This window comes from Pseudomonas fluorescens, assembly GCF_902497625.1.
GTDB lineage: Bacteria > Pseudomonadota > Gammaproteobacteria > Pseudomonadales > Pseudomonadaceae > Aquipseudomonas > Aquipseudomonas fluorescens_BQ.
This window is the reverse complement of record NZ_CABVGX010000020.1, coordinates 1-103,442: the sequence shown is the minus strand read 5'-3', so window position 1 is coordinate 103,442 and position 103,442 is coordinate 1. Positions and strand designations below refer to the sequence as shown.

At 59.2% G+C, this 103,442-nt stretch carries 88 protein-coding genes and 4 tRNA genes; 41 read left to right on the top strand and 51 right to left on the bottom strand.

Annotated elements, in window-relative coordinates:
- The 12 genes from F8N12_RS14295 to F8N12_RS14240 form a co-directional block, all read left to right on the top strand.
- Positions 1 to 1,159: NAD(P)H-hydrate dehydratase (locus F8N12_RS14295; RefSeq protein ID WP_150581000.1), on the top strand; the 1,159-nt coding region annotated here is incomplete at its 5' end.
- A complete protein-coding gene (gene tsaE / locus F8N12_RS14290; protein ID WP_150580999.1) occupies positions 1,147 to 1,617 on the top strand; it encodes a tRNA (adenosine(37)-N6)-threonylcarbamoyltransferase complex ATPase subunit type 1 TsaE in 471 nt (156 codons plus the stop codon). The genes F8N12_RS14295 and tsaE, both read left to right, overlap by 13 nt.
- Positions 1,618 to 3,045: an N-acetylmuramoyl-L-alanine amidase gene (locus F8N12_RS14285; protein WP_150580998.1), complete on the top strand. Its 1,428-nt coding sequence runs from the start codon at positions 1,618 to 1,620 to the stop codon at positions 3,043 to 3,045.
- A complete protein-coding gene (mutL, locus tag F8N12_RS14280; protein WP_150580997.1) occupies positions 3,042 to 4,952 on the top strand; it encodes a DNA mismatch repair endonuclease MutL in 1,911 nt (636 codons plus the stop codon). The genes F8N12_RS14285 and mutL overlap by 4 nt, the downstream gene beginning before the upstream one ends.
- Entirely contained in the window at positions 4,952 to 5,923 is a 972-nt protein-coding gene (gene miaA, locus F8N12_RS14275; RefSeq protein ID WP_150580996.1) for a tRNA (adenosine(37)-N6)-dimethylallyltransferase MiaA, read from the top strand. Before mutL ends, miaA begins: the two co-directional genes overlap by 1 nt.
- Before the next feature lie 94 nt (positions 5,924 to 6,017).
- Positions 6,018 to 6,278 carry an RNA chaperone Hfq gene (gene hfq / locus F8N12_RS14270; RefSeq protein WP_007902656.1) on the top strand — a complete coding sequence of 87 codons (261 nt, stop codon included), beginning with the start codon at positions 6,018 to 6,020 and terminating at the stop codon, positions 6,276 to 6,278.
- A gap of 12 nt (positions 6,279 to 6,290) precedes the next feature.
- Positions 6,291 to 7,592, top strand: a complete 1,302-nt coding sequence (hflX, locus tag F8N12_RS14265; protein WP_150580995.1) for a ribosome rescue GTPase HflX — start codon at positions 6,291 to 6,293, stop codon at positions 7,590 to 7,592.
- Positions 7,593 to 7,688: 96 nt separating this feature from the next.
- Positions 7,689 to 8,861 carry an FtsH protease activity modulator HflK gene (gene hflK, locus F8N12_RS14260; RefSeq protein WP_150580994.1) on the top strand — a complete coding sequence of 391 codons (1,173 nt, stop codon included), beginning with the start codon at positions 7,689 to 7,691 and terminating at the stop codon, positions 8,859 to 8,861.
- A complete protein-coding gene (hflC, locus tag F8N12_RS14255; protein ID WP_028622006.1) occupies positions 8,861 to 9,730 on the top strand; it encodes a protease modulator HflC in 870 nt (289 codons plus the stop codon). Before hflK ends, hflC begins: the two co-directional genes overlap by 1 nt.
- A 310-nt stretch (positions 9,731 to 10,040) precedes the next feature.
- Positions 10,041 to 11,228: an ATP phosphoribosyltransferase regulatory subunit gene (locus F8N12_RS14250; RefSeq protein WP_150580993.1), complete on the top strand. Its 1,188-nt coding sequence runs from the start codon at positions 10,041 to 10,043 to the stop codon at positions 11,226 to 11,228.
- A 55-nt stretch (positions 11,229 to 11,283) separates the two neighbouring features.
- Positions 11,284 to 12,573: an adenylosuccinate synthase gene (locus F8N12_RS14245; RefSeq protein WP_150580992.1), complete on the top strand. Its 1,290-nt coding sequence runs from the start codon at positions 11,284 to 11,286 to the stop codon at positions 12,571 to 12,573.
- Between the two features lie 150 nt (positions 12,574 to 12,723).
- Complete coding sequence (locus tag F8N12_RS14240; protein ID WP_150580991.1) at positions 12,724 to 14,658, top strand: methyl-accepting chemotaxis protein; 1,935 nt, start codon at positions 12,724 to 12,726, stop codon at positions 14,656 to 14,658.
- Positions 14,659 to 14,736: 78 nt separating this feature from the next.
- On the opposite strand, the gene F8N12_RS14235 is transcribed toward F8N12_RS14240, so the two are convergent.
- The 6 genes from F8N12_RS14235 to F8N12_RS14210 all read right to left on the bottom strand — a co-directional run bounded on the left by F8N12_RS14235 (position 14,737) and on the right by F8N12_RS14210 (position 18,530).
- A complete protein-coding gene (locus F8N12_RS14235; protein WP_150580990.1) occupies positions 14,737 to 16,302 on the bottom strand; it encodes an ABC transporter permease in 1,566 nt (521 codons plus the stop codon).
- A complete protein-coding gene (locus tag F8N12_RS14230) occupies positions 16,302 to 17,312 on the bottom strand; it encodes an extracellular solute-binding protein (protein ID WP_150580989.1) in 1,011 nt (336 codons plus the stop codon). The genes F8N12_RS14235 and F8N12_RS14230 overlap by 1 nt, the downstream gene beginning before the upstream one ends.
- 375 nt (positions 17,313 to 17,687) lie before the next feature.
- Positions 17,688 to 17,774: transfer RNA gene (locus F8N12_RS14225), tRNA-Leu, on the bottom strand.
- 165 nt (positions 17,775 to 17,939) lie between these two features.
- Positions 17,940 to 18,026, bottom strand: a tRNA-Leu gene (locus F8N12_RS14220).
- A 165-nt stretch (positions 18,027 to 18,191) separates the two neighbouring features.
- Positions 18,192 to 18,278 (bottom strand) — tRNA-Leu (locus F8N12_RS14215).
- Between the two features lie 165 nt (positions 18,279 to 18,443).
- Positions 18,444 to 18,530 (bottom strand) — tRNA-Leu (locus F8N12_RS14210).
- Positions 18,531 to 18,754: 224 nt separating this feature from the next.
- On the opposite strand from F8N12_RS14210, the gene rnr reads away from it, so the two are divergent.
- The 8 genes from rnr (at position 18,755) to F8N12_RS14170 (ending at position 28,649) form a co-directional block, all read left to right on the top strand.
- Positions 18,755 to 21,385, top strand: coding sequence for a ribonuclease R (rnr, locus tag F8N12_RS14205; protein ID WP_150580988.1), 2,631 nt, complete (start codon positions 18,755 to 18,757; stop codon positions 21,383 to 21,385).
- Positions 21,382 to 22,146: a 23S rRNA (guanosine(2251)-2'-O)-methyltransferase RlmB gene (gene rlmB, locus F8N12_RS14200; RefSeq protein WP_412072150.1), complete on the top strand. Its 765-nt coding sequence runs from the start codon at positions 21,382 to 21,384 to the stop codon at positions 22,144 to 22,146. The genes rnr and rlmB overlap by 4 nt, the downstream gene beginning before the upstream one ends.
- 314 nt (positions 22,147 to 22,460) lie before the next feature.
- The gene (rpsF, locus tag F8N12_RS14195; protein WP_003217491.1) at positions 22,461 to 22,883 is read left to right on the top strand and encodes a 30S ribosomal protein S6; all 423 of its coding nucleotides are present in this window, start codon (positions 22,461 to 22,463) and stop codon (positions 22,881 to 22,883) included.
- A gap of 28 nt (positions 22,884 to 22,911) precedes the next feature.
- Positions 22,912 to 23,142, top strand: coding sequence for a 30S ribosomal protein S18 (rpsR, locus tag F8N12_RS14190; protein ID WP_002551829.1), 231 nt, complete (start codon positions 22,912 to 22,914; stop codon positions 23,140 to 23,142).
- 36 nt (positions 23,143 to 23,178) lie between these two features.
- Positions 23,179 to 24,072: a hypothetical protein gene (locus F8N12_RS14185; protein ID WP_150580986.1), complete on the top strand. Its 894-nt coding sequence runs from the start codon at positions 23,179 to 23,181 to the stop codon at positions 24,070 to 24,072.
- Positions 24,073 to 24,091: 19 nt separating this feature from the next.
- Entirely contained in the window at positions 24,092 to 24,538 is a 447-nt protein-coding gene (rplI, locus tag F8N12_RS14180) for a 50S ribosomal protein L9 (RefSeq protein ID WP_150580985.1), read from the top strand.
- Between the two features lie 118 nt (positions 24,539 to 24,656).
- Positions 24,657 to 26,051: a replicative DNA helicase gene (gene dnaB / locus F8N12_RS14175; RefSeq protein ID WP_150580984.1), complete on the top strand. Its 1,395-nt coding sequence runs from the start codon at positions 24,657 to 24,659 to the stop codon at positions 26,049 to 26,051.
- Positions 26,052 to 26,345: 294 nt separating this feature from the next.
- Positions 26,346 to 28,649 carry a YgiQ family radical SAM protein gene (locus F8N12_RS14170; RefSeq protein WP_150580983.1) on the top strand — a complete coding sequence of 768 codons (2,304 nt, stop codon included), beginning with the start codon at positions 26,346 to 26,348 and terminating at the stop codon, positions 28,647 to 28,649.
- 381 nt (positions 28,650 to 29,030) lie between these two features.
- Here F8N12_RS14170 and F8N12_RS14165 read toward each other — a convergent pair whose 3' ends face one another.
- Positions 29,031 to 29,222, bottom strand: a complete 192-nt coding sequence (locus tag F8N12_RS14165) for a hypothetical protein (protein WP_150580982.1) — start codon at positions 29,220 to 29,222, stop codon at positions 29,031 to 29,033.
- A gap of 68 nt (positions 29,223 to 29,290) precedes the next feature.
- Positions 29,291 to 29,878 carry a TIGR00730 family Rossman fold protein gene (locus F8N12_RS14160; RefSeq protein WP_150580981.1) on the bottom strand — a complete coding sequence of 196 codons (588 nt, stop codon included), beginning with the start codon at positions 29,876 to 29,878 and terminating at the stop codon, positions 29,291 to 29,293.
- 339 nt (positions 29,879 to 30,217) lie between these two features.
- Between F8N12_RS14160 and azu the strand changes: the two genes are divergently transcribed.
- Positions 30,218 to 30,664: an azurin gene (azu, locus tag F8N12_RS14155; protein ID WP_150580980.1), complete on the top strand. Its 447-nt coding sequence runs from the start codon at positions 30,218 to 30,220 to the stop codon at positions 30,662 to 30,664.
- A 234-nt stretch (positions 30,665 to 30,898) separates the two neighbouring features.
- Here azu and nadE read toward each other — a convergent pair whose 3' ends face one another.
- From nadE to F8N12_RS14140, 3 genes are all read right to left on the bottom strand, one after another.
- A complete protein-coding gene (gene nadE, locus F8N12_RS14150) occupies positions 30,899 to 31,726 on the bottom strand; it encodes an ammonia-dependent NAD(+) synthetase (RefSeq protein WP_150580979.1) in 828 nt (275 codons plus the stop codon).
- Positions 31,727 to 31,730: 4 nt separating this feature from the next.
- Positions 31,731 to 32,957, bottom strand: coding sequence for a nicotinate phosphoribosyltransferase (gene pncB / locus F8N12_RS14145; RefSeq protein WP_028622025.1), 1,227 nt, complete (start codon positions 32,955 to 32,957; stop codon positions 31,731 to 31,733).
- A 254-nt stretch (positions 32,958 to 33,211) separates the two neighbouring features.
- Positions 33,212 to 34,114, bottom strand: a complete 903-nt coding sequence (locus tag F8N12_RS14140) for a LysR family transcriptional regulator (protein WP_150580978.1) — start codon at positions 34,112 to 34,114, stop codon at positions 33,212 to 33,214.
- A gap of 174 nt (positions 34,115 to 34,288) precedes the next feature.
- Here F8N12_RS14140 and F8N12_RS14135 point away from each other — a divergent pair, with 174 nt between their 5' ends.
- The 8 genes from F8N12_RS14135 to F8N12_RS14095 all read left to right on the top strand — a co-directional run bounded on the left by F8N12_RS14135 (position 34,289) and on the right by F8N12_RS14095 (position 44,273).
- On the top strand, positions 34,289 to 35,779 hold the full coding sequence (locus tag F8N12_RS14135) for an aldehyde dehydrogenase family protein (protein ID WP_150580977.1): 1,491 nt from the start codon (positions 34,289 to 34,291) through the stop codon (positions 35,777 to 35,779).
- An 89-nt stretch (positions 35,780 to 35,868) separates the two neighbouring features.
- Entirely contained in the window at positions 35,869 to 37,152 is a 1,284-nt protein-coding gene (locus F8N12_RS14130; protein WP_150580976.1) for an NAD(P)/FAD-dependent oxidoreductase, read from the top strand.
- 364 nt (positions 37,153 to 37,516) lie between these two features.
- Entirely contained in the window at positions 37,517 to 38,650 is a 1,134-nt protein-coding gene (locus F8N12_RS14125; protein ID WP_150580975.1) for an ABC transporter substrate-binding protein, read from the top strand.
- Positions 38,651 to 38,890: 240 nt separating this feature from the next.
- Positions 38,891 to 39,805, top strand: coding sequence for an ABC transporter permease subunit (locus F8N12_RS14120; protein WP_150580974.1), 915 nt, complete (start codon positions 38,891 to 38,893; stop codon positions 39,803 to 39,805).
- Between the two features lie 3 nt (positions 39,806 to 39,808).
- Entirely contained in the window at positions 39,809 to 41,092 is a 1,284-nt protein-coding gene (gene livM / locus F8N12_RS14115) for a high-affinity branched-chain amino acid ABC transporter permease LivM (RefSeq protein WP_150580973.1), read from the top strand.
- Positions 41,089 to 41,964: an ABC transporter ATP-binding protein gene (locus F8N12_RS14110; RefSeq protein ID WP_150580972.1), complete on the top strand. Its 876-nt coding sequence runs from the start codon at positions 41,089 to 41,091 to the stop codon at positions 41,962 to 41,964. The genes livM and F8N12_RS14110 overlap by 4 nt, the downstream gene beginning before the upstream one ends.
- Entirely contained in the window at positions 41,961 to 42,677 is a 717-nt protein-coding gene (locus F8N12_RS14105; RefSeq protein ID WP_150580971.1) for an ABC transporter ATP-binding protein, read from the top strand. Before F8N12_RS14110 ends, F8N12_RS14105 begins: the two co-directional genes overlap by 4 nt.
- Before the next feature lie 825 nt (positions 42,678 to 43,502).
- Positions 43,503 to 44,273, top strand: a complete 771-nt coding sequence (locus F8N12_RS14095; RefSeq protein WP_150580970.1) for an SDR family oxidoreductase — start codon at positions 43,503 to 43,505, stop codon at positions 44,271 to 44,273.
- A gap of 116 nt (positions 44,274 to 44,389) precedes the next feature.
- Here F8N12_RS14095 and F8N12_RS14090 read toward each other — a convergent pair whose 3' ends face one another.
- The 7 genes from F8N12_RS14090 to F8N12_RS14060 form a co-directional block, all read right to left on the bottom strand.
- Positions 44,390 to 45,520, bottom strand: coding sequence for an AGE family epimerase/isomerase (locus F8N12_RS14090; RefSeq protein WP_150580969.1), 1,131 nt, complete (start codon positions 45,518 to 45,520; stop codon positions 44,390 to 44,392).
- A 174-nt stretch (positions 45,521 to 45,694) separates the two neighbouring features.
- Positions 45,695 to 46,267, bottom strand: a complete 573-nt coding sequence (locus F8N12_RS14085; RefSeq protein ID WP_150580968.1) for a HupE/UreJ family protein — start codon at positions 46,265 to 46,267, stop codon at positions 45,695 to 45,697.
- A gap of 27 nt (positions 46,268 to 46,294) precedes the next feature.
- Positions 46,295 to 46,909, bottom strand: a complete 615-nt coding sequence (gene ureG / locus F8N12_RS14080; protein WP_150580967.1) for an urease accessory protein UreG — start codon at positions 46,907 to 46,909, stop codon at positions 46,295 to 46,297.
- 23 nt (positions 46,910 to 46,932) lie between these two features.
- On the bottom strand, positions 46,933 to 47,607 hold the full coding sequence (locus F8N12_RS14075) for an urease accessory protein UreF (RefSeq protein ID WP_150580966.1): 675 nt from the start codon (positions 47,605 to 47,607) through the stop codon (positions 46,933 to 46,935).
- Complete coding sequence (ureE, locus tag F8N12_RS14070) at positions 47,604 to 48,104, bottom strand: urease accessory protein UreE (protein WP_150580965.1); 501 nt, start codon at positions 48,102 to 48,104, stop codon at positions 47,604 to 47,606. Before ureE ends, F8N12_RS14075 begins: the two co-directional genes overlap by 4 nt.
- 210 nt (positions 48,105 to 48,314) lie before the next feature.
- On the bottom strand, positions 48,315 to 48,947 hold the full coding sequence (locus tag F8N12_RS14065; protein WP_150580964.1) for a TetR family transcriptional regulator: 633 nt from the start codon (positions 48,945 to 48,947) through the stop codon (positions 48,315 to 48,317).
- Between the two features lie 164 nt (positions 48,948 to 49,111).
- A complete protein-coding gene (locus F8N12_RS14060) occupies positions 49,112 to 49,609 on the bottom strand; it encodes a hypothetical protein (RefSeq protein WP_150580963.1) in 498 nt (165 codons plus the stop codon).
- Between the two features lie 386 nt (positions 49,610 to 49,995).
- On the opposite strand from F8N12_RS14060, the gene F8N12_RS14055 reads away from it, so the two are divergent.
- Positions 49,996 to 52,071: an AsmA family protein gene (locus F8N12_RS14055; RefSeq protein ID WP_150580962.1), complete on the top strand. Its 2,076-nt coding sequence runs from the start codon at positions 49,996 to 49,998 to the stop codon at positions 52,069 to 52,071.
- Positions 52,072 to 52,163: 92 nt separating this feature from the next.
- Here F8N12_RS14055 and F8N12_RS14050 read toward each other — a convergent pair whose 3' ends face one another.
- Positions 52,164 to 52,694 carry a ferritin-like domain-containing protein gene (locus F8N12_RS14050; RefSeq protein ID WP_150580961.1) on the bottom strand — a complete coding sequence of 177 codons (531 nt, stop codon included), beginning with the start codon at positions 52,692 to 52,694 and terminating at the stop codon, positions 52,164 to 52,166.
- A 246-nt stretch (positions 52,695 to 52,940) separates the two neighbouring features.
- On the opposite strand from F8N12_RS14050, the gene F8N12_RS14045 reads away from it, so the two are divergent.
- Positions 52,941 to 53,831 carry a lipase family alpha/beta hydrolase gene (locus F8N12_RS14045; RefSeq protein ID WP_150580960.1) on the top strand — a complete coding sequence of 297 codons (891 nt, stop codon included), beginning with the start codon at positions 52,941 to 52,943 and terminating at the stop codon, positions 53,829 to 53,831.
- Positions 53,832 to 53,904: 73 nt separating this feature from the next.
- On the opposite strand, the gene F8N12_RS14040 is transcribed toward F8N12_RS14045, so the two are convergent.
- A complete protein-coding gene (locus tag F8N12_RS14040) occupies positions 53,905 to 54,798 on the bottom strand; it encodes a DMT family transporter (protein WP_150580959.1) in 894 nt (297 codons plus the stop codon).
- Positions 54,799 to 54,924: 126 nt separating this feature from the next.
- Between F8N12_RS14040 and F8N12_RS14035 the strand changes: the two genes are divergently transcribed.
- Both F8N12_RS14035 and F8N12_RS14030 read left to right on the top strand, forming a co-directional pair.
- Positions 54,925 to 55,233: a PsiF family protein gene (locus tag F8N12_RS14035; protein ID WP_150580958.1), complete on the top strand. Its 309-nt coding sequence runs from the start codon at positions 54,925 to 54,927 to the stop codon at positions 55,231 to 55,233.
- Positions 55,234 to 55,456: 223 nt separating this feature from the next.
- Positions 55,457 to 56,470 carry an AI-2E family transporter gene (locus tag F8N12_RS14030; protein ID WP_150580957.1) on the top strand — a complete coding sequence of 338 codons (1,014 nt, stop codon included), beginning with the start codon at positions 55,457 to 55,459 and terminating at the stop codon, positions 56,468 to 56,470.
- Between the two features lie 309 nt (positions 56,471 to 56,779).
- Here the strand turns inward: F8N12_RS14030 and F8N12_RS14020 are convergent, their stop codons facing one another.
- Positions 56,780 to 58,054: an Hsp70 family protein gene (locus F8N12_RS14020; protein ID WP_150580956.1), complete on the bottom strand. Its 1,275-nt coding sequence runs from the start codon at positions 58,052 to 58,054 to the stop codon at positions 56,780 to 56,782.
- Positions 58,055 to 58,351: 297 nt separating this feature from the next.
- On the opposite strand from F8N12_RS14020, the gene F8N12_RS14015 reads away from it, so the two are divergent.
- Together F8N12_RS14015 and F8N12_RS14010 are read left to right on the top strand one after the other, a co-directional pair.
- Positions 58,352 to 59,302 (top strand): DnaJ C-terminal domain-containing protein, encoded by a 951-nt coding sequence (locus tag F8N12_RS14015; protein ID WP_150580955.1) that lies wholly within the window; start codon positions 58,352 to 58,354, stop codon positions 59,300 to 59,302.
- A gap of 23 nt (positions 59,303 to 59,325) precedes the next feature.
- A complete protein-coding gene (locus F8N12_RS14010) occupies positions 59,326 to 59,631 on the top strand; it encodes a chaperone modulator CbpM (protein WP_150580954.1) in 306 nt (101 codons plus the stop codon).
- A gap of 48 nt (positions 59,632 to 59,679) precedes the next feature.
- Here the strand turns inward: F8N12_RS14010 and F8N12_RS28275 are convergent, their stop codons facing one another.
- Together F8N12_RS28275 and F8N12_RS14000 are read right to left on the bottom strand one after the other, a co-directional pair.
- Positions 59,680 to 60,585: an RHS repeat-associated core domain-containing protein gene (locus tag F8N12_RS28275; protein ID WP_150580953.1), complete on the bottom strand. Its 906-nt coding sequence runs from the start codon at positions 60,583 to 60,585 to the stop codon at positions 59,680 to 59,682.
- 298 nt (positions 60,586 to 60,883) lie between these two features.
- The gene (locus F8N12_RS14000) at positions 60,884 to 62,011 is read right to left on the bottom strand and encodes a sensor histidine kinase (protein ID WP_150580952.1); all 1,128 of its coding nucleotides are present in this window, start codon (positions 62,009 to 62,011) and stop codon (positions 60,884 to 60,886) included.
- A 240-nt stretch (positions 62,012 to 62,251) separates the two neighbouring features.
- On the opposite strand from F8N12_RS14000, the gene F8N12_RS13995 reads away from it, so the two are divergent.
- Positions 62,252 to 67,363 (top strand): dermonecrotic toxin domain-containing protein, encoded by a 5,112-nt coding sequence (locus F8N12_RS13995; RefSeq protein ID WP_150580951.1) that lies wholly within the window; start codon positions 62,252 to 62,254, stop codon positions 67,361 to 67,363.
- Between the two features lie 61 nt (positions 67,364 to 67,424).
- On the opposite strand, the gene ureC is transcribed toward F8N12_RS13995, so the two are convergent.
- The 20 genes from ureC to F8N12_RS13895 form a co-directional block, all read right to left on the bottom strand.
- Positions 67,425 to 69,125 (bottom strand): urease subunit alpha, encoded by a 1,701-nt coding sequence (gene ureC, locus F8N12_RS13990; protein WP_150580950.1) that lies wholly within the window; start codon positions 69,123 to 69,125, stop codon positions 67,425 to 67,427.
- A 138-nt stretch (positions 69,126 to 69,263) separates the two neighbouring features.
- On the bottom strand, positions 69,264 to 69,569 hold the full coding sequence (locus F8N12_RS13985) for an urease subunit beta (protein WP_150580949.1): 306 nt from the start codon (positions 69,567 to 69,569) through the stop codon (positions 69,264 to 69,266).
- Positions 69,569 to 70,102 (bottom strand): GNAT family N-acetyltransferase, encoded by a 534-nt coding sequence (locus tag F8N12_RS13980; RefSeq protein WP_150580948.1) that lies wholly within the window; start codon positions 70,100 to 70,102, stop codon positions 69,569 to 69,571. The genes F8N12_RS13985 and F8N12_RS13980 overlap by 1 nt, the downstream gene beginning before the upstream one ends.
- A gap of 6 nt (positions 70,103 to 70,108) precedes the next feature.
- Positions 70,109 to 70,642, bottom strand: a complete 534-nt coding sequence (locus F8N12_RS13975; RefSeq protein WP_150580947.1) for a GNAT family N-acetyltransferase — start codon at positions 70,640 to 70,642, stop codon at positions 70,109 to 70,111.
- Positions 70,643 to 70,651: 9 nt separating this feature from the next.
- Entirely contained in the window at positions 70,652 to 70,954 is a 303-nt protein-coding gene (gene ureA / locus F8N12_RS13970; RefSeq protein ID WP_150580946.1) for an urease subunit gamma, read from the bottom strand.
- 161 nt (positions 70,955 to 71,115) lie between these two features.
- Positions 71,116 to 71,955, bottom strand: coding sequence for an urease accessory protein UreD (locus F8N12_RS13965; RefSeq protein ID WP_150580945.1), 840 nt, complete (start codon positions 71,953 to 71,955; stop codon positions 71,116 to 71,118).
- An 18-nt stretch (positions 71,956 to 71,973) separates the two neighbouring features.
- Positions 71,974 to 72,672: an urea ABC transporter ATP-binding subunit UrtE gene (gene urtE / locus F8N12_RS13960; RefSeq protein ID WP_150580944.1), complete on the bottom strand. Its 699-nt coding sequence runs from the start codon at positions 72,670 to 72,672 to the stop codon at positions 71,974 to 71,976.
- 183 nt (positions 72,673 to 72,855) lie between these two features.
- Positions 72,856 to 73,716 carry an urea ABC transporter ATP-binding protein UrtD gene (urtD, locus tag F8N12_RS13955; protein ID WP_150580943.1) on the bottom strand — a complete coding sequence of 287 codons (861 nt, stop codon included), beginning with the start codon at positions 73,714 to 73,716 and terminating at the stop codon, positions 72,856 to 72,858.
- Positions 73,713 to 74,792 carry an urea ABC transporter permease subunit UrtC gene (gene urtC / locus F8N12_RS13950; RefSeq protein WP_150580942.1) on the bottom strand — a complete coding sequence of 360 codons (1,080 nt, stop codon included), beginning with the start codon at positions 74,790 to 74,792 and terminating at the stop codon, positions 73,713 to 73,715. The genes urtD and urtC overlap by 4 nt, the downstream gene beginning before the upstream one ends.
- A complete protein-coding gene (gene urtB, locus F8N12_RS13945) occupies positions 74,792 to 76,294 on the bottom strand; it encodes an urea ABC transporter permease subunit UrtB (RefSeq protein ID WP_150580941.1) in 1,503 nt (500 codons plus the stop codon). The genes urtC and urtB overlap by 1 nt, the downstream gene beginning before the upstream one ends.
- Positions 76,295 to 76,459: 165 nt before the next feature.
- The gene (urtA, locus tag F8N12_RS13940; RefSeq protein WP_028620209.1) at positions 76,460 to 77,725 is read right to left on the bottom strand and encodes an urea ABC transporter substrate-binding protein; all 1,266 of its coding nucleotides are present in this window, start codon (positions 77,723 to 77,725) and stop codon (positions 76,460 to 76,462) included.
- Positions 77,726 to 77,972: 247 nt separating this feature from the next.
- Entirely contained in the window at positions 77,973 to 79,349 is a 1,377-nt protein-coding gene (locus F8N12_RS13935) for a PepSY-associated TM helix domain-containing protein (RefSeq protein ID WP_150580940.1), read from the bottom strand.
- A gap of 99 nt (positions 79,350 to 79,448) precedes the next feature.
- Positions 79,449 to 81,566 (bottom strand): TonB-dependent copper receptor, encoded by a 2,118-nt coding sequence (locus F8N12_RS13930; RefSeq protein WP_150580939.1) that lies wholly within the window; start codon positions 81,564 to 81,566, stop codon positions 79,449 to 79,451.
- A gap of 99 nt (positions 81,567 to 81,665) precedes the next feature.
- A complete protein-coding gene (locus F8N12_RS13925) occupies positions 81,666 to 82,112 on the bottom strand; it encodes a DUF2946 domain-containing protein (RefSeq protein ID WP_150580938.1) in 447 nt (148 codons plus the stop codon).
- 18 nt (positions 82,113 to 82,130) lie between these two features.
- Complete coding sequence (locus F8N12_RS13920) at positions 82,131 to 82,610, bottom strand: copper chaperone PCu(A)C (protein ID WP_150580937.1); 480 nt, start codon at positions 82,608 to 82,610, stop codon at positions 82,131 to 82,133.
- A gap of 48 nt (positions 82,611 to 82,658) precedes the next feature.
- Complete coding sequence (locus F8N12_RS13915; protein ID WP_150580936.1) at positions 82,659 to 83,057, bottom strand: DUF2946 domain-containing protein; 399 nt, start codon at positions 83,055 to 83,057, stop codon at positions 82,659 to 82,661.
- Positions 83,058 to 83,398: 341 nt separating this feature from the next.
- The gene (locus tag F8N12_RS13910) at positions 83,399 to 84,109 is read right to left on the bottom strand and encodes a cobalt-precorrin-6A reductase (protein ID WP_150580935.1); all 711 of its coding nucleotides are present in this window, start codon (positions 84,107 to 84,109) and stop codon (positions 83,399 to 83,401) included.
- Positions 84,106 to 85,203 (bottom strand): cobalt-precorrin-5B (C(1))-methyltransferase, encoded by a 1,098-nt coding sequence (locus F8N12_RS13905; protein ID WP_150580934.1) that lies wholly within the window; start codon positions 85,201 to 85,203, stop codon positions 84,106 to 84,108. Before F8N12_RS13905 ends, F8N12_RS13910 begins: the two co-directional genes overlap by 4 nt.
- On the bottom strand, positions 85,196 to 86,407 hold the full coding sequence (cbiE, locus tag F8N12_RS13900; protein WP_150580933.1) for a precorrin-6y C5,15-methyltransferase (decarboxylating) subunit CbiE: 1,212 nt from the start codon (positions 86,405 to 86,407) through the stop codon (positions 85,196 to 85,198). The genes F8N12_RS13905 and cbiE overlap by 8 nt, the downstream gene beginning before the upstream one ends.
- A 163-nt stretch (positions 86,408 to 86,570) precedes the next feature.
- Positions 86,571 to 87,215, bottom strand: a complete 645-nt coding sequence (locus F8N12_RS13895) for a hypothetical protein (RefSeq protein ID WP_150580932.1) — start codon at positions 87,213 to 87,215, stop codon at positions 86,571 to 86,573.
- A gap of 268 nt (positions 87,216 to 87,483) precedes the next feature.
- On the opposite strand from F8N12_RS13895, the gene cobG reads away from it, so the two are divergent.
- The 5 genes from cobG to F8N12_RS13870 all read left to right on the top strand — a co-directional run bounded on the left by cobG (position 87,484) and on the right by F8N12_RS13870 (position 92,897).
- On the top strand, positions 87,484 to 88,806 hold the full coding sequence (cobG, locus tag F8N12_RS13890) for a precorrin-3B synthase (RefSeq protein WP_150580931.1): 1,323 nt from the start codon (positions 87,484 to 87,486) through the stop codon (positions 88,804 to 88,806).
- On the top strand, positions 88,799 to 89,425 hold the full coding sequence (locus tag F8N12_RS13885) for a precorrin-8X methylmutase (RefSeq protein ID WP_150580930.1): 627 nt from the start codon (positions 88,799 to 88,801) through the stop codon (positions 89,423 to 89,425). Before cobG ends, F8N12_RS13885 begins: the two co-directional genes overlap by 8 nt.
- Positions 89,425 to 90,156 carry a precorrin-2 C(20)-methyltransferase gene (locus F8N12_RS13880; protein WP_150580929.1) on the top strand — a complete coding sequence of 244 codons (732 nt, stop codon included), beginning with the start codon at positions 89,425 to 89,427 and terminating at the stop codon, positions 90,154 to 90,156. The genes F8N12_RS13885 and F8N12_RS13880 overlap by 1 nt, the downstream gene beginning before the upstream one ends.
- Positions 90,156 to 91,868, top strand: a complete 1,713-nt coding sequence (cobJ, locus tag F8N12_RS13875) for a precorrin-3B C(17)-methyltransferase (protein WP_150580928.1) — start codon at positions 90,156 to 90,158, stop codon at positions 91,866 to 91,868. The genes F8N12_RS13880 and cobJ overlap by 1 nt, the downstream gene beginning before the upstream one ends.
- 183 nt (positions 91,869 to 92,051) lie before the next feature.
- Positions 92,052 to 92,897 carry a hypothetical protein gene (locus tag F8N12_RS13870; RefSeq protein WP_150580927.1) on the top strand — a complete coding sequence of 282 codons (846 nt, stop codon included), beginning with the start codon at positions 92,052 to 92,054 and terminating at the stop codon, positions 92,895 to 92,897.
- Positions 92,898 to 92,939: 42 nt separating this feature from the next.
- On the opposite strand, the gene F8N12_RS13865 is transcribed toward F8N12_RS13870, so the two are convergent.
- The 8 genes from F8N12_RS13865 to prmA form a co-directional block, all read right to left on the bottom strand.
- Positions 92,940 to 93,536, bottom strand: coding sequence for a MarC family protein (locus F8N12_RS13865; protein WP_150580926.1), 597 nt, complete (start codon positions 93,534 to 93,536; stop codon positions 92,940 to 92,942).
- 63 nt (positions 93,537 to 93,599) lie between these two features.
- Positions 93,600 to 96,377 (bottom strand): hybrid sensor histidine kinase/response regulator, encoded by a 2,778-nt coding sequence (locus F8N12_RS13860; protein WP_150580925.1) that lies wholly within the window; start codon positions 96,375 to 96,377, stop codon positions 93,600 to 93,602.
- A gap of 99 nt (positions 96,378 to 96,476) precedes the next feature.
- Positions 96,477 to 97,772, bottom strand: coding sequence for a phosphoribosylamine--glycine ligase (gene purD, locus F8N12_RS13855; protein ID WP_150580924.1), 1,296 nt, complete (start codon positions 97,770 to 97,772; stop codon positions 96,477 to 96,479).
- A gap of 162 nt (positions 97,773 to 97,934) precedes the next feature.
- Positions 97,935 to 99,542 (bottom strand): bifunctional phosphoribosylaminoimidazolecarboxamide formyltransferase/IMP cyclohydrolase, encoded by a 1,608-nt coding sequence (purH, locus tag F8N12_RS13850; protein WP_150580923.1) that lies wholly within the window; start codon positions 99,540 to 99,542, stop codon positions 97,935 to 97,937.
- 81 nt (positions 99,543 to 99,623) lie between these two features.
- Complete coding sequence (fis, locus tag F8N12_RS13845; protein WP_007907419.1) at positions 99,624 to 99,944, bottom strand: DNA-binding transcriptional regulator Fis; 321 nt, start codon at positions 99,942 to 99,944, stop codon at positions 99,624 to 99,626.
- Positions 99,941 to 100,951, bottom strand: a complete 1,011-nt coding sequence (gene dusB / locus F8N12_RS13840; protein ID WP_150580922.1) for a tRNA dihydrouridine synthase DusB — start codon at positions 100,949 to 100,951, stop codon at positions 99,941 to 99,943. Before dusB ends, fis begins: the two co-directional genes overlap by 4 nt.
- A gap of 185 nt (positions 100,952 to 101,136) precedes the next feature.
- Positions 101,137 to 102,363: a DUF3426 domain-containing protein gene (locus tag F8N12_RS13835; protein WP_150580921.1), complete on the bottom strand. Its 1,227-nt coding sequence runs from the start codon at positions 102,361 to 102,363 to the stop codon at positions 101,137 to 101,139.
- A gap of 30 nt (positions 102,364 to 102,393) precedes the next feature.
- A complete protein-coding gene (prmA, locus tag F8N12_RS13830; RefSeq protein WP_150580740.1) occupies positions 102,394 to 103,272 on the bottom strand; it encodes a 50S ribosomal protein L11 methyltransferase in 879 nt (292 codons plus the stop codon).
- Positions 103,273 to 103,442: the final 170 nt, after the last annotated feature.

The following is a 103,442-nucleotide window of genomic DNA, read 5'->3' as shown; positions in this document are numbered from 1 at the left end:
GATATGGACCGCGCAGGCCGCATTGCGCGGCATTGTGCTGGACGCGTTACTTGGCACCGGTGTGAGTGGTGAGGTTCGCGAACCGTATGCCAGCGTGATCGCAGCAATCAATGCCAGCGGCTTGCCGGTGGCGGCGGTGGACATTCCCTCGGGCCTGTGCGCCGACACGGGGCGCCTGCTCGGTGCAGCGGTTCGGGCTGATTTGACCGTGACCTTCATCGGTTTGAAGGTTGGCCTGTTTACCGGTGATGCGGCTGATGTGGTAGGCGAACTGGTCTTCAATGATCTGCAAGCAGCACCGGAACTGCTGAACGGGATCGACATCAGTGCCCGGCGCCTCAACCCCATTAATTTGCCTCGTCTGCCGGCACGCGCTTCAACTGCTCACAAGGGGCAGTTCGGTCACGTATTGCTGATTGGCGGTGATCGTGGCTTCGGCGGCGCCATCATGCTGAGCGCACAAAGCGCCTTGCGCAGTGGCGCAGGCATGATTTCTGTCGCCACTCGCAGCGAGCATGTGCCCGCCGCGCTGGCCAGAGTTCCAGAAGCCATGGTGCTCGGCACTTCCTCGGCCAATCAGTTGATGGGCTTGCTCGACAAAGTATCGGTTTTAGTCGTCGGCCCGGGTCTGGGCCAGGCGGCCTGGGGGCGCAGTCTGCTGTCGGCCGCGGCCAACTCGCCGCTGCCGCAGGTCTGGGATGCCGATGCGTTGAATCTGTTGTCAGAGCACTGCGTGAATCTGCCCGGGGATTGCGTGATCACCCCGCATCCGGGTGAAGCGGCGCGGTTGCTGGGGATATCGACGGCCGAGGTGCAGGCCGACCGTCCAGCTGCCGCTCATGCGTTGAGCAAAAAACTTACAGCGGTGGTGGTCCTGAAAGGCGCCGGTAGCCTGATTGCCAGTCCCGACGGGCGTCTGGCAGTCTGTCACCAGGGGCATCCCGCGATGGCCACCGCCGGCCTGGGCGATGTTCTCGCCGGGCTGATCGGCGCGCTGCGAGCCCAGGGCCTGGCGGCATTCGAGGCCGCGTGTCTAGGCGTCTGGCTGCATGCCAATGCCGGCGCGCAGGAAGGTAAATCGGGCCGTGGGCTGGCGGCCAGTGATTTGATTCCAGCCATTCGTCAGTTGTTGGAGGAGCAAGCACCGTGTCTGAAGTAACCCTGTACCTGGCTGATGAAGAAGCGATGACCGCGTTTGGCGCACGCATCGCAAAAACCACCGAGGGGCATGGTCTGATTTTTCTGGAAGGGGATCTGGGTGCGGGCAAAACCACGTTGTCCCGGGGAATCATTCGGGGGTTGGGGCATGCGGGGGCGGTAAAAAGTCCGACGTTCACGCTGGTCGAACCCTACGAGATCGGCGACATCCGCGCCTTCCATTTCGACCTTTATCGGCTGGTCGATCCTGAAGAACTCGAGTACCTCGGTATCCGCGACTACTTCGAAGATGACGCTCTATGCTTGATCGAATGGCCCCAGAAGGGTGCAGGCTTTTTGCCAAAGCCCGACCTGACCATTACCATTAGCCCGCAAGACAGCGGTCGCTCGCTGAAAATGTTGTCCCAAGGCTCGCGTGGCGAGTCCTGGTGTGCCGCTTTGGCATTGGAATCCAATTAAATGATGGGGTCAGGTATGCGCTTTCGCGCGATGGTAGCTGCCGTAGGTTTGTTGTTTTTGGCGGTGACCGTCGATGCTGTAGCCGAGTCAAAGGTCAACAGTGTTCGCCTGTGGCGGGCGCCGGATAACACACGACTGGTGTTTGACCTGACGGGGCCGGTGCAGCACAGCGTCTTCACCCTGACATCCCCGGATCGACTGGTCATCGACATCAATGGCGCCAGCCTCGGCGCGCCGCTGAACGTCAATGCCTCGAACACGCCGATTACCGCCATGCGCTCGGCTCAACGCACGCCGACTGACCTGCGGGTGGTCATCGACCTGAAAAAAGCCGTGACGCCAAAAAGCTTCAGCCTGGCGCCGAATGCTCAGTACGGCAATCGTCTGGTGGTCGACCTGTTCGATAACGCGGCCGATGCTGCGCCAATCCCGGTGCCGACCAATGTCGCGAAAGTCGCCCCGGTGCCGGTCACACCGATCGATCCGCCGGTCAAACTGCCGCCCGCGCCGGCCGGCAAGCGCGACATTGTTGTCGTTATCGATGCCGGCCACGGCGGTGAAGACCCCGGCGCGTCGGGCTCGCGCGGTCAGCGCGAAAAAGATGTGGTGCTGGCCATCGCTCGCGAACTGCAGCGCCAGGTCAACGGCATGAAAGGCTTCCGCGCCGAACTGACCCGCACCGGTGACTACTTCATTCCTTTGCGTGGACGCACGGAAATCGCCCGTAAGAAGGGCGCCGACCTGTTCGTTTCGATTCACGCCGATGCGGCGCCTTCCAAGGCCGCCTTTGGCGCATCAGTGTTCGCCTTGTCTGATCGCGGCGCCACCTCGGAAACTGCCCGCTGGCTCGCCGACAGCGAAAACCGTTCCGACCTGATCGGCGGAGCAGGCAACGTCAGTCTTGACGACAAGGACCGCATGCTCGCGGGCGTGTTGCTCGACCTGTCGATGACCGCTTCCCTGACCTCCAGCCTCAACGTCGGGCAGAAAGTCCTGACCAACATCGGCCGGGTCACGCCGCTGCACAAGCAACGAGTGGAACAAGCGGGCTTCATGGTCCTCAAGTCTCCGGACATTCCGTCGATCCTGGTCGAAACCGGGTTCATCTCCAATGCCAACGAAGCGTCGAAACTGGCGGCCGCGAGCCATCAGCAAGCGCTGGCCCGCTCCATCAGCAGCGGCGTGCGCCAGTTTTTCCAGCAGAATCCACCACCGGGCACCTACATTTCCTGGCTGCGTGATTCCGGCGGCATCGCCCAAGGCCCACGCGACCACCGGGTGAATCCGGGCGAAACGCTGGCGATGATTGCCGTGCGCTATCAGGTCTCCCCAGCGTCACTGCGCAGCGCCAATAATCTGAAAAGCGACGACTTGAAGGCTGGTCAGCACCTGACCATTCCCGGCACCGAGCTGGCGGCCAAGGAATGAATCAGGTGGTAATCAACGGCGCTCGCATCGAGTTGCTCAGCCCGCGACTGGCGAACCAGATTGCGGCGGGCGAAGTGGTTGAGCGTCCGGCGTCGGTGATCAAGGAACTGCTGGAAAACAGCCTCGATTCGGGCGCCAGGCGTATCGACGTCGATGTCGAGCAGGGTGGCGTGAAGCTGCTGCGGGTGCGCGATGATGGCAGCGGCATTTCCGCCGATGATCTACCACTGGCCCTGGCCCGTCACGCCACCAGCAAGATTCGCAATCTGGAAGACCTCGAACAGGTCATGAGCCTGGGTTTTCGCGGTGAGGCGCTGGCGTCGATCAGCTCCGTGGCTCGTTTGACCTTGACCTCACGAACCCGTGAAGCGGAACAGGCCTGGCAGGTAGAAACCGAAGGCCGCGACATGGCGCCGCGCGTGCAGCCTGCCGCGCACCCGGTCGGCACCTCGGTGGAAGTGCGTGACCTGTTCTTCAATACCCCGGCGCGACGCAAGTTTCTCAAAACCGAAAAAACTGAATTCGATCACCTGCAAGAAGTGATCAAGCGGCTGGCGCTGGCGCGCTTCGATGTGGCGTTTCACTTGCGCCACAACGGCAAGACCATCCTCAGTCTGCACGAAGCTCATGACGACGCGGCCCGCGCCCGGCGCGTCGCGGCGATTTGCGGTTCGGGTTTTCTCGAGCAGGCATTGCCGATCGAGATCGAACGCAATGGCCTGCATTTGTGGGGCTGGGTCGGTTTGCCGACGTTCAATCGCAGCCAGGCCGACCTGCAATATTTCTTCGTGAATGGCCGTGCGGTGCGCGACAAGCTGGTCGCCCATGCGGTACGTCAAGCGTATCGCGATGTGCTGTTCAATGGTCGCCATCCGACGTTCGTGCTGTTTTTTGAAGTCGATCCGGCCGGTGTCGACGTCAACGTGCACCCGACCAAACACGAAGTGCGCTTCCGTGACGGGCGCATGGTTCACGATTTTCTTTACGGGACATTGCACCGCGCCTTGGGCGATGTGCGCCCGGACGATCATCTGGCCGCGCCGATCGCGACGGCCATCGTTCGCCCAACCGGCGCTGAGGCGGGTGAATTCGGTCCGCAGGGCGAGATGCGCCTGGCTGCCAATGCGCTGCTTGAGCAGCCTCAGGCCCAGCCGTCGTTCAGCGCTGCAGCGGGCTCTGGTGCTGGGGCTGGTTACCAATATCAGTACAGGCCACAGGCGCAATCCGGTGTTCCCGTCGCGGAAGCACAAGCGGCTTACCGGGAGTTTTTCGCTCCGCTGCCAGAGGCCAACGCCGTCGCGTTGCCGGCCGGGCAGGACGATATTCCGCCGCTGGGCTATGCGCTGGCGCAGCTCAAGGGCATTTATATTTTGTCTGAGAATGCTCAGGGCCTGGTACTGGTAGATATGCACGCCGCCCACGAGCGGATCATGTACGAGCGCTTGAAAGTTGCCATGGCCAGCGAAGGCTTGAGCGGGCAGCCGCTGCTGGTCCCGGAATCCCTCGCCGTCAGTCAGCGCGAAGCCGACTGCGCCGAAGAAAACATCGCCTGGTTTCAACGTCTGGGCTTTGAGTTGCAACGCCTCGGCCCGGAGACGCTGGCGATCCGGCAAATCCCCGCACTGCTCAAACAGGCCGAAGCCAATCGGCTGGTCAGCGACGTGCTGGCGGATTTGATGGAGTACGGCACCAGCGACCGCATCCAGGCTCATCTGAACGAGCTGCTCGGCACCATGGCCTGTCACGGCGCAATTCGAGCGAATCGACGACTGGCCCTGCCGGAAATGAACGGCCTGCTGCGCGACATGGAAAATACCGAGCGCAGCGGTCAATGCAACCACGGCCGACCGACCTGGACCCAACTGGGCCTGGACGATCTGGACAAACTGTTCCTGCGCGGTCGTTGATGAACCGTCTCCCTCCTGCGATTTTCCTGATGGGCCCGACCGCAGCGGGCAAGACCGATCTGGCCATCGAATTGACGAAAGTCCTGCCATGCGAATTGATCAGTGTCGACTCGGCGCTAGTGTATCGCGGCATGGACATCGGCACCGCCAAGCCGTCGAAAGAACTTCTGGCCGAATTTCCGCATCGCCTGATCGACATTCTCGATCCGGCAGAGAGTTATTCGGCGGCCGATTTTCGCCGAGATGCGCTTGAAGCGATGGCCGAGGTCACCGCGCGCGGCAAGATTCCGCTGCTGGTGGGCGGCACAATGCTTTATTACAAAGCGTTGCTCGAGGGTCTGGCGGACATGCCCGCCGCCGATGCCCAAGTGCGCGCACAGATTGAAGAAGAAGCCGCGAGCCTTGGCTGGCAGGTCCTGCATGAGCAGTTGGCGGCGATCGACCCGGTCTCGGCGGCACGAATTCATCCAAACGATCCACAACGTCTCAGTCGGGCCCTGGAAGTTTATCGCGTGAGCGGTCAGAGCATGACCGAGCTGCGGCTCAGACAAAGTGCGCAAAGTACTGAAGCAGCCGCTTCGGGACTGCAACAATTGCCCTATACTGTCGCGAACCTGGCCATTGCTCCGGCAGATCGTCAGGTATTGCACTCGCGAATTAAACAAAGATTCACTTTAATGTTGGAACAGGGATTCATTGACGAGGTCGTAGCCCTGCGTGAGCGAAGTGACCTGCACTCAGGGTTGCCGTCTATACGTGCGGTAGGCTATCGACAAGTCTGGGACTACCTGGATGGCAAGCTGACGCAAGCCGAGATGCAGGAGCGTGGAATCATTGCCACGCGCCAATTGGCGAAGCGCCAGTTCACCTGGCTGCGCAGTTGGGCTGACTTGCATTGGCTGGACAGCCTGGATTGCGACAATCTGCCGCGCGCCTTGAAATACCTGGGGACCATCTCCATATTGAGCTGAGTCCTTGCAATTGCCGTCTATCCTTGGGGGTGTGACGGCCACAAGCCATCTGTTTACCTATTTTTTATATTGAATCCTTAAAGGAGTGCGGCACATGTCAAAAGGGCATTCGCTACAAGACCCTTACTTGAATACTTTACGTAAAGAGAAAGTGGGGGTTTCCATCTACCTGGTCAACGGGATCAAACTGCAAGGTACGATCGAGTCCTTCGACCAGTTCGTTATCCTGCTGAAAAACACCGTCAGCCAGATGGTCTACAAACACGCTATCTCTACAGTGGTGCCGGTTCGTCCAATTCGTCTGCCTAGCGCAACCGAATCCGAAGCAGGTGACGCTGAGCCAGGTAACGCCTGATAGGAGTCTCCTTTGTTCTTTGAGCGCCACGGTGGTGGTGAACGAGTAATCCTCGTTCACTTGGATGGACAGGACCCTGAGGCGCGCGAAGATCCGCAGGAGTTTCAGGAATTGGCTAATTCGGCCGGCGCCGAGACCGTTGCGTTTGTTAACGTGCCGCGTCATCGGCCAACCGCCAAATTTCTGGTCGGCAGCGGCAAGGTCGAGGAACTGCGCGATCTGGTGCATGCCGAAAAAGCGGACCTGGTGATCTTCAATCACGTGCTCACGCCCAGTCAGGAACGTAACCTCGAACGTGTCTTCGAGTGTCGCGTGATCGACCGTACCGGTTTGATTCTCGATATTTTTGCCCAGCGCGCCCGTACTCATGAAGGCAAGCTCCAGGTCGAACTGGCCCAGCTTGACCACATGAGCACTCGCCTGGTTCGTGGCTGGACCCACCTTGAGCGTCAGGGTGGCGGTATCGGCATGCGCGGCCCGGGTGAAACCCAGCTCGAAACCGACCGTCGTCTGCTGCGGGTTCGCCTGCGCCAGATCAAGGGCCGCCTGGAAAAAGTGCGCAGCCAGCGCGAACAGTCGCGACGTGGCCGTACGCGTGCGGATATTCCTACCGTGTCGCTGGTGGGGTATACCAACGCCGGTAAATCAACGCTTTTCAACAACGTGACGAAATCCGACGTGTATGCGGCGGACCAGTTGTTTGCCACGCTGGACCCGACCTTGCGCCGTCTCGAACTGGATGACCTGGGGCCGATTGTCCTGGCTGACACCGTGGGTTTCATTCGGCACTTGCCGCACAAGCTGGTTGAGGCATTTCGATCTACTCTCGAAGAGTCGAGCAACTCCGACCTGCTGCTGCACGTGATCGATGCAGCCGAACCGGATCGCATGTTGCAGATCGAGCAGGTGATGGTGGTGCTGGGCGAGATTGGTGCTCAGGACTTGCCGATCCTCGAGGTCTATAACAAACTCGATTTGCTTGAAGGCGTTGAGCCACAAATCCAGCGCGACGAAAATGGCAAGCCCCAAAGGGTCTGGCTGTCGGCGCGTGATGGCAGCGGTCTGGAATTGCTTGAACAAGCCATTGCCGAGTTGCTGGGCAGTGAGATGTTCATTGGTACCTTGCGCTTGCCGCAACGTTTTGCTCGACTGCGTGCGCAGTTTTTCGAGTTGGGTGCGGTACAGAAAGAAGAACACGACGAAGAAGGCATCAGCCTGCTGGCCGTTCGTTTGCCACGCATCGAGTTGAATCGACTGGTGAGCCGCGAGGGATTGCAGCCGATGGAATTCATCGAGCAACACACTTTGCAATAAAAGCCTGAGAAAGCGGTTGTGCCGTGGTGACAGGCATTCTGTAGCATTGGTCGGCGCGCCGTGGGTGCGTCTTTGCTTTATCAGATGGAGAGCGCTATGGCTTGGAATGAGCCGGGTGGCAACTCGAATAATCAGGATCCTTGGGGTGGCAAGCGCCGCAATAACGGCGACCGCAAGGGACCACCGGATCTCGACGAGGCCTTCCGAAAGCTGCAGGAAAGCCTGAACGGGTTGTTCGGTGGTGGTAAGAAACGTGGTGACGATGGCGGCGGTTCGGGCAGGAGTGGCGGCTTCGGCGGCATTCTGGGCATCGTGCTCGTCGTGCTGGCGGCCGTTTGGCTGTACAGCGCGGTCTACGTCGTCGACGAGCAGGAGCAAGCCGTAGTGCTGCGCTTCGGCAAGTATTACGAAACGGTTGGCCCGGGTCTGAATATCTATTTCCCGCCGATTGATCGCAAGTACATGGAGAACGTCACGCGTGAGCGGGCTTATACCAAGCAAGGTCAAATGCTGACTGAAGACGAGAACATCGTCGAAGTGCCGCTGACCGTGCAGTACAAGATCAGCAACCTGCAGGACTTCGTGCTGAGCGTCGATCAGCCGGAAATCAGCCTGCAACACGCGACAGAAAGTGCGTTGCGCCACGTGGTGGGTTCCACCGCGATGGATCAGGTGCTGACCGAAGGTCGTGAGTTGATGGCCAGCGAGATCAAGGAGCGGCTGCAACGCTTCATGGATACCTATCGCACCGGTATCACCGTCACTCAGGTCAACGTACAGAGCGCAGCGGCACCGCGTGAAGTGCAGGAAGCTTTCGATGACGTGATCCGCGCCCGGGAAGACGAGCAGCGTTCGCGTAACCAGGCGGAAACCTATGCCAATGGCGTTGTGCCGGAAGCCCGTGGTCAGGCCCAGCGCATCCTTGAGGATGCCAATGGTTATCGCGACGAAACCGTCTCGCGTGCCAAGGGTGAAGCCGATCGCTTTACCAAACTGGTCAGCGAGTATCGCAAGGCCCCTGAAGTCACCCGCGAGCGTCTGTATCTGGACACCATGCAGGAAGTCTTCAGCAACACCAGCAAGGTTCTCGTGACCGGCAACAAGAATGGCCAGAGCAATCTGCTGTACTTGCCGCTGGACAAGATGGTCGAAAGTGGTCGCAACACCAGTGCTCCCGTGAGCGGTGCGGCAGCCACCAGCAATGAAGCGAATGCACGTGCCGCAGCTGATCTGCAACAACAGCCGGCACGTACCAGGGAGAGTCGCTGATGAGCAATAAATCGCTGATCACTCTAATTGTTGTCGTCGTTCTGGCGATCGCAGCCTGGAACTGCTTCTACATCGTGGCTCAGACCGAGCGTGCGGTACTGCTGCAATTTGGTCGTGTGGTTCAGGCCGATGTTCAGCCGGGTCTGCATGTGAAAGTGCCTTACGTTAACCAGGTGCGCAAATTCGACGCACGCCTGATGACGCTGGATGCACCGACGCAACGCTTCCTGACGCTGGAAAAGAAAGCGGTCATGGTTGATGCCTACGCCAAATGGCGCGTGAAGGACGCAGAGCGTTACTACACCGCGACATCCGGCCTCAAGCAGATCGCTGATGAACGCTTGTCGCGTCGTCTCGAATCGGGTCTGCGTGACCAGTTTGGTAAGCGCACGCTGCACGAAGTGGTATCCGGTGAACGTGATGCACTGATGACCGATATCACGGCTTCGCTGAACAAGATGGCGGAAAAAGAGCTGGGCATCGAAGTGGTTGATGTTCGGGTCAAGGCCATCGATTTGCCGAAGGAAGTGAACCGTAGCGTGTTCGAGCGCATGAGCTCCGAGCGTGAGCGTGAAGCTCGTGAACACCGCGCCAAGGGTAACGAGCTGGCAGAAGGCATTCGTGCTGACGCCGATCGTCAACGCCGTGTGCTGCTGGCTGAAGCCTATCGTGAATCTGAAGAGGTTCGCGGTGACGGTGATGCCCAGGCTGCTGCGATCTACTCCAAGGCCTACGGTCAGGATCAGGAGTTCTATGGTTTCTACCGTAGCCTGCGTGCCTACCGTGAAAGCTTCGCGAACAAATCCGACGTCATGGTCCTGGACCCAAGCAGCGACTTCTTCCGTTACCTGGAAAAAGCCAAACCTTGATAACTCGGTGACCTGAATCATTCCCGCCTGGCGGCTAAAACCTCGGGCGGGGTGATCCTTTGGAAAAACGAGTGTATGATGCGGCAGCCGGGAAATTCCCGGCTTTTTTGCGTCTGCACGTTTGATTGCTGTTCAGCAGGCGACTGAGTCGAATGACTCGACATGTTTTTCGAGGAAAGTGGTTGGCGAGGCCGATTCAGGCTTTTCGCCACGTTGTTCATGCGCGTGGTTTGCGCATGGACCGATCATTTTCTGCTTCACTCAAGGCTCGCCCAAGGGCTTGCTGCCCGGATTATAGGGGAATGGCGTAATGGCAACGGTAGACCGCTGGCTGCTGCCAGATGGCATCGAAGAAGTACTGCCACCGGAAGCGGCGCGCATTGAAGTAGCGCGCCGTCAGGTGTTGGATCTGTTCCAGAGCTGGGGTTACGAGTTTGTCGTGACTCCCCATATCGAGTACCTCGAATCCCTGCTGACCGGCGCGGGCTCCGATCTCGATTTGCGTACCTTCAAGGTTATCGACCCGCAATCCGGCCGGCAGATGGGCTTTCGTGCAGACATCACCCCGCAGGTTGCTCGCATCGATGCGCATACCCTGCGTCGTGAAGGCCCGAGCCGTCTGTGCTACGCCGGCAGTGTGCTGCACGCTCAGCCGCGTGCCTTGTCGTCCTCGCGCAGCCCGATTCAACTGGGCGCCGAGTTGTATGGCGACGCGAGCCCCAGCAGCGACGTGGAAGTCATCAGCCTGATGCTGGCGATGCTGCAGCTGGCCGATGTGCCGGATGTGCACATGGATCTCGGGCATGTCGGCATCTATCGCGGCCTCGCCCGCGCTGCCGGCTTGTCCGGTGAAGTCGAGCAGCAGCTGTTCGACGCCTTGCAACGCAAGGCCATCGACGAGGTGATTACCCTTACAGAAGGCTTGCCTGCCGATTTGTCGACCATGCTGCGGGGCCTGGTCGATTTGTGTGGTGGCCGTGAAGTGCTGGCCGCAGCGCGGGATCGCCTGGCGAATGCGCCGGTGCCGGTATTGGCGGCGCTGGATGATCTGCTGGCGATTGCCGAGCGTTTGTCCGTGCGTTTCCCGCAGTTGCCGCTGTACTTCGATCTGGGCGAGCTGCGTGGCTATCACTACCACACCGGTGTGGTATTTGCCGTGTTCGTCCCAGGTGTTGGCCAGTCCATTGCCCAGGGCGGTCGTTACGACGACATCGGCGCTGACTTTGGTCGTGCCCGCCCGGCGACCGGTTTCTCTACCGATTTGAAAACCCTGGTGACCCTGGGGCGTGCTGATATCGAGTTACCGTCTGGCGGTATCTGGATGCCCGACAGTACGGATGCAGCACTCTGGCAGCAGGTTTGCCAGTTGCGCAGTGAGGGTCAGCGTGTTGTTCAGGCGTTGCCCGGGCAGCCATTGGCCGCCGCCCGTGAAGCGGACTGCGACCGGCAATTGATTCAGCAGAACGGGCTGTGGCAAGTATCGCCACTGGCTTCTTGAGTTTCCCTGCCGGCCCGTGGCCGGCACCAAGTTTGCGCGAATGAGGACAAGTGTTATGGGTAAGAATGTCGTAGTCCTGGGCACCCAATGGGGTGATGAGGGCAAAGGCAAGATCGTTGATCTGCTGACCGAACATGCTGCCGCCGTAGTGCGCTACCAAGGTGGCCACAACGCCGGTCACACGCTGGTGATCGACGGCGAAAAAACCGTCCTGCACCTGATCCCTTCGGGCGTGCTGCGCGAAGGCGTGCAGTGCCTGATCGGTAACGGCGTAGTGGTTGCGCCCGACGCCCTGCTGCGGGAAATCATCAAGCTGGAAGAAAAGGGCGTACCGGTGCGCGAGCGCCTGCGCATCAGCCCGTCCTGCCCGCTGATCCTGTCCTTCCACGTGGCGCTGGACCAGGCTCGTGAAAAGGCCCGTGGCGAACTGAAGATCGGTACCACCGGTCGCGGCATCGGCCCGGCCTACGAAGACAAGGTTGCGCGCCGTGGCCTGCGTGTGGGCGACCTGCTCAACATGCCTCGCTTTGAAGACAAGCTGCGTGAGCTGGTGGACTACCACAACTTCATGTTGGTGGGTTATTACAAAGAGCCAGCCATCGAATTCGACAAGACTCTGGCCGAATGCAAAGAATATGCTGAGCTGCTCAAGCCGCTGATGCTGGACGTGACGGCCGAGCTGCACGACCTGCGTCGCGCAGGCAAAGACATCATGTTCGAAGGCGCCCAGGGTTCGTTGCTGGACATCGACCACGGCACCTACCCGTACGTGACCAGCTCCAACACCACTGCTGGCGGCGTTGCTACCGGTTCAGGTGTTGGCCCGATGTTCCTGGACTACATCCTGGGCATCACCAAGGCTTACACCACGCGTGTAGGTTCGGGTCCATTCCCGACTGAACTGTTCGACGAAGTCGGTGCGCACCTGGCCAAACAAGGTCACGAGTTCGGCGCGACGACCGGCCGTGCCCGTCGCTGTGGCTGGTTCGACGCGGTCATCCTGCGTCGCGCTATCGATGTAAACAGCATCTCGGGCATCTGCCTGACCAAGCTGGACGTGCTCGACGGCCTGGAAACCATCAACATCTGCGTCGGTTACAAGGATGCGCAAGGGAATGTCGTTGCCCCGACTGACGCCGACAGCTATGTGGGTCTGCAACCTGTGTACGAAGAAGTGCCGGGCTGGACCGAGTCGACCGTGGGTGCGAAAACCCTGGAAGAGCTGCCAGCCAACGCACGTGCCTACATCAAGCGAGTCGAAGAGCTGATCGGTGCGCCGATTGACATTATTTCGACGGGCCCGGACCGCAACGAAACCATCGTTCTGCGTCATCCGTTCGCTTAATAAGCTATTGATGTAAAACACAAAGGGCCCTTGATTGGGCCCTTTGTGGTATCTGCCCTCGGGACGGCATGACCTTTGCTGTGATGTTGAATAAAAGCATCGCTACCAGCGTGCCATCAATTTAATGGCGCCAAAGCCGAGGGATTCCACGTGTCAGCCGTTCTCTCATTGTTACAAAGCCGTTTGTTGCGGCCCGTGTTCGTTACGCTTGGTATCGCTCTTTTGGTGCAGGTGTTGGTGGCGGTCGCTCTGACCCGGAGCACGGTTACCGCGCTCGAGGCTGATTTGGCTGTGCGCCTCGGCGCCGACAGTCAAAAGCTCTCTGGAGAGCTAGAGCAGGCGGGGCGCGAAGTGACCTCGAGCCTGGATACGCTCTCGACCAATACCCGGCAGCGGTTGACCGTCGGGTTGTCCGCGCGCTTGAAGGACGAGCAGACGCAGTTGCGTGCAACGCTGGAAAAAAGCCTGAAGGATTCCGCCAATGATATGGCGCAGTTGCTGGCCTCGGTCGCGCCCCGCGCCATGTGGGACAGCGATGTACCCACCCTGTCCGAATTCGCCCGCCGGGCGCAGCGCAATCCCAACGTGTTGTTCGTAGTCTATGACGACGCTACCGGCCAGCATTTGACCCGTTACCTGAACCGGGAGAACCCGATCAACAAGGCGCTTCTGGAGAAGGGCCAAGGCGAACGAGCGTTGGACAAGGTCCTCGATGCGGCGAAAAACGATCCCTCGGTTTATTACCTCGAAGCGTCGATCAATCCTAACGGCGTGGAAATCGGCAAGGTGCTGATGGGCGTTTCAACCGCCTCCGTGGACGCCGATCTGGCGGCTCTGGACAAGCGTTTCTCGGCGTTGATCGCCAGCAGCGATCAGCTGGTCGGCGATAGCCTCAAAGGGGCTGCCGCTGACAGCGCCACTGCAATGCGTGCGCGCCTGACCTCGGCGCAGGCCACTGCCTCGGAAATGCAGGCGAATACCAACGACACCGTTCAGGAAGCGGCAATGACCTTGCGCTGGCGCATCGGCATGGGCCTGGCGCTGGTCGGCCTGGGCGTGCTGCTGTTGCTGGCCATCGTGCTCGGCCGTCGCGTAGTCAATCGCCTGAAAATGCTGATCGCGGCGATGGATGATCTGGCTGCCGGCGAAGGCGACCTGACCAAGCGTGTACAGATCAACAGCAAGGATGAAATCGGCGACATGGCCTCGGCGGTCAATCGCTTTGTGGATAAGTTGCAGCCGATCGTGCGCGAGGCGGGCGATGTGGCTCAGCGTACCGGCGTTGAAATCGGTGCCATGACTTTGCGCAACGCCGGTGCCGACGCTGCTGCCGGCATGCAGCGCGACGAGGTGGCGGAAAGTCTGCGCGCCCTGTCGCAGATGGCAGACGAGGCGCAGTCCGAAAGTCACGCCATGCAGGCGGCCTTACAGCAGGTTGTCGACATTCGCTCGGCCACTGATGAAAACACCCGGACGTCGGCGAAGGTCGGTAGCCTGATCGAAGCGTTGGCCGGGCAGGTCGATACCGGCGCGCAAGTGATCGAGCGACTGGCGCAGCAGAGTGAACAGATTGAAGTGGTGTTGACGGTGATTCACGGCATCGCCGAGCAGACCAACCTGCTGGCCCTGAACGCCGCCATCGAAGCTGCACGCGCCGGCGAGACGGGTCGTGGATTTGCTGTGGTGGCGGATGAAGTGCGGGCGTTGGCAAGCAAGACGCAAAGCTCCACCGGTGACATCCAGGCGCACATTGTCGCCTTGCAACAAGGCGCACGTGAGGCGGTGGCGGCGATTGGTCAGGCCGGGCGTCAGGCGAATGAAGGATTGCTGGTCTTGCGTGACAGTGCTCGACTGCAGCAATCGGTGCAGGCGTCGGTCGAGCAGGTGCATGCTGCGATTGGTCTGGCCACGCAGGCAGCGGCGCATCAGGCGCAGGGTGCTCATGCTGTGCGCAGTCGGGTCGAAACCATTCATGCGCAGGCCGAGAAAGCAGCGCAAGCGGTGGTGGAAACCACGGCTAGCGGCAAGGTGCTGGACGGATTGGCGGCGCAGCTGAAGGCGAGTCTGGGGCAGTTCAGGGCTTAAGATCAAAAGATCGCAGCCTGCGGTAGCTCCTACGCATATTTCGTGTAGGAGCTGCCGCAGGCTGCGATCTTTGCTTCATCAGCGGCTCAGATACATCCGCGTCGTCAGCAGATAAACCGGCAATCCCGACACCAGAATCAACAACGCCGCATAAGGCGCCGCTGCGGCAAACTCAACATTCGCGGTATGCGCCCACACCTCTGTCGCCAGTGTATTCAGCCCGGTCGGACTCAGCAGCAGCGTCGCCGTCAGCTCCTTCATCGCATCCAGAAACACCAGCGCAAACGCCGCCCCCAGCGCCGGAAAAATAATCGGCAACGTCACTCGACAAAACGCAGTGAAAGACGAGGCGCCCAGCGTTCGAGCCGCTTCTTCAAGCTGCGGCGCTGCCTTGTTCAGTGCTGTGCGAATCGGCGCCTGAGCCAGCGGCAAAAACAACAGCGCATAGGCGATCAGCAACAAAGCCGAGGTCTGGTACAGCACTGGAACGTAGTGCAGGGCGAAATACACCAGCGTCAGCGCAATGACCAGCCCAGGCAGCGCATGCAGCAAGTATGGCAAGCGCTCGGCCCAGATCGCCAGTTGTCCCTTGTAGCGCACCACCAGTAACCCAACCGGGACAGCGAGCACCAGACACAGCGCCGCGCCACCCAGCGACAGCGCCAGAGACGACAGCAGCGCTTCGCTGATCGTCGCCACCGGGAACGCTGCGGAGGAGCCCACCGCCAGCCAGTACGCCAGCATCCCCAAGGGAACGCCGCTGCCGATGATTGCCAGCAACAGGCAATAAAACTGTCCGGCGGCTGTCCATGGCCCGAGCTGCACCTGCGCCGCACGCCGTGCCGCGCCTTGACCGGTGCGCACATGCCGACCTTTGCCTCTAACTCGCAGCTCACACCACAGCAGCATCAGGCACAGCGCGAGCAGCACCGCCGAGAGCATCGCCGCATTGGCGTTGCTGAATTCCAGTTCGAACTGCTGATAAATTGCCGTCGTGAACGTCTGCAGGCCAATGATCGACAGCGCACCGAATTCCACCAGCATGTGCAGCTCAATCAGGAGTGCGCCTGCCAGCAGTGACGGCCAGAGGAGCGGCAAGGTGACGCGGAAGAACACGCCCCAACGATTCTGTCCCAGGGTGCGTGCCGATTCTTCCAGCGAGGGATCAAGATTGCGCAGAGTCGCCGCGACCGGCAGAAAGATCAACGGGTACTTGGACAGGGTCATCACCAGAATCGCCCCGCCCAGGCCCTCGAAGTTCGCGCTCAGGGATACCCATGTAAAACTGCTGACAAAGGCTGGCACCGCAAACGGCAAGCAAAGAATCACGCCCCAGACGCGCCGGCCCGGTAAGTTACTGCGCTCCAGCAACCAGGCCAGCGACAGGCCGATCACGCCACAGGCGACCGTCACGCCGACCATCAGCGCGAGGGTGTTGCGCAATAAACCGAATACATACGGTCGCCATAGTAAATGCACGGCTTCGGCCCAGCCTGCTTGCCAGGTTTTCAAGCCAACGTAAGCGAGCGGCAACAGGCTCAGAACAACCAGAAGCAAAACCGGCATCAGCAGCCAGATCGAAGGCCGCTTGCGCCGCGGCACGTATCGCCCACGCGAAGCGGGGGCGGATAACGACGCGCTCATCAGTTCAGGCCAACGTCACGTTCCAGGTCGAGGGCTTCTTCGGCATTGCCGAGGTCCGCCGGTGTGACTTTCGGCGCTTCGAGTTCACTGAACGGCTTGAGTCCACGATCCGATTCCATGCCTTTGTGCAGCGGGTATTCGGCAGTGGTCTGAGTGATCACCCGTTGACCTTCTTCGCTGGCCATGTAGGCGAGCAATTGCTGTGCTTCTTTGGGATGCTTGCTGGATTTCAACACGGCCGCGCTGGAGACAGTGATCATTCCGCCAACGTCACCGCCGGTGAAGTAATGCAGTTTCGAATCGAGCTGGCCCTTTTCACGTTGCAGCGCAAACCAGTAGTAGTTGTTCACCAGCACGGTCGCCACTTCACCGTTCTCCACGGCTTTCAGGGCGACCATGTTGTTGCTGTAGGTTTTGCCGAACGCGCGCAGGCCGGTCAGCCATTCTTCGGCTGCGTCCCTGCCGTGCACTTTGATGATTGCCACGGCCTGTTCCTGAAATGCGCCGCTGGTAGGCACGAAGCCGACCTTGCCTTGCCATTTCGGATCGGAGAATTCCATCACCGATTTCGGCAGGTCTTTCTCGTCGATCAGCTTGGGGTTGTAGGCGACTACACGAACCCGGGCAGTGATGCCGATCCAGGTGCCGTCTGCGGCGACATAGTCCTTGGGCAGCACGGCCAGGGTGGCCGCGTCGGCAGGCGCGAGCACGCCCTGTTGACCGAGTTTGTTCAGCGGAGGCGATTCTTCGGTATAGATCACGTCGGCAGGGGAGCGCTCGCCCTCTTCGACAACCTGGCTGGCCAGCTGGTTGCTGCTGCCCTTGCGCACGTTGACGTGGATGCCGGTCTTGGCTTCGAAAGCCTTGGCAACTGCGTCGCCGACTTCTTTGTGTTGACCGTTGTAGAGCGTCAGGGAAACCGGATCAGCCGCATGGGCGAGGGAGGTGGCAATGGCCAGGCCGAACAGGGTAATGGTCAGGCCGCGGCGCAGGGTATTTCGAAACATCATTCGCTGGGTTCCTCGCTATCGCATTGTAAAACTTTGAAACAATGATAAACGATATTGTTTCTCAAGTGCGCCTGGCGCTGCTTCGGACCATTCGCACGGGCCACGTAGCAGCTGGCGGAGCCTGCGTTCGGCTGCGAAGCAGTCGCGAAATCCGGCGACGCGGTGTGCCAGCAAGGACTTGCCTTCAGGGATTGCGACTGCTTCGCAGCCGAACGCAGGCTCCGCCAGCTGCTACAAAGCCGAACGCAGGCTCCGCCAGCTGCTACAAGTAGTGAGCGTGCAGGGAGTTCCCGAACTTTTTCTGGGAGCCAGAAACGCAAAAACCCGCTTTCGCGGGTTCCTGTGAAACTCAAGATCGAGACCTTGGGTTTGAATTGGTGCCCAGAAGAAGACTCGAACTTCCACGACCTTGCGGTCACCAGCACCTGAAGCTGGCGTGTCTACCAATTTCACCATCTGGGCATGATCTTCAGCGTTGCCGCTGTTGATGTGGCGCACTATACGGAGCACTTTTTAATCTGTAAACCCCTGATTTGGTTTTAATAAATCAGCACTCCGGAAAGCAAAAAACCCGCTTTCGCGGGTTTTTGTGTGAGTCTTGAAATTGATCTAATCTCAAGCTCGAATTGGTGCCCAGAAGAAGACTCGAACTTCCACGACCTTGCGGTCACCAGCACCTGAAGCTGGCGTGTCTACCAATTTCACCATCTGGGCATGATCTTCAGCGTTGCCGCTGTTGATGTGGCGCACTATACGGAGCACTTTTTAATCTGTAAACCCCTGATTTGGTTTTAATAAATCAGCACTCCGGAAAGCAAAAAACCCGCTTTCGCGGGTTTTTGTGTGAGTCTTGAAATTGATCTAATCTCAAGCTCGAATTGGTGCCCAGAAGAAGACTCGAACTTCCACGACCTTGCGGTCACCAGCACCTGAAGCTGGCGTGTCTACCAATTTCACCATCTGGGCATGATCTTCAGCGTTGCCGCTGTTGATGTGGCGCACTATACGGAGCACTTTTTAATCTGTAAACCCCTGATTTGGTTTTAATAAATCAGCACTCCGGAAAGCAAAAAACCCGCTTTCGCGGGTTTTTGTGTGAGTCTTGAAATTGATCTAATCTCAAGCTCGAATTGGTGCCCAGAAGAAGACTCGAACTTCCACGACCTTGCGGTCACCAGCACCTGAAGCTGGCGTGTCTACCAATTTCACCATCTGGGCAGTATCAACAGCGTCTCCGTCGTTGATGGCGCGCACTATACGGAGCGTGTTTTTAACTGTAAACCCCTGGCACTCAAAAAATCTTGAAAATTTTACCAGCGGTCTCTAAATCAGCTTTGCGATGTCGATAAGGGCCTTTAGACGGGCCCTTGCAGCCTGAAATTTCCCGTTTCATTACGCCTATGCCAAACTAACCCGTATATAGACAAGGTGAAAACTCTCTAATGGCCGATTGGCAGTCCCTCGATCCCGAGGCCGCTCGTGAAGCGGAAAAATATGAAAACCCTATTCCTAGCCGCGAATTGATCCTTCAGCATCTTGCTGATCGGGGTTCGCCTGCTAACCGCGAGCAACTGGTCGAAGAATTCGGTCTGACCACTGAAGACCAGATCGAAGCCTTGCGCCGCCGCCTGCGCGCCATGGAGCGCGACGCTCAACTCATCTACACCCGTCGTGGTACGTATGCGCCGGTGGACAAGCTCGACCTGATCCTCGGCCGCATCAGCGGTCACCGGGACGGTTTCGGCTTTCTGGTGCCGGATGACGGCAGTGACGATCTGTTCATGAGCCCGGCGCAGATGCGTCTGGTGTTCGATGGCGACCGCGCCCTGGCGCGCGTTTCCGGTCTGGACCGTCGCGGTCGCCGTGAAGGCATGATCGTCGAAGTGGTTTCCCGTGCTCACGAAACCATCGTCGGTCGCTATTTCGAAGAAGGCGGTATCGGCTTCGTGGTGGCGGACAATCCGAAGATCCAGCAGGAGGTGCTGGTCACGCCGGGCCGCAACGCCAATGCGAAGATTGGTCAGTTCGTCGAAGTGAAGATCACTCACTGGCCGACTCCGCGCTTCCAGCCGCAAGGTGACGTGGTTGAAGTCGTGGGCAACTACATGGCGCCGGGCATGGAAATCGACGTCGCTCTTCGCGCGTACGATATCCCGCACGTCTGGCCTGAAGCGGTGTTGAAAGAAGCTGCCAAGCTCAAGCCTGAAGTCGAAGAGAAAGACAAAGAGAAGCGCATCGACCTGCGCCATCTGCCGTTCGTCACCATCGATGGTGAAGACGCGCGCGACTTCGATGATGCCGTTTACTGTGAAGCCAGACCGGGCAAGCTGCGCCTGTTCTCCGGCGGCTGGAAGCTGTACGTAGCGATTGCCGACGTCTCCAGCTACGTGAAAATCGGCTCGGCCCTGGATAACGAATCCCAGGTTCGCGGCAACTCGGTTTACTTCCCCGAGCGCGTGATCCCGATGCTGCCGGAACAACTGTCCAACGGTTTGTGCTCGCTGAATCCGCACGTCGATCGCCTGGCCATGGTCTGTGAGATGACCATCTCGAAAACCGGCGAGATGACCGACTACTGCTTCTACGAAGCGGTCATCCATTCCCATGCGCGCCTGACCTACAACAAGGTCAGCGCAATGCTGGAGACGCCGAAACTCACCGAAGCGCGTCAGCTTCGCGGCGAGTACAACGACGTTCTGCCGCACCTCAAACAGCTTTATGCACTTTACAAAGTGTTGCTGGGCGCACGTCACGTGCGTGGCGCGATCGATTTCGAAACCCAGGAAACCCGGATCATCTTCGGCACCGAGCGCAAGATCGCCGAAATCCGTCCGACTGTTCGTAACGATGCGCACAAACTGATTGAGGAATGCATGCTGGCGGCCAACGTGGCCACTGCTGAATTCCTGAAGAAGCACGAAATCCCTGCGTTGTATCGCGTTCACAACGGTCCGCCGCCGGAGCGCCTGGAAAAACTGCGCGCTTTCCTTGGTGAACTCGGCCTGTCACTGCACAAAGGCAAGGACGGTCCTTCGCCGAAGGACTACCAGGCACTGCTGGCCAGCATCAAGGATCGTCCGGATTTCCATCTGATCCAGACCGTCATGCTGCGCTCGTTGAGTCAGGCAGTGTACAGCGCTGATAACCAGGGCCATTTCGGCCTGAATTACGAAGCCTATACCCACTTCACTTCGCCGATCCGTCGCTATCCGGACTTGCTCACGCACCGAGCGATCCGCAGCGTGATCCATTCGAAACAGGATACGCCGCACGTTCGCCGTGCCGGTGCGATGACCATTCCGAAGGCGCGTATCTATCCGTACGACGAAGCGGCGCTGGAGCAACTCGGCGAGCAATGCTCGATGAGCGAGCGTCGTGCTGACGAAGCGACCCGTGACGTGGTGAACTGGCTCAAGTGCGAGTTCATGAAAGATCGCGTGGGCGAGTCATTCCCGGGTGTGATCACTGCGGTGACCGGTTTTGGCCTGTTCGTCGAGTTGACCGACATTTACGTCGAGGGTCTGGTGCACGTCACTGCGCTGCCGGGTGATTACTACCACTTCGACCCAGTGCATCACCGCCTTGCCGGTGAACGTACCGGTCGTAGCTTCCGCCTTGGCGACACCGTTGAAGTGCGCGTGATGCGCGTTGACCTCGACGAGCGCAAGATCGACTTCGAGATGGCGGAAAAAACCATCAGTGCGCCGATTGGCCGTAAGAAGCGCGGCACTGAAAAAACCGAGCCTGCCGGCAAATCCGCCAGCAAGACTGCAGCAGAACCGGCCCCGGCAAAAACCGGTCGTCGGCCAGCAAAGGAAAAGGCGGTAGAGGCCTATCGCCCGAGCGATGCGGCAGCCAAAAACGCCGAGCTGCGCAAGAGCCGCGAATTGAAACAGGCTTTATTGTCTGAAGCGAAAAGCGGTGGTAAAGCGGCGTCTGAGGGAAAGACCGGACGGTCGGCGCCTGACAAGGCTTCCGGCAGCAAGCCAGGCAAACACCGTAAAGGCCCGCCAAAAGCGGGTTCGGCTCCAGCCAAAAGCGGCGGGGCGCGTAAACCTAAGGCCAAATCATGAGTCTGGAAAAAATCTACGGCGTGCATGCGGTAGAAGCGTTGCTGCGTCACCACCCGAAACGCGTCAAGCAGATCTGGCTGGCCGAAGGGCGCAGTGATCCGCGCGTTCAGACATTGATCGAGCTGGCAAGCCAGAACCGTGTAGCCGTCGGCAATGCCGAACGTCGTGAGCTGGACGCTTGGGTTGAGGGCGTGCACCAGGGCGTGGTCGCGGACGTGAGTCCGAGCCAGGTCTGGGGTGAGGCGATGCTCGACGAGCTGCTTGATCGCACCGAAGGCGCACCGCTGCTGCTGGTGCTCGACGGCGTGACCGACCCGCACAATCTGGGCGCTTGCCTGCGCTCGGCCGATGCCGCCGGTGCGTTGGCGGTGATCGTGCCCAAGGACAAGTCAGCCACGCTGACCCCGACGGTACGGAAAGTCGCCTGCGGCGCTGCAGAAGTGATTCCGTTGGTTGCGGTTACCAACCTGGCGCGCACCCTGGAAAAGCTCAAGCAGCGCGGTTTGTGGGTTGTCGGTACCGCAGGCGAGGCCGAGCAGAGCCTCTATCAGCAAGACATGACCGGCCCGACCATCCTGATCATGGGGGCGGAAGGCAGTGGCATGCGCCGTTTGACTCGCGATCTTTGCGACTATCTGGTGCATCTGCCGATGACGGGCAGCGTCAGCAGTCTCAACGTTTCCGTGGCCACCGGCGTGTGCCTGTTCGAAGCCCAGCGCCAGCGCAGCGTCAAAGCTGCCGGAACCGGCAAAAAGTCTTGAGTCGGTTGTAATTTTTGTGGGAGCGAGCCTGCTCGCGATAGCGGTGTAACATTCAGCATGAATATTGAATGTTATGCCCCCATCGCGAGCAGGCTCGCTCCCACAGTGGTTTGTGTCAGGGCAAATAATGCGCTGTGAATCAACTGTTCAAATAATCACCAATTGCCTTGCGCCTCTCCCGCCCCTTCTCTACAATTGCGCCCCTTGCTCTGACGGCAGGCACGCATGTGTCTATCGCAAGCAAGTCCATTAGTGTCATTCACTCCTTGTCTGACCGCTATTGAGCGGCAGGCTACAACCCGTAAGGAGCATTCATGCGTCATTACGAAATCATCTTTTTGGTCCACCCGGATCAAAGCGAGCAAGTCGGCGGCATGGTTGAGCGTTACACCAAGCTGATCGAAGAAGACGGGGGCAAAATCCACCGTCTGGAAGATTGGGGCCGTCGTCAACTGGCCTACGCAATCAACAATGTTCACAAGGCTCACTACGTGATGCTGAACGTTGAATGCACTGGCAAGGCCCTGGCCGAGCTGGAAGACAACTTCCGCTACAACGATGCAGTGATCCGTAACCTGGTCATCCGTCGCGAAGAAGCCGTCACCGGCCAATCCGAGATGCTCAAGGCTGAAGAAAACCGCAGTGAGCGCCGTGAGCGTCGCGACCGTCCTGAGCACGAAGGCGCCGAAAGCGCTGATAGTGATGACAGCGACAACAGCGATAACGCTGACGAGTAATCCACGGACCTTTTGAGGAGCCTATTACATGGCACGTTTCTTCCGTCGTCGTAAATTCTGCCGCTTCACCGCTGAAGACGTGAAGGAGATCGATTACAAAGATCTCAACACTCTGAAAGCTTATGTATCCGAGACCGGCAAAATCGTTCCAAGCCGCATCACCGGTACCAAAGCTCGTTATCAGCGTCAGCTGGCCACCGCTATCAAGCGCGCCCGCTTCCTGGCCCTGCTGGCCTACACCGACAGCCACGGCCGCTGAGACCGGGCAGTCGACACGTAGCAAAGGATTGAATGCATGCGAGCCATAGCTGAGTTCATCATGCGCGGCCGCATGCAGGCCACTCTCGTAGTGGCTGGATGCGCGGCATTGCCGTTGTTGTATTGGTTGGGTGCTGCTGCGGGATGCTTCGTGCTCCTGCGGCGCGGATTGAAGGACGCATCAAGCGTTCTTGCTCTGGGATTGCTGCCGGCCTTGGTCTGGTGGCTTTACGCCGACGACCCACGCTCACTTCTGGTGATGCTGGGGTCTTGGAGCCTTGCGTTGGTTTTGCGCGCAAGTGAGTCCTGGAACCGCGTGCTGCTGGTCAGCATAGCGATGGGAGTGGTGTATTCGGTGGTGCTGGGGACGGTTTTTGCTCCCCAAATCGAGATGCTTGCGCAGGCTTTGATAAAAGCCATGCCGTCGCTACTCGGTGATGTCTACCAGAAGTTGTCGGTAGATGAGCAAGCGCATTTTGCGTCCCTGATTGCACCAGTCCTGACCGGCCTGATTGCGGCCTTGTTGCAAATCGTCAGTGTGCTGAGCCTGATTGTCGGGCGCTACTGGCAGGCGTTGTTGTACAACCCGGGCGGTTTTGGTCGCGAATTTCGCGCCATCCGCTTCCCGCTCCTACCAGCGATGTTGCTGCTGGCGTGCATGCTTCTGGGGCCGAACATCGGTCCTCAGATGGCCATGTTGACGCCGTTGTGCAGCGTACCGCTGGTGATCGCCGGGCTGGCCCTGATTCATGGGCTGGTGGCGCAGAAGCGATTGGCCAGGTTCTGGCTGGTGGGGTTGTACGTCACGCTGTTGCTGTTCATGCAGCTGATCTATCCGTTGCTGGTGGTCTTGGCCATCGTCGACAGCCTGATTGATTTTCGCGGTCGTTCGGCACCGAAAGATGCCGATAGCGCGAACGGTGAAGGTTAAAAGTTAAGAGGATTTTCACATGCAACTGATCCTTCTGGAAAAAGTCACCAACCTGGGCAACCTGGGTGACAAAGTAAACGTTAAGGCCGGTTACGGTCGTAACTACCTGCTGCCTTATGGCAAAGCTACCGCTGCGACCGCTGCCAACCTGGCTGCGTTCGAAGAGCGTCGCGCTGAGCTGGAAAAAGCCGCAGCAGATCGCAAGACCTCGGCTGAAAGCCGTGCCGCCCAACTGGCTGAGCTGGAAGTGACTATCACTGCCACCGCTGGCGACGAAGGCAAGCTGTTCGGTTCGATCGGTACTCACGACATCGCTGATGCACTGACCGCCTCCGGCGTCGAAGTGCAGAAGAGTGAAGTTCGTCTGCCGAACGGCACCATCCGCAACGTAGGCGAATTCGACGTAGCCGTGCACCTGCACGCCGAAGTTGAAGCCACCGTACGCGTTGTCGTGGTAGCAGCTTAAGCAGTACTTGTCGGCTGGCACCCTCGGGTGCTTGCCGGTAACATCGGGCACGATCCTGTTTACAGGTCGTGCCCTTTGTCTTTCTGCAGTTCCTGATTTCTCAACTATTCAAGTGGCCATGAACGATATCTCCGCTCCCGAGCAATACGATCTGCAAACCGCTGCCCTGAAGGTGCCGCCGCATTCCATCGAGGCCGAACAAGCCGTGCTCGGTGGTCTGATGCTGGACAACAACGCCTGGGAACGCGTGCTGGATCAAGTCTCCGACGGTGATTTCTATCGACATGACCACCGTCTGATTTTCCGGGCGATTGCCAAGCTCGCCGACCTGAACTCACCCATCGATGTGGTGACGCTGGCCGAGCAGCTCGACAAGGAAGGCCAGACCTCGCAAGTCGGCGGCCTCGGTTACCTGGGTGAGCTGGCGAAGAACACGCCGTCGGTGGCCAACATCAAGGCTTACGCCCAGATCGTTCGCGCCCGGGCAACGCTGCGCCAGTTGATCGGCATCGCCACCGAAATCGCCGACAGCGCCTTCAATCCGGAAGGCCGCACCGCTGAAGAAATCCTCGACGAAGCCGAGCGACAGATATTCCAGATCGCCGAGGCCCGGCCTAAAACCGGCGGCCCGGTGAGCGTCAACGACCTGTTGACCAAAGCCATCGACCGCATCGACACCTTGTTCAACACCGACAACGCCATCACCGGACTGTCCACCGGTTACACCGACCTTGACGGGATGACCAGCGGTCTGCAGCCGGCCGACCTGATCATCGTCGCCGGCCGTCCGTCGATGGGTAAAACCACCTTTGCGATGAACCTGGTGGAAAACGCCGTGTTGCGCAGTGACAAGTGTGTGCTGGTTTACTCGCTGGAGATGCCAGGTGAATCGCTGATCATGCGTATGTTGTCCTCCCTTGGGCGTATCGACCAGACCAAGGTCCGTGCCGGACGTCTGGAGGACGACGATTGGCCACGCCTGACCTCGGCGGTCAACCTGCTCAACGATCGCAAGCTCTTCATCGATGATACGGCCGGTATAAGCCCGTCGGAAATGCGCGCGCGGACTCGACGCCTGGTGCGTGAGCATGGGGATGTCGGCCTTATCATGATCGACTACCTGCAATTGATGCAGATCCCGGGCTCTGGTGGCGATAACCGCACCAACGAAATTTCTGAGATTTCCCGTTCCCTGAAAGCCTTGGCCAAGGAGTTCAATTGCCCGGTGGTGGCGCTGTCCCAGCTCAACCGCTCATTGGAGCAACGGCCGAATAAACGTCCGATCAACTCCGACCTTCGAGAATCGGGAGCGATCGAGCAGGATGCTGACGTGATCATGTTTGTGTATCGGGACGAGGTCTATCACCCGGAAACCGAACACAAAGGCATCGCCGAGATCATCATCGGCAAGCAGCGGAACGGACCGATCGGTACGGCCCGACTGGCGTTCATCGGTAAATACACCCGCTTCGAAAACCTCGCGCCGGGCAGCTACAACTTCGACGACGAGTAACCCTGTCGGATCCTGTGGCGAGGGGGCCTTTGTGGCGAGGGGGCTTGCCCCCGTCGGGCTGCGCAGCAGCCCCAAAACCTGTGACCGCATTTTTCCAGGCGGTTCAAATTCGCTGATTATTACGACTGCTTCGCAGCCGAACGGGGGCAAGCCCCCTCGCCACACGGGTAATGTCTTGTCTCTGGGCTTGTGAGCAAACAGCCGCCGTTATTTCCGACCATAGCCGTCGGAATTGGTTATTTTTTGTGCTATATTCCGCGCCCGCGATTTTTCATCTCAACACCGGTCATCGTCATGCAAACAGCCAAGCCGTTATTTGACTATCCCAAGTACTGGGCCGAATGTTTCGGCCCGGCGCCATTCCTGCCGATGAGCAGGGAGGAGATGGATCAGCTTGGCTGGGATTCCTGCGACATCATCATCGTCACCGGTGATGCGTACGTTGACCATCCGTCGTTCGGCATGGCAATCATTGGCCGGCTGCTGGAGTCCCAGGGCTTCCGCGTCGGGATCATCGCCCAGCCCAACTGGCAGTCCAAAGACGACTTCATGAAGCTCGGCGAGCCGAACCTGTTTTTCGGCGTCGCGGCCGGCAACATGGATTCGATGATCAACCGCTACACTGCCGACAAGAAAATCCGCTCCGACGACGCCTACACCCCCGGTGGCATGGCGGGCAAACGTCCGGACCGCGCGAGTCTGGTGTACAGCCAGCGTTGCAAGGAGGCCTACAAAAACGTGCCGATCGTCCTCGGCGGCATCGAAGCCTCTTTGCGTCGCATCGCTCACTACGATTACTGGCAGGACCGGGTGCGCAACTCGATCCTCATCGACGCCTGCGCCGACATCCTGCTGTACGGCAACGCCGAGCGAGCGATTGTCGAAGTCGCCCAGCGTCTGTCCTACGGACACAAGATCGAAGACATCACCGACGTGCGCGGCACCGCGTTCATTCGTCGTGATACGCCCAAAGACTGGTACGAAGTCGACTCCACGCGTATCGACCGTCCGGGCAAGGTCGACAAGATCATCAACCCGTACGTGAATACTCAAGACACCCAGGCCTGCGCGATCGAGCAGGAAAAGGGGCCGGTCGAAGACCCGACTGAAGCCAAAGTCGTGCAGATTCTGGCCAGTCCGAAAATGACCCGCGACAAGACTGTGATTCGTCTGCCGTCGGTTGAGAAAGTCCGTGGCGACGCCGTTCTTTACGCTCACGCCAACCGCGTGCTTCACCTGGAAACCAACCCGGGCAACGCCCGCGCGCTTGTGCAGAAGCATGGCGAAGTCGACGTCTGGTTCAACCCGCCGCCGATTCCGATGACCACTGAAGAAATGGACTACGTGTTCGGCATGCCCTACGCCCGTGTTCCGCATCCTGCGTACGGCAAGGAAAAGATTCCGGCCTACGACATGATCCGTTTCTCGGTGAACATCATGCGTGGCTGCTTTGGCGGCTGTACCTTCTGCTCGATCACCGAGCACGAAGGCCGGATCATCCAGAACCGTTCCGAAGAGTCGATCATTCGCGAAATCGAAGAGATCCGCGACAAGGTCCCAGGCTTCACCGGCGTCATTTCCGACCTTGGCGGCCCGACCGCGAACATGTACCGCATTGCCTGCAAAAGCCCGGAAATCGAATCCGCGTGCCGCAAGCCGTCCTGTGTGTTTCCGGGCATCTGCCCGAACTTGAATACCGATCATTCTTCACTGATCCAGCTCTATCGCAGCGCTCGTGCGTTGCCGGGCGTGAAGAAGATCCTGATCGCGTCCGGCCTGCGTTATGACCTCGCGGTCGAGTCGCCGGAATACGTCAAGGAGCTGGTGACCCACCACGTCGGTGGTTACCTGAAGATCGCCCCGGAACACACCGAGGAAGGTCCGCTCAACCAGATGATGAAGCCGGGCATTGGCAGCTATGACAAGTTCAAGCGCATGTTCGAGAAGTACACCAAGGAAGCCGGGAAAGAGCAGTACCTGATTCCGTACTTCATCGCCGCGCACCCGGGCACCACCGACGAAGACATGATGAACCTGGCCCTGTGGCTCAAGGGCAACGGCTTCCGCGCCGATCAGGTGCAGGCGTTCTACCCGTCGCCGATGGCCACGGCCACCGCGATGTACCACTCGGGCAAGAACCCGCTGCGCAAGGTCACTTACAAGAGTGACGCCGTGACCATCGTCAAGAGCGAAGAGCAGCGTCGTCTGCACAAGGCGTTCTTGCGTTATCACGATCCGAAAGGCTGGCCAATGCTGCGTGAAGCGCTGACCCGCATGGGCTGCGCCGACCTGATCGGCCCGGGCAAGAACCAGCTGATCCCGCTGCATCAACCGGCGACCGACAGCTACCAGAGCGCCCGTCGCAAGAACTCGACCCCAGCCGGAAGCCACAAAGTAGCCGGTGAGAAGACCACGAAAATTCTCACGCAGCACACCGGGCTGCCGCCACGCGCCAGTGATGGAGGTAATTCGTGGGACAAGCGCGAACAGGCCAAGGCGGCGGCATTTGCCCGCAACCAGCAGGCCGCCAAGGATCGTAAGGATGCGGCCAAAGGCAAGGGTCCCAAGCCTGCGCGCAAGCCGGTCGTACCGCGTTAAACGCCGACCGCTGATAACAGAACGCCAACCTTCGGGTTGGCGTTCTGCGTTTGCACGCTACCTACGCTCCAACACGATCAATCGAGCGCTGAGCGCTTCAGGGGACCGGAATCGGCCTGAGCGCATCCTCAAGGCGCTTCGCCGCTCGCGGAGGTCTCCTGCTAACGTACGGCGTCATCAGACGCTCTGTGGCGCTTGGTGAGGTTCTGCGATGGGAAGTAGCTTGCCTGGCTATTGTCTTTGCGAGCAGGCTCGTCCACGCGGGAGGGCAGGGAATCAGAAGCAGGATATTTCAAGATGGACCGCGAGGGTCAGCAATACCTCTGCTGACCCTGTACACAGATCCGGTGGGCCTGATCAGATCATCCGGCCCTGAGGGTCTCAGGCGTTGGGTGCCTGATCTTTCGGTGCTTCAACATCGTTCTGTGTAGCCACTTCGCCTTCTGTATCCGGGTTCAGTGCTGCTGCTTCTTCTTCAGCTGTAGCTTTCTTGCGCTGAAGCTTTTCCTCTTTCTTCTGCTCCTTGGCCAAGTCTCTCTGACGTTTGGCGAAGGAATAATTAGGTTTAGCCATGGGCGATCCTCTGGGGTCGAAGGTGAGGTTGAGCGGCGCATATTCTGCCCTGTATCGGTGCCGAGCCGTTAGCCGGGTTTTTGCCCTGTCCATTTTGGCACCACTGTCGGTTGCCACGCGTCCAGGGCCTCGAGCAGTGTTTGCGGTGTTTCGCTCACTTGCAGCATGTCACGGTGCGCGCCGCGAACGAAGCCTTCGCCGACGATATGATCAAGAAAACCGGTCAATTTGCTGTAGAAACCGTTCACTTCCAGCAGGCCAAGCGGTTTGCCGTGGTAGCCCAGTTGGCCCCAGGTCCAGACTTCGAACAGTTCTTCCAGGGTCCCAAGGCCGCCAGGCAGGGCGATGAATGCATCGCTGAGCTCGGCCATCCGCGCTTTGCGCGCATGCATGCCGTCGACCACTTCCAGGCGAGTCAGGCCGCTGTGGCCGATTTCCTTGTCCTTGAGACTTTGCGGAATGATCCCAATGACTTTGCCACCTGCGGCCAGTGCAGCATCGGCAACGACGCCCATCAGGCCGACGGCGCCGCCGCCGTAAACCAGCGTCAACTTGCGCTCGGCCAAGGCCTGGCCGAGGGCAACCGCGGCTTCGCGATAGGCGGGACTGGAGCCGGTGCTGGCACCGCAAAATACGCAAACGGATGTTAGAGACATGCTTTCCTCCGTGGTCAGAATGGCCCAGAGTAAAGTTTCAGGCTCAACACTCCAAGCGCTAGGCGTCTCGTTTGGGAGTTTCGTAAGTACCGCTGGCGCCGCAGGCGTAGGCGGCGAGCAAGCTGCATAAAAGGCTGTTGATGAACATGTCAGACACTCCGTTTGGGGATGATGGCCCGATGATAGAGCCGGCCCAGAGGTCTGGCTGGTAGATTGTCTCGATTGGCGTCATAGCTGCAAAGTTGTATACAATTTTGATTCAAGTCATAGGAACTTGCGAAGTTTTCAGGCAGTCTTCTGTCCATTCGCACGTTACCAACCCTGCCTTGGAGATTCACCATGTTTGCCAAACTCGTTGCGGTATCCCTGTTGACACTGGCCAGCAGCCAACTGATGGCTGCCGAGTGCAAGACCACCGTTGACTCCACCGACCAGATGACCTTCAACACCAAAGCCATCGAAATCGACAAAAGCTGCAAGACATTCACCGTCGAGCTCACTCACTCCGGCAACTTGCCGAAAAACGTCATGGGTCATAACTGGGTGCTGAGCAAGGAAGCCGACATGCAACCCATCGCTACCGATGGCCTGGCTGCCGGTATCGACAAGAACTACCTTAAAGACGGCGACGCGCGCATCATCGCCCACACCAAGATCATCGGCGCCAAGGAAACCGACTCGGTGACTTTTGATGTATCGAAGTTGGCTGCTGGTGAGAAATATGGCTTCTTCTGCTCGTTCCCGGGCCACATCTCGATGATGAAAGGTACGGTTACGCTGAAGTAAGCGAATCGTGCACAAAAAAGCGTCCTGATCAGGACGCTTTTTTTTCCTCGAAGCCTATGTACGACCCTGTAGGAGCTGTCGAGTGAAACGAGGCTGCGATCTTTTAACAGTGCTACACGATCAAATTGTAAAGATCGCAGCCTCGTTTCACTCGACAGCTCCTACAGGCTCCTACAGGCTCCTACAGGCTCCTACAGGCTCCTGCGAATGCCTACACGCCGCTAACTGACAGGTTCAGGGCGCAAACGGCATCACGCGCTTGTGATGTGTCTTGCGGTATGTTTCGCAAATGATCCTGAACGCTTCCTCGCGCACCGGCTCGCCATGCAGGAACGCGTCGATTTCGGCATAGGTCACGCCATGCGCCGCTTCATCCGGTTTGCCGGGCGACAGGTCTTCGAGGTCGGCAGTCGGGATTTTTTCCACCAGTGACTCCGGGGCGCCGAAGCTGCGCGCAATGGCTCGCACCTGGTTTTTCACCAGCCCGCTCAATGGGGCCAGGTCACAAGCGCCGTCACCGAACTTGGTGTAGAAACCCATCACCGCTTCTGCGGCGTGGTCGGTACCGATCACCAGGCCCTGACATGCACCGGCGATGGTGTATTGAGCAATCATGCGCATCCGCGCCTTCATGTTGCCGACGACGAAATCCACTGTGGCTTCGGATTTACCCTCGAATGCCGTCACTTCCTTGGCCAAACCTTTGACAGCCGGGCCGATATTGATGGTTTGACGATCATCCGGCTGGATGAAATCCAGGGAAGCTTGAGCATCGTGCTCATCGAACTGGACGCCGTAAGGCAGTCGAACGGCGATGAACTTGTAGCTGTCGTCGCCGCTGCGCTCACGCAATTCACGCACGGCCTTCTGAGCCAACAGGCCGGCCGTGAGCGAATCGACGCCACCGCTAATGCCGAGCACCAGGGCTTTGAGCCCGGAATTGACCAGGCATTCCTGAATGAACTTGATGCGCCGGGCGACTTCAGCCTCAAGGGCCGCCTTGTCGGCAAACGGCGGTTGAACATTGAGCTGCTCGGCAATCTCACGCTGTACGGCTTGCATGAATTCACTCCTTGCTGGTTGGGCTTGAAAGGGCGGCAGGAACTTTGAAAACGTGGCGCAAATAGGCGACAAAATTGGGGTCTTTGCAGTGCGTCTTGCCCGGCTCGTCCGAAATCTTGGCGACCGGCTGGCCATTGCAGGCGGCCATTTTAAGCACGATGCTCATCGGTTCAACACCCGGGATATCGCACGTCAGGTTCGTGCCGATACCAAAACTGACATTGATCCGGCCACGCAGTGCCCGAAAGATCTCCAGCGACCTGGGCAGTGTCAGGCTGTCGGAAAACACCAGGGTCTTGCTCATCGGATCGATGCCGAGCCGGTGATAGTGGGCGATGGCCTTTTCTGCCCAGAGTATCGGATCACCGGAATCATGGCGCAAACCGTCGAAAAGCTTGGCGAAATACAGGTCGAAATCACTGAGGAATGCATCGGTGGTGATGCAGTCGGTCAGGGCTATCCCGAGCAGACCCCGGTATTCCCGCACCCAGCAATCAAGCGCGGCAATTTGGCTGTCGATCAGGCGCGGGCCGAGTTGCTGGTGCGCCATGATCCACTCGTGGGCCATGGTGCCCAAGGGTTTCATGTCCAGCTCGCGGGACAGGTGCACGTTGCTGGTACCGACGAAACGTCCGGGGAAATCGTGCTTGAGCACGTTCACCACTTCCTCCTGCACGCGGAAAGAAAAACGACGACGCGTGCCGAAATCGGCTACCTGCAATTCGGATAATTCATCACTGCTGGCATTGGCGCTCAGCCAGTCGAACTTGCGATAAAGCTGCTCGCGAGCCTGTTCCAGAACAATTTCCCGGTAGCGATAACGATTGCGTACTTCGCTGACGATGGACAGCAGCGGCACTTCGAACAGAATCACGTGCAGCCACGGCCCGCGCAGACGGATGAACAGTTCGCCGTTTTCGATGCCAGTGTGCACGTAACGCAGATTGAAGCGGAACAGCCCGAGAAAGCGCAGAAAATCCGGTTTCATGAAGCTGATGCGCTCCATGAAACTCAGTTGGTCCGGGCTCAGACTCAACTCCGCAAGGCGCTCGATCTGAAAACGGATTTCTGCCAGATAAGGGCGCAGGTCCTCACTGTTACGGCAACGGAACTCCCATTCGACTTCCACGTTCGGGTAGTTGTGCAGCACCGCCTGCATCATCGTCAGCTTGTAGAAGTCGGTGTCGAGCAGGTTCTGCACGATACGATCGGCAAACACACTCTCGCTCATAACGGGGGTTCTCCGGGCTGGCCGCGGCCCTGATGGCGCGGCATTGCAGCTGTCTGATAAATGGGCATAGTGCCTGTAAGCCGCCAGTTTCGCCGGCGACGGATAACCCTGTAGCAGCTGCCGAAGGCTGCGTCCGAGGGCGAAGCACTCGCAAGTATGCATCTTGTCATTTCAGACGCGTCGCATGGCCTTTTTTTGCGAGCGCTTCGCCCTCGGACGCAGCCTTCGGCAGTTGCTACAAAGTGTCCGTTTCTTTAAAGGTCCGGGCTGTCAATCTGCTCCAGCATCCACTTCACGAAATCACGAACCTTGGGGACTTCCGCCGAATGCTCGGGATAGGCCAGGTAATAAGCGTCGGAACTTGGCATCGCGTGTTGCCAAGGTATGACCAGTTTGCCATCGGCCAATTCCTCTTCCACCAGAAATCGCGGCAACAGTGCCACGCCGCAACCAACCTGCGCGGCGCGGATGCACATATAGAAAGTTTCGAAACGTGGCCCGTGGTAGCTGTGCTCGGTGTGGTAACCCTGACTGTCGAACCAGTCGTGCCACGCCTGGGGGCGCGAAGCATTTTGCAGCAGAACCAGATCAGCGAGTTGCGTCGGGTCGGTGAAAGGCGTTGCTGGCAGGCTGCCGGGCGCGCAGACCGGCACCAGCTCTTCGCTGAACAATTTCAGGCATTCGGTGCGAGGGCGTGCACCTTGGCCGAAATAAAACGCCAGGTCACTGCGACCCTGCAACAGGTCATCGGCTTCCTGCTCACTGCACAGGTCCAGGTGGATCGATGGGTGACGCAAACGCCAGCCCTTCAGCCTTGGGACCAGCCACCGCGCGCCAAAGGTCGGGGGCGTCGAGACACGCAGGACTTCAGTTTCGCCGCCGTAGGAACGCAGGTAATGCGTCGACATCTCGACCTGTGTGAGGATTTTTCGGACTTCCACCAGGTACAAATCCCCGGCCGGGGTCATTTGCAGGCGTCGGCGCACCCGGCGGAACAGCAGGTGCTGCAGCAATTCTTCGAGTTGCGCGACCTGTTTGCTCACGGCGCTCTGGGTCAGGTTCAGCTCTTCAGCGGCGCGGGTGAAGCTCAAATGCCGGGTCACGGCCTCAAAACACTGGAGGGCGGTGATCGACGGCAGGTAGCGTTTATTCAGCATGGGCAATCCTTTTTTCTTGTTTCTTTTTCGCCAACTATTCGAAGCATGAATAAACGGAATGATATCTCTCTTAAAGGTCGTTTGTTGGGTAACCTGCGGAGCGCTAAAACTATAAGCCTGATCGGCCGAATCCATCCGGCTGCACGTTTGCTGTTTTCGCTTGAGGAGTAACCCATGGTTGCCGCATTGCTTGATCGTCTGGGTGTGAACCCGGCCCTGTACCAGAACGGCAAAGTGCCGGTGCATTCGCCGATTGATGGTAGCCGCATTGCCGCTGTGAACTGGGAAGGCGCCGCTGAAGTCGAGCAGCACATCAGTCGCGCAGATCATGCTTTCGAATTGTGGCGCAAGGTTCCGGCCCCGCGTCGTGGCGAACTGGTGCGTCAACTGGGTGACATTCTGCGCGAATACAAGGCCGACCTCGGCGAGCTGGTCTCCTGGGAAGCCGGCAAGATCACTCAGGAAGGCTTGGGTGAAGTGCAGGAAATGATCGACATTTGCGACTTTGCCGTGGGCCTTTCCCGGCAGTTGTACGGTTTGACCATCGCCTCCGAGCGCCCCGGCCACCACATGCGCGAAACCTGGCACCCGCTGGGCGTCGTTGGCGTGATCAGCGCATTCAACTTCCCGGTTGCGGTCTGGGCCTGGAACACCACGCTGGCATTGGTTTGCGGCAATCCGGTGATCTGGAAGCCGTCCGAAAAAACTCCGCTGACTGCACTGGCGTGTCAGGCGCTGTTTGATCGCGTCCTGAAGAATTTCAGCGATGCACCGCCACACCTGAGCCAGGTGATCATCGGCGGCCGCGATGCCGGTGAAGCGCTGGTCGATGACCCGCGTGTCGCGCTGATCAGCGCTACCGGCAGTACCCGTATGGGTCGCGAAGTGGCACCGAAAATCGCCGCACGTTTCGCCCGCAGCATTCTCGAGCTGGGCGGTAACAACGCAATGATCCTCGGCCCAAGCGCCGACCTCGATATGGCTGTGCGCGCGATTCTGTTCAGCGCCGTCGGTACCGCCGGCCAGCGTTGCACTACGCTGCGTCGCCTGATCGCACACGAATCGGTGAAGGAAGAAATCGTCACCCGCCTGAAAGCCGCATACTCGAAGGTTCGCATCGGCAACCCGCTGGAAGGCAATCTGATCGGCCCGCTGATCGACAAGCACAGCTTTGAAAACATGCAGGACGCACTCGAGCAGGCACTGAGCGAGGGTGGTCGCGTGTTTGGTGGCAAACGTCAGCTGGAAGACCAGTTCCCGAACGCGTATTACGTGTCGCCGGCGATTGTTGAAATGCCCGAGCAGAGTGATGTGGTTCGCGGTGAAACGTTCGCGCCGATCCTGTACGTGATCGGTTACAAGGATTTTGACGAAGCACTGCGCCTTAACAACGAAGTGCCACAAGGCCTGTCGTCGTGCATATTCACCACTGATGTGCGCGAAGCCGAGCAGTTCATGTCGGCGGTGGGCAGTGACTGCGGCATTGCCAACGTCAACATCGGCCCGAGCGGCGCGGAAATCGGCGGCGCGTTTGGCGGCGAGAAGGAAACCGGTGGCGGTCGTGAATCCGGTTCCGATGCATGGCGCGGCTACATGCGCCGCCAGACCAACACTGTGAACTATTCGCTGGAGTTGCCATTGGCGCAGGGGATTACGTTCGATTAAGCAGCTCCAGGTTGCAAGCTTCAAGCCGCAAGCCAGTTTGCTTGAAGCTTGTCGCTTGAAGCTCGCAGCTGCTCCGACAGGAGCAGGCAATGCCGTTACGCGAAGAGTGTTTGTGGGAAAAGTTGACGCCGCAACGACCTGATAACGCAGCGCTGCGCGGCGAAATCAAGGTAGATGTATGCGTGATCGGCGCCGGTTTTACCGGGTTGTCTGCGGCGGTGCACTTGCTCGAACAGGGCAAGACCGTTTGCGTGGTGGAAGCGCATCGAGTCGGTCACGGCGGGTCCGGACGCAATGTCGGGCTGGTGAACGCCGGCATGTGGATTCCTCCAGACGAGATCGAAGCCGGTTTCGGCGAAGCAGTGGGCAGTCAGCTCAATCGCATGCTGGGTGCGGCGCCGTCCCTGGTTTTCAGTCTTGTGGACAAGTACAACATTGATTGCCAATTGCGTCGCGAAGGCACGTTGCACATGGCGCATAACGCCCGTGGCGAAGCGGACCTGCGCAGTCGGGAACAGCAGTGGAAACGTCGCGGCGCGCCGGTCGAATTACTGACCGGGCAAGCTTGCGAGCAGGCCACTGGCACGAAAAAAATCGCTGCTGCGCTGCTTGATCGTCGTGCCGGCACGATCAACCCGATGGCTTACACGACGGGGCTGGCGCAAGCGGCGATGGGTCTGGGCGGCCAGCTTTTTGATCATTCGCCGGTGACTCGACTTGAGCGGCAGGGCCAGCGCTGGTCGGTTCAAACGCCACAAGGTTCAGTGCTGGCCGAGCAGGTGGTGATCGCATCGAACGCTTATACCGAGGGCGACTGGACCGAGCTTCGGCGCAATTTCTTCCCCGGGTATTATTATCAGGTTGCTTCGGTGCCGTTGACCGATCCGGCTGCCGAGCAAATCCTGCCAGGCGGCCAGGGTTCGTGGGACACCCGCCAGGTGCTCAGCAGCATCCGTCGCGACAAGGCCGGACGTCTTTTGCTGGGCAGTCTCGGCAACGGCAATCAAAAGCCGGCCTGGTTTCTCAAAGCCTGGGCAGATCGCGTCCAGCAGCACTATTTTCCCTACCTCAAACCCGTGGAATGGGAATGTACCTGGACCGGTTGCATCGCTTTTACTCCCGATCACTTGATGCGCCTGTTTGAACCCGCGCCCGGTCTGGTGGCAGTCACCGGCTACAACGGGCGCGGCGTGACCACGGGTACCGTAGTCGGCAAGGCGTTTGCCGATTATCTGTGCAGGGGCGATGCGCAGGCCTTGCCGATTCCGTTCGCTCCCATGCAGCCTCTGGCGGGGGCGGGCCTGCGCAGCTGTTTATACGAGGCCGGATTCTCGCTGTATCACGCAGGCCAGTGCTTGCGCATAGTGATTTGATTGTTGAAATTTGTTGCTGAAAGCAGCGCTTTTTGACTTAGCGACTAGCCTGTAGTGGTGCGCGTTGTAGCAGTTCGCGCACCAGCAGTGTGCACTTCGGTGACGTGTGTTGTTACAGGTTGGTTGCACGTGGTTTCGGACTGCGGTTGCAATGATGGCGCGCGCAGGTTGCGCCATAAATATATATCGGTTTCACCTTCAGCGGTTTAGACGGTTGCACGCTCAATGAAAATGGGCTCGAAACAGTCGAAATAACAATAATGCAGCGACTTTTTTCAGAATAAAAAACCGATGGCACGGCACTTGCTCTGAGCATTCAGAGAAGTCGCAGTGCCAACTAAAAAAAACCTTGGAGCACCACCTCATGTCCCAGACGTTTTACAAGAAAGGCTTTCTGGCCCTCGCAGTGGCTACTGCTTTGGGTGTTTCCGCGTTTGCGCAGGCTGATGTAAAAATTGGTGTGGCAGGTCCGATGACAGGTGCCAACGCGGCATTTGGCGAGCAGTACATGAAGGGTGCACAGGCTGCGGCCGATGCGGTCAATGCGGCAGGCGGCGTCAACGGGGAAAAAATCGTACTGGTGCGTGGCGATGACGCCTGCGAACCGAAACAGGCTGTGACGGTCGCCAAGGACCTGACCAACCAGAAAGTTGCCGGCGTGGTCGGTCATTTCTGCTCCTCTTCCACCATCCCTGCCTCCGAAATTTATGATGAAGCGGGCATCATTGCTATTACGCCGGGCTCGACCAACCCGGCGGTCACCGAGCGCGGCCTCAGCGCCATGTTCCGTATGTGCGGGCGTGACGATCAGCAAGGCATCGTTGCCGGCGACTACATTGTCGACGTGCTCAAAGGCAAGAAGGTCGTGGTCCTGCACGACAAGGACACCTACGGCCAAGGCCTGGCGGACGCCACCAAGGCACAGCTGGAAAAACGCGGCGTGAAGCCTGTCTTGTATGAAGGTCTGACCCGTGGCGAGAAAGATTTCAGCACCATCGTGACGAAGATCCGTGGCGCCGGTGCCGACGTAGTCTACTTCGGTGGTCTGCACCCCGAAGCCGGTCCTCTGGTCCGTCAACTGCGTGAACAAGGCCTCAAAGACGTCAAGTTCATGTCCGATGACGGTATCGTCACCGACGAGCTGGTCACTACTGCTGGCGGCCCGCAGTTCGTCGACGGCGTGCTGATGACCTTCGGCGCCGACCCGCGCCTGCTGCCAGACAGCAAGACCGTGGTGGACGAGTTCCGCAAAGCCGGCACCGAGCCCGAAGGCTACACCCTGTATGCCTACGCTTCGGTTCAAACCCTGGCTGCCGCTTTCAACGGTGCTAAATCCAACAATGGCGAGAAAGCCGCCGAGTGGCTGAAGAAAAACCCTGTTAAAACCGTGATGGGCGAGAAGACATGGGATGCCAAGGGCGACCTGAAAGTCTCCGACTACGTGGTTTACCAATGGGACAAGGACGGCAAATACCACCAGCTGGAAAAACAGAAGTAAGGGCTGACTCGATCAGCTGACCTGACGCCTTCCTTGTAGGAGTGAGCCTGCTCGCGATGACGTACTGACAGTCGACAACCGTGTTGAATGTTATGACGCCATCGCGAGCAGGCTCGCTCCTACAGGATCCGGGTCTGGTCGGCGGGATCGTGGCTGACATTGCTCCGACGTAAATCTGTATTTTTCCTAGAAGAGCCGCACACCCAAGGTATGCAGGTTCTCACTGCGTGAGATTGCGTTATGGATGGTATTTTCCTGCAGCAACTGGTCAACGGCCTGACCCTCGGGTCGGTCTATGGCCTGATCGCCATCGGCTACACAATGGTCTATGGCATCATTGGCATGATCAACTTCGCCCACGGCGAGGTTTACATGATTTCCGCTTACCTCGCGGCAATCAGTCTGGCTCTGCTGGCATACTTCGGTATTGAATCCTTCCCGCTCCTGATGCTTGGCACGCTGATCTTTACCATCGTGGTAACGGCGGTTTATGGCTGGGTCATCGAGCGCGTCGCCTACAAACCACTGCGCAACTCCACCCGTCTGGCACCGCTGATCAGTGCCATTGGTATCTCGCTGATCCTGCAGAACTACGCACAAATTGCTCAAGGTGCGAAACAACAAGGTGTTCCTACCTTGCTGACCGGCGCCTGGCGCGTCGATATCGGCACCGGTTTCGTGCAGTTGACCTACACCAAAGTATTTATCCTGATCGCGGCGTTCGCCGGCATGGCACTGCTGACCTACATCATCAAGTACACCAAGCTCGGCCGCATGTGCCGTGCGACTCAGCAAGACCGCAAGATGGCCTCGATTTTGGGGATCAACACCGACCGGGTGATTTCCTACGTTTTCATCATCGGTGCTGCGATGGCGGCGCTGGCCGGTGTGCTGATCACCATGAATTACGGCACGTTCGATTTCTATGCCGGCTTCATCATCGGGATCAAGGCGTTTACTGCCGCGGTGCTTGGCGGGATCGGCTCACTGCCTGGGGCGATGCTCGGCGGGATCATCCTCGGTATTTCCGAATCGCTGTTCTCAGGCCTGGTCAATTCCGACTACAAAGACGTGTTCAGTTTCTCGCTGCTCGTTCTCGTTCTGGTCTTTCGGCCCCAAGGCCTGCTCGGCCGTCCTCTTGTGTCGAAGGTGTAAGCGATGTCTTCAACCACTCATAAAACCATTGATCTCAAAAGAAGCCTGGTTGACGCCATACTCGCCGGCCTTGTTGCCCTGATCGTATTTGGGCCGATTGTCGGCGTGGTCCTTGATGGCTACGGCTTTAACATGGAAACGACGCGGGTAGCCTGGATTGTCGCCATCGTCATGGCGGGCCGCTTTGCCTTGAGCCTGTTCCTGCAGACGCCTAAAGGCCTGCGTATCCTCGAAGGGTTTGAAAGCACTGGCTCCGGGGTGCATGTACTGCCGCCCGATTACAAATCCCGGTTGCGCTGGATCATCCCGATAATGATCGTCATTGCGGTGATTTTCCCGTTCTTCTCCAACTCCTACCTGCTGGGCGTGGTCATCCTCGGGCTGATCTACGTGCTGCTGGGTCTGGGGCTTAACATCGTGGTCGGCCTGGCCGGGTTGCTCGATCTGGGCTATGTGGCGTTCTATGCAATCGGCGCGTACGGCCTGGCGCTCGGCTATCAATACCTGGGGCTGGGTTTCTGGACGGTGCTGCCACTGGCGGCAATCATGGCCGGTCTCGCCGGATGCATCCTCGGTTTCCCGGTGTTGCGTCTGCACGGCGATTACCTGGCGATCGTGACCCTGGGGTTCGGGGAAATCATTCGTCTGGTGCTCAACAACTGGCTATCGCTGACCGGCGGCCCGAACGGGATGGCAGCACCACTGCCAACCTTCTTCGGTCTGGAGTTCGGCAAACGGGCGAAGGAGGGCGGTGTTCCCTTTCATGAGTACTTCGGCATCGCCTACAACCCCGACGTGAAGTATTACTTCATCTATGCCGTGTTGTTCCTGGTGGTACTGGCCGTGCTGTACGTCAAACATCGCCTGACCCGCATGCCAGTTGGCCGCGCCTGGGAAGCATTGCGCGAAGATGAAATCGCTTGCCGCTCCATGGGTCTCAACCACGTGCTGGTGAAACTCTCGGCGTTCACCATCGGCGCCTCGACAGCCGGCCTGGCCGGGGTGTTCTTTGCCACTTATCAAGGTTTCGTCAATCCTACTTCGTTTACCTTCTTCGAATCGGCGCTGATCCTTGCCATCGTGGTGCTGGGTGGCATGGGCTCGACGATCGGCGTGGTCATCGCGGCATTCGTGCTGACCGTCGCACCGGAACTGCTGCGTGGTTTTGCTGAATACCGCGTGCTGCTGTTCGGCGTGTTGATGGTGTTGATGATGATCTGGCGCCCGCGCGGCCTGATTCGGATCAGCCGTACCGGTGTGACGCCTCGCAAAGGAGTAGCGCCATGAGCGAAGTCGTCCTTTCCGTAGAGAAGCTGATGATGCACTTCGGCGGCATCAAGGCGCTGAGCGATGTCAGTCTGAAGGTTCATCGCAACTCGATTTTCGCCCTGATCGGCCCAAACGGTGCCGGCAAGACCACGGTGTTCAACTGCCTCACCGGTTTCTACAAGGCCTCCGGCGGCAAGATCGAGCTCAATGTTCGTGGCGAGCAAACCAACGTCATTCAGTTGTTGGGTGAGTCGTTCAAACCCACCGATTTCGTCTCGCCGAAATCCTTCCTCAGCCGGATGTACTACAAGATGTTCGGCGGCACTCACCTGGTCAACCGGGCGGGACTGGCACGCACCTTCCAGAATATTCGCCTGTTCAAGGAAATGTCGGTACTGGAAAACCTGCTGGTGGCCCAGCACATGTGGGTCAACCGCAACCTGCTGGCCGGCATTCTTAACACCAAGGGTTACCGCAAAGCAGAAAGCGACGCGCTGGACCACGCCTTCTACTGGCTGGAAGTGGTGGACCTGGTCGATTGCGCCAACCGCCTGGCCGGTGAATTGTCCTATGGTCAGCAACGCCGTCTGGAGATCGCCCGGGCCATGTGCACCCGGCCTCAGATCATCTGCCTCGACGAGCCGGCCGCCGGCCTCAACCCTCAGGAAACCGAAGCACTGAGCGCGATGATCCGGCTGCTGCGTGACGAGCATGATCTGACTGTAGTACTGATCGAACATGACATGGGCATGGTTATGAGCATTTCCGACCACATTGTGGTGCTGGACCACGGCATCGTTATTGCCGAAGGCGGACCCGACGCCATTCGCAATGACCCGAAAGTGATTGCGGCCTACCTGGGCGCTGATGAAGAGGAAGTGGTGCTATGAGCCAACCCATCCTCGAACTCAAGGATCTGGATGTGTTTTACGGACCCATCCAGGCCCTGAAAAAAGTCTCGCTGCAGATCAATGAAGGGGAAACCGTCAGCCTGATCGGCTCCAATGGCGCCGGCAAGTCGACCTTGCTGATGTCGATTTTCGGCCAGCCACGGGCAGCGAGCGGGCAAATTATCTATCAAGGCGTGGACATTACCCACAAGTCGTCTCACTACATCGCGTCGCACGGTATTGCGCAATCGCCGGAAGGCCGACGGGTATTCCCTGACATGACCGTCGAGGAAAACCTGCTGATGGGCACCATTCCGATTGGCGATAAATACGCCAAGGAAGATATGCAGCGGATGTTCGAGCTGTTTCCAAGGCTCGAAGAGCGGCGCACGCAACGCGCCATGACCATGTCGGGTGGCGAGCAGCAGATGCTCGCGATTGCCCGTGCGTTGATGAGCCGGCCGAAGCTTTTGCTGCTCGATGAACCAAGCCTTGGGCTGGCGCCGATCGTGGTGAAACAGATCTTCGCTACTTTGCGGGAGCTGGCAAAGACTGGCATGACGATCTTCCTCGTCGAACAGAACGCCAACCACGCGCTCAGGCTCTCGGACCGTGCTTACGTCATGGTCAACGGCGAAATTCGTTTGACGGGCAGCGGCAAGGAGCTGCTGGTGAATGAAGAGGTGCGTAACGCTTATCTCGGCGGGCATTAACTTCTGTTGAAACACCTAAGCCCCGGTGAGCAATCATCGGGGCTTTTTTACGTTCTGAATCCAAAGGAGCAAAGCGTGCTCGCGATGGCTGGTAGCATCAAAAAGTAGCGGAATTTGACCCACCGCTACTGCCAGCAAGCATTGCTCCCACGAGGCTAATTGCAGACTTCGGCAAATTGTGGAAAACAAATTCGCCAAGCTCTTTAACCGCGACATAAAGACGCCGCAAATGGCTGTTTTATCAAGGTTTTGAGTTGTCCCCGTTTGCTGTGGAGCTGACTGTGAATAACGTGGTGGTACATGGCTGCAGACCTTTGCAAACGTGGCTTGCAGCGATATGGTTGTTTTTTGATCAGGGAGTTTCTCGGCGCTCAATGGCGTCTTTGTCAACCTTTTTATCACCGGTGGGATCAACCCGATGATGCAGGTGAAAGCCTGTGGATAAGTCTGTGGTTAAACTCTGGAAAGAGTTCGCTGAGGGCCGTAGTTACTGGCTTCGCGCCATCGCCCATTCCATAGCCCAGTCGTGCAAAATGCCTTGGGCTACACTGCGGGCATGCGAGGGTCAAGCAAAAAAGTTTTCCAAGTGCTCGCAAAGCCTTGTGCCCAGCGGCTTGCAGCCGTTTTACTTGCCCCCGAAAACTGTGGACCGGCCTGTGGATAAGGTGCGTGTACATGGCTGTAAGCCCCGCACTGTATAGCGCTTGGACGGTTGGTTGTTATTTGAGCAATTGCACAGTGGTTGCCGCTGTGTGCAAGGCCGGGCATGCTGCCGGCTGATTTCTATTCCAATGGCTGCGAGTCGGCCGAAGCAAGGAGAACACGATGTCCAACACCCTGTTTATTACCGGAGCTACTTCTGGTTTTGGTGAAGCCTGCGCCCGTCGTTTCGCCGATGCTGGCTGGAAGCTGGTGCTGACAGGCCGTCGTGAAGAACGCCTCAATGCCCTGTGCACCGAATTGTCGAAGCAGACGGAAGTGCATGGCATCGTGCTTGACGTACGTGATCGCAAGGCCATGGAAGAGGCCATTGCCAGTCTCCCGCCGTCTTTCGCGAAACTGCGCGGATTGATCAACAACGCCGGCCTGGCGCTTGGCGTCGACCCTGCGCCGAAGTGCGATCTGGATGATTGGGACACTATGGTCGACACCAACATCAAGGGTCTGATGTACAGCACGCGTCTGTTGTTGCCGCGACTGATCGCCCACGGCCGTGGTGCCGGTATCATCAACCTCGGCTCGGTCGCCGGCAGTTACCCTTACCCGGGCAGCCACGTGTACGGAGCGAGCAAGGCGTTCGTGAAACAGTTTTCGCTGAGCCTGCGCTGCGACTTGCAGGGGACGGGCGTGCGGGTCAGCAACATCGAGCCGGGTATGTCCGAGAGCGAATTTTCGCTGGTGCGCTTTGCAGGTGATCAGAAGCGTTATGACGCAACTTACGCCGGCGTAGAACCGATCCAGCCGCAAGACATCGCCGACACGATTTTCTGGGTACTGAACGCGCCGGCGCACATCAATATCAACAGTCTCGAGTTGATGCCGTTGAGCCAGTCGTGGAGTGGGTTTGCGATTGATCGCAGTGGTGGCAAGGCCTGAGAACGTATAACGGCTATCGCGAGCGAGCTCGGCTCCCACAGGTTTTGTGTCGTTCGTTAAATGGCGAATCAACACAAACCCCTGCAGGCGCCGAGCTTGCTCGCGATGACTGTCTCTCAGTCAGCGAGGTAATCAGCCAACCCGCGATAACAAGTCGCCAGATGATAAGGCGTGGTCGACGGCATATCGCGGCGACTCACTTCACCCTTCTCATCGCGGCATTCATACCAGCCGTGCGCATGTAAAGAATGCTGCAGCAATGCCTGCAACTGGCGCATGACTGCAGCCTCGCTGTCCGGTCGCAGCGTCAGCGCCCGCAAGTATTCAGCCTGAGCCCATATACGCTGGGTGGCATCTTTCGATTGCCCATCCAGCGTCAACATCGCCCGCACCGCGCCACTTGATTCATCGACGCCTCGCTGCTCAGTGAACGCAAACGCGCGGTCGAGCGAGGCGTGCAGCGGCGAACCGCGCAACAACGGCGATGATTCCAGCAGGAAGTACCACTCGAATTGATGGCCTGGTTCAAACCAGTTATCCACAGCGCCCAGGGGTTTTTCCATCAGCACATCATGTTCTGGATCGATAAATCGCCGATGCATTGCGCTGCATAACTGCTCAAGGGCACGCTGCACAGGCGCGTCTGCACGAACTGCCAGCGTCGCAAGAAATGCTTCAGCCAGGTGCATCAACGGATTCTGCAGCGGCCCGGTATTCAGGGAAGACCACTCCTGGTCGAGGCATGCTTCGTAGAGGCCGTCGTTCGTCGTGAAACGCTGCGCGATCACTTCAAGTGTGGCGTTGAGCACTGACTCCACCAACGGCTCGCGAACCTTGTCCCAATAGTGAGCGCAGGCAAACAGGATAAAAGCGTGGGTGTAGAGATCCTTGCTTCGATCGAGTGGGGTGCCTTGCGAGTCGATGCTGTAGAACCAGCCGCCGTGTTCAGCGTCGTGAAAATGCTGCTGCAAGGAACGAAACAACGCAGCCGCACGTTCCTCGGCACCCGCCAGCTGACCGATCAGGCCGGAAAACACATACAACTGCCGCGCGCAGGCCATGGCCCGGTAGCGTTGAGGTGGCAGCGGATGGTGAGCCGCATCCAGCGCTTCATAGGGCAGTGCCATGTCGGCATTCCAGCCCGGACCTTGCCAGAGCGGCACAATCACGTCCCGGAAATGCTGTTGCACCGAGGCGAACAGCGCGTTCAGTTCAAGCTGGGAAGTGGAGCGGGGCTGATGCGGCATGGGCTGGCGTCGTCACGGCAGGATTAATTGCGCGCCATGTTAGCAGAGAGGCCGGTCGGAGAGAGGCGGTGTCTGTCAGACCGCTATCGCGAGCAAGTTCGGCACCCACAGAGTATCCATTTCACAGTGGGAGCCGAGCTGCTCGCGATGAGGCCATCACAGGCGATGCAGAAATCAGCCGGCCAATAACCACACCCCGGTCGCCGCCGAAGCTGCTCCGGCCAAGCGCACCAACGGCGCTGCCGCCCGAGGCATAACCCGCACCACCGCAAAACCTGCGGAATGCAATGCGGCCGTTGCCACCACAAATCCTGCCGCATACGCCCAAGGGCTGGACATGTCGGGTAATTCCAGGCCATGCGCGACGCCGTGGAACAGCGCAAACAATGCTGTGGCCGCAACGGCCAGGCTTAACGGTGGACGCACGGCCAGCGCAACCGCCAGCCCCAGCGCCAGCACTGATGCAGCGATGCCGCTTTCCAGCGCCGGCAAATGCAGCCCTGCAAAACCCATTACCCCGCCGATCAGCATCGTGCCGACAAACGTACAGGGCAGCGCCCAGCGTGCGGCGCCTTGTTGCTGCGCCGCCCACAAGCCGACGGCCAGCATTGCCAGCAAGTGATCGAGACCGCCGACAGGATGACTGATGCCGGCGATCAACCCGTTGTCGCCATGGCCCGGGTGGGCGAGGGCGATGGCTGGCGTCACCAAAAGGGCCAGAGTGGCCAGAATGCGTTTCAATATCATGGTTGAGCTTCCTTGTTGAGATCCTGATCAGGCTGCGGTCAGCAAGCCTTGGCGTTCGATGAAGGCGATGATCTCTTCCAGCCCCAGACCTGTTTTCTGGTTGCTGAAGACAAATGGCTTGCCGTTGCGCATGCGGCGGGTGTCGCTGTCCATCATCTCCAGCGATGCGCCCACCAGCGGCGCGAGGTCGATCTTGTTGATCACCAGCAGATCGGATTTGCAGATGCCCGGGCCACCCTTGCGCGGCAGTTTGTCGCCGGCCGAGACGTCGATCACATAGATAGTCAGGTCGGACAGCTCCGGACTGAACGTTGCCGACAGATTGTCCCCGCCGGATTCCACCAGAATCAGATCAAGCCCCGGAAAGCGGCGGTTCAGTTGGTCCACCGCCTCCAGGTTGATCGAGGCGTCTTCGCGAATCGCCGTGTGCGGGCAGCCGCCGGTCTCCACGCCAATAATCCGCTCAGGGGCGAGCGCTTCGTTACGCACCAGAAAATCGGCGTCTTCGCGGGTGTAAATATCGTTCGTGACGACGGCGAGGTTGTAGCGATCGCGCAGTGCCAGACACAGCGCCAGCGTCAGGGCCGTCTTGCCGGAGCCGACCGGGCCGCCGATGCCGACGCGCAGGGGTTGAGCGTTCATGTGATTCTCCAGAATTAACGTCCCTAGGAACGAAACAGGCGGCTGTACTGGCGCTCATGGGCCATGCTTGCCAGAGACAGGCCGAAAGCGGCGCTGCCGTAATATTCGGGTTTGAGGTGGCTGGCGTGCTGTTGTGCTTCTTGCAGCAGCGGCAGCAATTGGCTGGTCAGGCGCTGGGCGGCTTGCTGGCCCAGCGGCAGGGTCTTCATTAATACCGCCAGTTGGTTTTCCAGCCAGCTCCAGAGCCATGCCGCGAGCGCATCCTGCGGCTTGATCTGCCAGGCACGCGCCGCCAGCGCCCAACCGAGGGCAAGGTGCGGCTCGGCACGTTGCTCGAGAAACGCACGGGCCGCAGCGTCCAGTTCCGGCAGACCGTTGAGCAGTTGCTGAAGTGAATAGCCCATCTGCCGGCTTTCCTGATGCAACTCCCGAGTCTCGCGACTGGCGCGATGTTCTTCGCAATGCTGTAACAGATCAGCCCAGTTTTCCTCGGCCGCTGCGGTGCAATGGGCAAGCAGCAACGGTGCTTCGAAGCGCGCCAGGTTCAGCAACAACTGATCGCTGATCCAGCGTCGCGCGCTCTCGGAATCACTCACGCGACCGTTATCCACAGCCATTTCCAATCCCTGTGAATAGCTGTACCCACCAATCGGCAACTGCGGACTGGCCAGACGCAATAGCGCCCAGGCTGGACTCATAAACGTACGCCGAACTGGTGCAGTTTCGGCGCGTAGTTGAAGGCTTCCTCGCCATGCCGGGAATGGTGATGGCCGCCGCCGTAAGCCCCGTGCTCGGGCTGAAATGGCGCTTCAATGGCGTCTACGCGGGCATTCAACTGCTCAAGCATGGCCTTGAGCACGTAATCGTCGAGCAAGCGTAGCCAGCCATCGCCCACTTGCAGAGCAACGTGGCGATTGCCGAGGTGATAAGCAGCGCGGGTCAGCTCGAAGGCATTGGCGCAGGTGACATGCAGCAGTTGCTCGGGACGCGCGCAGACGCGGACAATCCTGCCGTCTTCAGCCTCAAGGCATTCGCCATCGTGCAGCGGTGGTTGACCACGGTTCAGAAACAGCCCGACGTCTTCTCCGTCGGCGCTGAAACAGCGCAAACGGCTCTTGCTGCGCGCTTCGAAGGTGAGGTGCAACTCGGCGGCCCAGACGGCTTGGGGGTCGATTCTGCGATGAATCACCAGCATCGGAAAGCTTCCAGCAATGAACATAAGTCAGGCTAGAGCAAGGGGCTTGCCAATCGGGATGATTTGTAGGAAATGCCTGACAGGATTGTAGGATGATCAGGGGAAATCAACGCTTGATGCGTTGAAATGGTGCGCCTCATTCATGCTCGGCACCAGTTTGTGGCGAGGGATTGATTCATGCAGGAGCTGAATTGCTCCGGCAAAGGCCATTTATTCCACGCTGCCCAATCCCTGCCAGTGCTTGAGCCCGATAAAGATGAATCGAAGCTGCTGAGTGATCTTGGCTTGCGGCGTTAAATGCCCGGGAAGGTCTTGCGCCGGGGGATCAATAATATCCGGCAGAGTAGCGAACACGCTTTTCACCACAAGGTCGGCCATTACGCTCAAACCGGCGATGTCCAGATGCTGCAATTTGGGCATGAGCGACAAGTCGGTGGCCAGGTCAGAGCTGATATCTTCGCGCAATCTACCAATCGCCAGACGTACCGGCAGCGATCCGCCGTATTGCTCGCGAGCCAGAAAGAGGAACTGTGAGCGGTTGGCGGACACCACATCAAGGAAGATGCGCACGGAGGCATCAATAATGCCGCCCATCTCAAACTCGTTGTGGCGCACCAGGCGAATGGTTTCACGGAAGGTTTGCCCGACTTCGCTGACCAACACCAGGCCCAACTCGTCCATGTCTGCGAAGTGTCGGTAAAAACCGGTCGGAACGATGCCCGCCGTTTTCGCCACCTCGCGCAGGCTCAGGCTGCCGAATCCGCGGCCACACTCCATCAGATGGCGGGCAGCATCCATCAAGGCATTGCGGGTTTGTTGCTTCTGTTCGGCGCGGGGCAGCATCGCAAGGTTTTTCTGAACGGGACAGCGGCGCACTCTAGCAAATCGGCTTTGCCGGCGTCGAACGACTATCGGAAGATTTGCGTGGGGAAGGGCGACTTACTGAAGGGGATAGAAGTCAAAAGCCCAATCTGTGGATTGGGCTTTTTTTCCGGGCCGTCATGGGCTCAGCTCAAGCTGCTGTTGCGTTCGATCACGCGGTCACCACCACCTTCGGCAACTGTCTGACCTTGTGGGGTGCGGTCGTAGCCATCTTCGGCGACGGTCTGGCCTTGTGGCGTACGGTCGTAGCCATCTTCGGCAACGGTCTGGCCTTGTGGCGTACGGTCGAAACCGTCTTCAGCCAGCGTCTGGCCAGGTGTACGGTCGGAGCCATCGGCAGCCAGTGTTTGCCCAGGTGTACGGTCGGAGCCATCAGCAGCCAGCGTTTGGCCTGGAGTGCGATCGGAACCGTCCTGAGTGATCAGGCCTTTTTCTTTCAAGCGATCGTTACCGCCTTCGGCCAGGGTTTGACCTGGGGTGCGATCGGAGCCGTCAGCCGCAACTGTCTGGCTGAAAACTGAAGCGGATTTCACCTGCGGAGTTGCCTGTTCAGCAGCTGGCAGAGCGAATGCAGTGCTGGCCAGCATTGAGAGGGTGAGACTTAGCAGCAATTGACGTTTCATGATTAGGTGCTCCTTGTGAGGGCAATAAAGTGGGTACGAGGGCAATGCTACTCTCGATAAGTCGATATAAAAGTTCATAAACGCAATGGTAATAATCAACAGAATTGATTGTTCTGCCGGGAGGCTCTAGAACGGGTGTTTCCGGTGATCGTTTTTGCACTACAGTGGGTATTTCTGACCCACTCTCGCCACGCGATCGTGCGCAGGCGGTAACGCTTGAATACGCCGGCAGGATGTCGTCAGCCGATTATTTGAGCGTTAAGCGGCATTTCAGTTAAACCTGCGGGCAGTTTCCCAGTCCTAGGTTTCATAACAGGCCGTTCCGGCCTAACGTTTCACACGTGCGTCGCAGTTCGGGCGCTCAGTCGTATCAGGAGCCCTGTGCAATGACGCGCACCCCGAAAATTTTTGCCTGGATATTCGCCAGCCTTGTTCTTTTGCTGGCCGTACTGGTGCTGATCATCGTGTTCTTCGATTGGAACCGGATCAAACCGACCATCAATGAGAAAGTCTCTGAAGAACTGCACCGACCGTTCGCGATCAATGGCAATCTCGCTGTTGTGTGGCGTCGTGAACTGGACGAGGGCGGATGGCGCGCCTGGGTGCCATGGCCGCATGTGGTGGCTGAAGACCTCAGCCTCGGCAATCCGGATTGGTCTAAGCAACCTCAGATGGTCACGCTCAAACGGGTTGAGCTGCGCATTTCACCCCTGGCCTTGTTGGCGCAGCGGGTCACGATCCCGCGCATCGATCTGACTGAGCCCAATGCTGATCTGCAGCGCCTTGCCGACGGTCGAGCCAACTGGACGTTCAAATTTGATCCTAAGGATCCCGACGCCGAGCCTTCAGACTGGGTGGTCGATATCGGCGCGATCGGTTTCGACAAGGGCCACGTCACCCTTGACGACCAGACGCTGAAAACCCGGCTCGATCTGATCATTGATCCGCTGGGCAAGCCGATCCCGTTCAGCGACATTGTCGGAGACAAAGCGGCGAAAACCGCGCAGGAGAAGGGCTCGACGCCGCAGGATTACGCGTTCGGTTTGAAGGTCAAAGGTCAATACCATCAGCAGAATCTGGTCGGGGAAGGCAAGATCGGCGGTCTGTTGGCGCTACAGGACTCGGCGCGACCGTTCCCGCTGCAGGCTCAGGTAAAAATTGCTGACACCAGCGTCGAACTGGCCGGCACCCTGACTGATCCGCTCAACCTTGGCGCTCTGGACCTGCGCCTCAAACTGGCCGGCAGCAGCCTAGGCAATCTCTACCCGCTGACGGGTGTGACGCTGCCGGATACCCCTCCCTACGCCACTGATGGTCACTTGATCGCCAAGCTGCATGAGCCCGGTGGTGCGGTGTTCCGCTACGAAAACTTCAACGGCAAGATCGGCGACAGCGATATTCATGGCAGCCTCGCCTATGTCGGTAGCCAGCCGCGGCCCAAGCTCAGCGGCTCGCTGGTCTCCAATCAATTGCTGTTCGCCGACCTGGCGCCATTGATTGGCGCCGACTCCAATGCCAAGCAAAAGGCTCGCGGCGGTGAAAGCAAGCAGCCGACCGATAAGGTGCTGCCGGTCGAAGAGTTCAAGACCGAGCGTTGGCGCGACATGGATGCTGATGTCGAATTCACTGGCAAACGGATCGTCCACAGCGAGCAACTGCCGTTCACGGATCTTTACACGCACTTGATCCTGAACGACGGCGTGCTGAGTCTCGAGCCACTGCGTTTTGGTGTCGCCGGCGGCAAGCTGGATGCGCAAATCCGTCTGAACGGGCATACCGAACCGCTGGAGGGCACGGCGAAACTGACGGCGCGGGGTTTCAAGCTCAAGCAACTGTTCCCGACCTTTGAGCCCATGAAAACCAGTTTCGGCGAGCTCAATGGCGATGCCGACATCAGTGGCCGCGGCAACTCTGTGGGCAAGTTGCTGGGTACGGCCAATGGCAGCCTGAAAATGTTGATCAACGATGGCGCCATCAGCCGCGAGTTAATGGAGCTGGCCGGGTTGAACGTCGGTAACTATGTGGTTGGCAAGATCTTTGGCGACAAGGAAGTGAAGATCAATTGCGCGGCTGCCGACTTCGACATCAAAACGGGCCTGGCGACGACGCGACTGTTTGTCTTCGATACCGAGAACGCCATCATCTATATCGATGGAACCGCGAACATGGCGACGGAGCAACTGGACCTCACGGTCACCCCGGAATCCAAGGGCTGGCGGTTGATTTCGCTGCGCTCGCCGCTGTATGTACGTGGCAAGTTCATCAAGCCGGATGCGGGCGTGAAAGCGGTACCGTTGCTGTTGCGCGGGGCCGGCATGGTGGCGTTGGGAGTGATCGCGGCACCAGCGGCTGGTTTGCTGGCACTGGTGGCGCCGAGCGGAGGCGAACCGAACCAGTGTGCGCCGCTGCTTGAGCAGATGAAGGCGGGGAAGGCGCCGAAGACTGTCAAGGCTACCAGGTAAAAAGGTCGCGTCTTTAAGGCTGCGTTAGCGGGCCAGCCTCGCTCCTACAGATTTTCGCGGATTCTGCAGGAGCGATGGTGGTTAGGCAGGCGTCAAAGGTCGTTCAGGATGTCTGCCATATCATCCGCATGCTCTTCTTCCTGAGCCAGGATATCTTCGAAGATACGTCGGGTGGTCGGGTCTTTCTCGCCAATGTATTGAATGATCTCGCGGTAGCTGTCGATGGCAATACGTTCGGCTACCAGGTCCTCGTACACCATCTCTTTCAGCGAGTTACCGGCGACGTACTGCGCATGGGAGTTTTTCGACAGCAGGTCCGGGTTGAACTCCGGCTCGCCGCCCAACTGCACGATGCGTTCGGCCAAACGATCAGCATGTTGCGCTTCCTGCCTGGCGTGTTCGGCGAATTCTTCAGCGGCAACGTGTGCTTTCAGGCCGTTGGCCATGAAATAGTGGCGCTTGTAACGCAACACGCAGACCAGTTCTGTGGCGAGCGATTCATTGAGCAGGCGCAGCACCTCATCAATGTCGGCGCTGTAGCTTTCAGTCACCGCGCCGTTCTCGACGTTCTGGCGGGCACGAGCGCGCAGGGTGGCCACGTCGGATAATTGCATGTCATTCATTTCGTTCTCCTGGAGGCTAATCCGGTTTGCGTCACCTTCTGAGGAAGTGATCGCTACGTAAGGTGTGAGTCGCCTGAAACACGAAAGTTTGATGCGGTTTTCCTGAAAATATCCGGATGCGCGGGGGAGCAGGAGCGGCGAGTACGACATAGACTGATCGTCGAGTTGTCACGATGCATGGCGCTGCCTGGTTCACGTCCTGCCTGGTTCCCTGCGTCTTCTCGCCCAATACAAGGAAGTCCTTCCATGTCGCAAGCTGGCGCCACGCGTTATCCCATCGTGCTGATCCCGGGCATGCTCGGGTTTATCCGACTGGTGCTCTACCCGTATTGGTTCGGCATCATCTCGGCATTGCGCCGCAGTGGTGCGACGGTGGTTGCGGTACAAGTCTCGCCACTCAATTCGAGTGAGGTGCGCGGCGAGCAACTGCTGGCGCGGATCGACGAAATAATGCGAGACACGGGCGCCGCCAAAGTTAACCTGATCGGTCATAGCCAGGGCTCGCTGACGGCGCGCTATGTCGCAGCGAAACGGCCAGACCTTGTGGCGTCGGTCACGTCGGTGGCCGGGCCGAACCACGGCTCGGAACTGGCGGATTATCTGCACCTGCATTACCCGTCAAACAGCGCCAAAGGTCGATTGCTCGCGGTGATGTTGCGCGTGATTGGCGCGCTGATGGGCCTGCTGGACACCGGTTACCGTGGGCCGAAACTACCGGTCGACATTCAGGCCTCGCACGAATCCCTGACGACGGCCGGAGTCGCAGTATTCAATCAGCGTTATCCACAAGGCCTGCCCGACACCTGGGGCGGGCAGGGTCCCGAAGAGGTTAACGGCGTGCGCTATTACTCGTGGTCCGGCACCTTGCAGCCGGGCAGGACTGATCGCGGGCGCAATATGTTCGACGGCACCAACCGCAGCTGCCGGCTGTTCGCGAAGACCTTTGTCCGCGAGGCCGGGCACTGCGACGGGATGGTTGGTCGCTACAGCTCGCACCTGGGCACGGTCATTGGCGATGAGTTCGCGCTGGACCACTTCGACATCGTCAATCAGTCGCTGGGATTGGTCGGCAAAGGTGCCAAGCCGGTGCAGTTATTTGTCGAGCACGCGGCGCGGTTGAAGGCGGCTGGCGTCTAACGCGGCCATCACGGTAGTCGCCACAGGTCCCGACCGCGTTTGCGTTCACCGCGAGCGAGCCCGCTCGCGATAACTACCGTTCAGGCGGCATGGACCTTAGGGCCAACACCGTCGTCCAGCGCTCCGAAAGAATCACCCCGCCCAGCGTCAAAAGCCCGCCCGCCAGGTGATACCAGGCCAGCCGTTCGTTGAGCACCACCGCCGCAATCAACGCCGTGATCAAAGGCAGCAGATTGAAAAACAGTGTGGTGCGGCTTGGTCCCAGGCGCACCACCGCTTGCATCCATGCCAGCGGCGCGACCATAGACGCCAGCAAACAGGCATACAGAACCAGCGGGATGTTCTGCGCGGTCAGGCCGGTCTTTGCCGACAGGGCGAACAGCGGAAACAACACCACCACCGCCATCCACACCTGTAGATACAACAACACCAGCGGGGGCAGGCGCAGCTGCCATTTTTTCAACAGCGTGCTGTAAATCGCATAGGCCAAGGTCGCGATCAGCATCATTGCGTCGCCCAGATTCACCCCGTGTTCGAGCAACACGCCGAGGCTGCCTGATGACACCACCACCAGCACACCCGTCAGCGACAGCAGTGCTCCGGCCAATGCGCCTGTCGTCAGGCGTTGGCCAAGAGTGACGATGGCCATTGCCAAGGACATCAACGGCATCAACGACAAAATGATGCCCATGTTGGTGGCCGACGTCAGCGATGCAGCGAAGTACGCCAGGCTTTGATAAACCGCCATGCCCAAGACGCCGAGGATAAAAATCCTGCCCAGGTTCGGGCGAATGGCCGGCCAATGAGCGATCACCGGTTTGAGCATGAAAGGGGTGAACAGCAATCCTGCCAGCAGCCAGCGGTAAAAGCCGATCTCGGCGGGGAAGATCGCCCCGGCAGACATTTTGGTGATCACGGTGTTTCCGGCCCATATGAAAATGGCCAGTAGGGGAAAAGCGTATTGCATCAGATATAACCACGGCGTTAATGAGGAGCGATTATCCACTGTCCTGGCCGCTGATGGTGTAACAAGCGTTGTCTACACTGCACAAGGAGGCCGCGCTGCCCGGTGCGGTTACCAGGAGAAAACGCCATGAAAATATTGCGTGCCCCTTTGTTGATGATCGGTTTACTGATGTGTGCCCAGGGTTTTGCCGCCACGGCCCAGCAGAACAAGATGACCACCTGCAACGCTGACGCCACTGCCAAATCCCTCAAGGGCGATGAGCGCAAAACCTTCATGAGCACCTGCCTCAAGGCGGCGCCGGCGGCCAACGATGACGGCAAGGTGCTGACCCCGCAGCAGCAGAAAATGAAAACCTGCAACGCCGATGCGGCGACCAAGGCGCTGAAGGGCGATGAGCGCAAGGTGTTCATGAGTGATTGTCTGAAGAAGAAATGAGCCTCAGGTGGGAATCGCCGGGGACCGTAAGGGCCTTAACGTTGGCGCGCTCGCTCGATGCTGTGTTGAAGGTCGAGCAGAATGCCCTGGGCACCTGAGAAACCCGCGATGAGGTCTTGAGGCGCCGCAAAAATCCCGACTCACGCTGACCCATACAATCCTAGTGCTCCTCCCGGAACGCTGGCAGACTGCCAATCCTTTTCGCCGTCCGTTTTGAGGCTGTATGCCAACGTTCTCTCAACGCCAGGTTTTGCTGGTGATCAGTTGGGTCATCATCTTTGGTGGCTTGCTGCTGGTGCTTCCGCTTCGATTATTACCCAGTCTGCTGGCCGGTTTGCTGGTGTTCGAACTGGTCAACATGCTCACCCCGCAGTTGCAGCGCCTGATCGAAGGTCGGCGTGCGCGTTGGCTGGCAGTCGCGTTGCTGGGGACGTTAGTGGTCAGTGCCCTGGCGCTGCTCTTTGCCGGCGCTATCAGCTTTCTACTGCACGAAGTAGAGAATCCCGGGGCGTCGCTCGATAAGTTCATGGTTGTGGTCGATCGGGCGCGCGGGCAACTGCCGCCGTTCATCGATGCCTATCTGCCGGCCAGTGCGGCTGAGTTTCGCGTGGCCATTGGCGAATGGATGAGCAAGCACCTCAGCGATTTGCAATTGGTCGGCAAAGACGCCGCGCACATGTTTGTGACGCTGCTGATCGGCATGGTGCTGGGCGCGATCATCGCCCTGCAACGCGTACCGGACCTGACCAAGCGCAAACCGCTGGCAGCCGCACTGTTCGATCGCCTGCACCTGTTGGTCCAGGCCTTTCGCAACATCGTGTTTGCGCAGATCAAGATTTCGCTGCTCAACACCTTCTTTACCGGAATTTTCCTGGCGGTGGTGTTGCCGATGTTTGGCATCAAGTTGCCGCTGACCAAAACGCTTATCGTGCTGACCTTCCTGCTCGGTCTGCTGCCGGTGATCGGCAACCTGATCTCGAACACACTGATCACCATTGTCGGGTTGTCACTGTCGATCTGGGTCGCGGTAGCGGCGCTGGGGTATCTGATTGTTATCCACAAGCTCGAATACTTCCTCAACGCGCGCATTGTCGGCGGGCAGATCAGTGCCAAGTCGTGGGAGTTGCTTTTGGCAATGCTGGTGTTCGAGGCCGCATTCGGCCTGCCGGGGGTAGTGGCGGGGCCGATTTATTATGCGTACCTGAAGAGCGAGTTGAAGCAAGTGGGGATGGTTTGATCCGCTGTGAGCAGTTGAGCAGTTGAGCAGTTGAGCAGTTGTGCAGTTGTGCAGTTGTGCAGTTGTGTAGTTGTGTAGTTGAGCAGTTGAGCAGTTGAGCAGTTGTGCAGATGAGCAGTGAGCAGTTGAGCAGTTGAGCAGTTGAGCAGTTGATCTACTGTGGTGAGGGGGCTTGCCCCCGTTGGACTGCGCAGCAGTCCCCTGCATTTCTTCAGACTTATCGAGTTGAATAGTTTCAGGGCTGCTTCGCAGCCCAACGGGGGCAAGCCCCCTCGCCACAAGGGATCCCCTCACTACAGGGCGTCGGTGTCACTCCATCGGGCCGTAACGTTTTGAGGCTTCAATCGCCAGACCGCTGCCGATGCTGCCAAAGATGTTGCCTTCCACATGCCGCGCGTTAGGCAACATTGCCGAAACACTGTTGCGCAGTGCCGGGATACCACTTGATCCTCCGGTGAAGAACACCGTGTCGACCTGGTCCACGCGCACATTGGCGTCGGTCAGCAGCCGGGTCACGCTGTTGCGCACGCGCTCCAGCAGATTGTCGATGGCCGACTCGAACAGCGCCCGGCTCAGCTCCACGCTCAACCCCGGCTCGATGCGGTCCAGCGGCACATGGCGGCTGTCGGCATGGGTCAGCTGGATCTTGGTCTCTTCCACTTCCATGGCCAGCCAGTGCCCGGCGCGTTGCTCGATCAACTTGAACAGACGGTCGATGCCGCCGGTGTCTTCGATGTCGTAGCGCATGCTGCCCAGGGCCAGGGTCGATTTCTGCGAGTACACCGAGTTGATCGTGTGCCAGGTCGCCAGGTTCATGTGGTGGCTGGTCGGCATGTAGGCGCCGCTCTTCATCCGGCTGCCATAGCCGAACAGAGGCATCAGCCCGTGCAGGCTCAGCTGCTTGTCGAAATCGGTACCGCCGATGTGCACACCACCGGTGGCGAGGATGTCGTCATGTCGATTGTCGTAGTGGCGACGTTCGGGTGACAGGCGCACCAGGGAAAAGTCGGAGGTACCGCCGCCAATGTCGACGATCAGCACCAGCTCTTCTTTTTCAATGGTCGACTCGTAGTCGAAGGCCGCTGCAATCGGCTCGTACTGGAATGACACATCCTTGAAACCGATGGCACGGGCCACATCGACCAAGGTGTTCTCTGCTTCCTGGTCGGCCATCTCATCGTCATCGACGAAAAACACCGGACGGCCTAATACCACTTCCTCGAACTCGCGACCGGCCGCGGTTTCGGCACGCAGCTTCAATTGGCCGATAAACAACCCGAGCAGGTCCTTGAACGGCATGGCTGTGCCGAGGACACTGGTATCGTGCTTGATCAGCTTGGAACCCAGCAAACTCTTGAGCGAGCGCATCAGGCGGCCTTCGTAGCCCTCCAGGTATTCGTGCAGCGCCAGGCGGCCGTACACCGGGCGGCGTTCTTCCATGTTGAAGAAGACCACCGATGGCAGAGTGATCTTGTCGTCCTCCAGCGCGATCAGCGTTTCCATGCCGGGGCGCAGCCAGCCGACGGTGGAGTTGGATGTGCCGAAGTCGATACCGCAGGCACGGGCTGGAGATGCGTTCTTCATGTCTTTCGGGTTCCGGTTAAAAAACGGCCGCGCAGTGTATGTCAGTGCGGCACAGATTCGAAGGCCGACTATCCGCTAAATCACTGATCGGCGCCTTGATAAGATGGCCGGATGCCCCAAACTTGTCTGCATTGGCTCTGGTAGACAGTGGGCGGTCGCAAGAACCACCCGCCGCTGCCGATAAACTTCTGATGCGCCGCCCGGTCACACCCTTGAGATCGGTCAATCCAGACACCCCCAAACAAGAGCATGCTGTACCTGGCTGCGCGATTTCGATAATGGATGGTGATTCCCACGATGGACTTCAAAGACTATTACAAGATTCTCGGTGTGGAACCGACCGCGGACGATAAGACCATCAAGGCCGCTTATCGCAAACTTGCGCGCAAATACCACCCCGATGTCAGCAAGGAAAAAGACGCCGAGTCCAAGTTCAAGGACGCGTCGGAAGCTTATGAAGCGCTGAAAAGTGCCGACAAACGCGCCGAATATGACGACCTGCGCAAGTACGGTCAGCATGGCCAGCCGTTCCAGGGCCCGCCCGGGTGGCAGGGGCGTGGTGCAGGTGGCTTCGGTGGTGGTCAGGACACAGGCGATTTTTCGGACTTCTTCAGTTCGATCTTCGGCAACCGTGGGCCGGGCTTCAATGGTGGTGGAGAATCGCGTCGCAGCACCGGACGTCGAGGGCAAGACGTGGAAATGGAATTGGCGGTTTTTCTCGAAGAGACCCTGGCGAACGAATCGAAAAAGGTGACGTTCCAGGTGCCGCAGTACAACGCTGCCGGCCAGCATGTGAGCAACACCACCAAAAGCCTCAACGTGAAGATTCCTGCGGGCGTAACCGATGGCGAGCGCATCCGCCTCAAAGGCCAGGGCGCGCCCGGCATTGGTGGCGGGGCCAACGGCGATTTGTACCTGATTATCCGTTTCGCACCGCATCCCAAGTTCGACGTCGAAGGCGAAAACCTGATCATCACCTTGCCGCTGGCGCCGTGGGAACTGGCCCTGGGTGCTGAAGTGGCGGTGCCGACGCTGACCGGCAAGATCAACCTCAAGGTCCCGGCCGGCAGTCAGAATGGCCAGCGTATGCGCGCCAAAGGACACGGCCTGCAGAACAAGGCGGGCGAGCGCGGCTACCTGTTCGTGCAGCTCAAGGCCGTCATGCCAAAAACTGCAAACGATGAGGTCAAGACGTTGTGGCAGGAACTGGCTCGCAAAGCCGCGTTCAACCCGCGTGAAAATTTCTGATCGAAGACACGGAGTAGCCCGTCATGAGCAACCCCCTGATCGTTCATCTGGACATGGCAGAGTTCTGCGAGGCGTCGCAGCTATCGGACGTCTACGTAATCGAAATCGTCGAACACGGGATTCTTGAGCCGCAGGGCACACAACCCCGTGACTGGCGATTCACCGATTTCGAATTGGCACTGGCCAAACGTGCCGCCAAGTTGCGGCACGATTTGGAGCTGGAGTGGGAAGGAGTTGCGCTCGCGCTTGATCTGCTCGAAGAGGTTCAACAGCTGAGGGCGGAGAACAGCATGCTCAAGCAGCGGTTGGGGCGGTTGGTGGGGGAGTAACCGCTTCGCGAGACGATACCTGAGGTGTATGGAACAGGCACGCTTAGTCTATTTTTTTTCGTTTCTGACCAGGCCCGCTATTTGGTCCAAAGACATTTTCAGCACACTGTCTTGGGTGGGGTTGCCGTGCGTGTCGAATGTCACAGAATACTGGCGCGAGGCGCCACTCGGTAGCACTCTCGTCGGAGGCACAGGGGCATATTTTGAGCTATTGGAAGAAATATCGGGCAAGAGCGTCGATGGTTTAGAGCTGGTACTGGGCAGCGGTTCAACCGAGTTATAAGCCGTACGATGCGACTCGTCAGCGTTAGCGACGTTAGGCTTTGAATGAACGGGTATGACATTTTTCTTTGGTGGACGAGGCGGTGCAGCGTTGATAGGCATGGACGTTCGTGGAGATGTGCTGTTTTGATGTGAGAAAGGGAGTCGACGTTCCGTCTGTATTTCTGGCAACTGCCCCAACTGGATATTTGAAGGCCGAGCTGCAGACGATGAGGTCGCTGGAATTGCTACATAATCGTTAGCAATAGCTGCCATTTGAGGACGTTGGAGCAATGTTGCGCGCGGGCGCGTGCGACGAAAAATTCGTGGGAGCTTTACATGCCCAGTCGGATCCCTGAAATTCACCGGATCCCCCACGCAATACATATACGCATTTAGCCCACCCTCCCCAAACGGGCTCAAACTGTCCGGGCTGTGAAAGTGCATCAAGGTGGGGTTGTAAGCGCGATAGCCATTACCCAGCAGATACCATCCCGACATCCTCTCGCTTAACTCACCGCTAAACCCTAACCGCGTGGCTATCGGCCGAGACGCCGACTGATGGCCGTATGCGGAATAAGCGACGGGATTGAGCTGGCCTTCCACCTGCTCGGCGAATATTGAATTCTGTTGGTCGGCAGCCAGCAATATCGTGCAGAACTGGCGGTTGTTACTAGCGACTGAGTTGAGCATGCCGGTGCCTATCTTGTGAGAGATTCGACTTGGATCGATGCCCTCAGTCTGACTGCCCCACCGTTTTTGGTGAACTGGCAGAACTGATAGTCAGGTCTGGCTGCGAACGGCTTGCCTCGGGCGGGGGATCCGCAGGTGTAAGAACACATTCCCCTGTAGGAGCTGTCGAGTGAGACGAGGCTGCGATCTGTTGCACTTGGTTGTTTATGAACGTTAAAAGATCGCAGCCTCGTTTCACTCGACAGCTCCTACGGGCTGCTACGGGCTGCTACGGGCTGCTGCAGGTGGGTTCCGTGTTTCAGATTCTGCGCGGCAGTCTCACTGTGAACAGCGTGCCATCGGTCTCGTTCGAGGTTACTTCAATCGAGCCTTTATGCGCGTTGACCACTTCCTTGACGATAAACAGACCCAGACCCAGGCTTGTGGACGGCTGCCCCGGCTCTTCCTCGGAACTGCGCACCAGCGGATCGAAAATGGTGCCGATGGCTTCTTCGGGGATTGGCGTGCCGAAGTTGTGCACTTCAAGACGAACCGCGTCGCTCTCCCCGGTCAGGGTCAGTGTGACCTCGCGTTTGCTCGCACCGTGCTGCAAGGCATTGCCGATCAGGTTCTGCAGCATCTGGCTGAGCCGTCCGGCATCCCAGACACCATGGGTGTCGCCGTGCACGGTCAGCGCCGGGTCACACTCGGGATTGCCGGCGCAGGCTTCGGCAATCGCCGCATGGGCGGTGTCGGCGAAGTCCATCGGTGATGGCTGGATGGGCAAACTCTTGCCCAGACGACTACGCACCAGCTCCAGCAAATCACTCACCATCACCGCCATGTGCCGCGCACCGCGTTTGATGTTGATCGCGCAGGCCAGCGCATCGCCTTGGAGCGTGGTTTTGCGCATGAGCAATTCGGTGGACATGCTCACTGCTTGCAGGGGGGCACGCAAATCATGACCCAGGATGGCCAGAAAAATGTCCCGCGAGCGGTTGACCTGTTCGGCATAAGCCGCCGTGGACTCCGCCAATGCTTCATCGATGGCCTCATTGAACCGGATCATGTCCTGAAAGTAGGCGAGGTCCGGTGATTGCAGACTGTCCACCCACAGGCGAATCACACAGGCGCGCAAGTGGCGAAACTCGCTGGTCATCTGCACCAGATCGAAGCCAACGGTATGCCGCAGCTCACCATGGCTGGCGCCTGCTTCGTCCAGGCTCGGGGTTTTCTCGGGCCCTTCACCCTTGGCCTTGGCCACCTGTTCGCTGGCGGTTTGCGCGGTGGTCATGTCGCGGGCCGCGGCCAACAAAATTTCCGCAGCGTGATCACGCAGAGCCGTTCGGTCCATGTGTTCTGCCGCCGGCGTAACCGTCCTGGCGAAGGCTTCCCATTCATCGACGATGCGCTCCACATGTTGCCTGATGAAATCGGGTAGTCGCATGGCCTGTTACCTGTGCGGGCTGAATGTGACGCATGGTAGCGCCTTTGGGCTGGAAATAAACCTGCTCAAGGAAGACAGCACGCCTGGCACTATCGGCGGTGGTATAAATATATGTCGATGCTTTTGTTTCTCGAAAGATAAACGCCTTTTTTCTTTAGCTGATGAACAGTTATTCAGGCTTTTTTTTTGCCGGTGTTTGCATAGTCTGTTGACTTCACTATTTATAAGAAGGTTGAAGTCATGTCTGATTTGCAAGGAAGCAATCCGGCGAATGTTTCGTCTGCCACGGAAGTTGCCGAAGTTGGCGAAAGTGTTCACCAGCACCGGATCAACAAGGTCATTCCCGAGGCAATAAAAAAAGCATCTCCCGCGACCCTGAAGTCAATGCTGACTCTGAATGCAAAGACGCCGGACTGGTATTCCAGCGCGGTGGCAGAGGAGCGTCAGCAATTGAAAGCGTTGATTGATGAACATTGGCGTTTGCAGGCCGAACTCGACGGCGCGCTGGTGGATTTGCAGAGCGATATCGAAACCTTCGCCAAGCCGTTGCTGGCCACTGCGATGCAAGCTCAGTTCGGTGCCGCGCACGATCCGCAAGCGCTGTCCCTGCATCTTTACGTGCCGGACACGATCATCTTTGGCCTCGACACCGGCGCCAGTCGTATCCGCCAGAGTTCGCTGCTAGCGGCGGCACTGCATAACTTCGAAGACGCCGAAACCCGTGCGGGCGCGTTCCGGGAGGGTTCGGGCATCTTGCGCAAGGACCTTCAGGGGCGCCCTCAACGCATCGATACCCTTACTCCTGAGAAGTTTGCGAGCCTGTGTCGGACGTTGGACATTGGCGGGCAATATCAGAACCATATCAAGGCGCTGTTGCAGCCAAAGGATGCGACGGCAGCGTTGGCCTTGAAGGCGCGATCGATAGCCAGCGAGAAATCCGCTTTCAGGCTGGCAGCGCTCACTGCACGATTGAAGGGGGACGTTAGCGCCGCCGCTTATGATCGCCTGACCAGAGTCGTGGAGGGTCAGCAAGCCACCCTCGACGGTCGCCCGCTGCTCAATCATCGGCTGTCTTTGATGGGTTTTAAAATGACCGGCATTGTCCTGTTCAGTGCGGTAAGCGAACCATCTGAAATAAAGAAGGCAGTCGACGCACTGACGCCGGCTAGCTTGAAGTTCTGGCTCGATTGGTCTCGGCGAATACCGGCGTTATCGGGAAACGCATATGAACACTATAAATTGATTCAGAATTTTTTCGCGAATGGTCCACAGGGCGTTGTTGATGAAGCCTTACGCAAAGAGGATATTTATAACCAGAGCCGTTTGAACGGCCCGTTGATTGCCTATATTCCGGACGACCCGCAACATCCGCTAAAAGAATATGCCTCGCTGAGCGATTTTATGTCGACCTTGCTCACGCAGCTTCGCACGCCGCAGTATCAGGAGTTTTTCAGCCGCTTCGTGGACCAGCAGGACAAGGGCAAATTTTTTGCCCGGGCCAACGAACGCCTGACTGCCATCACTTGGCACCCGCGTGAGCCCTTGGACATGGGACCATGGTGGCGCGAGACCGCAATCGAAAACCCCAACGCAGAACCGGTCACCAACGTCATCAAAGACGAACTCTGGGATGTACTGTTCCGACAGCGCCGTGACAAGGCCATCGCCGATGCCCGCAAAATCGCCGTGCCCACCGGCGACGAAGATGCCATCACCCGCTGGAGACGCCTGACCAGTGTGCTGGACATCGCCTGGAACGTTTTCAATTTCGGCGCGATGCTGGTGCCTGGCCTCGGCGAAGCGGTTCTGGGCGTGATGGTCGGGCAAATGCTCGCCGAGTTGGCCGAGGGCATCGAGGACTGGAGCAAAGGCGACAAAGAGCAAGCGTCGGCGCATCTCACCGGCGTGCTGATCAACTTTGCGCAGTTGGCCTTGATGAGTGCCGGCCATCTGTTGCCAGCCCAAGTCATGCCTGTGAAAACCTCGCCCTTCCTCGAGCAACTGAAACCGGTCCTGGTGAACGGTGAAGAGCGCCTCTGGAACCCGGATCTGAGCGCCTATGAACATCCGGCGACCCTGCCTCAGAAAGCCCGTACCAGTGAGTGGGGACTCTACCAGCATGAAGGTCAGGATTTTCTGCCACTGGATGGCAAGAACTTCGCCGTCAGCCGGGACGCCGACACCGGGCTGCATCGCTTGCAACATCCGACCCGCCCCGAGGCCTATCGACCTGTCGCCGAACATAATGGCGCCGGGGTGTGGCGCACTGAACTTGACCAACCGCTGATCTGGGACAAACCGCGGTTGCTGAGCCGATTCGGTATATCCGCTCAAGGCTTGCCTGCGCAACAGCTTGAGCACGTGTTGACGGTAGCCGGGATTTCGGAAGATGCGTTGCGCCGGTTGCATGTCGAACTTGACCCGCATCCGGTCATGCTGACCGATACGCTCAAGCGTTTCGGGTTGTATGCCGAAGCGGGGCTCGCCGCTGAGCAAATTTTGCTGGATCAGGTCAGCGAAGCATTGGTCGAGGACATCGCAGGCTTGATGACCGAGTTGCCGCACTGGCCGGAACTGAGATCGGTGGAGATTTATGAGGGCACGCAGTTGACCGGGCCTTCGGTGCTCATAGGCAACAGTGATGCAGCGCTCGCGAACCGGATCCGCCTGACTCGCGCAGAATTGCGGGACGGGCAACTGCCGCAGCAAACAATCGCAACGCTCTCCGAGCAGGAAATCCATGAGTTGCTGGGTCACGCGATATCCAGTCAAAAAGATGTGCGTGTTCAGGCGTTGAAGGAAACCCTCGCCAACGCGGCGACGAAAAAACGCAAACAACTGTTCGAGTCGTTGTACAAGCAACACGAGGTCGCCGGCGGGAGCAATGTGCAGTTGCTTTCCGACGCTTATCCAGACCTGCCCAACAGCGTCGCTGAGCGTTTACTGCAGCAGGCTCGCCCCGAAGACTTGAGGCACCTCGCCGAGAAGCAGTCCGTGCCGTTGCGCTTGCGCGAACAGGCGCGCACAGCGCAACAGCGCGTACGCCTGAGCCGCGCCTATGAAGGTCTCTATCTCGACGAACTGGCGAATAACGATACGCGCAGACTGGAGCTTGCGTCGTTGGCCAACCTGGCTGGGTGGTCAGACGATATCCGCATAGAAATTCGAGAGTATTCCTACGACGGCAAACTGAATGCCAGCGTCGGCCCGCAAGATGCGTCTTTGCGCAAGGTATTGATTCTCGAAGAGGAGGGCACGTACTTGGCACGCGATGAAGACAACCAGCACCTGCACGGTTCCGACGATTTCTTCGCATCGCTGTTGCGCGCGCTGCCGGACCAGGAACGCAGGGCCTTGGGCTATGACATTTTTGAAGGGGCGCGGCTCAGAAGTGACCTGCAACGAACGCCGCTCGACCACGAACAATTCGCATCAATCCTCCATGAACACCCCAATCGCAAGCCGGCTTATGACCCTGAAACGATGCGGCTTCTGGGCGGCATGCAGGGCTATCGTCGACTGGCTGACCGGCCGACCTTGCAGCGACGTCTGCGTTCGCTGTACCCGGAGTTTTCCAATGAACAGATCGCTACCGTGTATCGTGGCCTGGGCGATGCGGCGCCGCTGCGCATCAGCGAGCTGGAAGCCGAGTTCAACCAGATGAACACCACGCTGCAGCGCTGGATGAATTCGCCGACCGTAGCCCAGCGCTTCAGTCCTGCCGGCGTCGCCGAGTGGACATCGCGAGACAGACTCTACAAGGCGCTCAGGCAATGCTGGCAGCGCACAGGCCCGTTGGGTCCGTCGGTACCAGGCGTCATTCGCCTGCAGCTGCTGGATTTGAGCGGTTTCCCGATGAGCCGGCATCTTGCAAATTTCCCCACGCTGACCGCGAATTTCGATCACGTCACCAGTCTGAGCATGCGTAACGCCAACGTGCTCAGCAGCCAGGGTCAGTTTGTCGAATTGTTTCGCGGGCTGCGCTCGCTTGACTTGGGGGAAAACGTATTGACCCGCTTGCCTCCGGTGATTGGCAATTTGCGCCAGCTGGAGCAACTGCTGCTGGACAATAACCAGATTGCGCTGACGCCGCAGGCGGTGGCGCGCCTGCGCAGCCTGACCAGGCTCGAGGCGTTGAGCCTGCAGGGCAATCCGCTGGGGCTGGTGCCGGATATCAGTCAAATGCCCAACCTGGAACTGATCAACCTCGAGTCGACCGGAATTGACCGCTGGCCCACCGGCCTGTTCGCAACCCCTCGCCCTCGGCACATTCATCTGAATCTGCGACGCAACCCTCTGGTCATCATTCCCGAGGTCGCTCCCGGCTCGTTTCGCGCAGAATTACTGGCGCGTACCATCGTCAGTCGAGAACCTGAGTGGATGCCCGCCGACGTTCTGGAGCGACTCAAGCAGTACACGGAATCCGTTGGCCTTGATCCGGAGCGTCCTTATCCTTCGCTGGGAATACAGGACAGCATCAACTGGAGCCAGGGCATGTCAGAGTCAGTGTTCATGGACAGGCTGATCATTTGGGATGAAGTGGAAGACGAATTCGGTTCCGAACCGTTTTTCAATGAAATACGCAGGCTCACCCAGTCGGCTGACTTCTCAAATCCGGAGCTGACTTACCGCACCGAACTGACCGAGAAGGTCTGGAGAATGCTTGAGGCCATGCATGAAGATACCGCGTTGCGCGAGCTCATCTTCAATCAGGCAGCTTTACCCACCGCTTGCTCGGATGGAGGCACTGAGCTGTTCAATGCGCTGGGCGTGCAGGTGCTGGTCCATGAGGCTTACGCGTTGGAAAATCCTGCTCTTGTCGAGGCCGAGATGGTGGAGCTGGCGAGGGGCAAGTCTCGGCTGAATGAAATCGGTGCGATAGCCCGCGGTCATGTTGCCGAACGCTTGCGCAACGGCGAGCGATTCCGGGTTGTGGGCCCCGCCGGCAGCGTCACCGGAACAATCGACGAGGTCGAGGACCACCTGGCGTTCATGACGGAACTGGCCGAGCCGCTGGACTTGCCTTGGCAATCGCGCGGGATGCTGTTCAGGGCGTTCGCTGATCGCAAGATAAACGCGACGGTCATCGAAGCCGCGCGCGTCAGGGTGCTGGAGCTGGAGAAAGGCAACTTGCTGGTCGAGCGGATTCTCGAACAGCCTTTTTGGCAAAACTACCTGGAAAAGACCTATGCCGATGAAATCCAGAACCTCAAAGATATGATGCAGGATGAGGACGAGCTCGCACAGTTCAACGCGATCGAGAATCTCAAGAGAGTGGTGACGGAGCAGGCCATCGAGCGTGCCAAGTTACGCAGGACGGAACCCCCCTTGAACCTGCAGCCCGCCCGCTGAGAGGTCGCTGACGAGCCCCGAATGCAACGTTGCATTCGGGGTTTGTGTTGAAGTGCCGCACTCAGAACAGGAAATATCGCTGGGCCATGGGTAAGGTTTCAGCGGGTTCGCACCACAACAGAACCCCATCGGCCTTCACTTGATAGGTTTGTGGATCGACGTCGATGTTCGGTAAATAATCGTTGTGAATCAGGTCGGTTTTCTGGACGTCGCGACACCCCTTGACCACGGCGATTTTCTTCTTCAGGCCCAACGTTTCCGGCAAGCCCGCGTCGTGCGCCGCCTGACTGATAAACGTCAGGCTGGTGGCATGCAGCGAACCGCCGTAACTGGCGAACATCGGGCGGTAATGTACCGGTTGCGGGGTGGGGATCGAGGCATTGGCGTCGCCCATCAAGCTGGCGGCAATGGCGCCGCCTTTGAGAATCAGCGTCGGTTTGACCCCGAAAAACGCTGGGCGCCAGAGCACCAGATCGGCCCATTTGCCCACTTCCACGGAGCCGACTTCATGGCTGATGCCGTGGGTGATGGCCGGGTTGATCGTGTACTTGGCGATGTAGCGTTTGGCGCGGAAATTGTCGTTGCCTTCACCGTCTGCAGGCAAAGGACCACGCTGCTTTTTCATCTTGTCGGCGGTCTGCCAGGTGCGCGTGATGACTTCGCCGACGCGGCCCATGGCCTGGCTGTCGGAGCTGATCATGGAGAACGCGCCGAGGTCGTGCAGGATGTCCTCGGCGGCGATCGTTTCGCGGCGGATGCGGCTTTCGGCGAAGGCGACGTCTTCGGCAATGCTCGGGTCGAGGTGGTGGCAGACCATCAGCATGTCGAGGTGTTCGTCGATGGTGTTACGGGTGAACGGTCGCGTCGGATTGGTCGAACTTGGCAGCACATTGGGCAAACCGCAGGCCTTGATGATGTCCGGGGCATGACCACCGCCCGCGCCCTCAGTGTGATAGGTGTGGATGGTGCGGACCTTGAAGGCGGCGAGGGTGGTTTCGACGAAACCGGATTCGTTCAGGGTGTCGGTGTGGATCGCCACCTGCACATCGTACTGATCGGCGACACTCAGGCAGTTATCAATACTGGCCGGGGTGGTGCCCCAGTCTTCATGGAGCTTGAGGCCAATGGCGCCGGCCTTGACCTGTTCGATCAATGGTTCCGGCAGGCTGGCGTTGCCCTTGCCGGTGAGACCGATGTTCATCGGGAATGCATCGGCGGCCTGCAGCATGCGCGCCAGGTGCCACGGGCCCGAGGTGCACGTGGTCGCGTTGGTGCCGGTAGCCGGGCCGGTGCCGCCGCCGATCATGGTGGTGACGCCGCTCATCAGCGCTTCTTCGATCTGCTGCGGGCAGATGAAGTGAATGTGCGTGTCGATGCCGCCGGCGGTAAGGATCATGCCTTCACCAGCGATGACTTCGGTACTGGCGCCGATGGCGATGGTGACGTTTGGCTGCACGTCCGGGTTGCCGGCCTTGCCGATCCCCGCAACGCGGCCGTCCTTGAGGCCGACATCGGCTTTGACGATGCCCCAGTGGTCGATGATCAGCGCGTTGGTGATCACCGTGTCGACCACTTCTGCGGCCAATAATTGGCTTTGGCCCTGGCCGTCACGGATGACTTTGCCGCCGCCGAATTTCACTTCTTCGCCGTAGGTGGTGAAGTCTTTTTCGACTTCGATCCACAGCTCGGTGTCGGCCAGGCGGACCTTGTCACCGACGGTGGGGCCGAACATATCGGCGTAGGCTTGACGGGAAATCTTCATTCGTTCGCCTTGAGATTCAATTGAATTTGAAATCGTTCGCTGCGCTCACTATCGCGAGCAGGCTCGCTCCCACAGTTGATCGCATTCCCCTGTGGGAGCGAGCCTGCTCGCGATGGGCCAGAACAGACACCGTGTTGCTTAGAGGTCGCCCATGATCCTGCCGGCAAACCCGAACACCCGGCGCAATCCCGCCAGGTCGACAAGCTCGACTTCCCGACTCTGCCCCGGCTCGAAACGCACCGCGGTGCCGGCGGGGATGTTGAGGCGCATGCCGCGGCTGGCTGCGCGGTCGAAGGTCAAGGCGTCGTTGGTTTCGAAAAAATGATAATGCGAGCCGACCTGGATCGGCCGGTCGCCACTGTTGGCCACTTTCAGGCTTATCGTTCGGCGACCCGTGTTGAGTTCAATGTCGCCGGGCTGGATGCGGTATTCGCCGGGAATCATCAATGGGCTCCTTGCAGGACTTTGTAATAAAGCGCGGTCGGCTTGTACTGGCCGCTCGGGTCGCACGCGTAATCGGGTATTTCACCGGCGCGGGTGTAGCCCAGGGCCTTGTAGAAATCTTCGGCGGGTGAGCCGGCTTCGGTATCAAGAAAAAGCATGCCGCGTTTTTGCTGCAACGCTGCTGTCTCAAGCGCCGTCATCAACTGCTGGCCCAATCCGCGCCGACGCGCCTGTTCACGGACCAGCAGCTTTTGCACTTCGGCGCGGTTCAACCCGTTGGCTTTGTGACACAGGCCCAGTTGCACACTGGCCTGCACCTGTTCGTCCCTGACCACCACCCACAGCAGCACGTTGCCCTTGTTCAGGTTGTCCTGGACGTCATCGAAATAGGCGCGGGCCTGGCTCGCGTCAAGATTGGCCATGAAGCCGACATTCGCACCATTACCGACGGCGTCGAGCAGCAGATCGATCAGGCCTCGACGATAGTGGGCAAAGCTTTCAGCATTGACGCGGCGCAGTTGGGCGTCGTTCATCGCACGTTACTCCTTGCTGGCGGGCGGGGATTCGGCGCCAGGATCGAGGGTCAGCTGCATGAAAGTCAGGTCCAGCCAGCGACCGAACTTGGTGCCCACCTGAGGCATCTGCCCCGTGATGACAAAACCGGCGCGTTGATGCAAACGAATGGAGGCGGCATTGCCGCTTTCGATGGCCGCGACCATCACATGTTTGTCGCAGCTTTTGGCACGCTCGATCAGCGCGCTCATCAGCAATGGACCGAGGCCATTGCCGCGCTGATCGCTGCGCACGTATATCGAGTGTTCGACGGTGTGACGGAAGCCCTCGAAGGGCCGCCAGTCACCGAATGAAGCGTAGCCCAACACGCTGTGATCACCGTCGGTGATCACCAGAATCGGATAACCTTGCGCCTGCCTTGCACCGAACCAGGCCTGACGGTTGCCCAGGTCCACCGCCTGTTCGTTCCAGATGGCCGTGGTGTTGAGCACGGCGTCGTTGTAGATGTCGCGGATCGCCGGCAGGTCGGCGGGCAGCGCATCGCGAATGGAGTGAGTCATGGCGCGGCCTCAGGCGATCGGTTGGTGAACGGTGACCAGCTTGGTGCCGTCGGGGAAAGTCGCCTCGACCTGAATCTCCGGGATCATTTCCGCAATGCCTTGCATCACTTGCTCGCGGCTAAGCAGGGTAGTGCCCAAGTGCATCAGTTGGGCGACGGTCTGCCCGTCGCGAGCGCCTTCAAGCAGCGCTGCGGAGATGTACGCCATCGCTTCCGGATAATTGAGTTTCACGCCGCGGGCCAAACGCCGCTCGGCAACGAGGCCGGCGGTGAAGATCAGCAGCTTGTCTTTTTCGCGTGGGGTCAGGTCCATCGTTGGAATCCATATTCGGCAGTTAAAAAAGGTATTCAGATCTGAAATACGTCACCCCTGTGGGAGTGAGCCTGCTCGCGATGGCGGTCAATCAGGCGACTTCAATATGGTGTGTGCCGATGCCATCGCGAGCAGGCTCACTCCTACAGGGGGGTATGTGCTCAGGTGCTCCATATTCTTGGGAGTACGGCCTCCCGGCCGAGTAACGCAGGCCGGAGCAAACGCCACACATCAATCAGCCAGCCGCGCGCCAACAGCGCTTCACTGGCCAGGCAACGGGCGACGAGCAAGCCTGGCAACTGGGTCAGATCGCCGCGCACATCATGGGTCAGCGAGCGGCATTGCTCCAGTAATCCGGCGTCAACCTCCCCCGTGACCAGCAACGTCGCAAACACCGGTTGACCATCCAGTCCGATTGGCGAATCGAGCAGGCCGTCAGCCCCGACAATGCGCTGACGTTCGTGCCAGAGCAACTGGCCATCGCGGCGGATCTGCAGTTGCGCCTGGAAATGCCCGCGATCGAACCGCTCACCACTGGCCGGACGACCCAGTGCCACCACGTCCCAGTAGAACAGACGAGCGTCGCCTTCAAGCTCGATGTTCGTGGTCAGTTCAGCCTGTGCGGCGCTAAAAATAATGGTTTCCTGTGGCAGCCATTCCAGGGTCGCACCTGCGGCAACCTTGAGGACGAGTTGCTGATAAGCAGGCCCGGCCGCGCGATACCACTTGGCCGCGCCGGGGCTGGTAATTTGTGCCCAGGCATCGGCGCCGACGTGCGCTGAGATGTCCAGCCGATCGCCGCCGGCAATGCCGCCAGGCGGGTGGACGATGATGTGCTGGCAGACTTGCGGTCCTTCGGCATACAGATGTTTCTGCACGCGCAACGGGCCTTGATGCCGACGCAGGACCGGGCGCGTGCTGTCACCAAAGCGGGCGTAGCCGAGCTCCAGTTCGGCGTGCCAGCTGGGTGTGAACAGGGCAGGTGAGACGGGTAAGTTCATGATTTCCGTGCTGCTGAATTAGATCGTGACCAGGCCGCGCACACCTTCGGCTTCCATGTTTTCACCGCGACCCTGCTGAACGATTTCACCTCGGGACATCACCAGGTATTGATCGGCCAGTTCGGCGGCAAAATCGTAGAACTGTTCTACCAGCAAAATGGCCATATCGCCGCGCGCTGCGAGTTTTTTGATCACCGCGCCGATTTCCTTGATCACTGACGGCTGAATGCCTTCGGTGGGCTCGTCGAGAATCAGCAGGCGTGGCCGACTGGCCAGTGCCCGTCCGATCGCCAGTTGCTGCTGCTGGCCACCGGACAAATCACCTCCGCGTCGCTGCTTCATTTGCAGCAACACCGGGAACAGCTCGTAGATGAATGCCGGCACTTCCTTGGCTTCGGATCCGGGAAACCGCGACAGGCCCATCAGCAGATTCTCCTCGACGGTCAGACGCCCGAAGATCTCCCGGCCCTGAGGCACATAGGCAATGCCCGCGTGTACCCGCTGATGCGGCTTGAACATGGTGATCGGCTTGCCTTCCCAATTCACCGCGCCTTCTTTGGCGGGCAGCAAACCCATCAGGCATTTGAGCAGGGTGGTTTTGCCCACGCCGTTGCGCCCGAGCAGGCACGTGACTTCGCCGACCTTCGCTTCAAACGTCAGGCCGCGCAGGATGTGGCTACCGCCGTAGTACTGGTGCAGTTTGTCAACTTGCAGCATGTTCAAGTTCCTTCTGTTCCAAATCGCCTGCTTGACCTCCCCCAATCTCTTGTAGGAGCTGTCGAGTGAAACGAGGCTGCGATCTTTTGATCTTTCAGAATGTGCCTGGCGAAGATCAAAAGATCGCAGCCTCGTTTCACTCGACAGCTCCTACAGGGAAGAGCAGGGATCACAATTATTCGGCTAACGACCGAGATAAACCTCGATCACCCGCTCGTTCTCCTGCACTTGCTCCAGCGATCCTTCGGCCAGCACGCTGCCCTGGTGCAACACGGTGACGTGGTCGGCGATCGAGCCGACGAAGCCCATGTCATGTTCCACCACCATCAACGAGTGTTTCCCGGCCAGACGTTTGAACAGCTCGGCGGTGAATTCGGTTTCCGCATCGGTCATGCCTGCCACCGGCTCATCGAGCAGCAGCAATTGCGGGTCTTGCATCAGCAGCATGCCGATCTCCAGAAACTGCTTTTGACCATGCGATAACAAGCCTGCCGGACGATTGACCGAAGTGCTCAGGCGAATCGTATCCAGCACCTCGGCGATTCGATCTTTCTGTTCGCCACTCAACCGCGCACGCAGGCTGGCCCACACTGATTTGTCGGTCTTTTGCGCGAGCTCCAGATTTTCAAACACGCTGAGCGCCTCGAACACGGTCGGCTTCTGAAACTTGCGCCCGATACCGGCCTGGGCGATCTGCACTTCGCTCATCTGCGTCAGGTCGAGGGTTTCGCCGAACCAGGCTTTGCCATGGCTGGGACGGGTCTTGCCGGTGATCACGTCCATCAGCGTGGTCTTGCCTGCGCCGTTGGGGCCGATGATGCAGCGCAGCTCGCCGACACCGATGTACAGGTTCAGATTGTTCAGCGCACGAAAACCGTCGAAGCTGACACTGATGTCTTCCAGCGTCAGGATCGTACCGTGGCGGGTATCCAGACCCTTGCCAGCGCGCTGGCCGAGTCCGATAGCATCGCGGCTGCTGCCGGCATCCTTGTTGGGCTCGAGTACTGGTTCGAGCATGAACTCGGCGGTTGGCGTCACTCTCATTGTTCGCCCCTTTTCTTCAGCAGTCCGATCACGCCTTTGGGCAGGTACAAGGTCACAATGATGAACAGCGCGCCTAGGAAAAACAGCCAGTATTCAGGAAACGCCACGGTGAACCAGCTCTTCATGCCATTTACCACGCCTGCGCCCAGCAGCGGTCCGATCAGCGTGCCGCGTCCACCCAGCGCGACCCACACGGCGGCCTCGATGGAGTTGGTCGGCGACATTTCGCTTGGGTTGATGATGCCGACTTGCGGCACGTACAACGCACCGGCCAGACCGCACAACACGGCGCTCAGGACCCACACGAACAACTTGAAACCGCGCGGGTCGTAACCGCAGAACATCAGGCGATTCTCTGCGTCGCGCAATGCCGTCAGCACCCGGCCGAATTTGCTCTGCGCCAGCCGCCATCCGATGAACAGGCTAGTCACCAGCAACACCACCGTGGCAAAAAAAAGCACGGCGCGCGTGCCGGGTTCGGTGATGCCGAAACCGAGAATCGTGCGGAAATTGGTAAAACCGTTATTGCCGCCAAACCCGGTTTCGTTGCGGAAGAACAACAGCATCCCGGCGAACGTCAGCGCCTGGGTCATGATCGAGAAATACACGCCCTTGATCCGCGAGCGGAAGGCGAAAAAACCGAACACCAGCGCGAGCAATCCGGGCGCGAGCACCACCAGGCACATCGCCCAGAGGAAACTGCTGGTGCCGGTCCAGTACCACGGCAATTCAGTCCACGACAAAAACGTCATGAACGCCGGCAAGTCGTCACCCGAGGCCTGGCGCATCAGGTACATGCCCATCGCATAGCCGCCCAAGGCGAAAAACAGACCGTGGCCCAGCGACAGCAAACCGGCATAACCCCACACCAGGTCCAGTGCCAGGGCGACGATGGCGTAACACAGAATCTTGCCCACCAGCGTCAGCGTATAAGCCGAGACATGCAACGTGCTGTCGGCCGGTAACAGTGACAGCAGGGGCAACGTCAACAGCAGGACGAGGATCACAGCACCGACAGCGATCGTGACTTTCGGGCCGGCCTTTTGCGTGGCCGTAAGCATCAGGGGCTGGTTCATCAGTCGATCACCCGTCCTTTCAGTGCAAAGAGGCCTTGCGGACGTTTCTGGATGAACAGAATGATCAGCGCAAGGATCAGGATTTTGCCCAGCACCGCACCGATCTGCGGTTCGAGAATCTTGTTGGCGATGCCCAGGCCGAAGGCTGCCAGCACACTGCCGGCCAGTTGCCCGACACCGCCGAGCACCACTACCAGGAACGAGTCAATGATGTAACTTTGGCCCAGGTCCGGGCCTACGTTGCCGATCTGGCTGAGGGCGACGCCGCCGAGGCCTGCAATGCCCGAGCCGAGGCCGAAGGCGAGCATGTCGACCCGGCCGGTAGGCACGCCGCAGCACGCGGCCATGTTGCGATTCTGCGTGACCGCGCGCACGTTCAGACCCAGGCGCGTCCTGTTCAGCAGTAGCCAGGTCAGCACCACCACGAACAGCGCGAAGGCGATGATGACGATGCGGTTGTACGGCAGCACCAGATTCGGCAGCACTTGAATGCCTCCCGACAGCCACGCCGGGTTCGCCACCTCAACGTTCTGCGCGCCGAACATCAGGCGCACCAGCTGAATCAGCATCAGGCTGATGCCCCAGGTGGCGAGCAATGTTTCCAGCGGGCGTCCGTAGAGGTGGCGGATGACCGTGCGCTCCAGCGCCATGCCGATGGCGGCCGTGACAAAAAAGGCCACCGGCAGGGCGATCAGCGGGTAGAACTCGATAGCCTGCGGCGCGTAGCGCTGGAACATCAACTGCACGACATATGTCGAGTAGGCGCCGAGCATCAGCATCTCGCCGTGGGCCATGTTGATCACGCCGAGCAGGCCGAACGTGATCGCCAGGCCGAGGGCGGCGAGCAGCAGGATCGAGCCCAGCGACATGCCGCTGAAGGCCTGGCCGAGCATTTCGCCAATCAGCAGTTTGCGTTTGACTTGCGCGAGGCTGGTTTCGGCGGCAGTGCGCACCGTGGCGTCGGTTTCGACGCCCGGATCAAGCAAGCTTTCCAGGCGCGTGCGTGCCAGTGGGTCGCCGGTTTCGCCGAGTAGTCGTACAGCGGCGAGGCGCACGCTCGGGTCGCTGTCGACCAGTTGCAGGTTGGCCAGCGCCAGGCTCAGGGCTGAGTGAACCGACTCGTCTTTTTCGTTGGCGAGCTGCAGGTCGAGGAATTTCAGCTGCGCCGGTTTGGCGCTTTTTTGCAGTTGCTGCGCAGCGCCGAGACGGACTTTCGCGTCGGCGGCGAGCAATTGATGACTGGCCAATGCGGTGTCGATCAAACCTCGCAGGCGGTTATTCAGGCGCAGGGTTTTTGGCTGACCCTCGACCGTCAGTACGCCTTGTTGCAGGGCGTTGATCAGCTCGATGCGCGCCGGATCGGGCTGCGCGGCCCAGGCTTCGAGGAGTTTGGCCTGCTGCACGGGATTGGCGGCGACGAAGTCTTCGGCATCGCCGGCGTGTGCGGCCAATGGCAATAAAAGTGCTATTGCGAAGATGAAGCGGTAAAGGGCGGTGGGCATATTGTCAGCCTTGCGCGGACTAATGGTAGGAGTGAGCCTGCTCGCGAAAGCGTTGTGTCAGACACATGAAGGTTGAATATGCCGACGCCTTCGCGAGCAGGCTCACTCCTACAGGGGATTTGTGTCGGGCCCCGGCACGGGTGCCGGAGCCCGACGTCCTGTGGCTTAGTTGCTCTTCACCGCATAATCCGGCTTCTTGTCGTTACCCGAAATAAACGGGCTCCATGGCTGGGCGCGGATCGGTCCTTCGGTCTGCCAGACCACGTTGAACTGACCGTCAGCCTGGATCTCGCCGATCATCACCGGCTTGTGCAGGTGGTGGTTGGTCTTGTCCATGGTCAAGGTGTAGCCGGACGGAGCCGCGAAGGTTTGGCCGGCAAGCGCTTCGCGGACTTTATCAACGTCGGTGGACTTGGCTTTTTCCGCCGCTTGCGCCCACATGTGAATGCCGACGTAGGTGGCTTCCATAGGGTCGTTGGTCACGGCCTTATCAGCGCCTGGCAGGTTGTGTTTCTTCGCGTAGGCTTTCCAGTCGGCGACGAATTTTTTGTTCGCCGGGTTTTCCACCGATTCAAAGTAATTCCACGCCGCGAGATTACCCACCAACGGCTTGGTGTCGATGCCGCGCAGTTCTTCTTCGCCGACCGAGAACGCCACGACCGGAACGTCGGTTGCCTTCAGACCCTGGTTGGCCAGCTCTTTGTAGAACGGCACATTGGAGTCGCCGTTGACGGTTGAGATGACTGCGGTCTTGCCACCGGCGGAGAATTTTTTGATGTTGGCCACGATGGTCTGGTAATCGCTGTGACCGAACGGCGTGTAGACCTCTTCGATGTCCTTGTCCGCCACGCCTTTGGAGTGCAGGAACGAGCGCAGAATCTTGTTGGTGGTGCGCGGGTAGACGTAGTCGGTGCCGAGCAGGAAGTAGCGCTTGGCGCTGCCGCCTTCCTCGCTCATCAGGTATTCCACCGCCGGGATCGCCTGCTGGTTCGGCGCGGCGCCGGTATAGAACACGTTTGGCGACATTTCTTCGCCTTCGTATTGCACCGGGTAGAACAGCAGACCGTTGAGCTCTTCGAACACCGGCAGTACCGATTTACGCGACACCGAAGTCCAGCAGCCGAATACCACGGCCACCTTGTCCTGAGTCAGCAACTGCCGGCCCTTTTCTGCGAACAGCGGCCAGTTCGACGCAGGGTCAACCACCACCGGTTCAAGCATCTTGCCATTCACGCCGCCCTTGGCGTTAATCTCGTCGATAGTCATCAACGCCATATCTTTGAGCGACGTTTCGGAGATCGCCATGGTCCCGGACAACGAATGCAGAATACCGACCTTGATGGTCTCGGCGGCCTGTACCGTCCAGGCCATGCCCATCGCGGCAATGCTTGCCGATAGTGTGAAAGCCTTGATCAAGCTGCGACGCTTCATGTGCGATCTCCGTGAACGGTGGACGTTTTTATGGGGTGGCAGATGCGGACTGTTGAAGGGTCTTTAGCAAGGGCTGTGCCTGTTCGGCACAAGGCGGGAAAATCTCGATTCAGAGCGGTTGCGCCCATTGCGGGCGCACCATCGGGGGTCGTGTACGGTGCATTGGTGCGAAGCGGTGCGCCAGATCAGGGCGCAGCGACGCATCCCTGCAGGGGACCTGGGCCCCTGCAGGATTAGCGTTCAGCACTCAGACAGCCGAGCCGGTTTCCGGCTGCCGGTTGAAGCGTGACAACAGCAGTCGATCCAGCACCCAAACCACGACGAGGGACGCGCCCACCAGCGGGAATGCCACCGCCAGTGCAAACATGATCACCATCGCGGTTTTCCATTTTGGCAGGTCGTGACGCAGTGGCGGCACCCCGAGCTTGCCTTGCGGGCGGCGCTTCCACCACATCACCACACCACTGACAGCGCTGAGCAGAATCATCAGGCAGATCAGCAACACGACAATCTGATTGACCACCCCGAACATCTTGCCTTCGTGCAGCATCACGCCCATTTCGGTGGCGCGGGCGACGTTGCCGTAATGTTCCCAACGAACGTCAGCGAGCACCTTGCCGGTGTATTGATCGATGTGCAGCGTGGCGTCGTTGCGCGGGTCGTCGGCGAATACGGCGATGGTGAACACGCCCGTGGCGGTGGTCGGCAGCGTGATGCTGTAACCGGGCTCGACCTTGCGCTCCCTGGCGATGTCCTGCACCGCTTGCAGGCTGACCGTCGGCGCGGCCGGACCGACCGGTGCGGCATCGTGAGCCATGTGTTCGGCATGGTCGCCGGACATCGGCATCGGCGTATTTTCCATGGCCCAGGGCACCGTCTGGCGCGTGGCAGTATTGAGACTGCGCGCCTCGACGTCGGACTTGGGCATGTCGTTCCACATCGCGTCCGGGAACACGTTCCACACAGCGGCGTATTGCTTGCCCCAGAATCCGGTCCAGGTCATGCCGCTGAGCAGCATCACCAGCAGAAAGGTGGCACCCCAGAAACCGGTGACCGCGTGCAGATCCCGCCACAGCACGCGACCGCGGCTGTTCAACCGTGGCCAGAGAATCCCTGCAGCCTGACCGCGTGGCCACCACAGGAAAACGCCCGACACCACCAGCACGATGCCCCAGCCAGCGGCGAGTTCGACCAGCCGGTCACCGACAGTGCCGATCATCAGCTCGCCGTGAATGGCTCGCGCGATGGCCTGCAGGTTCTTCTTCGCGTCTTGGTCGCCAAGGATGTCGCCGTGGTAGGGATCGACAAATACGTTCAGCTCCTGACCGGCGTTGTTCACTACGAATTGCGCGCTGCGTTCGGCGTTGACCGGCGGCAGGTATTGCGTGACCTGCCCCTGCGGATAAACCGTTTGCACGCGTTTGAGCAACTCATCGGCGGGGACGTTGTGATGCCCGGCCGGGACGTTCAGCAGGCTGCCGTACATCAGCGGATCGAGTTGCGGTTTGAACAGGTAAAGGGTACCGGTCAGTGCCAGCATCACCATGAAAGGCGCGACGAAAAGGCCGGCATAAAAATGCCAACGCCAGGCCAGGTTGTAGAAATTCACTTTGGGCTGTTTCATCGGTCGTGCTCCGCTTGGCGAATCGTTGTTCGGTGAAAGATCGCAGCTTCGTTGCACTCGACAGCGCCTACAGGACCCTGCGATCTTTCACTGTTGTTGTCAGAAACTCATATCAACCTTGGTCCAGAGCGTGCGCCCCGGTTCGTTGATGGCGCGTGGGTCGTTGCCCGGGTAGCCAAAACCGGCGTTGCCGGCCAGGTTCAAATGCTCGGCGTAGGCTTTGCCGAACAGGTTGTCGACGCCGCTACTGACCTTCCAATGCGGGCTGATCCGGTAGGCTGCGTTGAGCGAAAACACGCCGAAGCCGGAACTCTTGTCGAAGTCCTTGCCGACCACGTTGCCCTTGTTGCGGTCGATCCGACTCTGCGCCGCGACCACGCGCCACAGAGCGCCGGCGCTCCAGTTGTCTTCGTTGTAGGTCAGGCCGATTCGGGCATCCAGCGGCGGCATCTGCGGCAAAGCAGAACCATCGCTGCTGTTTTTGCCCCAGGCGTAGGCGAGGGTGGCGTCGGTTTTCCAGCGTTCAGTCAGCTGATAGGCCGCACCCACTTCACCGCCCATGATTCGCGCGTCGATGTTCTCGGCTTGGGAGGTCATGCCCATCATCCCGGGGGTGTAATCGAACAGGATGTAATCGCGTACCTGCCCGACGTAGGCCGAAGCCCAGGCCTCGAGGTCGGCGGTTTTGTATTGCAGGCCAACGTCGAGCTGGGTAGTTTTTTCCGGCTTGATCGAATCGAAGGCATTCAAGGAACCGCCAGGCCCCGAGTTGGGCGAAAACAATTCCCAGTAATCCGGGAACCGCTGGGTGTGACCGAGACCGGCATACAGTGTGGTCGGGCTGTCGGCGAGGTCATGCTCATAACGGACAAAGCCGCTCGGCAAGGTGTCGGCCCGGGTGGAGTCGGCAGTGGGATTGGGGCGGGCCGTCATCCCGGAGCCTGTGACCTGGCGAAAATCTTTGGCCGAGGCGCGATCCAGGCGAGCGCCGCTGATCACGCGGTCCTGGTCGGCGACGTACCAGCTGAGTTCGCTGAACGCACCATAGTTATGGAAGTTGGCATCCTTGCTGCGCGGCAGGTTCTTGTAGGTGTCGATACCCCCGGCGCTGCGCTGGCGGTGTTCGTTGGTCTGTGCATCGATGCCGCTGATCAGTTGCCAATCAGTCCAGCGCCAGGTGGCTTTGATGCGTCCGCCAAGGGTGCGGCGGTCCACGCTCGAAGCCATCGGTCCGGCCATCATGCCGCTGCCGGACGGCGTGCGCAGGCTGTAGTTGTCCATCACATGGTCGGCGTAGTTGTAATAGAGCTGCGCTTCAAACTTGTCCAGCACCTCGCCGATGTTCGACTGCTCGAAGCGCAGACCGACGCTCTCGCGCTTGAACTGTGAACCGTCCATACCGCGACCGGCATAGCGCGCTTCACCATCGCCCTGGCCCGCAGTCAGCTCCAGCAGCGTGTCAGCGTCAGGCGTCCAGCCCAGCGCGACGTCACCGTTCCATTTGTCGTAGCGCGAAGGCACCGCGGCGTTGTTGCCGTCGCGGTAATCATCGGCGTGCGCGGTATTGCCAATCACCCGCACATAACCCGACGGGCCACCGGCAGCGGCGTCGAGCACTTTGTCGAAGCGCCCGTTGGAACCCGCCAGCACGCTCGCATTCACCCGCGTGCCGAGTTCGCCGAAGCTTTCCGGCTCGCGGTCAAAAAGGATGGTGCCGGCCGATGCTCCCGGTCCCCAAAGCACGGTTTGCGGACCTTTGATCACAGTGAGCTTGTCGTAGGTTTCCGGCGAGATGTAAGACGTCGGTGCGTCCATGCGACCGGGACACGCGCCCAGCAGCATGCCGCCGTTGGTGAGAATGTTCAGGCGAGAACCGAACATGCCTCGCAGCACCGGATCACCGTTTGTGCCGCCGTTGCGTACGAGGGCGAAGCCAGGGATGGTCTTCAGATAATCACCACCGTCGCTGGCGGGCACCGGTTGGCGCGGGTCCTTGGGGTTGGTGACAATGGTCAGTGGCGAACTCGGCGCGATGGCGGTGATCACCGTCGGGCTCAGCTCTTCACGGTGGCCAGTGTGATCATCGGCCAATGCCATCGGCGTCAGCAGGGCGCCGCAAAATACCGCGGACGCTTGCCTGAAACCAACCCGGGACTGGTTCAGGACGGAGGAAGCCCGAGCAGCGCTCAAGCGTGGAACAGCAGAAAACCTGGACATGACAATTTCCATCGAACAGTCGTAAACGACACGATCAGCAGCCGACGCACTCGTGATGATGCGGGCTGTCTTGTGAACCGTGTGAGATCGGGGAGATGTTTACGCCAAGATGGGCGGAGCGCGAGTACGGGCGCCGGGGAAAAACGTTTGCCGTGCATGGCCGAGGCGGGTGGCCGGTGCAGTAAACGTGGTGACCGGCGCTATGCCGGCGGTGAAGAAGGACGGGCTGCCGGTGAGGGCAGGGCAATTGAATAGCAGGTTGCAATACCCGCACTTTTCCCAGAGTGCATGGTGATCCGCTTTGGGGGCGCAGTCTTCGACATCAGGTTGCGCGTGGTGCCCGCCGTGCCCCATCGCCGGCATGTCCATCGACACGCTCATGGCAGCGTTCATCGGCGCGGACGCACGCTGATCCATCGGCATCGACTGGGATATCAGCGGACCGATGAAAATCATCAACATGGCGAACAGGCTGATGCAACTGCCGCGAGTCAGGCTGACTGACGGAGAACGTTGCATGGATGACCTGACGCTGGGCGGGCGCATGATTTTGAGCTCTGCCGCTTACTGCGCGTGAGCGTGCGATTGCACGGCGGCAGGCGGTGTTTTCTGTACCGCTACCTCGACCGTCACTTTGCCGGACTTCTCGAAATTCAAGGTCAGCGGGAAGCGCTTGCCGTCGCTCAACAGGCTGCGATCCTTCAGTTCCAGTAGCATCACGTGATACGCCATCGGGGCAAACGTGACATTGGCGCCTGGCGGTATTTCCACGCTCGGCACCTGCTGCATTTTCATCAGGTCGTCCTGCTTCACGTGCTCGTGCAATTGCGCGATGCCCGCGATCGGCGAGTCGACGCTGAGCAAACGATCAGCCGATGTGCCGCTGTTATGGATGACGAAATAAGCGGCGACAGTCGGTGCGTTAGGCGGCAGCTCTTGCGACCAGGGCTGCGTAATCTGCAGTTGTCCGACTTGGCCGGACTGAGCATTGGCAAAGCAGGCAGGTAACAGCAGCGCGGCGAGGACGATAAGCTTGTTCAACATGGCAGTTCTCCGGAGCGATTCAAAACGCAGTTCGATTGCGATGAGGAATCACACCAGAGGCGAGGCGCGGGGATTGAGGCTTGGCCATTGTTGACGCGGTGTCGGCGTATCGAGCACAGCAGCAGGCGGGCTCGGCACGGCATTGAAGACTGCAAAATACAGCGGCGGCACATGCCCGGGCAAAGCGCTCAACTGGCCTGAGCCGGAACAGCACCAGCAATGCTGCATAGTGGAATGGTCGTCGTTCTGTGGGGATTTCTGCTCGATATCGCCCAAGGAAATGGCAACCATCTTCGTCCCGCCGGACGAACAAAAACTGCCCCACAACAGCAGCTCTACGGGTGATTTTGCCGTCTGTGCCATCGCTCCGGTCATCGGCATGGCGAGCATGTTGAACAGCACTGCAAAGCAGGCGATCCAGGCAATTGCGAGCCGTTGTCGGGGCATGGGACAGATCCGGTCAGAGTGAGCGATCAGGCGCGGCTATTTAGCCTGATCAATGCCGATAAGTAAAAAGACCGCGTGCGGCGTGGTGTCGCAGAACAGTCAGACGAGTCCCGTAATCGCAGACCCAAGGCTTGCTTAACTTTCATGATAGCCGCGAATTTCGGGTTGCAGTGCTGCTCGGCGACTTATACAGACTTTCACCAGCCAATCGCTCATCACGTGCACCGGGGAGTGTGCGATCCGGACTTTAGACTTCCAATCGTGGGCGACACAATCGGCGCAGTCCCGGAGTGTCGTGGGAAAAATCGCAGAATCTTAAAACTTACGGAAAAATCCTACTCTTACAGGGCCGAGAGCAAATCACTCACTGATCCGAACTCTCGGGTTACTTCGGCCAATACCGGCCGCCTCAATACAATGACCGGCAGGCCGCGCTCCCTTGCCACTTCCAGTTTCGGCTCGGTGGCGGTACTGCCGCTGTTTTTGCTGATCAGCACATCAATCTGCTTGCGTTCAAACAGCTCGCGTTCGTCGTTGATCAGAAACGGCCCGCGTGCGCCGATGACTTCGCAGCGCTCGTTACCGGGGTGCACGTCGAGTGCGCGCAGGGTCCAGAACTGCTCTGGCGGAATTTCCAGCAAATGTTGCAATGGCTCGCGGCCGAGGGTGAACAGCGGGCGGCGGAAGGGTTGCAGTGCCTCGATCAATTCGTCCCAGCCGGCCACTTCGCGCCAGTCATCGCCGGGTTGCGCCTGCCAGGCCGGGCGGCGCAGCGCCCAGCAGGGAATGCTGGTCAGGTGCGCAGCGATGGCCGCGTTCTGGCTGATTTGTGCGGCGTAAGGGTGAGTGGCGTCCAGCAGCAGGGTGACCCCTTCGTCGCGAATAAACTGCACCAAGCCATCGACGCCGCCGTATCCACCGACGCGTACCTGACACGCCAGGTCCGTGGGCACCCGACCCACACCCGCCAGGCTGTAGATATGGTGCGGCCCTAACGTGCGGGCGATAGTCAACGCTTCCGTCACGCCACCGAGCAATAAAATGCGTTTCACTGAAAATGCCCCGAGTGGCCGACGATTTCGCCCAGGCGGTCAATGGCAAACACTTCTAACTGAACCTGTGCCGGCACCACGCTGCGGGCAAATGCCAGTGCATGGGCACACACCGCGTCACCCAGTGCAATGCCCGCCGCACTGGCCATCGCTAAAGCCTGTTGACTGGTATTGGCTTGGCGAATGGCCTGTTGCAAGGTCTGGTCGGCGCCAATGGCTGCAGCCCAGTCTGCAAGTTGCGGCAGATCAATGCTGGAATGTCGACTGTGCAGGTCCATGTGCCCGGCCGCCAGTTTACTGATCTTCCCGAAACCGCCACACAGGCTGAGTCTGTCCACTGGCACTTTGCGTACATGCTTGAGTACGGCGCCAACGAAGTCACCCATTTCTATCAGGGCGATTTCCGGCAAGTCATAGACCCGGCGCATGGTGTCTTCGCTGGCGTTGCCGGTGCACGCGGCGATGTGCATATAGCCATTGGTTTTTGCCACGTCGATGCCCTGATGAATCGAGGCGATATAAGCGGCACAGGAAAACGGCCGGACGATACCGCTGGTGCCGAGAATCGACAATCCCCCGAGAATGCCCAGTCGCGGATTCATGGTTTTCAGGGCCAGCGCCGCGCCGCCTTCGACGTTCACCGTAACCTCGAAGCCGCCCCGGTAATCGAGTTCGGCGGCCAGCAGGTTCAAGTGATCAGTAATCATCTTGCGCGGCACCGGGTTGATCGCCGGTTCGCCGACGGCGAGCACCAGCCCGGGACGGGTTACCGTGCCGACGCCGTGACCGGCATTGAAGCGCACGCCAGGCTCGTGGCTCAGACGTACGTGGGAATACAGCAGCGCCCCGTGTGTCACGTCGGGATCGTCGCCGGCATCCTTGATCGTACCTGCCTCGGCGCCGTCGCCAGCCAGGCGACAAAATTCCAGACGCATTTGCACCTGCCTGCCTTTGGGCAGAACGATTTCCACCGCGTCGCAGACCGCCCCGCCCAGCAATAACCGGGCAGCCGCAAGGCTGGTGGCCGTGGCGCAACTGCCTGTGGTCAAACCGCTGCGCAGCGGTGCGGGTTGTTCGGCGGTCTCATCACGCATCGACTGGTTTGACCGCGTCCAGCAGGGTGACCGGCAGCGCCTGGCGCCAGGTATCGAAGTCGCCCAGCGGTTGTGCTTGAGCGACATGAATACGCGTGAGCTTGCCGCCGAATTGTTCGCGCCAGGTTATTAAAGTCATTTCGCTTTGCAGCGTGACGGCGTTGGCTATCAATCGGCCGCCGGGTTTCAGCGCAGCCCAGCAAGCATCGAGCACGCCTTCGCGAGTCACTCCCCCGCCAATGAAAATCGCATCGGGGCGCTCAAGTCCGTTCAGCGCTTGCGGCGCACTGCCGCGAATCAGTTGCAGGCCGGGAACGCCGAGGGCGTCGCGATTGAGCTCGATCAACGCCTGCCGTCCATCATCCGCTTCAATGGCCAGCGCCCGGCAGGTCGGGTGAGCGCGCATCCATTCGATGCCAATCGATCCACTGCCGGCGCCGACGTCCCACAACAGTTCACCGGGGATCGGCGCAAGACGGGCGAGAGTGATGGCGCGTACATCGCGTTTGGTCAGTTGACCGTCATGCATGAAGGCCGAGTCAGGCAGACCGGCAAGACGTGACAGGCTTGCCGTACCAGGCGAGGCGATGCATTCGATGGCAATCACATTCAAATCGGCAATGTCTGCGTTGTGCCAGTCATTGGCAGTGCCATCGATACGCCGTTCCGTCTCGCCGCCCAGATGTTCCAGAACGCTCAGGCGGCTGGGGCCGAAACCGCGTTCACGCAGCAACGCGGCGATGGCGGCAGGACTTTGGCCGTCATTGCTCAGCACCAATAAGCGGACACCGCTGAACAACTGCGCATTCAACGCTGCGATCGGCCGAGCCACCATCGACAGCGTCACCACCTCCTGCAACGGCCAGCCCATGCGCGCGGCGGCGAGTGAGCAGGAGGAGGGCGCCGGCAGAATCAGCATTTCATCAGCGGGCAATTGTCGGGCGAGGCTGGCGCCAACGCCGAAGAACATCGGATCGCCGCTGGCGAGCACGCAAACAGGCTCGCCACGCAGCGCCACCACGGCATCCAGGGAAAATGGCGACGGCCAGAGCACACGCTCGCCGCCGATGCACGGCGGCAGCAGGTCCAGTTGCCGCTGGCTGCCGAAAATTTTCGGTGCTGCCAATAACGCGTGCCGGGCTGTTTTGCCCAGGCCTTTGAAGCCGTCTTCACCGATTCCGACGATGGTCAGCCAAGGGGTCATGCTGTTCCTCTTTATTCAGCCATTACGGATGCGTCCAACCCGCCACTGAGCCGCGCGGTTGCGCATCATAGCGCGGACGTGATCGCATCGGCTGCCGCGAGTGGGTGGATACTGCGTCGCTGGGTATTTCATACTTCGCGAAAGGCGCGGTTATCTCCACCCGTCAACGCTTCCAAAGATCGAACCTTTTCATTTTTATCTTGAGCATCTTTTCATTGAGGCGCGATCTATTGGAGTCGAGTACTTTTTTGTCAAGTGTCAGTCTGGCGCGTTGCCTGACGATCCTGGAAGTGTTCGCTTGCCAATTGAAGAAGAGAAAGCCGGTTTCATTTGTGGAAGCTTTTAATTCCAGATGGAGAACCGAAACTTCGAGTTTGCCTTCAGCGTTGTAACGAGCAGGAATGACCTGGAAGCGCTCGCCGTGGAGCGTTTCCTTGTCCAGGGAAACCAGTGCCGGCTTGTCGGTCTTCAGCGCGTCGAGCGTGCCAATCAAGGCATTCCGTTGCGCAGCGAGTGGTATGGCTTTAACGTCATTAACAAGAAATTGCGCCACGCTGCTATGAACGCCATGTTGGGTGCGGGTGAAAATGGAGCCCTGATCAGCCATCCAACCGAAAAATTTCATCACCGACATGTACTCATCCAGCCACGCCGTTGAATTGGTAATTCGGCTGGATACCTTGTCTGCGTAATGCGTAGAGATCCGAACACAGTTGGTCAAATCGTCGTAATCTTGTAGAGAGAGTTCTTCAGTGCAGGAAATCAAGTTTAATCCGGTTGTTATTCCTGCGGGTTTTTCATTGCTCATTTGACACTCCTTGAATATATGAATTAACTTTTGCTCTGGTTAAAAAAAGTACAGGGCAGAAGCTTTCAGAGAAATAGAAGTGTTGTGTAAAATTGATTCCTGGAGTGGTATTGAATTAAATGGGTTTGAATATACGGCTCACAGACCAATCTCAAGCCAACTAGCGCCCCGCCTGAACAGCGCTTTTCGTCGTCAATCCACTCGAGCTTTTCATCCGGCGCGGCAAAGCAGGCATAATGCGGCCCTTCATTTCGTAAACGGTCATCCCGTGAAGTCACTTCATCCCTCCAGCGCCTTGCGCCCCTCGGCTTGTCCCGGGTTGTTGCGTGTCGTCCAGGCACTGGACGGGGGTATCTGCCGGATCAAGCTCGACGGCGGTTCGCTGAGTGCGGATCAGGCGATTGCCGTGGCGGATGCTGCCGAGCGCTATGCCGGCGGCGTGATTGAGGCGACCAACCGCGGCAATTTGCAGATTCGCGGCATCGGTGAAGAATCAGCGGCGCTGATCAAGAGCTTGCTCACCGCCGGTCTGGGGCCGGTCACCGCGGCGGGTGACGACGTGCGCAACCTGATGCTCAGCCCCGGCGCGGGAATTGATCGGCAGATGCGGATCGACACCTGGCCACTGGCCCGACAAATTCTGTACAGCCTGCAAACCGATCCACGCTTTCATCAGTTGTCGGCGAAGTTTGCCGTGCAGCTCGATGGCGGCGAAGCCCTTGCCATGCTCGAACACCGGCACGACCTTTGGCTGAGTGCGACCGAACAGGACGGCGAGCCGTTGCTGGCGTTCGGCCTGGCCGGCTGCCCCAGCGACGCGCCCGCGGCAGCTGTATTGCTGCAGGACGGGCATGCGCTGGTGGTGGCGGTGCTCGAGCTGTTTCTGGATTTGGCGCGAGCGGATCAGACGCGGATGCGACACCTGCTGAGCGAGCATCCGCTGTCGTCATTGGTGCAACAGTTAGCCGAGCGCGTACCGTTGCGGTCGCTGGCACACTGGCAGCGTGGGCCGTCGGTGGGGGCGTTGCACCTGGGTGTTCACCCGCAGCGTCAGGAAGGGTTTGCCTATGTTGGCGCCATGCCGCCGTTGGGGCGACTGTCACCGGCAATGCTCAGCGGGGCGGCGCGTCTGGCCGAATCATTCGGTAACGCCAGCCTGCGCCTGACCCCGTGGCAAAGCCTGTTGCTGCCCAACATTCGGCACGAAGAAGCGGCGGTGGTCCTCGGGCAATTGCATGCTCTGGGTCTGCTGACCGACACCGGCGATCCGCTGACCCGGATCGTCGCGTGTACTGGCTCGGCCGGATGCGCGAAAGGCATGGCCGACACCAAGAGCGATGCCCGGCAATTAGCCGCGTTCCTGCATGATTCGCCCCGACAGGAACAGATTCATCTGTCGGGCTGCTCGCGCTCCTGTGCCTGCGCGCACGCAGCACCTGTGACGTTGCTGGCGACGATGAACGGCCACTACGATCTCTATTTTCGCGAAGCGGGGCAGCCGGGTTTTGGCGCCCTGCGCGCACGCAACCTTACTATTGAAGCGGTCGCAGCCTTACTCGACGCCCGCTCACGGAGCCCCTTTGATGCTTGATTACATTCGCGACGGTCAGGAGATCTATCGCAACTCCTTCGCGATCATTCGCTCGGAGGCCAATCTCAAGTGCATTCCGGCCGATCTGGAAAAACTCGCAGTCCGGGTGATTCACGCCTGCGGCATGGTTGACGCGATTGATGGCCTGCAGTTTTCCGAAGGTGCTGGCAAGGCCGGGCGCGATGCGCTCGCCGCCGGCGCGCCGATTCTGTGTGATGCTCGAATGGTATCGGAAGGTGTGACACGCACGCGTTTACCGGCTAACAACCAGGTCATCTGTACCTTGCGCGATGAAGGCGTCCCTGAACTTGCACGCGAGCTGGGCAATACCCGTTCCGCTGCAGCCCTGGAGCTGTGGCGCCCGCACCTGGAAGGCAGCGTAGTGGTGATCGGCAACGCGCCGACCGCGCTGTTTTATTTGTTGGAAATGCTCGATGCAGGCGCGCCGAAACCGGCATTGATCCTCGGTTTTCCGGTCGGATTTGTGGGCGCGGCCGAGTCCAAGGCCGCGTTGGCGGCGGACAGTCGCGGCGTGCCGTTCGTCATCATGCAAGGCCGCCTGGGGGGCAGCGCCATGGCCGCTGCCGCCGTCAATGCGCTCGCCACGGAGATCGAATAATGCAGCGACCTGGACGTTTGATCGGTCTCGGCGTTGGCCCCGGCGATCCGGAACTGATCACCGTAAAAGCTCTGCGCCTGCTACGCGAATCCCCAGTGATCGCCTACTTCGTCGCCAAAGGTAAAAAAGGCAACGCTTTCGGCATCATCGAAGCCCACTTGCAGGAGGCTCAGGCGCTCTTGCCGCTGGTGTATCCGGTGACGACCGAGGCATTGCCCGCGCCACTCTCGTACGAACAGGTCATCAGTGATTTCTACGATGCTGCGGGTGAGCAGCTGGCTGCGCATCTGGATGCCGGGCGCGACGTGGCGGTGATCTGCGAAGGTGACCCGTTCTTTTACGGTTCTTACATGTATCTGCATGATCGCCTCGCCGAACGCTATGAAGCTGAAGTCGTGCCGGGGGTGTGCTCTATGCTGGGCGGCGCTTCGGTGCTCGGAGCTCCGCTGGTGTATCGCAATCAGAGTTTGTCGGTGTTATCGGGCGTTTTGCCCCATGAAGATCTCAAGCGCCGGTTGGCCGACGCTGATGCGGCGGTGATCATGAAGCTGGGACGCAACTTTCCCAAGGTCCGTCAGGTGCTGGCAGAACTCGGTTTGGCGGAGCGCGCTTTGTATGTCGAGCGGGCGACCATGGCCAATCAGAAAATCGTGCCGCTGGATCAGGTCGAGCCGATGTCCTCGCCGTATTTCTCGCTGATCATTGTTCCCGGTGAAAGGTGGCAAGGCTGATGAGTCGAGCAGTTCCGGCGATTGTCATTCTAGGCAGTGGCAGCCTTGCGATAGCCCGCAAGATTCAACAGGCTTACCCCGGCGCCCTGATCCACGGCCTGGCCGGGCGGGTCGAGGAAGCGGATCACGTCTATCAGGAGTTTGGCACTACCCTGCGCGGGTTATATCAACAAGGCACGCCGATCATCGCGCTCTGTGCCGCTGGCATCGTCATCCGCACGCTGGCGCCGTTGCTGCTTGAAAAGGGTGCCGAGCCACCCGTGCTCGCCGTTGCCGAAGATGGCAGCGCCGTCGTCCCGCTGCTGGGCGGTCTGGGGGGTGTGAACGTCATGGCGCGGGAGATCGCCGTGGCGCTGAACGTCGCGGCCGCGATCACGACCAGTGGTGAGCTGCGCTTTGGCACCTGCCTGCTCAATCCGCCCGACGGTTACACCTTGGGTGATCTGGAGCTGGGCAAACGCTTTGTCTCTGATCTATTAGCGGGTGAGGCCGTGCGCATCGAGGGGGCCGCGCCTTGGCTGGCAAGCGCGGAGCTGCCTGAGCATCAGCAAGCCAGACTGGCAATCCATGTGGGTCATGCCGAACGCCCGGCCAGCGCCGACGAGCTATTGATCTATCCGCGCAATGTGGTGGTGGCGGTGACGCCGGGTTCGTCCGATCTGGTTGGCGATATCCGTGGTGCGCTGCATCGCGCCGGCATTGCATCGCCGTCGCTCGCCTGCCTGCTGGCAGATGAGCGCGATATGGCTGATGCGACGTTGCAGGACGCTGCGTTGCAACTTGCCGTACCGCTTCGATTCAGCGTTCGCACTGGTAGCTTGTCTGAACAGGCGCAGAGCGCGATGTCGTTGCTGCCTGACTTGATTGAGGTGCGCGACGGACTGGTGATTGCCATCGCCGATGCGCCCGTCGATCTCCAGCTGATCGGCCGTCCGCGTGGCCGTTTGGCGGTAATCGGACTCGGTCCTGGCGCGGCTGAATTGATGGTGCCGGCAGTCAAGAGCGAGCTGTCTCGCGCCAGTGACGTCCTGGGCTATGAAACTTATGTGCGAATGGCGGGGCCGTTCAGACCCGATCAAGTCATGCATTGCACCGACAACCGTGAAGAAATGCAGCGTGCCCGCCACGCCTTCGAACTCGCAGCGCAAGGTCGTTCGGTAGTCGTTGTGTCCTCCGGTGACCCGGGCGTGTTCGCCATGGCAGCTGCAGTGCTTGAAGCGCTGCACGAGTCCAGCGACGCCTCGTGGCACAACGTCGATCTGGAAATCTTGCCGGGTGTGTCTGCATCCTTGGCGACGGCGGCGCAGGCGGGCGCGCCTCTGGGGCACGACTTCTGCGTGTTGTCCCTGTCGGACAACCTCAAGCCCTGGGCCATTATCGAGAAGCGGCTGGATCTTGCGGCGCAGGCCGACCTGGCGATGGCCTTCTACAACCCCATTTCGCGTTCCCGGCCGTGGCAACTGGGGCGTGCGCTGGAAATTGTCGGCCAGCATCGTGCCCCCGGGACCCCTGTGGTGCTGGGGCGAGATGTCGGGCGTCCGGGACAAACGCTGCGAGTTACTACTCTGGGTGAGTTGACGCCTGATCAGGTGGATATGCGAACCATGGTGCTCATCGGCTCATCGACCACTCGGGTATTCGCCCGGGTAAACGGTTTGCCTTGGGTATATACCCCGCGAAGCTATGGCGACAAGTTGGTTGATATAGGTTAATTAAACTTGGTTTGTAGAGTATGGAGTGTCAGATTGTTCGAGCTATTCGGCTCGAATAATCTGCAGCTCTGCTGTTCTTACATATATCGAAATTAAAACAGGTTTGTTTCATGCGCGTCAGTAGGTTTAAGTTGAGTTGTGGCCAGGAAGGCCATTAACTAAAACTTGAAAGGACTGTAATGTATGCATGATTTAGAGAATGCTGTCGCCTTGAGAAAATGCTCCGACGCTGGGATGGCGCGTCTTGCCAAGTATAACGTGCAGGTGGCGGACGTGGCTGGCATACAACCACGCACGACATTTACTTCTTTTCGTTCGGCCAGAGCAGATGAAGCGCCCAACCCGACCAAGGAACTGGACGCCCTGGTCCTCGGTAATACGCTCATCGGCTATGCCGATAACATTTCGCTCACTAACATGACGATTATTGAAAACATAATCAAATTTTCGAAGATGGAAGCTGATCGCGAGTCCAAAGACCAGGCGAATCCTGCTGCCTGGCATCGAGCTTTTCTCCAGTGCATGGAAGATATGGGCTGTTATATTCCGATCAGCGCAAGCGTTGAGTACCGGAAAAGGTCTGCCACAGGCACGATGAAAAATGTCGCCACTGCGATCGTCAAGGCGGGGGTTGAAGCAGCCAAGGCAGCCATTCCGGGTGCTACAGTTCTCAGCGCCGTCGCTGACTCGACATTGTCCGCGTTGGAAAAAGAAACTGCAGCTATCCAGGTATTCAATTACGAAGCGACAAAAGCCAAGGGCGTGAAGCTTGCCATCCTGCCATGTGCACAAGCGCAAAATGGACTGATCATCGTTTCTTGCTCGTCCGTCGATCACGTCAGTGGCAAGGTCGGTGGAGGCGTGCTGTTTCTGGATCTGCTGGTTTCCAATGTGGATATTTATCAGGGCTCCAATTTCCTAACCTTCAATCCCGCTGCCTATGATGAAATCAAGGACGAGGTGGAAGCTGTACTCACCAAACATCGAAGAGAAGTGCTGGCCAAACGGTTTTCCAAACGCGGCCGTTGAGCAGGAATTGAGTTGGGTGGAACGTCAGGTGGCCAAAGTCACTCAAGGCACCAGATATCCCTTGATCCCGGTAAAGATAATCTGCGCTGCCAGTGCACACACAAAAAGCCCCATCAACCGGCTGACGATCTGCAAACCCTGATCGCCAAGAATCCGTTCGATGCGGTTCGACAGATAAAGCACCACGCCGACGGTGAAACTGGCCAAAGCAATGCCAAGAATGGCCGTGAGTTTGTCGTCCCAGTGCGGCTGGCTCACGCCCATTACCAGCAGGGCACCGATGGTGCCGGGGCCGACGGTCAGGGGAATGGTCAGCGGAACGATGGTCACGTCCTGTTGCACGTTGTCAGTCTGCACCGCTGACTTGCCCTGAGCCATGCCCAGCGCCGAGATGAACAGCACGCTGCCCGCACCAATGCGGAACGCATCCACGGTGATGCCGAAGACGCTGAAAATCACTCGCCCGAACAAGTACAGCAAGACGCTGGAAACCAATGTGGCGATCGCCACTTTCCAGGCCAGTCGACGCTGTTCCTTGCGCGAATAGCCGCGAGTCAGGCTGATGAAACAAGACAGGACGAAGAACGGGCTGTAGAGCACCAGCATCTTCAGATAAACGCTGAACAACACGTGCAGCATGGGGCAGGCTCACTGGCGGATGAAGTCGAAGAGGAGTCTATCAGGCGTCGCCATGTCTGTCGGTCAGGAGGTTTGCACTGTCGGGCGATTCTGCTGATCGCGCTGGGCGACCCAATGTTCGATCAGTTCGCGCAACTGCGAGAGCTCGACCGGCTTCGCCATATGACCGTCCATACCGGCCTGCCGCGCGCGTTCCTTGTGCTCGGTAAGGATGTGGGCGGTCAGCGCTACCACCGGGGTGCGAACCCGCTGATTGCCAACTTCCCAGGCACGCAGCTGCTGGGTGGCCGAGAAGCCATCGAGGATCGGCATTTCACAATCCATCAGTACCAGGTCGTAACGTTGGGCTTTCATCGCCTGCAAAGCTTCTTCGCCGTTACTTGCAGTGTCGGGTTGCAGGTTGAGCTTGCCGAGCATGCCGCGAATCACTTTCGTCGAAATGCTGTTGTCTTCGGCCACCAGAATGCGGAAATCGCCGGGGACCTTGACCGGCGAGGGTACACCACCCGGCGGCGCTGGCACCACGGCCAAGCCTTTGTTGCGCTGCGTCAATTCATCCGCCAGGGTCGTCTTGAGTGTATAGCCAGCCACCGGTTTGGCGAGAATGCGCTTGATCCCGGAATTGCGCGCGATGATCTTGCTGGGCGCGTTACTGATGCCGGTCAGCATGATCAACAATATGTCGTGATTGAGGCTTGGGTCTTCCTTGATCTTCGCCGCCAGTTGCATACCGGTCATGCCAGGCATGTTCTGGTCCAGCAGCACGATGTCGAAATAATCTCGCAGGTGAGCCTTGGTGCGCAGCAGGGCCAGGGCTTCCTTGCCGGACGCGACGGCACTGACGTTCAGGCCCCAGGCGGTGCATTGCTGCACCAACACTTTGCGACAGGTGTCGTTGTCATCCACGACCAGCACTCGCGCGCCTTGTAATGGCCCATCGAGGTCGGATGTCGGGTGTTCGAGCCGATCGGGGTCCAGCGGCAACGTCAGCCACAAGGTACTGCCTTGATTGGCGCCACTCTTGATCCCGAATTCCCCATGCATCAGGCGAATCAGCTGGCGCGCGATGACCAGTCCCAGATTCCCACCCAGGCGGGTAGCCGACAGGAAGTTCTTGCTGTGCAGTTCGGCGTGCATCAATGCGTCGCGCTCATCGGCCTCCATCGGTTCGCCGCTGTCCTGAACGGCAATGCGCAGGCGTGGTTTTGCGCTGCGCTCGTCCAGCGCTACGACGATCAGGATCTCGCCTTCGTCGGTTTTCTTCAGGGCATTTTCCAGCAAACTCAATAAGGTCTGGCGCAAGCGGGTCGGATCCCCGCTGATGACCCGCGGTACCTGCGGCTGGATGAAGCTGATGAGCTCGACGTTCTGTTGCTCGGCCTTGGCGCGGAAGATACTCAGGCAGTCTTCGATCAGCGCGTTGAGATCGAACTGCACATCGTCCAGCTCGATCTGCCCGGATTCGAGTTTGGAGATATCGAGGATCTCGTTGATCAGGGTCAGCAGTTCGTTACCGGCACTGTGAATGGTTTGCACGTAATCACGTTGCTTGACCGAGAGCGGCGTACCCAGCAGTAACTCGGTCATGCCCAGGACACCATTCATGGGCGTGCGGATCTCGTGACTGATTTTCGCCAGGAATTCCGCTTTGGCGTTGATTTCGGCATTGCTGGCCGCAAGGTCGCGGCTGACGCTGAATCGGTCTTCGGTAATGCTGCGCTGGCGTTCGCTCAGAGCAACGCTCATCAACAGGCCACTGACGCAGATGAACACCAGCAGCGCGGCGATCAAACCCTGCGGCTCGACGAGTGTCAGCCCGAGCAGGGCCGGGAGTATGACCAGCGTGCCGAGGTTGAACACCATCATGGCCGCGACGAAAAACCGCGCCGGGCGGTAGCCTTTTTGCCAGTGCCAGGCGCTGACGAAGAACATCGTCAAGCCCGCCAGTGCGACCAATGCGTAAGTGATGACGTTCAGCGGTAGGGTATTGACGAACAACAGCAGCAAGCCGCAGGCAACGATAAACAGGATGTCGCCCAGCAGTAGTCGGTTCAGCGGGTGTGGACCAAGTGGGGCGAAGAAGCGGTAAGCGAACATCAGGCCGCACGGCGCGGTGAGCAGCAAGGCAATATAGGCGCCTGGTGTTTGCTGTGCATGCCAGTTGGGTAGCCATGGCCCGAGTATGTTGAGCAGCAGCATCATGCTGATCAGCAGCAGAGTCTCGCAACCTGACAGCCAGAGGCTGCTGCGCGAACGCGTGTAGGCGTACCGGATGAGATTGTGCAGGATCAGCATGCTCAGACAACCAAACAACAGGCCGAAGATCAGCGCCTGGGTTTGATTGGCAGCGGTGGTGATTGCCGATTGCAACGTAATGTAAGGCCGCATCTGGTGCTGAGATACCAGGCGCAAGTAGATATCAAGAGGTTTGTCAGCCTGCGGCAACGGTAGCAGGTAATCGCTGCTGGGCAGTGGTCGTTCGGCCTGAGGTTGGTCGACGCCTGAATTGATTTGCTCTATGAGTCTGTCGCCGTCCAGCACAAACAGGTTGAGATGCGCCAGATCTGGAGCGAAGATCTTCAACACCTGCTCATGTTTGCCAGGGGCGAGGCGGAATCGCAGCCACAACGCACCGTCGGGCTCGGCGGCGGCAAGGCGGTCAAGTTCGACGGGGCTGAATTGATTGATGAAGCGGGCGGAGCGGATATCGCTCAGTTGCAGGTCGCCCTGTTCGTCGAGCAATACCGCCCAGCCACTGCCCTGCTCGGCCTGTGCTGAAAGCGTGCAGAGCATTGTCAGCAGCGTAACAGTGAAACCTATGGCAATCCTGAGCCAGCGCACGGCGAAATCCCTTCGTAGGTTGATGCCAGAATATAACTATGCGCGGCGCTGGAATAGTCCGGCAAGGGCTGAACGTCCTTGCCCGACCGAATGGATCGATTATTCTCGATTTTCGCCACGCTCGCGGGCAATGGCGCGGTAGCCAATGTCCTTGCGATAGAAACAGCCTTGCCAGTCGATTTGCGCCGCCAGCCGGTACGCTTGCTGTTGCGCAGCATCGACGCTAGCACCCATCGCAGTGGCGCACAAAACCCGACCGCCGGCCGTCACCACTTCGCCATCCTTGAGCGTCGTACCGGCGTGGAAGACTTTACCTTCCAGTGCCGCCGCTGCATCCAGGCCGTTGATTGCGCTGCCCTTGGCGTAATCGCCAGGATAACCGCCGGCGGCCAGCACAATGCCGACGCTGGGGCGCGGATCCCATTGTGCTTCGATCTTGTCCAGTGCTTGAGCCAAAGCAGCTTCGATCAGCAATACCAGGCTCGACTGCAGGCGCAGCATAACCGGTTGTGTCTCGGGGTCGCCGAAGCGGCAGTTGAATTCGATGACTTTTGGGTTACCAGCTTTGTCGATCATCAAGCCGGCATAAAGGAAGCCGGTGTAGACATTGCCTTCGTCGGCCATGCCGCGCACGGTCGGCCAAATGACCAGATCCATGACCCGCTGGTGTACTTCACTGGTCACCACTGGCGCCGGGGAGTAAGCGCCCATGCCCCCGGTATTGGGGCCGGTGTCACCATCGCCGACGCGTTTGTGATCCTGGCTGGTGGCCATCGGCAACACGTTCTTGCCGTCGACCATGACGATGAAGCTGGCTTCCTCGCCGTCGAGGAATTCCTCAATGACAACGCGCGAGCCGGCATCGCCAAACGCGTTGCCCGCGAGCATGTCGCGCACCGCGTCTTCTGCTTCGCCCAGGGTCATGGCGACAATCACGCCTTTGCCAGCGGCCAGGCCGTCAGCCTTGATCACTATCGGTGCGCCTTTTTCACGCAGATAAGCCAAGGCTGGCTCGATCTCGGTGAAGTTCTGGTAATCGGCAGTCGGGATCTTGTGGCGCGCAAGGAAGTCCTTGGTGAACGCTTTCGAGCCTTCCAGCTGAGCGGCGCCAGCGGTCGGACCGAAGCAGTCGAGCCCGCGAGAGCGGAACAGATCGACCACGCCGGCCACCAGTGGCACTTCCGGACCGACAATGGTCAGGGCGACGTTCTTTTCGGCGAAGTCAGCCAGTTGATCGAGGGCCAGTACGTCGATGGCAACGTTTTCGCACTTGGCTTCGATGGCCGTGCCGGCGTTGCCAGGGGCCACGAAAACCTTCTGCACACGCGGATCCTGAGCCACTTTCCAGGCCAGGGCGTGTTCACGGCCACCGCTGCCAATGATCAAAATGTTCAAAAAGAAGACTCCTTCGGAGAAGCTGCAAGCTACAAGTAAGAGCGGGTTTGCATGCTCTCAATTACAGCTTATGGCTCTGAATTAATAAGGCTGCAACAGCAAGTCAGAGCGACGCATGTCTGCTCTTTCTTGAAGCTTGCAGCTTGAGACTTGTCGCTGCACTCAGTGCCGGAAATGGCGCATGCCGGTGAAGACCATGGCGATGCCGGCTTCATCTGCTGCTGCAATCACTTCGTTGTCACGCATCGAGCCGCCTGGCTGGATCACTGCAGTGATGCCGACCTTGGCCGCATTGTCCAGGCCGTCACGGAACGGGAAGAACGCATCGGAAGCCATCACCGAACCAGCGACCTGCAAGCCGGCGTGTTCAGCCTTGATCGCAGCAATGCGCGCCGAGTTGACGCGGCTCATCTGGCCCGCGCCGACACCGATGGTCTGGCGGTTCCTGGCGTAGACGATTGCGTTGGATTTAACGTACTTGGCCACTTTCCAGGCGAAGATCAGGTCGTTGATCTCCTGCTCGGTCGGGGCGCGCTTGGTCACGACTTTGAGGTCATCAGCGCTGATCATGCCGATGTCGCGGCTCTGCACCAGCAGACCGCCGTTGACGCGTTTATAGTCCCAGGCAGCGGCACGGTCAGCCGACCATTCGCCGCAGGCCAGCAGGCGCACGTTGGCCTTGGCAGCAACAATCGCGCGGGCTTCTTCGCTGACGCTTGGGGCAATGATCACTTCGACGAACTGACGCTCGACGATGGCCTTGGCCGTTTCAGCATCCAGTTCGCGGTTGAAGGCAATGATGCCGCCGAACGCAGACTCGGTATCAGTGGCATAGGCCAGCTCGTAGGCCTGGCGGATACCGCCTTCGGCGTCGGGGCTTACGGCCACGCCGCACGGATTGGCATGTTTGACGATCACGCAGGCTGGTTTGACGAAGCTTTTCACACATTCCAGTGCGGCGTCGGTATCGGCCACGTTGTTGTAAGACAGCTCTTTGCCTTGCAGTTGAGTCGCGGTGGCGATGCCGACTTCGGCTGGTTTGGCTTCAACGTAGAACGCCGCGCTCTGGTGCGGGTTCTCGCCGTAGCGCATTTCCTGGGCCTTGACGAACTGGCTGTTGAAGGTGCGCGGGAATTCGCTGCGGCCTTCGGTGCTGAGCGTTTCAGCGGTCTGGTTCACGCTGCCCATGTAGTTGGCGATCATACCGTCGTAGGCGGCGGTGTGCTCGAAAGCCTTGAGCATCAGGTCGAAACGCTGCGCGTATGTCAGGCCGCCAGCCCTCAGGCCGTCGAGTACGCTGGCGTAATCGCTGGCATTCACCACGATGGCCACGTCTTTATGGTTTTTTGCTGCCGAACGAACCATGGTCGGGCCGCCAATATCGATATTCTCGATCGCGGTCGGCAAGTCGCAGCCGGGCTTGTTGATGGTGGCTTCGAACGGGTACAGGTTGACTGCAACCAAGTCGATCGGCTTGATGCCGTGCTCGTTCATGATTGCGTCGTCGATACCGCGACGACCGAGAATGCCGCCGTGGATTTTCGGGTGCAGGGTCTTCACCCGACCGTCCATCATTTCTGCAAAACCTGTGTAGTCCGCGACTTCCACTGCGGCAACGCCGTTGTCGCGCAGCAGCTTGAACGTTCCGCCGGTGGAGAGGATCTCGACGCCCAGCGCTTCAAGCGCTTGAGCGAATTCGAGGATCCCGGTCTTGTCGGAAACGCTGATCAAGGCGCGGCGGATCGGCAGGCGGGTAGTCTGGTCAGTCATTTCAATTTCCATCAAAAGCAAAGGAGTCAGCAAAAAAGGCGACCGGTTTTACGCGGGCGCCTTTCTGGTTTGATTGAATGCTTACAGCAAATCGTACTGCTTGAGTTTCTTGCGCAGCGTGCCCCGGTTGAGTCCTAGCAGCTCGCTGGCCTTGGTCTGGTTGCCCTTGACGTAGTTCATCACGCACTCGAGCAGAGGTGCCTCGACTTCGGAGAGCACCAGGTTGTACACATCCGTGACGGCAGCGCCCTCAAGGTGGGCGAAATAATTGTGCAGCGCCTTCTCGACACTCCCGCGAAGGGTCTGACCCTCTTCGCTCGGGGTGTTGAGGTGCTGTTTCAAATTCACGTTGTCGCTCACGGGTGTTGTTCCACTCACTAAAGTCTCGGTCATCATCGTCATGCGGCCACCCCTTCTCCGTCCCCTGTCAGGCTCTTGTAACGTTCGGCGAAGAAGCCCTGAACGTTGGCGCATTGTGCTTCCGTATCTTCCAAACGATTGAAGTGGGCGCGAAACTCCCTGGCGCCCGGCAAGGTTGCGAGATACCAGCCCACATGCTTGCGAGCAATACGAACGCCCATCACGTCTCCATAGAAGACGTGCAGGGCGGCCAGATGCTCTAGCAGAATGCGTTCCACCTCGATCAATTCCAGCTCCGGAAGTTTTTCACCGGTGCGCAGGAAATGCTCGATCTCACGAAATATCCACGGACGCCCTTGGGCAGCCCGGCCTATCAACAGCCCGTCGGCGCCGGTCGCGTCGAGCACGTACCGGGCTTTCTCGGGTGAATCGATATCGCCGTTGGCAAACACCGGCATCGACACCGCCCGCTTGATCGTGGCAATGGTGTCGTACTCGGCTTCGCCGGTGTACAGGTCGGCACGGGTGCGGCCATGAACCGCCAGCGCCGCGATACCGGCTTGCTCGGCGATCTTGGCCACCGTCAGGCCGTTCTTGTTGTCCCGGTCCCAGCCTGTGCGAATCTTCAGAGTGACCGGGACATCGACTGCGGCCACCACGGCCTGCAGGATCTCGGTGACCAGTGCTTCATCTTTCAACAGCGCAGAGCCGGCAGCCTTGTTGCAGACCTTTTTTGCCGGGCAGCCCATGTTGATATCAATAATCTGTGCGCCCAGCTCGACGTTGGCCCGTGCCGCATCCGCCAGCATCTGCGCATCTCCGCCAGCGATCTGTACCGAGCGGGGCTCGGGATCACCATCGTGGATCATGCGCATCCGCGACTTGCGGGTGTTCCACAAACTCATGTCGCTGGTGACCATTTCCGAAACTACCAGCCCCGCGCCCAGTCGCTTGCACAGCTGACGGAAGGGTTGGTCGGTGACGCCCGCCATAGGGGCGAGAATCAAGCCGTTGTGCAATGTGTATGGACCGATGCGTACCGCCGACATAGGACTTCCCTGTTGTGGGGCCGGATCATTAGAGTTCGAAAAAGGGTGGGCATGATACCCGCTCTCGATGACTGGATAAAGGCTGAATTGAACAAAATCTGAACAGTTATTTTGTTATCGCCAGCGGTTTGGTACGAGCGGTCGCAGTCAGAAATATGCCGCCAATGCCGTAACGCTGAAGCGCTTCACTCGGGCGAATGAAAGCTCAGGCTGTAATTCACCGCTTTGGCACCTGGATCAAGAATGTCCAGCGCGATGTGGATGGGCGTTTGCGGCGGCATTTCCGCCATGCCTGCGAGGTCGCCGCCAAGATACTCGCCGGGCTTGAAGCGGCGGCTGGCGATCAGATGACCGTTGAGGTCGGCGAAGCGCAGTTCCAGTAGCGGGAATGGCTGGGAAAAGGGCGCACGGTTGTAGATGATCGCGTCCACCACCAGTGCACCGTTGAACTCGGGATGGCTGCGCACCACCAGGTTGCTGCTTTTGACTTTGGCAATGTCGACCTTGGATGGAACGGTGCAGCCGATAAGAGGGCACGCTTGCTGGAACCACGGACGGTACTGGTCCTGGCGAGCCATTTCATCGAAATGGTAGGCAACGTACTGGCCGACGAGCGCGCCTGCACCCAGCAGGATCAACAGCAACCAGAACAACCGGCGACCCCAGGGCGAGCGGCGCGTTTGCCAGCCGAGTTGCAACGGATCGTCGGTCAGGTCTTGCAGGGCCTCGACGCGTTCGGTCGATTCGTTTCGCTCATGACGCTTGCGCAGGGGCGCGACTGAAGACAGGTCGTCGTCGAAATCGTCTCTGGCAGAGGTCGCCGACAAGCGTTCATGATGGGGTGGGGCATCGAGAGGATCGTCCAGGCGCAGTTGCGGCGGCTGCGGCTCGTCGTCCAGTTCGACCGGCACAAGCGACAGGGACGGCTCGGTGCGCGAAAGAACTCCAGTCTCGATCAGCGGCGGCGCCGTCTCGCCGACGTCAGCGACTTCCGCGCGATCGGCAGCCGATTCGCTGAACAGGCTGTCGGACCATGGCTCTTCTTCGTGCTCGTTGTTACTCCGGCGCGCGCTCAGGCTATCGTCCCGCTGACGGACAAACCCGGTGGTCGGCCGGCTTTCCCGCTGTTCGAGTCGCGCGAGTTCTTCGTCCAGATCCAGCGCATCGAGATCAAGTTCGGTCGCCGACCATTGTTTCTGGCTGATGGCACGGGGTTCCGTTGCTTCGACGTTGCCCGGAGCAACCGGCGTGCTCACCTCTTTGCCGGCTTGCTCGAGCAATTGCTTCGCGGCATTGAATACCTGCAGGCACGAGCCGCAACGAACTACTCCGCGGGCCACGCTCAATTGAGCATGGTTAACGCGGAAGCTGGTTTGGCAATGCGGGCACTGAGTGACGAAGCTGTCGGTCATGCGGCGATCCGGTGTGTGCAGAGGTTCATTCTAGCGCCGACGGCCGGTGATGCGCACCCAGCCATCGCGATTGGCGATCGGGTCCAGGTCAAAGTCTTGCGCATAAGCGGCGGCCACTTCGTCGCCCTGTTCGGCGAGGATGCCTGAAAGCGCCAGACGGCCGCCGGGCTTGACCAGGCTGGACAGTTGGGGCGCTAGCGCTACCAGCGGACCGGCAAGAATATTGGCCACCAGCACGTCAGCCTGAACCTGTGGCAGGTCTTCAGGCAAGTACAGCGGGAACAGCGCTTCGGCGATGTTGTTGCGCCCGGCGTTGTCGCGCGACGCTTCCAGCGCCTGCACGTCGATGTCGGTGCCGACAGCCTGTTCAGCGCCCAACAACAGGGCGGCAATCGCCAGAATCCCCGAGCCACAACCGAAGTCCAGTACCTTGCAGCCCTTCAGGTCCTGCCCGTCGAGCCACTCCAGGCACAGGGCGGTGGTCGGGTGCGTGCCGGTGCCGAACGCAAGACCTGGATCGAGCAGCAGATTCACGGCGTCCGGTTCCGGCGCGGCGTGCCAGCTCGGTACGATCCACAGGCGCTGACCGAAGCGCATCGGCTGGAAGCCGTCCATCCAGCTACGCTCCCAGTCCTGATCCTCGATGATTTCGCTGTGGTGTTCGGGCAGCGGACTACCGGTCAGCAACTCCAGATGGGCGAGGACACTGGTGGCCTCGGTGCCACCTTCGAACAGGGCCAGCAAGTGGGTGTGCGACCACAGCGGGGTGGTGTTGAGTTCCGGCTCGAAAATCGGCTGATCTTCAGCATCCATGAAGGTCACCGACACAGCGCCTACTTCGAGGAAAGCGTCTTCGTAGGTTTCGGCTTGTTCTGGGCTGATGGCGAGACGGACTTGCAGCCAAGGCATGGCGGGCACCTTTGAAAAATATTGATTGCAGCCTGGCGGCTGCGAGAAGCGCGCAAGTTTACGCGAGCTCGCGGCAGAAGACGACCGGGCGCGCAGGACTCAGCCTTGAACAACGCCGCCAATGTTGGGGCTTGAACAAATTGCCTGTGGCGAGGGGGCTTGCCCCCGTT

Coding starts and splice junctions, on each gene's coding strand:
- urtA (WP_028620209.1), bottom strand. CDS start 77,725: ATGAAGCGTCGCAGCTTGATCAAGGCTTTCACACTATCGGCAAGCATT.
- F8N12_RS14235 (WP_150580990.1), bottom strand. CDS start 16,302: ATGAGCGCGTCGTTATCCGCCCCCGCTTCGCGTGGGCGATACGTGCCG.
- F8N12_RS14055 (WP_150580962.1), top strand. CDS start 49,996: ATGACGCGCACCCCGAAAATTTTTGCCTGGATATTCGCCAGCCTTGTT.
- F8N12_RS13865 (WP_150580926.1), bottom strand. CDS start 93,536: ATGCTGCACGTGTTGTTCAGCGTTTATCTGAAGATGCTGGTGCTCTAC.
- F8N12_RS28275 (WP_150580953.1), bottom strand. CDS start 60,585: ATGCTCAACTCAGTCGCTAGTAACAACCGCCAGTTCTGCACGATATTG.
- cobJ (WP_150580928.1), top strand. CDS start 90,156: ATGAGTCGAGCAGTTCCGGCGATTGTCATTCTAGGCAGTGGCAGCCTT.
- F8N12_RS13980 (WP_150580948.1), bottom strand. CDS start 70,102: ATGAACGACGCCCAACTGCGCCGCGTCAATGCTGAAAGCTTTGCCCAC.
- F8N12_RS14170 (WP_150580983.1), top strand. CDS start 26,346: ATGCAAACAGCCAAGCCGTTATTTGACTATCCCAAGTACTGGGCCGAA.
- ureC (WP_150580950.1), bottom strand. CDS start 69,125: ATGAAGATTTCCCGTCAAGCCTACGCCGATATGTTCGGCCCCACCGTC.
- F8N12_RS14250 (WP_150580993.1), top strand. CDS start 10,041: ATGGCAACGGTAGACCGCTGGCTGCTGCCAGATGGCATCGAAGAAGTA.
- F8N12_RS14040 (WP_150580959.1), bottom strand. CDS start 54,798: ATGCAATACGCTTTTCCCCTACTGGCCATTTTCATATGGGCCGGAAAC.
- F8N12_RS14110 (WP_150580972.1), top strand. CDS start 41,089: ATGAGCGAAGTCGTCCTTTCCGTAGAGAAGCTGATGATGCACTTCGGC.
- livM (WP_150580973.1), top strand. CDS start 39,809: ATGTCTTCAACCACTCATAAAACCATTGATCTCAAAAGAAGCCTGGTT.
- F8N12_RS14165 (WP_150580982.1), bottom strand. CDS start 29,222: ATGGCTAAACCTAATTATTCCTTCGCCAAACGTCAGAGAGACTTGGCC.
- rlmB (WP_412072150.1), top strand. CDS start 21,382: ATGAGTCTGGAAAAAATCTACGGCGTGCATGCGGTAGAAGCGTTGCTG.
- F8N12_RS14285 (WP_150580998.1), top strand. CDS start 1,618: ATGATGGGGTCAGGTATGCGCTTTCGCGCGATGGTAGCTGCCGTAGGT.
- F8N12_RS14090 (WP_150580969.1), bottom strand. CDS start 45,520: ATGCCGCATCAGCCCCGCTCCACTTCCCAGCTTGAACTGAACGCGCTG.
- urtD (WP_150580943.1), bottom strand. CDS start 73,716: ATGAGAGTGACGCCAACCGCCGAGTTCATGCTCGAACCAGTACTCGAG.
- urtC (WP_150580942.1), bottom strand. CDS start 74,792: ATGAACCAGCCCCTGATGCTTACGGCCACGCAAAAGGCCGGCCCGAAA.
- F8N12_RS13935 (WP_150580940.1), bottom strand. CDS start 79,349: ATGAAACAGCCCAAAGTGAATTTCTACAACCTGGCCTGGCGTTGGCAT.
- F8N12_RS13915 (WP_150580936.1), bottom strand. CDS start 83,057: ATGCCCCGACAACGGCTCGCAATTGCCTGGATCGCCTGCTTTGCAGTG.
- hfq (WP_007902656.1), top strand. CDS start 6,018: ATGTCAAAAGGGCATTCGCTACAAGACCCTTACTTGAATACTTTACGT.
- urtE (WP_150580944.1), bottom strand. CDS start 72,672: ATGCTGCAAGTTGACAAACTGCACCAGTACTACGGCGGTAGCCACATC.
- F8N12_RS14065 (WP_150580964.1), bottom strand. CDS start 48,947: ATGCTGCCCCGCGCCGAACAGAAGCAACAAACCCGCAATGCCTTGATG.
- rpsF (WP_003217491.1), top strand. CDS start 22,461: ATGCGTCATTACGAAATCATCTTTTTGGTCCACCCGGATCAAAGCGAG.
- F8N12_RS13895 (WP_150580932.1), bottom strand. CDS start 87,215: ATGAGCAATGAAAAACCCGCAGGAATAACAACCGGATTAAACTTGATT.
- F8N12_RS13985 (WP_150580949.1), bottom strand. CDS start 69,569: ATGATTCCCGGCGAATACCGCATCCAGCCCGGCGACATTGAACTCAAC.
- F8N12_RS14000 (WP_150580952.1), bottom strand. CDS start 62,011: ATGCGACTACCCGATTTCATCAGGCAACATGTGGAGCGCATCGTCGAT.
- F8N12_RS14105 (WP_150580971.1), top strand. CDS start 41,961: ATGAGCCAACCCATCCTCGAACTCAAGGATCTGGATGTGTTTTACGGA.
- F8N12_RS13870 (WP_150580927.1), top strand. CDS start 92,052: ATGCATGATTTAGAGAATGCTGTCGCCTTGAGAAAATGCTCCGACGCT.
- F8N12_RS14245 (WP_150580992.1), top strand. CDS start 11,284: ATGGGTAAGAATGTCGTAGTCCTGGGCACCCAATGGGGTGATGAGGGC.
- F8N12_RS13920 (WP_150580937.1), bottom strand. CDS start 82,610: ATGTTGAACAAGCTTATCGTCCTCGCCGCGCTGCTGTTACCTGCCTGC.
- purH (WP_150580923.1), bottom strand. CDS start 99,542: ATGACTGACCAGACTACCCGCCTGCCGATCCGCCGCGCCTTGATCAGC.
- dusB (WP_150580922.1), bottom strand. CDS start 100,951: ATGTCGGCGGTACGCATCGGTCCATACACATTGCACAACGGCTTGATT.
- F8N12_RS14085 (WP_150580968.1), bottom strand. CDS start 46,267: ATGATATTGAAACGCATTCTGGCCACTCTGGCCCTTTTGGTGACGCCA.
- ureE (WP_150580965.1), bottom strand. CDS start 48,104: ATGCTGGTGATTCATCGCAGAATCGACCCCCAAGCCGTCTGGGCCGCC.
- urtB (WP_150580941.1), bottom strand. CDS start 76,294: ATGCCCACCGCCCTTTACCGCTTCATCTTCGCAATAGCACTTTTATTG.
- F8N12_RS14120 (WP_150580974.1), top strand. CDS start 38,891: ATGGATGGTATTTTCCTGCAGCAACTGGTCAACGGCCTGACCCTCGGG.
- cbiE (WP_150580933.1), bottom strand. CDS start 86,407: ATGACCCCTTGGCTGACCATCGTCGGAATCGGTGAAGACGGCTTCAAA.
- F8N12_RS14140 (WP_150580978.1), bottom strand. CDS start 34,114: ATGCTGAATAAACGCTACCTGCCGTCGATCACCGCCCTCCAGTGTTTT.
- F8N12_RS14060 (WP_150580963.1), bottom strand. CDS start 49,609: ATGAAACGTCAATTGCTGCTAAGTCTCACCCTCTCAATGCTGGCCAGC.
- F8N12_RS14030 (WP_150580957.1), top strand. CDS start 55,457: ATGCCAACGTTCTCTCAACGCCAGGTTTTGCTGGTGATCAGTTGGGTC.
- F8N12_RS14035 (WP_150580958.1), top strand. CDS start 54,925: ATGAAAATATTGCGTGCCCCTTTGTTGATGATCGGTTTACTGATGTGT.
- F8N12_RS13995 (WP_150580951.1), top strand. CDS start 62,252: ATGTCTGATTTGCAAGGAAGCAATCCGGCGAATGTTTCGTCTGCCACG.
- azu (WP_150580980.1), top strand. CDS start 30,218: ATGTTTGCCAAACTCGTTGCGGTATCCCTGTTGACACTGGCCAGCAGC.
- miaA (WP_150580996.1), top strand. CDS start 4,952: ATGAACCGTCTCCCTCCTGCGATTTTCCTGATGGGCCCGACCGCAGCG.
- F8N12_RS14015 (WP_150580955.1), top strand. CDS start 58,352: ATGGACTTCAAAGACTATTACAAGATTCTCGGTGTGGAACCGACCGCG.
- hflC (WP_028622006.1), top strand. CDS start 8,861: ATGAGCAATAAATCGCTGATCACTCTAATTGTTGTCGTCGTTCTGGCG.
- dnaB (WP_150580984.1), top strand. CDS start 24,657: ATGAACGATATCTCCGCTCCCGAGCAATACGATCTGCAAACCGCTGCC.
- F8N12_RS14010 (WP_150580954.1), top strand. CDS start 59,326: ATGAGCAACCCCCTGATCGTTCATCTGGACATGGCAGAGTTCTGCGAG.
- F8N12_RS13835 (WP_150580921.1), bottom strand. CDS start 102,363: ATGACCGACAGCTTCGTCACTCAGTGCCCGCATTGCCAAACCAGCTTC.
- F8N12_RS14185 (WP_150580986.1), top strand. CDS start 23,179: ATGCGAGCCATAGCTGAGTTCATCATGCGCGGCCGCATGCAGGCCACT.
- F8N12_RS13905 (WP_150580934.1), bottom strand. CDS start 85,203: ATGCGTGATGAGACCGCCGAACAACCCGCACCGCTGCGCAGCGGTTTG.
- F8N12_RS13880 (WP_150580929.1), top strand. CDS start 89,425: ATGCAGCGACCTGGACGTTTGATCGGTCTCGGCGTTGGCCCCGGCGAT.
- F8N12_RS14230 (WP_150580989.1), bottom strand. CDS start 17,312: ATGATGTTTCGAAATACCCTGCGCCGCGGCCTGACCATTACCCTGTTC.
- F8N12_RS13965 (WP_150580945.1), bottom strand. CDS start 71,955: ATGAACTTACCCGTCTCACCTGCCCTGTTCACACCCAGCTGGCACGCC.
- F8N12_RS14020 (WP_150580956.1), bottom strand. CDS start 58,054: ATGAAGAACGCATCTCCAGCCCGTGCCTGCGGTATCGACTTCGGCACA.
- F8N12_RS13975 (WP_150580947.1), bottom strand. CDS start 70,642: ATGACTCACTCCATTCGCGATGCGCTGCCCGCCGACCTGCCGGCGATC.
- mutL (WP_150580997.1), top strand. CDS start 3,042: ATGAATCAGGTGGTAATCAACGGCGCTCGCATCGAGTTGCTCAGCCCG.
- rpsR (WP_002551829.1), top strand. CDS start 22,912: ATGGCACGTTTCTTCCGTCGTCGTAAATTCTGCCGCTTCACCGCTGAA.
- fis (WP_007907419.1), bottom strand. CDS start 99,944: ATGACGATGATGACCGAGACTTTAGTGAGTGGAACAACACCCGTGAGC.
- F8N12_RS14045 (WP_150580960.1), top strand. CDS start 52,941: ATGTCGCAAGCTGGCGCCACGCGTTATCCCATCGTGCTGATCCCGGGC.
- F8N12_RS14135 (WP_150580977.1), top strand. CDS start 34,289: ATGGTTGCCGCATTGCTTGATCGTCTGGGTGTGAACCCGGCCCTGTAC.
- rnr (WP_150580988.1), top strand. CDS start 18,755: ATGGCCGATTGGCAGTCCCTCGATCCCGAGGCCGCTCGTGAAGCGGAA.
- ureA (WP_150580946.1), bottom strand. CDS start 70,954: ATGGACCTGACCCCACGCGAAAAAGACAAGCTGCTGATCTTCACCGCC.
- F8N12_RS13925 (WP_150580938.1), bottom strand. CDS start 82,112: ATGCGCCCGCCCAGCGTCAGGTCATCCATGCAACGTTCTCCGTCAGTC.
- F8N12_RS14125 (WP_150580975.1), top strand. CDS start 37,517: ATGTCCCAGACGTTTTACAAGAAAGGCTTTCTGGCCCTCGCAGTGGCT.
- ureG (WP_150580967.1), bottom strand. CDS start 46,909: ATGAACGCTCAACCCCTGCGCGTCGGCATCGGCGGCCCGGTCGGCTCC.
- F8N12_RS14095 (WP_150580970.1), top strand. CDS start 43,503: ATGTCCAACACCCTGTTTATTACCGGAGCTACTTCTGGTTTTGGTGAA.
- F8N12_RS13930 (WP_150580939.1), bottom strand. CDS start 81,566: ATGTCCAGGTTTTCTGCTGTTCCACGCTTGAGCGCTGCTCGGGCTTCC.
- F8N12_RS14160 (WP_150580981.1), bottom strand. CDS start 29,878: ATGTCTCTAACATCCGTTTGCGTATTTTGCGGTGCCAGCACCGGCTCC.
- pncB (WP_028622025.1), bottom strand. CDS start 32,957: ATGAGCGAGAGTGTGTTTGCCGATCGTATCGTGCAGAACCTGCTCGAC.
- rplI (WP_150580985.1), top strand. CDS start 24,092: ATGCAACTGATCCTTCTGGAAAAAGTCACCAACCTGGGCAACCTGGGT.
- hflK (WP_150580994.1), top strand. CDS start 7,689: ATGGCTTGGAATGAGCCGGGTGGCAACTCGAATAATCAGGATCCTTGG.
- F8N12_RS14050 (WP_150580961.1), bottom strand. CDS start 52,694: ATGAATGACATGCAATTATCCGACGTGGCCACCCTGCGCGCTCGTGCC.
- nadE (WP_150580979.1), bottom strand. CDS start 31,726: ATGCAAGCCGTACAGCGTGAGATTGCCGAGCAGCTCAATGTTCAACCG.
- prmA (WP_150580740.1), bottom strand. CDS start 103,272: ATGCCTTGGCTGCAAGTCCGTCTCGCCATCAGCCCAGAACAAGCCGAA.
- F8N12_RS14075 (WP_150580966.1), bottom strand. CDS start 47,607: ATGAGTCCAGCCTGGGCGCTATTGCGTCTGGCCAGTCCGCAGTTGCCG.
- F8N12_RS14130 (WP_150580976.1), top strand. CDS start 35,869: ATGCCGTTACGCGAAGAGTGTTTGTGGGAAAAGTTGACGCCGCAACGA.
- F8N12_RS13885 (WP_150580930.1), top strand. CDS start 88,799: ATGCTTGATTACATTCGCGACGGTCAGGAGATCTATCGCAACTCCTTC.